This is a genomic window from Micromonospora sp. NBC_00421 (assembly GCF_036017915.1).
Classification (GTDB): domain Bacteria; phylum Actinomycetota; class Actinomycetes; order Mycobacteriales; family Micromonosporaceae; genus Micromonospora.
Window position 1 is genome coordinate 2,292,609 of the sequence record NZ_CP107929.1, and the last position, 92,392, is coordinate 2,385,000.

Sequence of the window (92,392 nt, forward strand, 5' to 3'; positions counted from 1 at the left end):
TGACGCTGCTGGACGTCAGCATCGTCAACGTCGCCATCCCTTCGATGGACCGGTCGTTGCAGGCCAGCCCGAGCGACCTGCAGTGGGTGCTGTCCGGGTACGCGCTGACCTTCGGGCTGGTCCTGGTGCCCGCCGGTCGGTTCGGCGACGCCCGGGGCCGGCGCAACGCCTTCGTGGTCGGGGTCGCCCTGTTCACCGTCACCAGCGCGCTGGCCGGGCTCGCCCAGTCCCCCGGTTGGCTGGTCGCCGCCCGACTGCTCCAGGGCGTCGCCGCCGGGGTGGTCAACCCCCAGGTGACCGGCCTGATCCAGCAACTGTTCCGGGGCGCGGAGCGGGGCCGCGCGTTCGGCCTGCTCGGCGCGACCATCGGCATCTCCACCGCCGTCGGCCCGCTGCTGGGCGGCCTGCTCATCCAGCTCGGCGGTGAGGACCACGGCTGGCGGTGGGTGTTCTTCGTCAACGTGCCGGTGGGGGTGGTCGCGGTGCTGCTCGGCTGGCGGCTGCTGCCCACCCGGGCCGCCGGCCGGCTCGACCGGCACCGGCTCGACCCGGTCGGGGTGCTGCTGCTCGGGGTCGGCGTGACGTTCCTGCTGCTGCCCCTGGTGCAGCGGGAACAGTGGGCCAGCGTATGGAAGTGGGCGCTGATCCCGGCCGGGCTGGCCCTGCTGGCCGCCTTCGGCCTGTGGGAACGCCACTACGGACGCACCCGGACACCCCTGTTCGACCTGGGGCTTTTCCGGTTGCGGTCCTACACCATCGGCGCGGTGATCGCGCTCATCTACTTCGGCGGGTTCACCGCGATCTTCTTCATCTTCACCCTCTACCTGCAGAACGGCCTGGGCTACCGGGCGCTGACCGCCGGCCTGGCGATCACCCCGTTCGCCCTCGGTTCGGCGCTCGCCGCCGCCCTCGGCGGCCGGCTGGTCACCCGGTTCGGCCGCCCGCTGGTCGCCATCGGGCTGGTCCTGGTGCTGGTCGGGCTGGCCGGGGTGGTCTTCGTGCTGCGCGGCAACCCGCACGGCTCGATCCCGCTGCTCACCGCGGTGCCGCTGCTGTTCGCCGGGCTCGGCAGCGGTCTGGTGATCACCCCGAACCAGACGTTGACCCTCTCCGAGGTGCCGGTGCCGCAGGCGGGCAGCGCCGCCGGGATGTTGCAGACCGGGCAGCGGATCGGCTCGGCCGCCGGCATCGCCGCCGTCGGCGCGCTGTTCTTCTCCTCGCTGGCCAGCACCGACGGCCAGTGGTCGGCCGCGTTCCGGCACTCCCTGCTGCTGGCCATCGGCATCGTCACGCTGGCCCTGGTCGCCGCGGTGGTCGACATCGCCCTCAACCACCGTGCCGCCCACCGCCGCTGAGCGGGCCGTCCACCGCCAACCGCAGGGGAACCGTCGGCGAACACTCACCGTACGGGGCTGCGGACGGAGCGCAGCAACCGGTAGACACATAGACCATGACGAACACCCTCGACCGTCGTACCCTGCTGCGCCTCGCCGGTGCGTCCGCCGGCACCGCCGTACTCGCCGGCTCCACCCTGGCCGCGAGCGGTCCCGCCCACGCGGCGGCAGGCGCGTTCCGACACGGGGTCGCCTCGGGCGACCCGCTGCCGGACGGCATCCTGCTCTGGACCCGGGTCACCCCCGTGCCGGAGGCGGTGCCCGGCTCCGGGCTCGGCCCGGACGTCGACGTCCGCTGGCAGGTCGCCACCGACCCCGACTTCACCACGGTGGCCACCCAGGGCGTGACGCCGACCGGCCCGGCCCACGACCACACCGTCAAGGTGGTGGTGACCGGGCTGGCCCCGGCGACGACGTACTGGTACCGGTTCGGCCACGGCGACGGGTGGTCGCCGACCGGCCGGACGATGACCGCCCCTCCGGTCGACGCGGCGATCGACCGGCTGCGGTTGGGCGTGGTGTCCTGCGCGAACTGGGAGGCCGGGCACTTCGCCGCCTACCGGCGGCTGGCCGACCGGGGCGACCTCAACCTGGTCGTGCACCTCGGCGACTACCTCTACGAGTACGGCACCGGCGAGTTCGACGCCGGCGGCACGGTGGTCCGCCCGGTCGCGCCGACGCACGAGACGCTGACCCTGGCCGACTACCGGATCCGGCACGGGCTCTACAAGACCGACCCGAGCCTGCAGGCCCTGCACGCCGCACTGCCCTGGGTGATCACCTGGGACGACCACGAGGTGGCCAACGACGCCTGGTCCGGCGGGGCGGAGAACCACACCCCGGGCACCGAGGGCACCTGGTCGGACCGGGTGGCCGCCGCCCGGCAGGCCTACCAGGAGTGGATGCCGGTGCGGATCGGCGCGGACGGGGCGATCTACCGGCGGTTGCGCTACGGCAGGCTCGCCGAGCTGTCCATGCTGGACCTGCGGTCGTACCGGTCGCAGCAGGCCACCGGCACGGCGGTGGACGACCCGACCCGCACCATCACCGGCGAGGCCCAGTTGCGCTGGCTCAAAGACGGGCTGGCCACCTCGACGGCGCAGTGGAAGCTGGTCGGCAACCCGGTGATGATGGCCCGGGTCGACGTCGGCTCGCTGCCGGCGTGGCTGCTCGGTCCGCTGGGCGAGCTGCTGGGCATCCCGCAGAACGGGGCGGTGCTCAACCCCGACCAGTGGGACGGCTACAACGCCGACCGTGACCGGTTGGTCGACCACCTGCGGGCGACCGGAACGCGGGACGTGGTCTTCCTCACCGGCGACATCCACACCTCGTGGGCCAACGAGGTGACCACCCGGTCGACCGGGTTGACCAACCCGGCCGCCGCCGAGTTCGTGGTGCCCTCGGTGACCAGCGACAACCTCGACGACGTCCTCGGGCTGCCGGCGGGCAACGGGCTGAGCCTGCTCGGGGCGACCCTGCTGCGGTCGACAAACCCGCACGTGAAGTGGACGGAGCTGGACGGGCACGGCTACGGCGTGCTGGAGGTGACCCCGCAGCGCTGCCGGATGGACTGGTACCACCTGCTCGACCGGACCCGGGCCGACAGCGCGAGCCGCTGGGCCGCCGGGTTCTCGGTGGGCACCGGTTCGGCGAAGCTGCGCCGGGAGGACTCCCCGGCGTGACGCGTCGACGCCGACCGGCCGGTCCCGGTGGCGGGAACCGGCCGGTCGGCGTCGCCTCAGCGGGTCACCAGTGCTGCTGGACGATGTCCGCCGCCTGCTGCTCCCACTGCGCGTACGCGTACGGGTAGGCCGAGACCTGCACGGTCTGCGCGGCGGTGGTCAGCGGCAGGTCCTCCCAGCCGGGCACGTTCTTCAGCGCGTCGAAGAACGCCCGGGAGGCGTACCCCGGGTCGGTGATCTGTTCCGGCGTGCCCCAACCCGACGACGGACGCTGTTGGAACAGGCCCTGCGAGTCGTAGTCGTTGTATGCGCCGAGGTGCCCCAGGTTGTACAGCTTCGACTCCTGCAAGGAGGTGGCCACGCCGATCACCGCGCCACGCTCCCCCACCCCGGTCCGCTTGGCCTCCGCGATGATCGCCTTGGCGTTGGCGACCTGCGCGTCGTCCAGCGGGACGCGGGACTGGGCACCCTCCAACCCGTGCGGGATGAGGTCGTCGGTGCTCGGCTTGCCGGCCGGCACCTCGGTGGTGGGGCTGCCCGTGGTCAGGCCGGACTCGACGGTGACGCCCTGCCGGCTCTTGCCGGTCGCCAGGTCGATCGCGGCGCGGGCCCCCTCGTGGGGCGCGCTGGCGACGGGGGCGGCCACGGCCGCCGGGCCGAATGCCAGGCCGCCGAGGGCGGCGACGCCGGCGATGCTCAGTGCGGTCCTGCGGTCCTTCGCGATGGCCGGGAGCCATCGGGTGAAGTCCAGCTTCACGATGGTTGCCCTTTCGATCGTGGCGACGCGCTCCGGGGTGAGCGGGCCTCGGGGGAACTGCCACGCCGGCCGGGGTGTGGTGACCGGCGTATGGGGAACACAACCCGCCGGGCGTATCGGTCATTCCGGAAATGCCGCCACCGCCCCGGGCTGTGGCCCGGGTCACCGGCAAGCCACCCTTGCGGTTTCATACCGAACAAATCACCCGAATCGCGCGACGCTACCCGGCATACGTGGCGCGGCAGCCCGCGCGGGGTCAGGGGGCGGACCCGGCCGGCAGGTCCCCGGGAGAAGGGAACAGCGCCGGCGTCAGCCGTTGGTGCCGAAGCCGTCGGCGGTGGACCGCTCGTCGACGGCCCGCAACTCCTGGAAGAGGGTGAGCTGAAGGCCGGCCGGCGCGTCGAGCCGCGCGTTCAGCGAGTGCCAGGGGGTGACGGTGGGCGGCGCGACCTCGGTGGCCCCGGCGGCGACGAGCCGGCCGGTGACGGCGGCGGCGTCGTCCACCTCGAACGCCAGCCGGAGCCTCGGGGCCACCTGACGGCCCACCTCGACGTCGTCGATCATCCGCTTCTGCGCCGGGTTGGCGATCTCCAGGGTGGCCCGGCCCGCCTCCAGGATCACCACCCGGGCCTCCCCGGCACCGGAGTACGCGGCCTGTTCCGGCAGGCCCAGGGCGTCCCGGAAGAAGGCGACCGCCACGTCGTAGTCCTCGGCCTCCACCACCAGGCGGAGCTGCCGTACGGCCGGGGGCCGGTGGTCGTCGGTCACCGGACGATCCTAGGCCCGCCGGGCCGGGCGACGGTGGATGCCGCCCGGCCGGTGCCGGTCAGTGGCCGCGGGCCAGCCACTCCTGCAGGTGGGGGGCCTCCGCGCCGACGGTGGTGTCGTCGCCGTGCCCGGTGTGCACCACGGTGTCGGCCGGCAGGGTGAGCAGCCGGGTCCGGATCGACTCGACGATGGTGGCGAAGTCGCTGTACGACCGGCCGGTCGCCCCCGGACCACCGGCGAACAGGGTGTCACCGGTGAACACCGCGCCCAGCGACGGGGCGTGGAAGCTGCACGCGCCGGGGCTGTGGCCGGGGGTGTGCAGCACCCGCAGGACGGTGTCGCCGACGGTGATCTCCTGCTCGTCGGACAGTTCCCCGTCGGGGGCCAGGCCGGGGTGCACCAGATCCCACAGCACCCGGTCGTCGGGGTGCAGCAGGATCGGCGCACCGGTGACCTTGGCCAGCTCGGGGGCGACCCGGACGTGGTCGTCGTGGGCATGGGTGGCGAGGATCGCCACCACCCGGCGGTCGCCGACGGCCCGGCGGATCGCGGCGACGTCGTGCGGGGCGTCGAGCACCACGCACTCGGAGTCGTCGCCGACGACCCAGACGTTGTTGTCGACGTCGAAGGTCTGCCCGTCGAGGGAGAACGTGCCGGAGGTGACGGCGTGGTCGACCCGGGCGGTCACGGGAACACCACCACCGAACGCAGCACGTCACCGTCGTGCATCCGGCGGAACGCCTCCTCCACCTGGTCCAGGGCGATCTCCTCGGTGACGAAGGCGTCCAGGTCGAGCCGGCCCTGCAGATAGAGCTGGGTGAGCAGCGGGAAGTCCCGGCTGGGCAGGCAGTCGCCGTACCAGCTTGACTTGAGTGCGCCGCCACGGCCGAAGACGTCCAGCAGCGGCAGGTCGACTGTCATCTGCGGGGTGGGCACCCCGACCAGGACGACGGTGCCGGCGAGGTCCCGGGCGTAGAACGCCTGCTTCCAGGTCTCCGGTCGGCCCACCGCGTCGATCACCACGTCGGCACCGAACCCGCCGGTGGCGGCCCGGATCGCCTCGACGGCGTCCTCGGCGGAGGCGTCGACGGTGTGGGTGGCGCCGAACTTCCGCGCCCAGTCGAGCTTACGACCGTCGGTGTCCACCGCGATGATCGTGGTCGCCCCGGCCAGGACGGCACCGGCGACCGCCGCGTCACCGACCCCGCCGCAACCGATGACGGCGACCGAGTCACCCCGGGTGACCTGCCCGGTGTTCATCGCCGCGCCGAGCCCCGCCATCACCCCGCAGCCGAGCAGCCCGACGGCGGCGGGCCGGGCCGCCGGGTCGACCTTGGTGCACTGGCCGGCGTGGACCAGCGTCTTCTCCGCGAAGGAGCCGATGCCCAGGGCAGGGGTCAGCTCGGTGCCGTCGGTGAGGGTCATCTTCCGGGCGGCGTTGTGGGTGTCGAAGCAGTACCACGGGCGGCCCCGCCGGCAGGCCCGGCACTCACCGCACACCGCCCGCCAGTTGAGCACCACGAAGTCACCGGGGGCGACCTCGGTCACCCCCTCGCCGACCTGCTCCACCACCCCGGCCGCCTCGTGACCGAGCAGGAACGGGTAGTCGTCGTTTATGCCGCCCTCGCGATAGTGCAGGTCGGTGTGGCAGACCCCGCAGGACTGCACCCGCACCACCGCCTCGCCGGGCCCCGGGTCGGGCACCACGATGGTGGTGACCTCGACCGGAGCGCCCTTGCTCCGTGAAATGACGCCCCGGACTTCCTGGCTCACGCTGTGTCCTCCCTGCCTGCCGGCACGACGGCCGGGTGGTTCCCGCTCCTCGGGCGAACCTACCGCGATCATGCCGCCCAACCCACCGGTCCGCCGGACTCACCGCCCGCCGACCGGTCGCCCCCACCCCCGGCCCGGTCCCCCGGCGGTACGCGCACCACCGCACCCGGCTCCGCCACGCGGACGGTGCCGGTGCCGTCGGGTCGACCGGCGTGCCGGCGGGCGGCGTTGCGGTAACGCAGCACCTGAACGGCGCCCAGCGCCCAGAGCAGGTACTGCACGGCGAACGCCCAACGGAACGCGTAGAGCGGTGGAGCGCTCGCACCCGCCGGGGTGGTCAGGTCGAGCACCACCCCGATCGCCAGCACCAGCACGATCGAGGCGACGAACCCGCCGACGTTGACGATGCCGATGGCGCTGCCGATGCGGTGCACCGGATTGAACGTCCGGGCGTAGTCGAACCCGACCACCGCGCCGGGGCCGTTGAGGGCCAGCACGAGCACCAGGATCACCAGCAGCCAGTGCGGGGACCGGCCGGGCCAGGCCAGCACCACCGCCCACACCCCGGCGCTGGCCCCGGTCACCGCGAAGATCAGCACCGACCGGTGGAACGGGTGCCGGGCGCACAGGTGGGCGACCAGCGGCCCGGCGAGCAGCGCGCCGACGGTCATCAGGGTGAGCAGGGACGCGGCGGCGGTCGGCGGTAGACCCTGCCCCTGCACCAGGAACGGGTACCCCCACAGCAGGGCGAAGACCGCACCGGAGAACTGGGCCACGAAGTGCGACCACAGGCCCAGCCGGGTGCCCGGCTGCGCCCAGGCGGCCACCAGCTCCCGCCGTACGGTGGACAGGGTCGGGGCGGCGACGGTGTCCCGCCCGACGTGCGGGCCGTCGCGGACGGCGACCAGCACCAGCAGCACCGCCGTCGCCCCGAGCCCGGCGGCGACCAGGAACGCCGGGGTCCAACCGGCGTGGTGCAGCAACGCCACCAGCGGCACCGCGGCGAGGATCGCACCGAGCTGACCGAAGGTGCCGGTGAGCTGCACCAGCAGCGGATTGCGGCGGCCCGGGAACCAGTACGCCACGATCCGCAGCACGCTGATGAAGGTCATCGCGTCGCCGAGTCCCACCAGCACCCGGGCGGCGACGGCGAGCCGGACGTCGGTGGCGACGGCGAAGCAGAGCTGCCCGGCGACCATCAGCGCGCCACCGGCCAGCAGCAACCGACGTGAACCGTAGCGGTCCAGGAGCACCCCGACCGGGATCTGCATGGCCGCGTACACGGCGAGCTGGGCCACCGAGAACACGGCCAGGGCGGAGGCGTTGAGGCCGAAGCGGTGCGTGGCGTCCACTCCGGTCACCCCGAGGGAGCTGCGGTGGAACACCGCCGCCAGGTAGGCGGTGACGGCCACTGCCCAGACCACACCGGCCTGGCGACGCCCGGATGCGGGAAGGACGTTCACCGCCGCGCCGACCCGCCGGGCGACCGGCCCACCCCGACACCGCACCCTCGCCGCCGCCGGCAGGCCCACCCGGAAGTCGACGCGACGACCGCCGGCATCGACGTACCGCACTGCGTCATACCCCAATGGTGCGTCCCCGGCGGGCGGACCGGCGACGGCGGGTGCACCGCCGGTGGTCCGCGCCACTGCGGGCGGACCCTCGCGGAGGGCCCCGAGTGGCTGAGCGGGTGGGCGGATCTGCCCCGTCCGGCGGGCCACCACCGGGGATCATCACCCCGCCGATCGACCCCGCCACGCGGGGTGACCGGGCGACTGGGCACAATCGACCCATGTCTCCCCGCCGGTGGCTGCTCGCCGATCAACTCGGGCCGCACTTCCTCGACGACGACCGGCAACCGGTGCTGCTGGTCGAGGTCAGCGAGCTGTTCCGGCGTCGGCGGCTGCACCGGCAGAAGGCGCATCTGATCCTCAGCGCCCTACGGCACCGCGCCGCCGAACTGGGTGACCGGGCGCTGCTGCTGCGTACCGGGACGTTCCGGGAGGCCCTGGCATCGGTCGACGGCCCGGTCGAGGTCTGCCACCCGAGCACCCGGGCGACCCTCGACTTCGTCAGGTCCGTCCCCGGGCTGGCCATGTTGCCACCCCGCGGCTTCGTCACCGACCTGGCCGACTTCGCCGACTGGGCGGACCGGCCCCGGCGCGGGCAACTGCGAATGGTCGACTTCTACCGGTACGCCAAGCGCCGGCACGGGGTGCTCACCGGCCCGGGACCGACCGGACGGCCGACCACCACCAGCGGACCCACCCTGGACGTACCGCCCCCGCCGCCGATCGTCGAGGACGACATCGACGCCGGAGTCCGGGCCGACCTGGACCGGTGGGAACGCGACGGGGTCCGGTTCGTCGGTCGCGACGCCCCCCGCACCCATCCGGCCAGCCACACCGAGGCCGAGGAGCGGCTGGCGCACTTCCTGCGCTACCGGTTGCCCGCGTTCGGCCGCTACGGCGACGTGATGAGCGCCGACGACCCGGTCCTGGCGCACGGGATGCTCTCCTCCTCGTTCAACCTCGGGTTGCTCGACCCGGCGGTGGCCCTGCACCGGGCGGAGGCGGCCTGGCGGGCCGGCGAGGCCCCCTCGGCCTCGGTGGAGGCGTTCGTCCGGGGCCTGCTCGGCTGGCGGGAGTTCCTCTGGCAGCTCTACTGGTACGTCGAGCCGCCCTACCGGGGCACCGGCTGGTTGGCCGCGACCGAGTCCCTGCCGCAGTGGTTCGTCGACCTCGACGCCGACGCGGTGGAGGCCCGCTGCCTCGCCGACGTGCTCGCCGGGGTCCGGGACCGGGCCTGGGTGCACCACGCCCAACGGCTGCTGGTGCTCGGCAACCACGCGTTGCAGCGCGGCTGGCGGCCGACCGAGCTGGCCGACTGGTTCCAACGCAGCTTCGTCGACGGCGTCGACTGGGTGATGAACACCACAGTGATCGGCATGAGTCAGTACGCCGACCTGGCCCGGGTGGACACCCGCCCGTACGCGGTGGACGGGCGGTACATCGACGAGATCAGCGACTACTGCACCGACTGCCGCTACCGGCCCGACCGGGAACTCGGCGACCTCGCCTGCCCGTACACCGGGGGTTTCGCCGCGTTCCTGCACCGTAACCGGGAGAAGCTGGTGGCCGACCCCCGGCTCGCCGCCGAACTGGCCGCCCGGGACGACCCGGACCGCCGGGAGGCGGTGCTGGCGCAGGAGGAGAAGCGGGGCAGCAACCCGCCCTGATCCCGGGGGGCCGGGCATTCCCCGGCACCCCGGGTGCGGTCAGGCGATCTCCCCGGCCGGCAGTTCCCCGGCCGGCAGCTCGGCGGCGGCCGGGGCGCGGGTGGCCGGGGTATGCCGGGCCGCACCGGCCGCGACGCGGATCCCGGCGGCGAGCAGCCGGCCGTACGAGCCCGGCGCCACCCGGGCCAGCAGATCGGGCAGCTTCGCCGACCAGCCGATCAGCACCCGGGCGCGACGACGTTCCACCCCACGCAGGATCACCTCGGCGGCCCGCGCGGGCGGGATGAACAGCAGCTTCTCGAACTGCCGCCGCGCGGTCTCGAACTCCTCACGGGCCATCCCGCTGCCGACCCGGGCGTTACGGGCGATCCGGGTGGCCACCCCGCCGGGGTGCACCGAGGTCACCCCGATGCCGTCGTCGGTCAACTCGTGCCGCAGCGCCTCGGTGAAGCCACGGACGGCGAACTTGCTTGCCGCGTAGGCGGTCTGCCCGGCCGGGGCGATCAGCCCGAACAGGCTGGACACGTTGACCAGGTGCGCGCCGGGCTCGGCCCGCAACGCCGGCAACAGGGCGTGGGTGAGCTGCACCGGCGCCCGGAAGTTGACGTCGACGACCCAGTGGAACTCGTCCATGGTGACCTGGTCGAACCGGCCACCGAGGGCCACCCCGGCATTGTTGACAAGCAGCCGGATCCGGGGATGCCGGGCCCGGATCTCCTCGGCCACCCGGGCGGTGGTGCACAGGTCGGCCAGGTCGACCAGGTGGGTGTCGACCCGACGACCGGGGTGGGCGGCACGGATCGCGGCAGCCACCGCGTCGAGCCGGTCACCGTCTCGGTCGAGCAGGACCAGGTCGCTGCCGCGCCGGGCCAGCCCGTGGGCGAGCGCCTCGCCGATTCCGCTGGCGGCACCGGTGACCACGGCGGTCCCGGCGGTGAAGTCGAAGCTACGCACGCGGCCTCCTTGCTGCGTGAAGGGACGATCGTTGCGGTGTGAAGGGACGGTCGGAAGTCGGGGACGGCTCAGCCGACCGGGGCGTCGGCGGTCGCCCGGGAGAAGCGCACCCCCGCGTCGTCGAGCCGGCCGTGTTTCATCAGCAGGACGTCCCGGGGATAGTTCTGATAAAGCCGCCAAGGTGCCCGGGGGCCCTGTCTGGGCAGCGTGTCCACACTGCGCAACACGTACCCGGAACGCAGGTCGATGATCGGCGACAGCTCGCCGTCGGCGGGCGCGACCGGGGTGACGACCTGCTGACCGGTGGCGTCCAGATGACGCAGCAACCGGCAGACGTAGCTGGCGACCAGGTCGGCCTTCAACGTCCAGGAGGCGTTGGTGTAACCGATGGTCAACGCGAAGTTCGGCACCCCGGAGAGCATCATGCCCTTGTACGCCACCGTCGCGCCGAGGTCGACGTCGACCCCGTCCACGGTGAGGGTCATCCCGCCGAGGGCCAGCAGTTGCAGCCCGGTGGCGGTGACCACCACGTCGGCGGGCAGTTCGACGCCGGAGCCGAGCCGGACGCCGTCGGGGGTGAACGTGTCGACGGTGTCGGTCACCACCGAGGCACTGCCGGACGCCAGGGCCGCGAACAGGTCCCCGTCGGGTGCCACGCAGAGCCGCTGGTCCCAGGGGTCGTAGCGGGGCGAGAAGTGCCGGTCCACGTCGTAACCGACCGGCAGGCGCCCCTTGGCCGCCCGCCGCAGGAACGACCGCACCAGCTTCGGTGCCCGCCGGCTGAGCTGGTAGTTGACCATGCCGAACAACACGTTCTTCCCGCGTACCAGCCGGTATGCCAGCCGGGCGGGCAACCGGCGGCGCAGCACGTCGGCCACCCGGTCGCGGGCCGGCAACGCGATCACGTACGTGGGCGACCGCTGGAGCATGGTGACGTGCCCGGCCCGCTGCGCCAACGCCGGCACCAGGGTCACCGCGGTGGCGCCGCTGCCGATCACCACCACCCGCCGACCGGAGTGGTCGAGGTCGGCGGGCCAGTGCTGCGGGTGCACCACCCGCCCCGCGAACCGCTCGACGCCCGGGAAGTCCGGGGTGTACCCGGCGTCGTACCGGTAGTAGCCCGTGCAGGCGAAGAGAAAGTCACAGGTCAGCACCACGTCCTCGGCGGTGTCGTCGCGTCGGACGTGCACCGTCCACCGGGCGGTGGTGCCGTCCCACTCGGCACGCGACACCCGGTGACGGAACCGGATGTGCTCCTCGACGCCGTACCGCCGGGCGGTGTCGCGGACGTAGCGGCGCACGGCGTCGCCGTCGGCGATGGCCTTCGGGTCGGTCCACGGCGCGAACGAGTAGCCGAGGGTGAACATGTCCGAATCGGAGCGGATGCCCGGGTAGCGGAACAGGTCCCAGGTGCCACCGATCGCGTCGCGGGCCTCGACCACCGCGTACGTCTTGTCGGGGCAGTCGCGCCGCAGGTGACAGGCCGCACCGACCCCGGACAGCCCGGCGCCGACGATGAGCACGTCGACGTGGTCGGCCATCGCATCTCCCGGGTCCGAGGCGGTGACCCGGACCATATCCCACCCTCGGTGAGGACGCGTGCCGTGTGCCCTCCCGGCCCGGCCCGGCGGGCACCCCGACCCGCCCGACCCGCCCCGGCAGGTCGGGCCGGCAGGCGTGCGCATGGCCGACCGCTCCGGGCGGGCGACCGGTGCCCGCCCCGACCGCCGGCAGGGGTGCCGCCCGAGGGACAATGGTCCAGGCCCGGCTCGGCCCTGCCCGGTCGGGTCGTCGGCGCGTCCGATCAGCCGGCACGACAGTCGAGGCAGGGAGAAACCAGGCAGCATGGCGGAAACCATCGAGCTGCGCGGCGACTGCGCCCGCTGCGTCGGGCTGTGCTGCGTCGCCCCGGCCTTCGCCGCCTCCGCCGACTTCGCCCAGCACAAACCCGCCGGCCGCCCCTGCCCGAACCTGCGCACCGACTCCCGGTGCGGCATCCACGACGAACTGCGCGACCGCGGCTACCCCGGCTGCGTCGTGTTCGACTGCTTCGGCGCCGGCCAGCGGGTCAGCCAGGTCACCTACCCGGGGCGGGACTGGCGCGACGACCCGGCCACCGCCGCCGGCATGTTCGCCGCGTTCGCCGTCGCCCGGCCCCTGCACGAACTGCTCTGGTACCTCACCGAAGCGCTGGCCCTCACCCCGGCCGGCCCGCTGCGCGACCAGCTGCGCGCCGCCCGCGACGACACCGACATCATGGCCGCCGGCACCCCCGGGGAACTGCCCACGGTCGACGTGGACGCCCACCGGGACCGGATCAATCCGCTGCTCTCGGCCGCGAGCGAGGCCGCCCGCGCCGGCACCGCCGGGGCCGACCACCGGGGCGCGATGCTGCTCGGCGCCGACCTGCGCGGCGCGGACCTGGTCGGGGCGAACCTGCGCGGGGCCCGCCTGGTCGGCGCCGACCTGCGCGGGGCGGACCTGCGCCGGGCCGACGTCACCGGCGTCGACCTGCGCGGGGCGGACCTGCGCGGGGCGGACCTGTCGAGCACCCTCTTCCTGCACCAGTCTCAACTCGAGGCGGCCCGCGGCGACCGGCGCACCGCCCTCCCGCCGACGCTGCGGCACCCCGGGCACTGGACCGGGCTGACCCTCACGCCGATCCGGCCACCCGCCACCCGCACCGCCGGCACCACCCGCCGCAGTCGCCGCCCCCGCCGCTGAACCCACGGTACGGCGGGTTTGCCGGGCAGCCTGGTGGGCACGAAGACGGCTATGACGGAGCAACCACGTACCGACCTGGCCGACACCGACGAACCGGACGGCGTACCGGCGTACGAGGCGTCGCTGCGCCCGCCGGGCGAGTCGCTGGGCGGCGGCGGGGACACCGGCGACGACTTCGCCGACCTGCCGGCCGAGGAGCACCTGTCGGCCCGGGACACCAGCCGCGCCGGCTACGACGTGGACGCGGTCTCCGGTGCGGGTGACCCCGCCGAGGAGGAAGCGGCCAACCCACCCACCGAATGACCCGACCCACCAACGACCGACGACACCGGAGCCGGAGTGCGGCATCGGTAGCGCTCAGCGGGGCGTGCCGACCGCCGAGCGCGCCTCGGTCATCCCCCGGTTGGCAAGCGCGTCGGCGCGCTCGTTCTCCGGATGACCGTTGTGCCCCTTCACCCAGTGCCAGCTCACCTCGTGCCGGGCGCACGCCGCCTCCAACCGCTGCCACAGGTCGGCGTTCTTCACCGGCTGCTTCGCGGCGGTACGCCAGCCGTTGCGCTTCCACGACGCCAACCACCCGGTGATGCCGTTTCGGACGTACGTGCTGTCGGTGTGCAGCCGCACGGTCGCCGGCCTGGTCAGCGCCTCCAACGCCTCGATCGCGGCGGTCAGCTCCATCCGGTTGTTGGTGGTCGGGGTGGCCTCGCCACCGCACAGCTCCCGCTCGTGCCCGCCGTAGCGCAGCAGCACACCCCACCCACCAGGCCCCGGGTTCCCGCTGCACGCCCCGTCGGTCCAGATCTCCACGACCCTGTCGGCCGCCGCGTCCACCATGCCGCCGAACCTACCGGTACCGATGCACACCGGACACACGGCACCCGCCACCACACCGGTGCCCACCGACCAGGACCAGCGCCCCGGCACCCACGGACCCGCACCGAAAACCGGCGGCGGAGCCGGCACCGGTTCTGGCAGAGTCGGCGACCATGACCGACGGCACGGACGGCCTGCGGGCCCGGGTACGCAGGACCATCGACGACCTGGTCGACTCGGGCCGGGAGGCGGGCGTGCAGGTGGCGGCCTACCGGCACGGTCGCCTGATCGTCGACGAGACCGCCGGCACCGCCGACACCGCCACCGGACGGCCGTTGACCGCCGACACCCCGATCTTCAGCGTCTCCACCGGCAAGGGCCTGACCAGCACCGTCGTGCACGTCCTCGCCGAAGCGGGCCAGCTCGACTACGACCTGCGCCTCGCCGACGTCTGGCCCGAGTTCGCCCGGCACGGCAAGCACGCCGTCACACTGCGGCACGTACTCACCCACACCGCCGGGGTGCCGGCCCTGCCCGCCGACACCACCCCGGCCGACTTCACCGACTGGGACGCGATGTGCGCGCTGATCGCCGACGCGGTGCCCCGCTGGGCGCCCGGCGAACAGGTCGCCTACCACGCGTGGACGTACGGCTGGCTGGTCGGCGAGGTGGTCCGTCGGGTCACCGGCCGCCGGATCTCCACAGTGCTGGCCGAGGACGTGGCCGCCCCGCTGGGCGTACCCGGGGAGCTGTTCTTCGGGGTACCCGAGGCGGACCTGCCCCGGCTGGCCACCCTGGAGGACAACGGCCTGGCCGACCTGATGGAGTTCGCCTCCACCCACCTGCCGCACTTCGACGCCGTCGCCCCACCCGCCGTACGCCCCGACGCCGCCATCGGCAGCCGACCGGACGTGCTGCGCGCCGACGTGCCCGCCGTGGGCACCCTCACCGCCCGCGCCGCCGCCCGGATGTACGCCGCGCTCATCGGCGAGGTCGACGGGGTACGCCTGGTCTCCGCCGACCGGCTGCGCCAGCTCGGCGCGGTGGCCGTCCGGGGCGTCGAATGGGTGTTCGGCCAGGAGACGGCGTACGGCCTCGGCTACGCGGTCGACGACGACGGATCGTTCGGCACCGCCGGCAGCGGCGGCAGCCTCGCCTACGCGTACCCGGAACTGGGCCTGACCGTGGCGGCGACCCGCAACCGGCTCGGCGCGAACGACGGCGACCCGATGGAGGGCCTGCGGGCGCTGATCCGCGACACCGTCCGCGCCACGACCTGACCGGCCCGGCAACCCGCTCAGCGACGGGACAACCGGGCCCGCAACCGGCCGGCGGCGTCACCGACCACCGCCGACGTCATCGGCAGCAACGGACTGGACCGCATCACCGCCAGATCCTCCAGCGGGCTCGTCGCCCCATCGAGGAAACGCAGCACCCGCGACGCCGGGTTGCGGTCGAAGAGCCGGTCGAAGAACTCCGGACCACCTACCGCACCGGAATCCCACGCCCGCAACGCCACCGCGTCCATCCACCGGTGCCGCCCCGGGTACGCCGGCCGGGGCACCGGCGGCCGACCGGCCGCGAGCGCGGCGGCGACCTGCCCGGCCTGCCGGTGCATGGCGGAGAAGGTGAACCCGGTCGACGGGCGGGTCGCCCCACCGGCGGTGCCCAGCCGGACCACCCGGGGCGAGGGCCGGGCGTCGAACGGCGCATCGGTCATCGGGATCACCCCGTCCTCCACCTCCCGCACCCGCAGCTCGGCCAGGTCCAACCCGAGCAACCCCGCGTAACCGCGCAACCCGGCGTCGTACCCCGCGTCGTCGAGCACCGTCGGGGAGAACTCGGTGTACTCCACCAGGGCGTACCGGTCGCTGACCGGCAACACGTAGCCGAACGAGACCCCCCGGGCCGGCTGCGGGGTGCGGAAGTCCATCAGCACCGCCCGCCCCGGGTCGAACACCGGCGTCGACGACTCCAACCACCAGCCCCGGAAATGCTGCAACCAGGCCGTCCGACCGGGCCGGCGGGGCGGGCGGGGACGCGAGTCGAGCACCCAACCGGCCCGCACCACCACCCGCCCGTCGGTGTCCCGGACCGTCACCGCCGAGCCGCCGTCGTCGTCGAGCGCCCCCACCGCCGCGTCGAGCCGGATCGCACCGAGCCGCCGCTCCGCCTCGGCGGCCCGCTCGTACACCGGCGCGGAACGCAGCATCGCGTACCGCAACGGGGTCAGCTCCAGCACCCGGGCGGTGGCCGGGGTGGTCACCTCCACCCGCGACCAGCTGGCACTGAGCATCGGCTCCAGGTCACCACCGGGGGCACCCCAGAACGCCCAGGTGCGATCCTGACCGCGCTTGCGCACCGGGTCCACCACGGCCACCCGCAGCCCCGGCAGCTCCTGCCGGGCCAGCGCGGCGAGGACCAGCGACCCGGCCCCGCCACCACCGACGACGGCCAGGCCGACATCGACCGGTACGCGGGAGTTCACCCGGCCACGCTGTCACACCACCGGCCGGCGACGGCACGGACCCCACCCCACCTGCCGGGGCAGCCCGGGTACCGTGCCGCCCCATGAGCCCGTCCGCCAACGCCCTCACCGCCCGCTGGGCGTCCCGACTGGACGACCGGCAGACCGTCCTGTCCGGCGCCGGGGTGTATCCGCTGCTCGCCCTGCTGGCCCGATTCGCGACCGGCCCGGCCCGCGACGAGTTGCAGGCCGTCGCCCCCACCCCGGCCACCCCCGTCGACTCCCCCGGCACCCGGCTGGCAACCGGCTTCTGGTCCCGCGCCGGCCTGCCGCTGGGCCGGCGGTGGCTCGCCGAACTGGACGGCTCGACCCGGGGCGAGCTGACCGGCGACCCGGCGGTCGACCAGCCACGGCTCGACCGGTGGGCACGGGAACGCACCGACGGCCTGGTCGACCGGATGCCGGTCCAGGTCGGGCCGGGCACCGCGCTGGTGCTGGCGAACGCGCTGACCGTGCTGGTCGACTGGGCCACCCCGTTCCGGCCGGACCGCTGCCAGCCGACGACCGGACCGTGGCAGGACCGCCCACTGGCCGGACTGCACCGGCCCGGCGGCGACCCGGCCGCGCTGCGGGTGGCCGACACCCCCGCCGGCCCGATCAGCCTGCTGACCGTCGCCGGGAACGCCGACGTCGACGTGCTGCTCGCCCTCGGCCCGGCCGGGCAGCCGGCCGCCCGGGTGCTCCCGGCCGCCCTCGGCGCGCTCGACCACCCCGCGACCCTGCCCGCACCCGCCGGACCGGGCATCACCGAGGACACCGTCGAGGGGTACGACGACCGGCCCGAGCTGCTGGTGCGTACCGTCGGCTTCACCGTCACCGGCGACCACGACCTCCTCGACCACGCCGACCTGTTCGGCCTGGTCACCGCCGGACGCGACGGCGACCACTTCCCCGACATCAGCCCTCAGCTGTCGGTGTCCGACGCCCGGCAGAGCGCACGGGCCGAGTTCACCGCCACCGGCTTCCGCGCCGCAGCCGTCACCGCCGCCGCCATGCGGGCCGGTGGCGCACCACCCCGCGCCACCGTCCGCCGACGGCGGGTGCGCTTCGACGTCGACCGGCCGTTCGGTTTCCTCGCCGTGCACCACCCCACCGGCCTGGTGCTGATCGCCGGCTGGGTGACCGACCCGACGGGGGCCTGAGCCGGACCGGCCACCGGCGCTCCCCCGGCGACACGTAGGTTCGGTGCGACCGGACGACCAGCGCCGACGATCGGGGAACCAGCGTGGCGGGCGGACCGCTGCCGGTGGACCCCCGGCACGCGGTGCACACGTGCAGCTGAGCGAGTTGGCGCACCCGCTCGGCCGCCGAATTGCCGTTGAGCGTGCCACCGACATCTGCCACCGTCAGCCGGTGACTGACAATGACGACACGAGCCACAGTCGGCCCGGCACCGACTACCGCACCCTCAACCGGGCCAGCTGGGACGACCGGGCCGCCGCCCACGCCGCCTCGCCGGACTACGCCGTGGACCGCTTCGCCGCCGAACCGGACCACCTCAGTGAGGTGGTCCGGTTCGACCTGCCCCGCCTCGGTGACGTGGCCGGGCTGCGCGGCGTGCACCTGCAGTGCCACATCGGCACCGACACCGTGTCGCTGCACCGGCTCGGCGCGCGGATGACCGGGCTGGACTTCTCCGGTGCTTCCCTCGCGCAGGCCCGGTCGCTGGCCGACCGCACCGGCGCGGCCGTCGACTTCGTCCAGGCCGACGTCTACGACGCGCCCGACGTCCTCGGCACCAGCGGTTTCGACCTGGTGTACACCGGCATCGGCGCGCTGTGCTGGCTGCCGGACATCCGCCGCTGGGCCGGGGTGATCGCCGCCCTGCTGCGTCCCGGCGGGCGGCTGTTCCTGCGCGAGGGACACCCGATGCTGTGGGCCCTCGACGAGACCCGCCCGGACGGCCTGCTGGTGGTCGACCACCCGTACTTCGAGCGCGCCGAGCCGGTGGTCTGGGACGAGGGCGGCACCTACGTGAGCACCGAGGCGACCTTCACGCACAACACCACGCACGAGTGGAACCACGGTCTCGGCGAGGTGGTCACCGCCCTGCTCGACGCCGGGCTGGAGCTGACCATGCTGCGCGAACACGACAGCGCCCCCTGGGACGCGCTGCCGGGGCGGCAGGTCCGCGACGCGCACGGCGAGTGGCGGCTGACCGAACGCCCGTGGCGACTCCCCCAGACCTACACCCTCCAGGCCCGCCGCCGCTGACCGCCGGCCGTCTCCTGCCCCAAGGGTGGGAGACGGCCGGCGACTTCCTCGGGTTGATGCGGTGAAGTCGTGCGCGGTGGGTCACACCCGCTAGGGCATCCTAGGAGGCTGGGTTGTGGGTCGGGGGGTCAGGTGTCCGCACTGTCCCGGCATTTCCGCCGCTCTGCGGCGCGGGGGAAAACACGTGACGGCAACGAAGATTTCTCATTTTGCCCGGCACGAGGGGCCAACCCTCCTAGTGTTGGGCACACCGGTGCTAGTTACGGAGTTGGCCACCCGAACGACGTCCCACGCAGACAGCGGACGAAAAGTGAGGGAAGACGCGTATGAAGGCACAGAAGGTTCTCGTATCGACGGCGCTCGGCGTGGGACTCGGCACGCTCCTGCTCCCGACGGCCGCACTCGCGGACACCACGGTGTCGCCGGCCTCCACGCCGGTCGGCGGGACGGTGGTGCTCACCGCGACCACCTGCAACCCCAAAGCGGGTGACGTGCTCTTTCACGTCACCGGCCCGGACCGGGACCAGAACGTGCGCTCCACCACCGCCGCCGCAGGTGGCGGACTGAGCGCCGAACTCTTCACCGCCGGCTTCACCCTGGGCACCTACACCGTCGCCGCCACCTGTGGAGACGACAGCTCCGCCGGCAGCGCCACCTTCGCCGTCACGCCGATCGGCGCGGCACCCGCGGGTGGGGGCGGCGGCGCCGACAACACCGGCCTGCTGGCCGCCGGGGGCGCGCTCGCCGGGGCAGCCGCGCTCGGCGCCACCGTGCTGCTGCGTCGCCGCCGCCGAGCGGTGACCACCGTCGGCTGAGGACGCGACCGCACCCGGCGACCCGGCCGAGACCGGCCCGACCGGCACGGCGACCGCGGTGCCGACGACGAGGACACCATCCCTGGGACGGGTGCCCGCGCCGGTGCGGACCGGTGCGGGCACCCGATCACATCGGACGTCGGGGAGGACGGGCGATGGGCGTACGCGAATGGGCGGTCCGGACCCGTACCGCCGTCACGGCGGTCACGGTCAGCGGCACCGCCGGGATCGCCCTGATCGCCGCCGGCCTGACCATCGGTCCGGTCGGGCCACCCCAGCCGAGCATCGACGTCAGCGGCGGCAACGGCAGCCGCTCCCCGATCCCGGCGCTGCCCCGTTCCACCCCGGTACGCATCGACATCCCGACCATCGGCGTACACGCCGAACTGGTGCCGGTGGCAGGTGACCCGAACGGCACCCTCGAGGTGCCGCCACTGGACCGCCCCACCGTCGCCGGCTGGTACCGGCCCGGGGTCAGCCCCGGCGAGGCGGGCAACGCCGTCGTCGTCGGGCACGTCGACACCCGGGACGGGCCGGCGGTCTTCTTCGACCTCGGGCGGTTGCGCCCCGGCGACACCGTCCGGGTCACCCGCGCCGACGGGCGGGCGGTGAACTTCGCAGTCGACGGGGTCGGTACGTACCCGAAGCGGAGTTTTCCCACCGCGTTGGTCTATGGTCCGGGCGGACCGGGGCCGGCGTTGCGCCTGGTGACCTGCGGAGGGCGGTTCGACGAACGGTCCCGCGACTACTCCGACAACATCGTCGTGCGGGCCACCGCCGTCGGCTGACAGTCGCCCGACCGCACCACTGTCGCGCCGGCCTACTACGGTGGGCCGGCGGACGGGCGGCGAGGCGGAGGTACGCGGTGGAGCGGCGAGCGCTGACGACCCTGCTCGGTCCCCGGCTCCACACCCTGGTCGGCCGGCTGCGCCGACAGGCCGGGGAGACCGCCACCGGCCGCACCCCACGGGTCAACCCCGATGCCGTCGTCGACTGCGCGGTCTATGTCAACGGCCGCCGGGAGACCGGCCGGCCGCACTACGCCGACGCGTACGCCCGGGCCCGGCGCAGCCGCAACACGTTCGTCTGGTTGGGTCTGCACGACCCGGGCGCGGCGGTGCTCGCCGCCGTCGGGCAGGTCTTCGGCCTCGACGAGCTGACCGTCGCACAGGCCCTCGCCGACGGGCACCGGCCCACCGTGCAACGACACGGCCCGGTCACCCTGCTGGTGCTGCGCACCGCCGCCTACGTCGCCCAGGGCGAGCTGACCGCGACCTCCGAGGTGGTGGACACCGGTGACGTGATGGTGCTGCTCGGCGACCGGTTCGTGGTCACCGTCCGGCACGGCGCCTCCGGCGCCCTCGCGCCGGTCCGCCATGAGATCCAGGGCCGCCCGTCACTGCTCGCCGAGGGCCCGTGGGCGGTGGCGTACGCGGTGACCGCCCGGATGGTCGACCTCTACCTGGAGGTCGCCGCCCACCTCGAGCAGGACCTGGAACGGGTCGAGGAGAGCGTCTTCGCCCCCGACCGCAACGCCGACATCCAGCAGATCTACCAGCTCAAACGAGAGTTGGTGGAGTTCAAGCGGGCGGTGCTGCCCCTGCAGGAGCCGCTGCGCGCCCTGATCGCCGGCCCGGACGGCGGCCCGCCTGCGGGGCTGCGCCGCTGGTACGTCGACGTGGAGGGCCGGTTGACCCGGGCCGTCGACCGGATCACCTCCTACGACGAGCTGCTCAACTCGATCCTCCAGTCCCGACTGACCCAGCTCGCGGTCGACCAGAACAACGACATGCGCAAGATCGCGGCGTGGGCGGCGATCGCCGCCACCCAGACCGCGGTGGCCGGCGTCTACGGGATGAACTTCGCCCGGATGCCCGAACTGTCCTGGCGGTACGGCTACCCGGCCGCGCTGGCGTTGATGGCGACGGCGGCGTTCACCCTGCACCGGATGTTCCGCCGCTCCGGCTGGCTCTGACCCTGCCGGCCGGTTCTGACCCTGCGGCCGGGGCGACTCCGCCCCATCGCGCCGAATGTCCGTTTCGACCCCGCACGGGGTCGGTCGGGGCGGCGGCGGTGTCGTCCCGTGGGCGGACGGCGGCGCGGTCCACCGGCCACTCGTCCAGGCGGCCCCGGTTGGGGCGGTGATCCTGGGGACGGGTGCCCGCCGCCGGTGTCCGATTCCGCCGCCGGGCGGTGGTGTGGTGACCACCGGCGCGTCCGGTTCCGGGCCCGGTGTCCCGTGGCCGGGGCCACCCCCACGGCGGAATCGCCGCCGGGGCCGCGGCGTTGTACCTGGCATACCACCGCCACTCTCCCGCCCCCGGGAGACGGCCCCCGGAACCCCGACCACGGAATGCGGTCCCCACCGGGTTGGTTACACCCCCTCGGACACCCGAAGCAGGTCCCCCCGACCGCCGGGCCATCCCCCCTTACCCCCGCAGGCCGCCCACCCCCCTGGGCACCCACGGCACCCCCGACCAGAGGAGCACGCCACCATGCGTACCGATCTGATCCGCAAGACCGCCCTCACCACCGCCGGCCTCGCCCTCACCACCGGCGCCATCGCCGGCCCCCTCACCGCCACCCACACCGCCCACGCCGCCACCCCCACCGCGTCGGCGCAGACCGACCACAAGCCCAACGGCGAACGCGAACTGAAGGTCGACTACCAGGCACAGCCCAACTTCTACTACTGCGGCCCCGCCGCCACCCGCAACGCCCTGTCCGTCCAAGGCAAGAACATCGACGTCGACGCCATGGCCAAAGAAATGCGCACCACCGAAGACGGCACCAACAGCATCAACGACATCACCCCCGTCCTCAACAAGGAAACCGGCCGCAACGCCTACGAAAGCACCGAAATCCGCAACTCGAAGGCCAACGACAAGCAGACCCACGAACTACGCGCCGACATCGTCCACACCATCGACGACGGCCGCGCCGTAGTCGCCAACATCGCCGGCACCGCCACCGACACCGACGGCAACACCCACTCCTTCGAAGGCGGCCACTACATCAGCGTCGTCGGCTACCACGACAACGCAAAGACCGTCACCATCGCCGACTCCGCCAACCCCGACACCGCCGCCTACCGGATCACCGTCGACAACCTCGCCGACTGGATCGCCACCCGCGGCTACACCTCCTGACCCCGAACACCGAACCGGGCCGACCCCCACCACGGGGCCGGCCCGGTTCGCCGGTTGCGGGGTGTCCGGCAGGATGGACGGGTGGCGAAACCTGCATCCCGCCGGAACGGCGGCACCCAGCGGTCCTGCCCCTGCGGCACCGGCCTGCCGTACGCCGACTGCTGCGGGCCACTGCACCGGGGCGATGGTACGGCCGGCACGGCGGAGGCGCTGATGCGGTCGAGGTTCAGCGCCTTCGCCGTCGGCGACCCCGACTACCTGCTGCGCAGCTGGCACTCCCGCACCCGGCCGGCCCGGCTGCGACTCGACCCCGCCCAGCGTTGGACCCGACTGGAGATCGTCGACAGCACCCGGGGTGGCCTGCTGGACAGCACCGGAACGGTGGCGTTCCGCGCCCACTACCGGGACGCCGGGCAGCCCGGGACGGTGGACGAGCACAGCCGGTTCGTCCGGGAGGACGGCAACTGGGTCTACCTCGACGCGCTGCCGTCCTGACCCGACACCACCAGCGCACCGGCGACAAGCAGGTACGGCACGGCCGCCGCCGCGAACGCCGTGGCGTGCCCGCCGGTGGCGGCGACCAGCGCGTACCCGCCGTACGCGCCGATCATGGCCAGGTCGGTGCCCATCCCGGCGACCGACGTGACGGTGGCCCGCCCCGGCCCGGTGATCCGTGCCTGCAACCGGGCGTCGGCCAGCACGGTGGCGAGTTGCAGGGCGCAGAACGCGACGCCGAGCAGCACGAAACCACCTGGATGTCGGACGACGGCCCCGGCGACCAGGGCGACCGCGGCCACGACGAGCAGCGCGGCATAGCCGGGGGTGGTCAGTCGCTCCGCCGCCGGGGCGAGCAGACCGCCGACGGTCATCCCGACCCAGACCGGCAGGAGCAGCAGCGGCACCGTGGCCGCCGGGACGCCGATGTCGTGGGCCAGCAACGGGGTGTACTCGTCGAGGGCGCCCCAGACCGCCGTCACCGCCGGGACGAGCAGCACGGCCGACCGGACCCGCCGGTCGGCGCGCGCCTCGGCCAGGCCGGCGCGCAGGCTCCCCCACCAGCCCGGTTCGGCCTCCGCGCCGTCGACCGGCGGTAGGGCCAGCGGCTCGCCGAACGGTACGACCGATGCGCCGGTTGGTGGCGGTGGTGCGGTGTCGTCGCGGCGGTGTTCCGGAAACCGGGTGGCCACGGCCGCGGCGAGCACCCCGGACAGCACGCTGGCCGCCCCGACCGCCAGGTAGCCACCGACGGCGAGGACCGGCCCGGCCAGGCCGATCGAGGCGAGCATGCCGAGCACCCCGGCCGTCCGGCCCCGACCCATGGTGCGGGCGTACCGGCCGGCCGCACCGAGCCGGTCGAGTTCGGTGTGGACCAATGCCTCCAGGGCGCCGGAGCCGAGCGCGCCACCGGCCCCCCAGAGGACGAAGCCGAGCGCGAACGCCCACCACGAGGCGACCAGCACCCAGAGCGCGAAGCAGGCCCCGGCGAGCAGCGGCGCGAGGCAGAGCAGCAGCCGTCGGGAGACGCTGTCGGCCCAGGCCCCGGACGGCACCTCCAGCACGATGCCGGTCACCGACCAGATCACGAAGAGCGCGGAGATCTGCCCGACGGTGAGGCCGGTGGCGCCGAAGAGCAGGACGTACACCGGATAGATCAGCACGAAGTCGCTGAGGAACAGGTAGCAGTAGAGCGTGGTCGACAGCCGGCGGACGCGGGGGTCGGACACCCGCGTGGAGGTGAGGATCATCAGGGCCTTTCCACGGGACGGCACGGACGCGGGAGGTACGGCGTCCGTGGCGGCCCACGGTTTCGGCCTTCAGTGCCGGATCAACATCGCCAGGTCATCTGCCGATGCTAGCCCGGCCGGGGGCGGGGCGCGGCCCCGGCGGAACGCGTACGGCGGCGGGGCGGGACCTGGTCCGGTTCCGCCCCGCCGCCGTACGCCCGGTCAGCGCCGGGGCGGTTCGGGGTCCATCGGTGGAATGACCATGGTGGCCTCGCTGTCGGCGGTGGATCCGTCCACCGGCCCGGCCTGACGCGGCACCACAGCGGTCGGCGGGCTGTCGGACGCCCCGGTGGCGTCCCGGTCGGCGGGACGGGACACCACCTGGGTCTGCTCGGCCTCGTCGGCACGCGGCAGGACCTGGGTGCGCTCCGCCTCGTCGGGGCGGGACACCACCTGGGTGCGCTCGGCGTCGTCGTCCAGTGGGGCCGCCGGGGTGGGCGCGGCGGCGGCCGGCACCGGCGGGGTGGGGTCGGCCGCCGGTGCCGGGCTCAGCCGGGCCTCGACGTCGCGCCGGCCCGCCTGGTAGGCGCGGGCGTGGGTGGCGATGGTGCGGGACTCCTGCTCGGCCCGGGTCAGCCAGGACTCCCAGCGGGCCTGCATCGGGCGGATCAGACCGCCGCCGACCCCGACGACGAGGATGCCGCCGACGGTGGCGAGGACGGCGACGAGCACCGGCGTGGTGACCGCGGTGGCGACGCCGATCTGGTTGAGCGCGGCGATCACCCCGAGCCCGAGGATGAACACCGAGGCGATGTTGGCGAGCACCCGGCCGTAGGACAGGCCGCCGAGCGCGCTGCTGATGATGTCCTTGACCGCGTTGGCGATCGCGGCGGTGACGACCACGATGACGATCGCGACGAACGCCCGGGGCAGCCAGGCGATCACCCCGGCGATGAGGTCGGAGATCGGGTTGGGGCCCCAGATGCCGAAGGCGAGCTGGAGGGTCACCAGCAGCACGCCGTAGTAGGAGAGCTTGGCGACGATGTCGCTGGCGTCGTAGCGGGACCGGGCCAGGGCGGTCTTGATGCCGCCGCGCTCGACGGCCCGGTCGAAGTGCACCCGTTCCAGCACCTTGTCGACGATCTTGCGAACGGCCTTGGCGATCAGCCAGCCCGCCACCAGGATCGCCACGAAGGCGACCGCCTTGGGCAGGAAGAGCAGTACCGCCCGGAGGGCGTCGCCCGCCGCATCGCCGAAGTTGTCTGTCATCCGTGGTCCTCCACCGTCAGCTCGGTCGACCCCCGAAGCTACCCTCGGCCGGGACGCCGGAAACCAGGGCCGGTCAGCCCGACGTACAGGTCGGCAGCAGCGACACCACGACCGGGCCGGCGGGCGCCGAGGCGTTTCCGGCGTCGTCGACGGCGATCACCTCGACCGGGATCCTGGTCACCGCCTGAGGCACCGGCAGGTCACCGAGGGTGCCCCGGAAGGCCTCCGGGCCGATCTGGTCCATGGTGACGGTACGGGTGGCCCCGTCGAGGGTGTAACGGAAAACCACCCGGAGCAGGTCGCCGCCGGCCCGGTCGTCGACCACCGTGGCGGTGACAGTGGTCGACGTGACGCCGGCCGGGCAGCCCTTCGGCTCCACGGTGGCCGCGCTGGTGTCCAGGGCCGACACCGTCGGCGCGAACACGTCGGAGGGCAGCAGCGGGCTGATCGCCGTCGTCGGTGGCGTCGGGCCCGGGGTGCGTACCCGGGTGGTGGTCGCGGCGGCGGACCGGGGCGCGGCGGCGGTGGGCCGCGGGCCGGTGGTGGTCGCCGCCGGCGTGGGACTGCGGCTCGGCTCCGGTGGCACGACGGTGATCGCCGGCGCGGCGGCGAGCGGGGCCGGGCTGCGGGTGGCGGCGGCGGTCGCCCCCGGCACGGCGGCACCGTCGGCGAGGGTGAGCGGCCCGGGTCGGCGGGCGGCGTAGGTCACCCCGACGACGCCGGTCAGCAGGACTGCGGTCAGGCCCACCCCGACCAGGGCGCTGCGGGTGCCGCCGCGCCGGAAGGCGGCGCGGGGTTCGGCCGCGACGGCGACGGTGGCGGGAACGGGGACGCCGTCGGGGAAGGGGAGGTACGCGGTGAGCAGCGCGACCCGCTGGGCCAGTTGGTGCCGGCCCCGCTGCTCCCAGTCGCCGCCGTACGAGCGGGCGGCGGTGTGTTCCAGTTCGGCGAGAAAGATCTCGGCGGGCTGTGGCCGGTCGGCCGGGCACCAGGCCAACCCGTGGCGGAGCAGGTCGTGCACCGGTGCGGGGGTCGGGTCGGTCGGGACCGGTGCGGTGGCGTGCTGCGCGCGCAGGGTGGCCGCGTCCTGCCCGTCGTAGGGGGGCCGACCGGTCAGGCACTCGAAGAAGGTCGCGGTGGCGGCGTAGATGTCGCCGGCCGGTTCGGCGGGGGCGCCCGTCCACTGCTCCGGGGCCAGGTGGCGACGGGTGCCGGCGGCCGGCGGGGTGATGCCGAAGTCGGTGAGCTTGGTCCACCCGTCGACGCCGACGAGGACGTTCTCCGGCCGGTGGTCGCGGTGCACGACGCCCCGGGCGTGCGCGGCGGCGAGCCCGGCGAGCGAGCCCTTGAGGACGCAGAGCGCGGCCTCCGGTCCGACGGGCCCGTGCGCGCGCAGCAGATGACGCAGGGTCGGCCCGTTGACCAGTTCCAGCACGACCGCCGCGCCGGAGCGCGACTCGGCGTACTCGTAGAGCCGGCAGACGTGCGGATCGTCCACCTCGACGAGCAGCCGCGCCTGCTCCCGGAAGGCCAGCCGGAAGGCGGCGTCGTCGGCGAGGGTGCCGGGCAGGTAGCGGATGGCGACCGGGGTGCCGGTGGCGTCGTGGGTGGCGAGCAGCACCTGGCCGGACGCGCCCACGCCGAGTTGACGCACCGGGGTGTAGCCGGACAGCCGCCAGTCGCCGGTCACCCGCCGGCCCTTCCGGTCCACCGGGACTGGTCACAGGTCACACTGATCATTCTTACCCGGTGCGAGCTGCGGTCCATCGGCGCAATGGTTGTTTCCTCGCGTCCGGACGTCCGCCCCCGGAGATTAGTTCCGGTCACCGGGTGTCGTCGGGAGGGGCGGGCAGGGGCGGGCAGAGGCCGTAACGTGGTGACCCCGCCACAGCCGGCCCCGGGAGGACACCGATGGACGAGCGGTACCCGCCGATCGAGCCGTACGACCACGGCATGCTCGACGTCGGCGACGGCAACCGGGTCTACTGGGAGGTGTCCGGCAACCCGGCCGGGCGGCCCGCGCTGTTCGTCCACGGTGGACCGGGTTCGGGCAGCGGCCCGTGGGCCAGGCGGTCCTTCGACCCGGCCCGTTACCGGGTGGTCCTCTTCGACCAGCGCAACTGTGGGCGCAGCACCCCGCATGCCAGCGACCCGGCGACCGACCTGCGCCACAACACCACCGCCCACCTGATCGCCGACATGGAGCGGCTCCGCGAACACCTCGGCGTCGACAGCTGGTTGCTCTACGGCGTCTCGTGGGGCTCGACGCTGCTGCTGGCGTACGCGCAGCGGCACCCGGCGCGGGTGTCCGGGATCGTCATCGCCGCCGTCACCACCACCCGCCGGTCGGAGATCGACTGGCTCTACCGGGGCGTCGGCAGGTACTTCCCCCGCGAGTGGGAACGGTTCCTCTCCGGTGGCGGCGTCGGCCCGGACGACGACGTGGTGGGCGCGTACGCCCGGCTGGTGGAGGACCCGGACCCGGCGGTACGGGAGCGCGCCGTGCTGGACTGGTGCGCCTGGGAGGACGCCGCGGTCTCCGCCGAGGGGGTGGGCACCCCGTACGGTGACCGGCCGTCGGCGGACCGGACCGCCATGGTCCGGATCTGCGCCCGCTACTTCTCGCACGGGGCGTGGCTGGCCGAGGGCGAGCTGATCCGGCACGCGGGTCGGCTGGCCGGGATACCGGGCGTGCTGATCCACGGCCGGGTCGACCTGGGCAGCCCGCCGGTCACCGCCTGGGAGCTGCACCGGGCCTGGCCGGGTTCACAGTTGCACCTGGTCGAGGAGGCGGGCCACTTCGGCACGGCGGCGACCCGGCGGCACGTACTGGCCGCCCTCGACCACTTCGCCGCCGCCGGCTGAACAGCCGGCCGCTGTGCGACAGGCAGTGCGGCAACGATCGATGCCGCCCCCTAGCGCCGACCACCGTGGTGGCAATATCCTCCATCTCAAGCGCAACCGTTGGAGCTAGTTTTCACATCTGTCGGCAGTGCCGCTGCCGGTCGCCGAGGAGCCCGACATGCCCGACGCACGCCCCGCCCTCGACCGTCGTACCCTGCTGCGGGCCGGCCTCGGCGCGGCCACCGTCGCGGTCGTCGGGTCCGACCTGGCCCTGCCGGCCGCCGCCCGGGCAGCCCCCGGCCCGGATCTGGACTGGATCATCGGCTGCGACGAGTGGGACGCCCGGCCGCCGGCCGACCCGCTGTCGGTCAGCACGATCCCGACCAACAAGATCATCGTGCACCACATGGCCTTCCCGAACGTCACCGACCACTCCCGGGAACAGGCGGTCAAACTGGCCCACGACTGCCAGGACCTGCACATGGACGGCAACGGGTGGTCCGACACCGGTCAGCACTTCACCGTCAGCCGGGGCGGGTACGTGCTGGAAGGACGGCACGGCAGCCTGGACCGCCTGCGGGCCGGCGACCGGCAGATGGTCTCGGCGCACTGCCCCGGCGAGAACGGCCGGGCCATCGGCATCGAGAACGAGGGCACCTACGTCACCGACACCCCGCCGCAGGACCTGCTCGACTCGCTGGTCAGGCTCTGCACCACCATCTGCCGGCAGTACGGGCTGCACGCCCACGACATCTTCGGCCACTGGGACTTCCGCACCACCCTCTGCCCCGGCGCGCAGTTCTACCGGCTCTTCCCCGGCGTACGTCGGGAGGTCTTCCGCAAGCTCGGCACCCGACCGGCCGACGTGCCGGCCCGCCGCTGGCCGGACCTGTGGCGCTTCGTCAGCTCCCCCGCCGTCCAGGTCGCCCAGTACCTGCTGGCCTACCGGGGCTACCCGGTCACCCCGAACAGCACCTTCGACGCCGCCACCATCGCCGCGATCGCCGACTGGCAGGCCCGCAACGGCATCCCGGTCGACGTCGACGCCACCCTGACCGCCCCCACCTGGGAGACCCTGGCCCCGGAACTGGACCGGCACGCCACCGGCCTGCCGGTGCAGGCGGTGCAGTTCATCCTGAACTGGAAGGGCTACGCCGAGGTCACCGTCACCGGCGGATACGACCACGCCACCCGCCGGGCCGTCCAGGACATCCAGGCGTTGCACGGCCTGCCCCGCACCGGCACGGTCACCACCGGCACCTGGTGCGCCCTGGTCGGCGGGGTCGTCCGGCAGTCGTTCCGCCACCACTGATCCGCGCGCCACACGGGCGGCCCGTTTGGGCGGCGGCGGCAACGGGGAGAGTGGCCGGCATGACGTGGGCCCGCCGCACCGTACCCGTGATCGCCGCCGCCGTCGCCGGCCTCGCCGCCCGCGACGTCCTCCAGCGCGACCACGCGCTGCTGCGCAACTTCCCGCTGGTGGGACGGGCCCGCTACCTGCTGGAGTCGATCGGGCCGGAGCTGCGGCAGTACATCGTCGCCGGCAACGACGAGGAGCGGCCGTTCACCCGGGACCAGCGGCGCTGGATCTACGCCTCGGCCAAGCAGGAGAACAACTACTTCGGCTTCGGCACCGACAACGACATCGAACGCAGCCCCGGCTACCCGATCATCAAGCACCGCACGTTCGCCCGGACCGTCCCGTCGTCGGTGCCGACCGCCGGGCACGACGTACGGCTGCCGGCGGCGAAGGTGCTCGGCGGGGCACGCGGGCGGGCCAGGGCGTTCCGCCCGGGATCGGTGGTCAACATCTCCGGGATGAGCTTCGGATCGTTGTCCGGCAACGCGGTGAGCGCCCTGAACCAGGGGGCCGCGCTGGCCGGCTGCCTGCAGAACACCGGCGAGGGCGGATTGTCGCCGTACCACCGCCGGGGCGGTGAGCTGGTCTTCCAGCTCGGTACGGCGTACTTCGGCTGCCGGGACGCCCGGGGCCGGTTCGACCTCGCCCGGCTGCGTGACCTGGTCGCCGGTGCCCCGGTGCGGGCTCTGGAGATCAAGCTCAGCCAGGGTGCGAAGCCCAGCCTGGGCGGGCTGCTGCCCGGGGCGAAGGTCTCGGCCGAGATCGCCGCCACCCGGGGCATCGTGCAGGGGGAGGACTGCGTGAGCCCGTCGCGGCACGCCGAGTTCTCCGACTGCGACAGCCTGCTCGACTGGGTGGAGCTGCTGGCCGCCGAGACCGGGTTGCCGGTCGGCATCAAGTCCGCCGTCGGTGACCTCGGGTTCTGGGAAGAGCTGACCACGCTGATGCGGGACACCGGCCGGGGCGTCGACTTCGTCACCGTCGACGGCGGCGAGGGCGGCACCGGCGCCGCGCCGCTGATCTTCACCGACTCGGTGTCGCTGCCGTTCCAGCAGGGCTTCGCCCGGGTCTACCGCACCTTCGCCGAGCGGGGGCTGCACGAGCAGACGGTGTTCGTCGGCGCGGGCAAGCTGGGCCTGCCGGACAACGCGGTGGTGGCGTTCGCGCTCGGCTGCGACCTGGTCAACGTGGGCCGGGAGGCGATGCTGGCGATCGGCTGCATCCAGGCGCAGAAGTGCCACACCGACACCTGCCCGACCGGCGTCGCCACCCAGAACGCCTGGCTGGCCCGGGGCCTGGACCCGGCCCGCAAGTCGGTACGGGCGGCGAACTACCTCGGCACCCTGCGCCGGGACCTGGTGAAGGTCGCCGAGGCGTGCGGGGTCGAGCATCCGGGGCTGATCGACACCGACGCGGTCGAGATCCTCGACGGCCGCACCTCGGCCCGGCCGCTGCGGGAGGTCTACGGCTACCAACCGCAGTGGGGGCTGCCGTCGGCGGCCGACCGGGCGGAGATCGCCCGGCTGATGGCCGGTGAGGCGCCGCAGGGCGGCAGCGCTCCCCCGTCGGCCACCGCCCAGGGCTGATCCGCCGTCGGCCGACTGCGTCGCGGCCCCGCCCACGGGCTACCCGACGCCGGTCACCAGGCGCAGGGCGCGTAGTCCTTGAGGAAGCAGCCGTACAGTTCCTCGCCCTGCTCGCCCCGGACGATCGGGTCGTACACCCGGGCCGCCCCGTCGACCAGGTCCAGCGGGGCATGGAAACCCTCGTCGGCGAGGCGCATCTTCGTCGGGTGCGGGCGCTCGTCGGTGATCCAGCCGGTGTCGACGCTCGTCATCAGGATGCCGTCGGCACGCATGTCCTCGGCGCTGGTGCGGGTGAGCATGTTCAGCGCCGCCTTGGCCATGTTGGTGTGCGGGTGCCCCGCCCCCTTGTAGCCCCGGGCGAACTGCCCCTCCATCGCCGAGACGTTCACCACGTACGACCGCCCGGCCGGGGCGGCGGCCAGTGCCGGCCGGAGCCGACTGACCAGCACGAACGGGGCGGTCACGTTGCACAGCTGCACCTCGAGCAGCTCGACCGGGTCGACCTCGTGCACCCGCTGCACCCAGCTGTTGGTGTCACCCAGGTCGGGGGCGAGCCCACCGGCGTCGACGGCGGTGGCGGCGGCGATCCGCTCCGGCGTGGCGGACCGGCCGGTCAGCGCCAGCGCGGTGAGGGCGTGCGGGGCGATGGTGGCGGCCGGCAGCGAGCCGTCCGGCAGCGCCAGGGTGACGCCCCGGCCACCGGTGAAGGTGAGCAGCTCAGGCAGCGGCCCCTCGGGCAGCGCCGCCGTCTCGGCGGCGACCAGGTGGGCGTACGCGCCGGGGGTGCGGCGTACCGTCTGCGCGGCGTTGTTGATCAGGATGTCCAGCGGGCCCTGCTCGGCGACCGAGTCGGCAAGCGCCACCACCTGGGCGGGGTCGCGCAGGTCGATGCCGACGACCCGCAGCCGGTGCAGCCAGTCGGCGCTGTCGGGCATGGCGGTGAACCGGCGGACCGCGTCGTGCGGGAACCGGGTGGTGATCGTGGTGTGCGCGCCGTCGCGCAACAGGCGCAGCGCGATGTACATGCCGATCTTGGCCCGGCCCCCGGTGAGCAGCGCCCGCCGCCCGGTCAGGTCGCACCGCGCGTCGCGGCGCTCCCGGTTGAGGGTGGCGCAGGCGGGGCAGAGCTGGTGGTAGAACGCGTCGACCTCGCGGTAGCGGGTCTTGCAGATGTAACAGCCGCGCGGGTTGATCAGGGTGCCGGCGATGTCGCCTGCGGTCGGCGAGGCGAGCGGGATGCCCTTGGTCTCGTCGTCGATGCGACCCGGGGCACCCGTGGCGGTGGCCGCGGTCACCGCCCGGTCGTGGGCCAGGACGGTTTCCCGCCGCTCCTCGCGTCGCCGCTGCTTCACCATCTTGAACAGCCGGGCGGTGGCCCGCTGCACCCGCACCACGTCCGGGTGGTCGCTGGGCAGCGCCTCCAACGCCGCGAAGACGCGCAGCGCGACCGCCAACTCGTCCTGGTCGACACCGGGGGCGTCGGCGTCGCGCCCTGGTTGTCCGCCGTTGTCCACCGTCATGCCCGCTATCGTCCCGCCCTCACGCCCGGGGCCGACCGCCGGCCCGACCCGGGAACTCTACGCACCCGGGCCGGGCCGGCGCGACGCCTGGGCGCGGCGGCGACGGTGAGCTGGGCCACCGTCACCCATGGGCGGCGGCGGGGACGTGGCGGTGCGTCACCGCTTGCTACCGTGTCGGTGATCCCGGCGGCCGATGGTCGTCGACGTCCCCTGGGGAGGGTCGGATGTGGGCGGACGAGGCGGCGCTGGACGCGGCGGGACGCCGGCTCGACGGGTGGGAGTCGTCGTTCGCCCACCGCGCGGAGCAGGCGAAGACCCTCGCCGCCCAGGCGCAGGCCCTGACCGGCACCGCCCGCAGCCCCGACCGGACGATCGAGGTCACCGTCGACCCCACCGGCCTGCTGGTCGGCCTGCGGCTGGACGAACAGACCCGGCGGCACTCCGCCGCCCACACCGCCCAGCAGATCATGGCGACCACCCGCGCGGCCCGCGCCGACCTGCTGCGGCAGCTCACCGAGGCCACCACCCGGGTCCTCGGCGCCGACGACCCGACCGCCCGGGCGATCATCGAGTCGCACCGGCAGCGGCTCGACCCCGGCCAGGGCACGCCGGATGCCCACCGGTGACGGGATCCGGGTCGACCCGGACGACCTGACCGCGCACGCCGCCCACCTCGACCGCTGCGCCGACAGCCTCGACACCGCGCGCCGGGCCGGCCAACATGTCCGGCTCGACGCCGGCGCGTACGGGCAGCTCTGCGCGATCGTGCCGGCGCTGCTCGACGGCCTCCAGCGGACGCTTGTCGACAGCGTCGGCACCGCCGCCGGGTCGGTCCGGGACACCGCCGGGAAGCTGCGGTCGGGCGCCGACGGCTACCGGGCCGCCGACGCCCGCGCCGCCCGACAACTCGACCGGGTACGGGACCGCCGGTGACCGGCAATCCGCTGGTCGCCACGGCGGCACCCGCCGACCCCAGCGCCTGGGCCGGGATCTGGATCTGCGAGGACATCGAACTCATCGCGCAGGGCATCCGCACCGGCAGCTGGATCGACGGCAGCCTCGGCGTGGTCAGCGCCGGCCTGGACGCCCTCGCGCTCGTCTCCGACCCGGTCGGCGCGCTGCTCCAGTACGGCATCGCCTGGCTGGTCGAACACGTCAAGCCGCTCAGCGAGGCCCTGGGCTGGCTCGCCGGTGACCCCGCGCAGATCACCGCGCACGCCCAGACCTGGCGCAACGTCGCCGCCTCGCTCCGCGCGGACGCCGCCGAGCTGACCCACGCCGTCCGCACCGAGGTCGCCGGCTGGGGCGGCAGCGCCGGCCCCGCCTACCGGGCCTGGGCCGCCGAGCAGCACCGGGCCATCACCGGCCTCGCCCAGGGTGCGGACACCCTCGCCGCCGCCACCGAAGGCGCCGCCGGCCTGGTCGCCGCCGTCCGGCTCCTGGTCCGCGACGCCATCGCCGCCTGCGTCTCCCGCCTCATCGTGTACGCGGGCGAACTGCTCGTCACCGGCGGGCTCGCCACACCGCTGGTGGTGGAACAGGTGACCACGCTTGTGGGGTCCTGGGCGGCACGGATCGCGCGACTGCTGCGCGGGTTGCTGGCCAGCCTGCGAAGGTTGCTGCCCGAGCTCCGCCGCCTCGGCGACCTCATCGACAAACTCAAGCAGGCACTGGGCCGACTGAGGCGAGTTGACCCCAACCCTGATGACCTCAGCCGGGTACGTGGCAAGGGGCGCGGACCCCGGATGCCGATGAGCATGGATTCGGTGCAGGACATCGCCACCAAGTACGGCATCGAGGTATCCGGCATCCAGTTCAACATCAACAACCGGATCTCGGGCGTGTGCGGGGTGACGAGACCCGATCAGTCGGTCATGCTCTGCCGGGAGGCGTTCCGGAGCGAGGAGGATCTGGCGCGCACCCTCGAACACGAGATGTTCCACGTGTCGGAGCTCCGTGAAGGACGGCCCTACCCCACCACCCGTGCTGAGGCCGACGCCTTCGAGGATCGGGCCTACGCCCATGAGGAACAGTGGTGGAACAACCATCCGGTAAGGCCAGAGGGAGTGAGCTGATGGCGACCTTCGACGAATGGTTGGACGCGTACGACATCGTCTACCGCACCCTGCCTACCACCTCCGACCTCCGATGCCCGAACTGTGGTCACCGGACGCTACATCTGGTCCTCACCGGCCCTCCTGGCTCGGGATTCGGCTACGCCTCGTTCTGGTGCAATACCTGCCTGGAGGGGATCCACCTCTCCCGAGCGCCCGTCCCTGACGGGGTTCGGGTGCTTCCTCTCGATCTGCCCGCTGAGGAACGCAACCGGAGCATCCCCAACTATCGGTTGGTCACGTAGCCCCGATTACGCCGTGTGGCCACCATGCCCCTCGCCTGGGTGCTCAACGCCCTGCGTCAGTAGGGTTCGTGAACCGGCTGGTCACGTCGCTTCCGGCGCGGAGGTAGTCGGCGAGCCTGATCCGTACGCCGGCCCGGATCACCTCGGTGCCCGCGCCGAACGACTCCGGCATCCGGCGGGTACGCCACCAGCGCAGCGATTCCCCCGCCGCCCGTTTCTCCCGCTTGAGGACCGCCTCCGCCTCGATGACGTCGGCGTGCCGGCCCTCGACAACCTCCACCAGCTGGGCACCCGCGCGCAGGTGTTGCCGCACCCGGCTCGCTCCGCCGACGCCGAACTTCAGCAATCCGCGATGCCGCACCAGATACAGCAGGTACGGCGTGTTGCGGAGCGCGGCGAAGGTCCGGTCCTCGGGCTCGGGTGGGCACTGGGCACAACTGCGGTCGCGGACCCGTTGCCACGAGCCGCAGCGCAGGTGCAGTCCCCAGGTCCCGTGAGAGAAGGGTGCCTGCCGTGTGCCGTACCACGGCAGGCCGTGGACGTCGCCGGCCAGGTCGGCCCAGCCGTCGCGGCGGTGCCTGTCGAGCTCCGCGCCGAGGGCGATCGCGGCCTGGAACTCGGCGGCGGCCCGGGTGGGGATGGTGCCGGTGTCGGCCAGGCCGGCGAAGCGGCGTACCTGGTCGGCGAGTCCGGGTTCGTCCGGCAACCGGGTCAGCAGGCCTGCACCGGCGGCCAGGCTCAGGCCGGCGGACCGCTCGTCCAGGCAGATGTGGCACCGGGTCCGCCAGCCGGTGCGGCAGACGCGGAGGCTGCCGCACGCGCGACACTGGTAGACGTCGACGCTGCTGTCCGGCAGCAGGTCGAGTGGTTGCATCTGGTCGACGACCAGGTCCGCGCACGGTCGGCAGTGGGCGTACCAGGCGATGTCCGGGCCACGCTGGCGGGTGTTCGCCCGGCCCTCGACGGTGTCGCCGCAGTTGACGCAGATGCACTGCGTAGGCCGGCCAGGCCTCGGCTTCCGCGTCGTCATTCGCCGGTGTCGGCTGAGCGCCGATTGCGGGTCCGGTGGGCGCGCGCCGCCTTCGCCTGCGGGGTTCCGTCCCGGCCGCCCTCCGTCCAGGAGACCTCGCTGTACTTGTCCCAACGGGCGTCGAGGGTGGCCGCCTTCTCGTGCCCGTCCGGGGTGACGGTGGAGTCGCAACCGATTGCCTGCAACTGCATCCACACCGCGTTGACGATGTCGGCGTACTGACCCTCCTCCAGGCCCCGGAGGCGTACGGTGAACTCCCGCTCGACCTGGCTCATGGCAGGCGGATTCCCCTGCGCTGGTCACCGCCGCGCGTGGCCGCCGCATTGCGGCGTCGCAGGCCAGGAAATGACTGGAAAGCATCGAACACGGCAAGCATCTCCACGAGAGGCAGGGGCTGTGGCACTCCGACGACGACCACCGTCGTGTCCGAAAGATGACAGCTGTCGCAGTGGGCAGTTTTGCCGTTTCGGCCGATGGCGTCGCCATGGTACGTGGATAGGCTCGGCCGATGCCAGAGATCTTCCAGATGGATCGCGTGGATCGGGTTGCCGACATTCTCTACGGAGTTGCGGTCGGTCAGGGCCTGATCGAGTACGGTCCACTGGCGCGACGCATCGGCATGCAGCCCCACCACCTGGGTCATCCACTCGACCAGGTTTCGAGGCGTGCCGCCGAAAAGGAGGAACCACTCTGGAGCGCGCTCGTCGTCGGCAAAGAGACCCGTCGTCCGCACATCGGCTTCTACGGTCTCGCTCGCGGGCTACGTCCCGAGTGTGCACACCTCAATGATGAGGACCTGTGGGAGAAAGAGCGTGATCGATGCTACATGGCTGCCCGTTGACAACGGAATCCTAGCCCGCCGGGCACCTGAACAACTACCCCTCCAGATTGCGTCGACCAGGTCGGTTTGCTGATGAGCTCTCGACATGGGAGGGTCGTCGTCCGTCTACCCCACCCTCGATGCTGATGCGTCACGGACGAAGGAGGCCGTGTGCCCTTTCAAGCACCCATAACGATCACTACCGCTCTCGAGCGGATGGCTCGGCACGACTACGTCCTTCCCGCCATCCAGCGGGAGTTCGTCTGGGGACCCGATCGGATCTGCAAGCTCTTCGACAGCCTTATGCGGGGCTACCCGATCGGGTCATTCCTCTTTTGGAGGGTCAACGGGGACAAGGTTAAATCCTATACCTTCTACGACTTCGTGCGGACTTATCACGCCAGGAACTCCCCACACTGCCCGACCCTCGACGTGGAACGTGGCAGGGATGTGACCGCGATTCTCGACGGCCAGCAGCGGCTGACCGCCCTGAACATCGGTCTCCGCGGGTCGTACGCCGACCGCCTTCCCAGGATGCGTCACAACAATCCGCTCGCCTACCCGACGAAACGGCTACACATCAACCTCCTGGCCCAAGGCCACGATGACGAACTCGAACTGGCGTACCACTTCCGGTTCCTGACTGCGGACGAGGCCAAGAGTCGCAACGAGACCACATTCTGGTTCCCGGTCTCGGAGATCCGCGACATCAGCGAAGGGGACCAGGTCTTCGACATCACCGCCCGCCACGATCTGGGCAACCTCGCTGGGCGGATGCTCTTCAAGCTCTACGAGGTGGTGAAACGTCAAACGTTGATCAACTACTTCGAGGAGGAGGACCAGAGCCTGGAGAAGGTGCTCAACATCTTCATCCGGGTCAACAGCGGAGCGGTGCCCTTGTCCTTTAGCGACCTGCTGCTGAGCATCGCCACATCTCAGTGGCGGGAGCGCGACGCGAGAGAAGAGATCCACGCCCTGGTCGACGACCTCAACCGCACCGGGCAGGGCTTCAGCCTCGATAAGAACAGCGTCCTGAAAAGTGGTCTGGTTCTGCTCGGGAAGGGCGACATCCGGTTCAAGGTCGACAACTTTGACCGACACACGATGCTCGCCATGGAAGAAAGCTGGGACGACATCGAGCGGGCTTTGCGGCTCGCCGCCCAGCTACTCAGCGATTTCGGTTTCTCTTCGGCGACACTACCGGCCAGCAGCGTGATCATCCCGCTCGCCCACTACACACACCTCCGTCAGCTCGACACAGGTTACCTGCGGCGGACAAGCGATGCCGCGGACCGCGAAGACATCCGTCGGTGGCTGCTGCGAGCGGTCATCAAGGGTGGCATCTGGGGCAGCGGCCTCGACACCTTGCTTGGCGGTCTTCGGACGGTCCTGGACACTGAAGCGCGGAATGGATTCCCGCGTGCCGCGCTCGAACGCGAAATGGCACGGCAGGGTAAAGGGCTGCGGTTTGATCCGATTGAAGTAGACGAACTTCTGGATCTGAAGTACGGAGCGACGAAGACATTCGCACTGCTGGCGCTACTCTACCCCGGCATCGACGTACGCAACGCATACCACGTCGACCACGTGTACCCGAGAAGCAGATTCACCAGAGCCCGCCTTCGCGCTGCAGGCATCCCGGAGGAGGACATTTCCGTCTACCTCGATCGCGTCGACCGGTTGGGAAATCTCCAACTCCTGGAGGGGACAGAGAACGTCGACAAGCGCGCCACCCTTCCAGCTGAGTGGGTCGGTCTGGCTTACCCGAATTCCGTTGCCAGACAGGGCTACCTGGACCGCAATGACCTTGGTGAGCTGCCGCCGCTTCCCGACTTCCTGAGGTTCTACGACCAACGGCGTGCGCAGATGCGTGAGCGCCTCCTGCGCCTACTCGACGTGGACCTCTCCGTAGTGCCGGTAACACGGGAACCGGCAGAGGATTCCGGTGACCGCTCATCGACCGAGCGCCGATCGCCCGTACCCGGGTCCCGCCGTCGTGATATCGCTGCCCACATCATCTCGGCGTTCTCCTCGCAGGCACCGCACGCGTTCCTGACGATCAACGAGATCAGGAACCATCGCAGCGCTGAGTACGGCGACGAGTTTCCATCCGCCGGGGCGATATCGGCACGGCTTTTCCCGGCCACGGGCAGCTGCACCGTCCCGGGTGTCATACCCGACATCAACGAACGCGGCGTAAGGGGTGCGCGGAAAGCGTGAGCTGACGCCCACCGCTGCGCCCGGCCCGGTACTCGGGGACTATCGGCATGGACGCCTGCATGTGCTGACGCAGCGCTTCGAGGGCAGGCTCCGGGTCCGGCGGGCATCCGAACAGGATGCAGCCCCATGGCGTACAGGTCGGTGGCCGGTCCCACCGGTCACCCCCGCGCATGCTCCGGCCCGATGTAGGCGGGAGTATGGAGGGCTCTCCGGTGGCTGTGAGCCGGGAGTTCTCAGCCGGCTCAAGCAACGCGGCGATCGAGGCTGACCGGGCGACGGGTGGCTGAGGTTCCTCGGCGGCCACGAACGATTCGACGAGCAGCACGATCGCGCTTGGGCTCGTCGCCGCCCTCAGCCGAGCCCTCCGGCGAACGGCGTCGCCCGCCACTGGTCGAGCATGCCGCCGAGGGCGTCCGCCAGCATCGGCAACTGGGGGGCCAGGGCGAGACAGGAGACGCCCCGCAGCATCCCCACCGCCGTCACGAAGCGCAGCACGTCCCCGTCGAGGTCCCGCATGTTCCGGTGCTGCGCCGCCGCCGGTAGGCGGCCTCGCCGTCCGGACCGACGCCGACGACGTCCCACTCGACGGGCCCCAACGTCACCATCTCGAAGTCGGCGTAGCGATACCCGTCCACCCCGGCGACGATGTTCACGACCGGGGAGTCTCCGTGGACGGGTTGCAGGTCGACCCCGGGAAATGTCTTCTCGAACAGCTCGCGGGAGCGCACGAGGGGTTCCAGCACCTGCCATTCACGGCGGGCGCGGTCCAGGTCGGCCGGGTCGATGAGGTCGGGCTGGCCGTCGAGCGCGACGAGGCCGTCCTCGACGAGCTGGGGTTCGGCGGCGGACAGGAAGGACAACTCACCCGGGTAGTCACGCAGAGCGGCGTGCAGCTCGGATACGAGGCCGCAGCTCGCCACATAGTCAGGCTCCCCGGCCGGGGCCAGCTCGATCAGCTGCCAGAACGTCATCGAGAAACCGTCGTGCCGGACGGGCTCCCGGGGCACGAGAGGGCTGGGCGGAATGACCGGCACGCCCCGCTCCGCGAGCCATCCCGTCACGTCCAGCTCGGCCCGCTGCCGGCCGGCCACGCTGTCGAGGTCCGCATAGCCGGGCAGGACCGTGGGCAGCCGGGCCACGACCGGCGACGGCGCCAGGTGCACGACCACGGAGAAGGCTTCGTAGAGTACGCGGGCGTCGGTCACGTCGAGCCCCTGTGCGCGTCTGACGTGGACAGCCGCGTCAACCGCGCGCCGGGTCCGGTGGGAGATCTGCTCCGGAGTCATGAAGCACGCTACCGACACGTCGGCATCTCCTCGGCCGTCTGGCCGCCGCCCTGATCGGCGCGGGCCGCCCCGCCAAATCGCAGAGACCCCGCGTCCGATCAGTCGCCCGGGGTGGGCGCGGCGGCGAAGGGCAGCAGTAGTCGCCTTACCTGAGCGGCCGTCGCCGGGCGGTCGGCAGGCTCCTTGGCCAGCAGACAGAGCAGCAGGTGGGCAAGGTCGTCCGGCACATCGGGCCGATACTCGTGGACTACCGGCACGGGTGCCTGCATGTGCTGGCGCAGCACATCGAGGGCAGTTCCCGCCTGGTACGGCGGGTGTCCGGCGAGCATCTCGAACAGGATGCAGCCCAACGCGTACAGGTCGGCGGCCGGTCCCACCCGGTCACCCCGCGCCTGCTCCGGGGCGATGTAGGCGGGGGTACCGAGGGTCTGGCCGGTGGCGGTGAGCCGGGAGGTCTCAGCCGGCTCAAGCAACGCGGCGATCCCGAAATCCAGGACCTTGACGGCACCGGTCCGGGTGACCATCACATTGTGCGGTTTGAGGTCACGGTGGACCAATGATGCCGCGTGCGCGACGGAGAGCACCTCGCACACCTGCGCGGCGATCGAGGCTGATCGGGCAACCGGTAGCTGAGGCTCCTCGGCGATGAGATCAGCCAGCACCACCCCGGTCACCAACTGCATCACGAGGTAGAGGTCGCCGTCGTACTCACCAAGGTCGTAAACCGCTGGCACTCCGGGGTAGTCGAGACGGGCCGTGGCACGGGCTTCCCGCCGGAACCGTTTGACAGCCGTCGACCGCTCGTCCTCGGGCACCTCCGCCTGGCGAAGGAACTTGACGGCGACCGGGCGGTCGAGACGCTCGTCATGTCCGGCCCACACCTGACCCATCCCGCCCCGGCCGATCGGATACGTCAGTTCATACCGAGCGTTGATGCGGTCTCCCGCCTGCACTGTCAGCCTCCCTGGTCGCCGGGTCCGCCCATGCTGCCGGCGCTCATGGCTGTTGGCGCTGCACGAGGCGGCTGGTGAGGAAGGGGCTGGGAGTGCCGTGCCAGAACACCACCAGTTCGTCTCGGGGGCGGGTGGCGGCGACGAAGAGCAACGACCGGTCACGCTGACGCTCACGCTGGTAGCGTTTGGGGTCGGTGTCCCGGTGCCGGTTGATCAGTTGGCGGGGCACGAGGCCGTCCGCCACCCCTGCGATGATCATCCGCTGGTATTCCAGGCCCTTGAACCGGTGCATCGTGCCGACATGGACGCCGTCGGGTTGCTTCGGGCCGTCCGGGCCGATCTCCACCACCGGCAGCCCGTCGGCCTCAAGCGTGGCGATCACGTCCGCCGCCAATTCCCTGGTAGGTACGCAGACGGCCACGGATCCGTCGACCGGTCTGCCCCACCCGTGCAGCTGCGCAATGACGAGTTCCCGCTCCTGAGCCCAGGTCGCCGCGCCACGGAAGGTCGGCCGTCCGCCTCGCAGTAGCGACCGGTAGCCCGCCAGATCCTCCTCACCGCCGTCGAGATCGTCGTACACCTCCCCGGTCATGATCTGTAGGGCGTCCGCCAGGATCTGCCGGGTGGTGCGGTAGCTCAGGGTGAGCCGGGACGAGCGGCCCCGGATGTTGACGCCGAGGCTGCCCAGGGTGACGTGATTGTCATAGATGCGCTGATGGGTGTCGCCGGTGAGGAACATGTCGTCCGGGCCGGGCGCGACCATGGCGCGCAGCATCTTCCAGTGCGCGGCGCTGAGGTCCTGCGCCTCGTCGACGACGACGTGACGGTAGCGGGGCCGGTAGAACCCGCCAGAGGACTCCGCAGAAAGGCTGCCGTGGTGGGCCGCCGTCCGGTCCATTTCGAGGCGGGCGGCGCGCTGGGCGACCTGACGCCAGGTCCACACCCCCCGGCTCTCCAGCCAGTTGGTAAAGCGTTCGGTCAGCTGCCAGATCTGGTCCCGCTCGATCCGGGTGAGGCTGCGACCACGCTGGGGGCGGCGGGCCTTGAAGTAGTCGGTACGGGAGGTGAGCACCTGCCCCAGGATCACCTGCGTCCACTCGGCGGCGAGGAAATCCGCCTCCCATCCGGATTCCCCCGCCTCGACGAGGAAGTCGGCCCACAGGTCGGGGACCCGGTTGTCGTCGACCACCCGACGACCGCCGCCGGACTTCGCCTCGGCGACCACCCGGCTGGCCAGTCGGTCGATGTTGATGATGTCCACCCGGGACACCAACTCCTGGCCACCCAACGCCATCAGCCGGGTACGCAGGTCGGCCGCGAGATTGCGGTTGAAGGTGGTGAGCAGGATCGGCTTGTCCGCTCCGGGCGGCAGTTGCCGGGCCAGGTGGGCGACCCGGTGCAGGGCAACGATGGTCTTGCCGGTGCCCGGTCCGCCCCCAACCCTGGCCGGCCCGCGGTACGAACGCTCCACCAGCTTGCGCTGAGTGGGATGCAGAAAGATCTGCCACCGCTCGAATGCCTCACCCAGCATCGCCTGCAACGCCTCGTCGTCGGAGGTCACCTGCGTCGCCGGGCGTTCCACCGCCGCCTCGAAGTCGTCCGGGTCGACCTGGTCATCGGCGCGTACCGGCTCGGTGACCTGCTGGAGGACCTCGTCGTAGGGGGTGCCGTCGAAGAGCGCGAAGAGCACGTCGGTGGTGAGCTGGGGCGCCCGGTCAAGCAACTCCAGCAGTTCCGCCTCGGTCGTGAGGTCACGGATCTGCGGCAGCAGCGGTTCGGAGACGCCGAGTTCCCGCAGTTGCCCGTCGGTGTACGCGGCGAAGAGCGGCTGCTGCGCGATCAACGGCGCGACCTCCACCTCGGGTGGGACGACCCGTCCGATGATGCTGTCGCCGACCGGGCCCAGGTCGACGACCTCGATGCCGCCGGTGATCCGGTTGATCCGGTACGCGTACCGGCTGAGATCGTCGTACACCTCGCCACGGTGCTTGACCGCGACGAGCAGGTAGTCGCGTTCGACGATGTGCAGCAGCAGAGCGCGGTAGTCCTTGTTGACCCGGGCGGACATCAGCCGGGAGTCGCCGTTGAGCGCCTTCAGGTTCAGCCCGGGGTTCTCCGGGTTGTGCCGGAACTTGTGCATGAACTCGTAGACCGCGCCGATGTCGGCCCGGGTGAGCTTCATGACCTCCTTGTCGGCGCGGTCCAGCATGCGCAGGGTTGCCCCGTTGTTCATCGACGTTCTCCCCCGCCTGTCGCCCTGATCTGTGCCGTCAACTCGTCCACCGCCCATTCCCGCGCGGTGCGGGCGTGCCAGCCCGCCTCGGCGTACGCCCGGTCGCGGTCCTCGGTTTCCGGGTCGTCGTCCTGCCCCGTGAGCACCACGGCGATGCGCTGGTCCGGCCAGGCGAGTTCGGCGGGCCAGCCCTGGTCGCCCAGCTCGTAGCCGACGATCGGCGCGGGCAGGCCCTGCCGGGCGAGCTGCTGCACCAACTGACCCAGAGTGATCTCGTCCGGGTCCAGGAAGCGCAGGACATCGCGCCACGGTGATTCCTCGTCGAGCGCCGCCGCTTCAGCGGGCGGCGACTGGGCGGTGACGCCGAGCCACGTCGCCGTCTCCTCGTCGAGCGGCAGCGCGCGTTGGGCGAGCGTGAAGCCGGTGCCTTCGGTGACCGCCATCGAGGCTGGCTCGAAGGCGTCGAGGGCGGACACGGCGAGCTGGCCGGCGTCCCCGCCGCCGTTGGTCAGGAACTGGATCACGTTGCCCCAGGTGAGCCAGCCGGCCCAGCGTTCCTTGTGTGCCGGGTCGGCGATCGCGCCGGGCAGATCGCCGACGACGGTCAGGGCGGTCCAGGTGGGCAGCGGCTTGCTGCGGCCGTCAACGACGAGGATGACCGGGCAGTCGGCATTGTCCCGGGCGCGCGCGATCATGATGTGCCGGGCGTTCGGTCCCGGCAAGGGCTCCCCCTGCAGTGCGGCCAGCACCCGCTGCGGCACGCCAGCGGAATCAGTGGCGGTGTTCTCCCGGGCCTGTTTGAGCAGGCCCGCCGCGGTGGCTTCGGCCCGGCGCTGCCAGCGGGTGAGGTCCGGCTCGGCGAGGAAGCGCATCAGCTGTTCGACGGGGTTCACCCAGACGGTGGCCTCCAGCTCGTCCGGGTCCGCGCCGGGGAGGAACCTGCGGTAGTTCTCCCTGGCCGCCTGCTGGCAGACCCCGCCGTACGGGGTCCACCGCCCCGGCCCGTCCGGGTTCCCCCAGGTCTTGACATCGTCCCAGGTGGCGGCGAAGACGAGATAACCGTGGGCGCGCAGCCGGGCCCGTTTCTCGGCGTCGTCGGCGAGCCGGTTGTGCGCGGCGGTGGCGTGGTACTTGAAGCCGTCGAGGTAGACGGCCACCTCGGGCGACGAGCCGTCCAGGCGCTTGAAGTGCACGTCGGGCCGGGTGCCCTTGACGGTGTTCTGCAGCTTCATCTGCCAGTGCGTGGCGTTGTGCCCGTCGGCGCTGACGAACCGCAGGTCGGCGATGCGGGCGCCGTCGTGGTCGGTGCGTCGCTCGATGCGCAGACCCGACCCCGGCGCGTCACCGAGGGCGAGCAGTTTGGTGAGGAAGCGCATCTCCAGTTCGCTCTCCACCTGGTGGATCAGCGAGATCTCGTCGGTGCGGGTGCCCTCCTCGACGGTCCAGGTGTCGAGGAGCCGATCCAGCATGCCCAACGCCCCGTCGCGGCTCATCAGCGCGAACTCCTCGTTGCGGGCGTAGCGCAGCAGGCAGCGGTGGCAGACGTCCCGGCCCTCGTGCCGGCAGACGCAGTCGGCGATCCGTTGGCGGGCCAGTTCGAGGATGCGACGGAACTCCTCGGAGCGGGCGAGCCGGTGCAGGTATCCAGTGCCCTGCGGCTGGGTGTCGTAGACGACCACGAAGTTGCGGGTGCCGTCGCTCTGCCCGTCGGGCATGGTGGACGACACGACCTGCAGGTGTGCTGGGTCGCCGCCGTACTGGGCGGCGATGCCGAGGCGCACGGCGGCGGCGAAGGAGACGACGCGCTCCGCCACCACGGCGGTCGCCGCCGGGATCAGGATGCGCAACGCCTCGGTCTCCAACTGGTGCGCCAGGATCAGCTCCACATGGGTTCCCGGCCCGGCCGGCGAGCGCCGGTACGGGCACCACGGCCGGTGGTGCTCGGCGCCCTGCACCACTGTCGATCCGGAGGCCTGCGCGGCGAGTTGCTGCCCCACCGCCGGTGCGCCGTCGACCGTGGTGCCGCCGCAGGAGGTGCAGGTGTGGAACCGGTTGATCCGGACCTCGTCGCCCGCGAAGAACTCGGCGGCCCGGTCGTAACGCTGCGCGCCGAGGTTGAAACGGCGGATCACCGCGTGCCGGCTGTAGTCGACACCGAAGGTGTCCCGTGCGTGTCGCCAGGAGGAGTCGACCCTGGCGGGGTCGATGTCGACGGCGATGGCGGTGGCGTAGAAGCGCCGTACCCGGTCGTCGCTGTCGTCGCGGATGCGCGCGTCGTCGCGCCGGTCGCGGCTGAGCACCCGGGTCGGCTGGAGGACCTGGAAGAGCCGCCCGTGGTCGGCGATGCCCGGGTCGGTGCAGCGCGGGCAGGCGCTGGTGTCCTCCTTGGCCAGGTGGGTCCGGACATAGCCGCACTGGGCACAGACCCGCCACTGCTCGTACGCGGGCCGGTCGGTCGGGCCGACATCGAGCCCGGAGATCTCGTGCTGGTAGCCCCGCACGTAGTAGCTGTTGCCGGGGGCGATCTCGACAAGCGCCTGCCGGGCGGGGCGGGCGTACTCGCGCAGTTCGCTGTGGAACCGGCGGTCGCCGTTGCTCTTGTCCTCCCAGGTCAGGGTCGCTTCCAGGTCGGTGCGGGTGTCGATGAGCGCATAGTTCGGCAGCAGCCCGAATTCGACGAGCGTGCCGTGGGCGGCGGCGGCGCTGACGTCGCGCAGCCGGCGACGGACCGCACCCTCCTCCGCCTTCAACATCTTGATCTCGCGGGCGTGGTCGGGGTCGCTGGACACCAGCGTGCCCCGGGCGGCGGCGAGTTCCTGCAACCGGCGTCGCAGGTCGGCCAACCGGGACTCCCACACCTCGTCGGCCTCCTTGACCCGGTGGACGATGCCGTCGACCGCGAACTCGCGCAGCTGGTCGGCGGCGGCCCGCAGGATCCTGTCGCCGAAGAGGGTAAGGAACTCCTGCACCAGCCGGCCGCCGTCGCGGCGACCCGCCTCGGCGAGGCCGGCCAGCCATCCGGTCGGGCCGAAGAGCACGTGCGCCCGGCGGGGCATCGGCAGCACCCCGGCCAACCGGCCCCGGGCGGCCAGGTCGATCAGGTGGGCGAGGTACTGGCGGCGGAGGATCTCCACGGCGGACAGGAAGCAGCCGGGCGGGACGATCTGACCGGCGATCATGTCGCGTGGGTCGGTGAGGTAGTAGCGGTCCCGTTCGGATCGTCCGACCAGGGTCAGCACCAACGCGTTGCCGCTCCGGCGGCCGGCGCGACCGGCCCGCTGGACGTAGTTGGCCGGGCCCTGCGGCAGGGACGCCAGCACCACCGCGGAGAGGGCCCCGATGTCGATGCCCATTTCCAGGGTGGGCGTGCAGGACAGCACGTTCGGGTCGGTGTAGCGCTCGCCGTCGCGGAACTGCTTCTCCACCGTCTCCCGCTGGGCGCGGGTGAGCATGCCGGTGTGTTCCCCGGTGACCACCCGGAACACCGGGCTGTCGAGGTAGAGGCGACGGTAGTAGTCGTCGGGGGCGGTGTCGTCGGGGGTGGCCCGGAGTCGACCGCGACAGCGGTACTGCCGGCACGGCTGGCCGAGCCAGTCGGTGACCCGCTCGGGGTGTTCGGTCTGCTGCCAGTGGCAGGTGTCGCAGCCGACCCCGGCCGACCTGGCGGACGCGTCGTCGAGGCGGGTCACCCGCAGGTGGCCGGGCAGCAGCCCGTACACCGTGTTGCCGTCGTCGGTGTCGCCGACGGCGACGATGTCGGCGGCGGCGAGCGCCGGCAGCAGTCGGGCGAGGAACCCGGCGGCGTCGCCGAGGTCCAGGCCGAGGCAGCGTGACGTCCAGTCCTGGTACCAGTTGCCGCGCGCGGTGATCACGTCGAACTCCGAGCGGGACTTCGGCGTCGCGAGCAGGAACGCGGGTGCGGAGAGGCCGTTCGGGAAGGCGGGCATCCCCGCCGGGCGGCCGCCCCAGACCTGCCACCGGGTGCCACCGCGCTTGAGGTACGGCACCAGCCACTCGTGGTAGACCGCACCCCGGGTACGCAGCCGTTCCAGCAACCCGCGCAGGAAGGCGAGGTAACGGGCATCGTCGGGCGGTGCGCCGAGGATGCCGGCCGGTCCGGTCAGGTGCACATCCCGGCAGATGGCGGCGGCCCGTGCCGGATCGTCGAGGGTGACCTCGACGGCGACGCTGCGGGTCAGCTCCAGGGTGCGGCCCTGGCGGGAACGCAGCCCGGTCTCCATCACGGTGGCGAAGACGAGCCGTTCGCTGATCAGTTCCCAGGTGTCCCGGCTGCCGTTGTGCTCGCCGGCGAGCAGGCTGTCGACCCCGGGTTGGTCGTGCAGGTCCGGCGGGACGACGGTACAGAGGATCTCCGGTTGCGCCGCGCCCTCGATCATCCGGGCGATGAGGTCGTCGAGCCCGATCGACTCCCCGGTGACCAGTCGGCTGGCGAGCAGGGAGCGCAGCGAGAACGAGTAGGACCGGTTGGCGACGAAACCGGCGCGGTGGGCGGCGTCCTGCACGGAGTCGTTGAAGAGCAGCGTCTTCTTCTCGGCCTCGTCCAGCTCGCCGCCGGTGAAGAGCTGGGTGATCGCCACCGAGGCGAGGGTGGCCAGGCCTGCGCCGAGGAAGCGGATGCCGTGGTCGAGTTCGCAGGAGGGGCAGCGGTCCTTCTTGGCGCCGTCGATGTCGAGGACGTCGCCGAGCACGACGATCTCGTCGTCGCTGATGTCCCGGTCCCGGTGCTCGTCGAAGGGGCGCACCCGTCGGCCGTACTCCAGGACCAGCAGGCCCCGGGCGCGCTGGCGTACCTCGTCGTCGGTGGCGGCGATCAGGGCGCGGACCTGGCGCTTGTCCCGACCGACGCTGGCCCGGTAGATCTTGTCCGGGTCGGTCTCCAGCTCCTGCGGGTCCTTCTCCGGTGACAGCGCCATCCAGCCGGAACGCCCGCAGTGCCGGCAGTAGACGGCCGGCAGCCGGGGGTGCCGGTTGTCGGCCACGACCAGGTCGGCGTCGGTGGCGTACGGGTCCAACTCGCGTGGCGCTTCGCCGTACCAGCCGAAGGTGGCCCGGTGGGAGGTGCCGCGCAGCAGCCGGGCGACGGCGCGTACCCACAGGTGGGTTTCGATGTTGAGCAGCGGACGGCCGGGCGCTTCCGGGTTCTGCGCGACGGAGAGCAGGCCGACGAACCGGGTGAGGGCCTTCGCGGTGATCTCGGGCCGGGTCTTCATCACGCTGCCCCAGCCGGTGGCGTTCTTCCGGGGCAGCACGTCGATGATCTCGTCGAGGGTGCACGGGCGGGCCTGGAGCGAGTCGAGCACCGCCTTGGTCAGCGGGTGCTGCCGCAGCAGCGCACCGAGACGCGGCGGGTCGTCCAGGCAGCGCTCCCCGAGGATCAGCTCGGCGACCTCGGCCAGCATCCGCCCGGGGTCGCGGTCGTCGATCGCCGCGAGTTGCTCGGGGGTCGGCAGCGGCAGGCTGAAGTCCTGGCGGGCGACGAACTCGCCGGCACCGTAGCGGTCCTCCCCCACCAGCGATGCGGCGTCGAAGGCGACGCCGAAGACCTGCTCGGCGACCTCCCGGATCGCGGTACGACCGTCCCGGCCGCCGCCCTCACCGAGGGTGGCGGAGGTGGCCACCGGGCAGATCGGCCCGAGCGGCCGGTCCGGCTCGTCGAGACCGAGCGCGGCGGCGAGCCGGCGCAGCAGCATCGCCACGTCGGTGCCCTGCGCGCCGTCGTAGGTGTGGAACTCGTCAAGCACCACGTACGCCGGCTCGGCGCCCTCCCACAGCGGGAGGTCGTCGTCGCGTTGGAGCAGCAGGTCCAGCATCTTGTAGTTGGTGATCAGGATGTCCGGCGGGGTGCGCCGCATCTCGGAGCGTTTGGTGAACACGTGCGGGTATTCGATGGCCGCGACGTCGCCGATGTAGAGGCCGGCGGTGACCGCGCTGAGCGCCGGGTCGGTGAGCAGTTCGTTGATCCGCTGGGTCTGGTCGGTGGCCAGGGCGTTCATCGGGTAGAGCAGGATCGCCTTGATCCCGGCCCGGCCCTGCTGCTTCTGCCGTCGGCAGTGGTCGAGCACCGGGATCAGGAACGACTCCGTCTTGCCGGAGCCGGTGCCGGTGGTGATCAGGGTCGGCTCGGCCGCCCGCCCCTTGGTCGACAGCCGGGCGAACGCGTTCGCCTGGTGCAGGTAGGGGGTGAAGTCGGCCGGGGCCCAGTCCAGGCACGCCCGCCAGTTTCCCGCCGCCGGGCGGAAGGGGGTGCGGATCCGCAGGTACGGCCCCCGGAAGATGCCCTGCTCCGGGTGGGAGAGAAAACCCTCCAGACCCTGGCGTACGCCGTCCTCGGTGAGGCCGAAGGTGGTGGTGAGGTACTGGGTGAGGGTCCGACGCAAGGTATCGGCGGCGATGGTCGGCCTCATGAGCGAATCACCCGAGGCATGCTACGTCAGCATCCACAGTGTGTTGTTGTCTGAGTGACCTGACCGGACGGTGAGTCGGATCGGCGACACAGCGCCGATGTGTTTCAGCTGCATGGTTATGTCTGTGAGTCCCCGGCTGGCGCAACATCAACTCCCGCCACCATGGCACCACCGTCTCGACGACGAGCATCAGCGGTGTGCTGGCGTGCGGTCCTTGGGCCGATCGCCTCTCCACCCGACCCTTCCGGGCATCCACATGTGCTGTTCGGCCGTCCAGAACTGATCATCTGGCTGCGCGATCCGGGCCGCACAACAGAGCACAATCTGTGCAGATCTCTCGAGAGGATGACTGGGTGACGGTCCGCGCGTTTTTTATCTTGCTGACGGCAGGGTTGGTGGTGGGCCTCGCCGGCTGTGGCGACGCCGCATCGGTGCCGCAGGGCGTTGCATCTTCGCCTGCTCGGACGCCGAGCGATAAACCCAGCCTGACGCCGAGCCCCAGCCTCAGTCCCACGCCGAGCTCCTCCCCCACGCCGCTGGTGCCGTCCGGCAACGTCGTCGATCTATCATGTCAGGATCAACACGGCACCAACCGCGACTTGAGGATTTACCCTGGCCCGAAAGGCCCCCCTGATTTTTCGGAGGCATGGGCACTAAAGCTGACCTCGTGTGACGTTGTCAACAACTTCTATGAGAACAAAGTCAAACCGCTCTCCCCCTTGGAGAATGCCGTATACAAGGCATCCGAGGGAGATGACGACGACATTTCCTTTCAATACGAGGAATGCGCGTCTGTAGACCCGGATGATGAGGCCACCGAGCCCGGTTTCAGCGTGAGCGAGGAAGACATACCGCAGATGACCGCGACTCTCAAGCTGTGCTCCAACCATCCTCAAGCGGCAAAATGGCGGGGTGCATTAAAGCGGGGACAGCGTGACGTCACGCTTGAACGGGAGGGACGCATCTTTGACGATGGCACCTACCGGGTGGGCAAGGACATCAAGCCAGGTACATATATTACGCGCGACGTGGCGGGCTGCTACTGGGAGCGGCAGAACCGCAACGGCGGAACCATTGACAACTACTTTGTCAATGGCGCCAAGCGAGTTCAGGTCACTATTCGTTCCAGCGACTACGGCTTCCACACCGAGGGATGCGGCACCTGGCACCCCGCCTGACGGTGGGCAGTCAGGCATCCCGGTGGTGGACCTCGGCGCTGATCTTCTCGATAAGCCGGCGGGACTCGTCGTGGTCCAGGGCCACCGCGTCCAGACCGGCCCAGGCCTCCTCGTACGCGGCCACCTCCGATTCTCCGTCGAGATAGAGCGCGCCGGTCAACAGCTCGCGGTAGACCACCGGCGGGTCCGGCTCGACCCGGTTGACCGGCGGGAAGACCCGACTTGGGCCAATTAGTGCGTGCCGTGGATCGCATCGAGGGCGGTCTGGAGATCGTCGGGGACGGGGTCGGCGGCGGTAATGGTGTGGCCGCCGGCCTGGATCTGGATGGTGCGGTAGCGGCGGGCGGTGGTGACGAAGCGTTTGATGCTCCAGCCGGTGGTGTTCTCGATCCATCGGGACACGGCCAGGGCGGCGAACACGATGGTCAGGTGCGCTTCGATGGATTCGCGGGTGTGGTGGTAGATCGGTCGGGCGGCCAGGTCGGTCTTGGACATCCGGAAGGACTTCTCGACCTGCAGGAGCCGGCTGTAGGCGCTGATCACCTGCTCCGGGTCGGGGTTGGACAGGTTGGTGACGTAGCCCTTGATCCCGGCCAGGGTCCGGTTCTTGGTCTCCAGGGTGCGGTTGACGCTCTTGGTCGCGCCGGTCAGGCGCACGTACCTGTTCCGTTTGACCGGTGTCTTGCCGGCGACGGCGTTCTCGGCTTTGCCGACCTGGGTGTCGATTCCTCGTAGGGTGCGGCGGGCCCGGTCGGCCCGGTACTGGTAGAAGATCGTGTGATCGCGGCGTTTGTCGCCGGTTCCGGCCGGCCAGGGCTGGACGAACACGTGCCCGTCGGGGATGTCGGTGTCGGGGTGGGCGTCGCGCCACGCGGCGACGACGTAGGGCACGTCGGGGACACGGGCGCCGAGGATGAACGACAACCCGGCGGCTTCGATCGCGCGTTTATTCGCCTCCGACACCATCCCCGCGTCAGCCACCACCGTGACATCGGACAACCGGTGCGCGTCCAGGAACGCCCGCAGCACCGGCATCATGGTGGTCGTCTCGGCCCGGTTGCCCTCGAACGCGTGCACCATCAACGGGAACCCCGCCCCGTCGGTCAGCAACCCCACGGTGATCTGCGGCTCCAGACGGCGCTCTTTCGAGAAGCCCGGCTCACGGAACCCGTCACCCTCATCGGCCTCGAAGTACAACGTCGTCACGTCGTACAGCAGCAACGTCGACGGGCCCAGGCACACATGCTCGGCGCAGGCACGCGCCAGCCGAGCCCGCCACTGCCCGCCAGCGGGATCGACACCACCCTGCCTCCCCAACCCCGAATCGCCACTGCCGTCGGAAGCGGCGGCGTCGGGGTTCTGATCAGCTCCGGCGTAGACCCGCAGTCGCCGTTTCACCGTCCGGTAGGACGGCGGATCCATGCCGGCCTCCGACAGCACCCGCAGGGAGTCCAGCTTGCTGGTCGGCTCGATGATCCGGGCCACCACCAACGCGGCGAACACCTCGTCGCGACCGGTCGCGGCCCCGAAGCCCAACACCTCAAAGCCCCGACACAACGCGTCCAGCAAGTGCCCCATCCGCGAGGAGGTGATCGGCAATGGAGCACCCCCGTTGGCCGGGCTGTCCGGCAACCGTAGGTCCAACTCGCCCTGCCCCGCGGCCATCCGCTGCTGCGCCACCGCCTTCAACAACTCCAGGTCCGCGTCCGTGTGCGCGGACCCGATGTGCTCGATATCCCGCGACCCCCGCCGCTGGGAGTGCACGATCTGCACCGCCCGCGCCCCAGAAGCCGTCTTCACCGTCCGCACGTACGCCACGGCCACGCACCATAGAACCCGACCCGTTTAGTGCGCACCTCCCGACACGACACCCCAGGCCACAGCCCTGCCGGCCACGAAATCAGCCAACCGTGGCCCAAGTCGGGGTAGACCACCGGCGGGTCCGGCTCGACCCGGTTGACCGGCGGGAAGTCGATCAGCAGGAACGGGCCCGCGAGGAGTGCCCGGTGCACCCCGACGGCGAGCGGCACCACCCGCAACGACACCTGCGGTAGCCGACTCGCCTCGACCAGGTGCCGCAACTGCGCGACCATGACCGCCGGATCGCTGACGGCACGCAGTAGCACCGCCTCGGCGAGCACCACCTCAAACCGGGGTGCCGCCGGCAGCCGCCGCAGCACCTCCTGCCGCCGCAGCCGTACCTCGATCAGCCGGTCCCGGTCCCCCACGGTGAGGTCCGGCCGTTGCCGACACACGGCCGTCGCGTAGTCGCGGGTCTGTAGCAGCACGGGGATCATCCCGTCGGCGTGCTCGCGGAGCCGACAGGCGTCGGCGGCCAGGCTGACGTAGGGCTCGCACCAGCGGGGCAGCGGATCACCGTAGGCAGGCCACCAGCCCTTCGCCCGCGTCTCCCCGGCGAGGGTGACCAGCGCGCCGGTCAGCTCGGGCCGCGCAGCGTAGCGCTCGCACATGACCCGCACGTCGCTGCGACTCACCGCAGACCGGCCCGCCTCGATCTGCCACAGCTTGCGCCGGCTGTACTGCAACGCCTCCGCCGCGCCGTCCACCGTCATGCACGCCTCGACCCGCAACTGCCGCAGCACCCGCCCGAGGTGCCGACGCGGCACCGACGACCCGTCGTCAACCATCGGCCCGCCGCCCCTCCCCCGGCCCGCTCCCCCGCCGCCCGTGGCACTCACCCGACGGCAGCAGCGCGTAACGGACCGCCCGCTGGTTCCGGGCCACCCCCACCCGCCGCACGCCCCGCCCGGCCCCCACCACACCGCCGCCCCGCGAGGCCCCAGACTCATCTGGTACGCCCACCAGCCCGCCCGAGGGCCGCGAGCGCCCCGACCCACCCCCCTCCGGTACGACCTCCCCCACCAGGTCAACACCTGCCCGCCCCACCCTCAGGAACCACTTCCACCGCCGACCCATGGACCCTCCCCTGCCTCGGGCTCACCAAGCGGGTGAACACGTGCACAGCCTACATGCTTATAAGCGTCTGCACAGTGTGATCGCTCAGGGGGCACATGTTCAGTTCGGGTGCTTCTAGCGTTGGCCCCGTGGGAAAGCTCCGGCTGGTAGCGAGCCAAGAGGTGCAGGAGATGCTTGGCGTCTCCCGCACGCGCGCCTACCAGATCACCAACTCGAAGTCGTTCCCCGATCCAGTGGCTGTCCTGTCAGTCGGACGGATCTGGCGGGCAGAAGACGTCGAGCGATGGATAAAAGACCACCGACCGGACCTGCAAGACACGGAAGCCTAATGCGGCCGACTTGTTGATTACGTCAGATCCGCCCGGCATCGAGTAAATCGTCCTACCCCTTCACAAACTCCGGCACGCAAGTGACGCACGGGGATGAAGTGTAATTTCCGGCGCGCCTCGATCACATCTACAAGTACGTGGACGTCGACCGCTATCGCCGCCAGCTTATCGATGTCCGCGATCATCCAGACCCCTTATGGGAAAACCCCTGCGCGGTCACCGCACTCTCCTCTGAGAGTAAAAGAGATTAGCGGGCTACGACGGCTGCCAGCCCGCCTCGATCGCGTCTTGAAGCCGCTGACTGAACACGGCATGCGCCTGCCGATACTCACTCTCCCGATCTGCTTTGTAGAACGGCGCCGCATAACCCTGGGGCACAGAATTTGAATCGGAATCTTCAAGGTACCTCATGAGCTGATCAAAATGCGACCTTGTTTGACCCTGACCAAAGGTGTAGGGATCTGCGGCAACCTTACGGCCATTTGAATCGAACCACATTTCATTCTCTCGGTCAATCAGAATCGGATACCGCGCCCGCAACAAAGCGAGGAGCTCTTCTATTCCGATGCCAAGCAAGACTGCCACCAGAGCATCAATCTCCACCAGTGCCGATCGCCGCGCTCGCTCGGTTCGCAAAGGGCTATCATTATCCCATTTTGGATCTGCGGTTCCGAGTGGTTCGATACCTTCCCACGCTACTGACCAAGTTTCGGACGACCATTGCCGCTCATACAACTCGGACCACAACTCAGAGTAGCTCTCCGTTATGCAGTTCAGCCGAAGCGTGCGAAGTAGGAGACTCGCGGTCAGTGGATGCTGTTCACTCGGCCCTGGAAGCGTTACCACTGTTCCAACATCGAGATGCCCGCGCCCAGTGATACGAAGCTGGTAATCAAGGGGGATCGCCGCCATGAGTCCAGCCATGATTGCTGTCTTCCGATTATTCTCTAGCGCCATGGTCCGAACGGCGTTCACATGACAGGGTCCTGGTGGCACAATCGCCGCGAACAATGAACGCTCTATGTCGAAAGCAATCATTTCTCGCCAGGCAACGCGATAGTAATCCGTATAGCGCCGACTTCCCCAAACATCCTGCCTCGCGCGACTGGCATGTTCATCCCCTGAAAGGACATAGTTGGTTCTGGGTATGAACTCAGGGGCAAGCGTGGTCAAATCGAGCGATTCCCAGTCGCTTCTGGCGCGACAAGGTACTCGCGGTTGCCTAACCAACGGAGTTGCAATCCCGAGATGAGGTCCTTGAACGACTAAGCCACGCAGGCTGGACGGGACCTCTTGATTCCATCTAATCAGCCCGCCTTTTTTGGCGTTAGCCTCATCATAGCCACGACAGATAAAATAGGGCTCGTTTGCAACCCTGCGTCTAACACTTGAGAGCGCAGCAATGGCACGCTCCTCTGCCGCAGTGATTGGTTGTAGCAGCGCGGATCGCGTCACCGGCTCTCTGCGCTCTTCATCCATTAGCTGCTGCCATATACGCAAAGTGCGTTCGTCAACATCGATCACCCGCGATCGGTGCGGCCGGTTGTCCCATGATCCTCGATACCGCTGACCTGGCACCTGTCCTCCACCAACGTGGTCCAAGGAAGCCAGCACGACCGACGCAGCATAGAGTCGACTTAAATGGCGGAATCTAATGCGTCCCGGCGGCCCATAGATATGCATCCCAAATTCGGTACTCCGAGTTGCATCCGCGAATGCCCAGTTGGCAGCATTTACGAAGCCAGCATGCACTCGCAGATGCCGGTAGGAGGCCTCACGGAGCACCCCCTCTTTAGTGCCAGCAAAGTGGGTATCAGGGTGCACCAAGCCCGCCGCCCCTTGGGGGCCAAGATTATTCCACACCTGGCACATCATCGCTCGGTACAGATTCGGCTGAGTACCAACAAGCAGCGGAAAAGCGACCGAGTTTCCGATAAAGGCAACGGTGGCAGCGTTATTTGTCAATTCCATGCGGAACGTAGTCCCAGGAAGATGCAGCTTCAATAGGTCCACCTTCCGCCCACGCCAAGATTCAGCAGAGGGTTTTTCAATCAACCGAAACCACGGATCATGCTCAGCGAGGATCGACGCTTCATCCCATCGTGGCCTTACCCATGGCGGATTACCCACCTGAAGATCAAAACCACCTTTAGTAAAGGCTTGCGCGAAGGCGAGCCCCCAATGAAAAAACCCTTGCTGCTCGGCGATTTGGTCGGCGGCTAGCAGCCAGGGGAACCGGTCCGAGAGGGTCCAAGGTGAGTCGACGCCGATCACGCCGTCGAGCCTGCGCTCGAACTCGCTCATTTCTCCCAAACTCGTGAGCGTCCGGCCGTAGAACCGCTCGGTGCTCTCGTCTGCATCGCTGCGGCCGATCAGCGCCTCGGCGAACGTCAGCCAGTCGTCTAGGTTGGTCAGTGGGACCTGTCGGCGGAGGTGTTCGGCTACCGTCATCCGCCGGGTGCCGGTCGCCTTCGTCGGCATCTTCATCTGCTGCGGCTGCACGTTGCCGAAGATGTCCGCCGTCTCATAGACCACCGGGTCGTCGTACGACGGCTCGTCCTTGACGTGGGTGACCTGGACGGGCGCGGCCGGATACGCGGGGTCGGTGCCGTCGAGGAGGCCGACCTTGTCCAGCGGCCAGAACCACAGCGCGCACCAGACGTCCATAAGCGTCTTGAGCCGCCAGTAGGGCGTGCCGGGCGCGGTCAGGTCGGCCAGGATCTCCTCCCGGGGCACCGCCTCGGTGACCGGCGGCAGGTCGTCGGCACCCCACACCCTGATGTCGCGGCGGATCTCCCGCTCGGAGATGTCCAAGCGCTGCTGCACCAGCCCCCACAGGAACTCGACCCGCCCGGCCAACCCCTGCAACCGCTTGACCTGCGAATTCTTGCCCTTGGCGGACGGCATGCGCTTCATCGCCGTACGCCAGGATTTCAGTGCGGCGGTTTCGGCCGGCGCCAGCTCGCGGGCCTCCTTCTCGCCCGCGACCGCGCCCCAGCCGTCGGCGGGGAGCAGGAAGTGGTGGATGGTGTCGGCGTCGATCGGGCCGTCCCGGAAGGGCTGTTCCTTGGGCGCGGTGGTCAGCCACGACTTGTCGGCGAGCTGCGCCGCAGTGTAGGTCTTGCGTCCGCAGCCGATGAGCGAGTTGCCGCGTTGCAGGTGCAGGCCGAACCACGGCGCTTGCAGGCCGGCGTGCATGACGTTGAGCCAGAGCGACACCTCGGCCAGCTCGACGGCGGTGCGGTTGAGGTCGACGCCGTAGCTGTTGTGCAGCGCGATGTACGCCTTCACCCGCTGGAGTTCCAGGTGGTATTGCTCCGGTTCCAGGTCGACCTGCAACTCGCGGGCGCGGCGGCGCAGGTATTCGGCGGCGACCTGGTTGATCGCCTCGTTGAGGAACGCGCCGGAGCCGAGCGCCGGCTCGCAGATCGTCCAGTCCAGCAGCTCCCGGGCCGGGGTGACCGTGCCGTCCTGGTCGAGCCGGTATTTCAGGGCGAGTTGGACGGTGACCTCGGTCAACGACTGCGGCGTGTAGTAGGAGGCGCTGGTCTGCCGGTCCCGGCCGGCGAGCCGGTAGACGAACTCGCCGGGCTGGTGACTGACCCGGCTGCGGACGCCCGTGTAGGGGTCCTCCTGGTAGACGAAGACGCCGTCGCCGTAGTCGTCGACCTTGGACGCCGGGATCATCCACGAGCCGTCCTTTGGGTCACCGTTCTTGGCGACCTCGTAGAGCTGCTCGGTGGCGACGAAACCGGTGTACGACATCAGACCCTCGTAGACCGCGCCGAGCTGGTTGATGCCGAGCTGCGCGTACGAGATGAAACCGCCACGCCGCCGCTTGCCGCCCCTGGTGAGCATCAGCCGGCGCAGCACCTCGTAGAGGACCTTGTTGCGCAGCCGGGTGTCGATCTTCGGGCCGTCCTCGTCGTCGGGGTCGCTGCCCGGCTCGGGGATCAGCCGGCCGATGAGCCTGGTCCGCTCCGGCAGGAACAGGTCCGACTTCATCGGCTCGAACCGCAGCCCCTCCCCCTCGCTGGCCCGGTCGTCGACAGCCGTGCCGCCACGCGGCCGGTGCCCGTCGTTGACCATGCGGAACAGCAGGTCCAACGACTCGTAGAGGTGGTAGCCGCCCTCGGCGGAGGGGGCCATCCGGCGGGACACCAGGTCACCGAGGCGGGCCAGGCTGTAGCCCTCGACGTACTGCGGGTCGTTGACCGGCAGCACCCCCAGCTCGGGGCGGGCCTCGGCATAGAGCAGGAACAGAATCCGGTAGAGGTAGCGCAGCGCCTCCCGGCCCAGCTCCCTGGCCAGCTCGTCGAGGTCCATCACGTCCTGCGGCTGAAAGCCGGCCTGCCGGATCTGGTCGAGCACCTCGTTGGCGATGAGTTCGACGGAGACCTTCAGGCCCTCGCGGAGTTCGCTGGACACCCCGACGGCGTGCTGCCGGGAGCCGGCGACCAGGTCGGCGAGCGGCTCCGTGCCGCCCTCGGCGGGCGGGCGCAGCGAGTCCGCGCCGAACAGCGCGGCGACGACGTCGAGTTCCTTCTCGTCGTTGCGGGCGTACGCGGTGTCGAGGCTGACGGCCAGGTAGCGGCCCTCGCCCCAGGCGGTGCGGTCGGCGAGGGTGATCACCCCGCCGCTGAGGATCAGCACGTAGCGGGGCTTCGGGCTGTCGGCGGCGAACAGCAGCGAGGCGAGCTTGGCCCCCGTCTCGATGGTCTCGGTGCCCGACAGGGTCAGCGGGTCGAGCAACCGGCCGGCGTCGTCCGGGTCCTGCGCCGCCTCGGTGTCGACCGCCCAACCACAGTCCAGGGCGACGATGCCGTGCGCGGTGGTCAGCTCGGCGTGGGCGACCCGTACCTCGTACTCCTGACCGGAGCGTTCGACGGTGATGGTCTGCGGCTGCGGATCGAAGCCGAGCGCCTTCAGCACCTCATGGTGGTGCTTGCCCAGCCGCTCCGGGTCGAAGAAGTCGTCATCGGTCAGCTCGGTCTTGGCGTCGAAGTACTGCCGGCGCATCCCCCGCAACCCGGCGCGCGGGGTGACCCGACCCGACTTCTCGTCGTCGGCCCACCGCTTGAGCAGACCGCCCTTGAGGGTGGTGGGCAGGATCTCGGCCAGGTAGTGCGCGGAGAGGTACTCGCCCCGGTTGGTCAGCGACTCGAAACTCATGCGGCACTCCCCTGCGACGGTACGAGGACGGCGAGCACCCGCAGCAGCGGATCGCCTGCGGTTTCCAACCGGTCGAGCAGGTCGTGCTGCTCCTGGACGGTGGCGTCGACGTGTCGGCGGCGCTTCTCCCGGTGCGCGCCGGGCAACTCGTCGAGCAGGCTGGCCTGCTGGAAGGTCTCCAACTGCCTGCGGTGCCGGCGTAGCGGCTCGGCGTTGGCCTCGGCCCAGTCGGCGCGCTTGCCCTCGAGGTGTTGCCGGGCCGCGTGGACGGCCGTCGGCAGCAGCGCCGTCAACGGATCGATCGCGATGGGCTCGGCGCGGTTGACCATCGTCGGGCCGACGTTGGCCTCGCGCAGCACCTCGTCCATCGGCCGGATCGTCGGCGCGGCCGGCAGGTCGGCCACCGCCATCCACTGCACGACGGTGGGTTGGCCGAGGCGGTTGGCGTAGACCCCCTGGATCAGGAACGTCGGCGCGGTGACCTCGGCGGTGAGCACCGGTGCCTGCTGGCGGCCCAGCCGGATCAGTACCTTGTCGACCAGCCAGTCGACCATCGGGTGCACGTCGCTGAGGAAGGCGATCTCCGGCCACGTCGGCGTCTTGCTCTGCCGGGCCTGGTCGAGCTTGCGTTGGGCCAGCCGGCGATCGAAGGTGACCTTCAACCGCAGGTTCTCGCCCTCCCGGTGGGCGCGCAGGTAGGAGCGGGGCAGGTCGGTGAGCCGGTGCACCAGGTCGTCGGGGGCGAGGAAGGTCAGCAGCTCGTCCTCGCGGCGCAGGTCGAGGTGGTCCTCCGGCCGGTCCTCGTAGACCTCGGCGAGGGCGGCGTCGACGAAGTCCCGGGTCGAGTCGAACAGCTTCGGCACCCGGGCGCGGGGGACGTCCGCCGCCACGGGGGCGGTGCCCACCTCACCGAACAGGTCGGCCATCACGTCGATCTCGGCGTGCGCGGCGTCGTAGGACTCGTCCACCGTCTTTCCGGCGAGCAGGTCCCGGACCAGGCGGTCCTCCTCGGCCTTGGCGTCATACCGGCCGGTGACCGCCTCGACGCTGCCCAGGCTGCGGTGTGCGGTCTCCTCGCGCCGCAGCAGCTTCTCGGCGACCGTCCGGTCGTCCTTGGCGTCCGGGCGGTCGGAGGTGAGGATCAGCGCCCGGAACTGCGGCTGGTGCTGCTGCCCGTAGCGGTCGACACGCCCGTTGCGTTGCTCGATTCGGATCAGACTCCACGGGATGTCGTAGTGGAACAGGTGGTGGCACTGCCGGTGCAGGTTGACCCCCTCGGAGGCGACGTCCCCGGTGAACAGCAGCCTGACCTCGCTGCCGGCCAGCTCGAACTCCTGCAGGATCGTCTGTTCGTCCTTGTCGGCCACCCCGCCGTGCAGCACCCGGATCGCGCCCGGCCTGAGGCCGAGCATCCCGGGCACCACGTCGGCGAGCCACTTGATGGTCGGCACCCGCTCGGAGAAGACCACCGCCCGGGTGTCGCTGCCCCGCCCGACGCCGATCTCCCTCAGCGCGTCGACCAACCGGCGCAGCTTGCTGGAATCCCGGTCGGTCATCGCCGTGGTCAGCTCCGCCAGCCGGTCCAGCGCCGCCCGCTCGGTGCCGGTGGCCTTCTTCCGCCGGTTGGTCACCGTCTCGTGCAACGCCCGGTGCGACGACAGGAACGACTTCAGCAGGGTGTACGGGAAGAGCCGGTGCTGGCCGGTGATCGCCTCGTCGGTCCACCTGCGGGCCAACCACACGTCGGTCAGCTCGCCGAAGATCTGCTCCTCGATCGGGCTCGCCGGGCAGTGCAGGGCCTGCGACGGTCCCCGGTCGGCCCACTTGTCGCCGATCTGGTCGCGTACCTCCGGGCTGATCTTCGTACGGCGCAGGTAGAGGTGCGCGATGTCGCTTGCCTGGTAGTCCTTCTCGTTGGCGATCGCCGCCGGGTCGAGCAACGAGATCAACCGGGCGAAGGACTCCTTGTCGCCGTTATGCGGGGTGGCGCTGGCCAACAGCAACGCGTCAGTCTTGGCGGCCAGCCGGCGGGCCAGCTCGTTGCGCTGGGTGCCCTTGTTGATCAGGTTGTGCGACTCGTCGATGACCACCGCGTCCCAGGTGGTGGCCTCCAGGTGATGGCCGAACTGGCCGGCGTCCTTGAGGGTGTCCACCGAGATGATGGCCCGCTTGAAGTAGGTGAACGGGTTACGCCCGGCCGGAATCTCCTGCTGGATCCGCTGGATGCCTGTCGAGTCGAGCCTGACCAGCGGGATCGCGAACCGGGTCCACAGCTCCCGCTGGAACTGTTCGAGGACCTGCTGCGGCGACACCACCAGGATGCGGTCGCCCCGACCCCGGCGGATCAGCTCGGCGAGGATCAGCCCGACCTCCAGGGTCTTGCCCAACCCCACCACGTCGGCCAACAGGATCCGGGGCCGCAGCCCGGCCAACGCCAGCTCGACGGGCCGCTGCTGGTAGGGCAACGGGTCCAACAGGAACCGGTCGGCCAGCGCCAACCCCCGCTCGGTACGCGGCAACGGCGTACGCCGCAGCACCGCCTCCAGGAAGAGCCGGCTCTGCCGGAACCGCGACGAGGCGTCCTGGACGAGTTCCGTCTCCTCCGGCACCAGCGGGGTGATGTCTTCGAGCGCGGTGAAGAAGGTCGCCTCGACGTCCTGCACGAACTCGGACACGCCGACGGCCTTCACCATCGTGCCGTCCGCGGTGCCGGTCCGGACGCTGCGGATCAGCCACTCCTCGTCCCGCACGACGATGCGGGAACCCGGGGCGAAGGTGGCGACCTGGGGGGTGGTCATCGGTGGAGCCTTCCTACAGGGTCGAGCGGCGGGCGTACTGACGGCGCATCTTGTCGACCAGCCACGTGACGTCCGATCGGCCGGTGTCCGGCCGCTCGGGGTCGACTTCCGTCGATGTCGTTGCGGGCACCACGACGCGGTCGCCCTCGGTGACCGCGCCGCCCTCCGGGTCCTGCCTCGGGTCGTCAAGATCCGGCGGGACCAGCAGCTCGGTCTCCCCGTCGTAGGTGAGCGCGGCCAGCTCCTGTCGCAGGGCGTGGACGCTCCGGCCGCTGGTGGCGGTGGCGACGGCCAGCAGCCGGGTGCGGACGTCGTGCAGCCCGGGGCGGGCGGTGGGGTCGAAGGCGAGCATGGTGCCGAGCAGCTGGGCCAGCTCGGCCGGCACGTCCGACAGGTCAGGCAGGTCGCTCGGCTCACTGATCCGCAGCAGCAGGTTCCACGAGTTGGTCGGGGGGTAGAGGCCGTGGCCGGTTAGCGCGAAGACCAACGTCGCGGCCAGCCCGTAGATGTCCACCGCCGCAGTGAGCTCCCGCTCACCCTTGACCTGCTCGGGCGACATGTAGGCGGGGGTGCCGACCAGGGCGCCCGGCTCGGTCAGGTAGGCGTGACGTTCGATCAGAATGGCGAGGCCGAAGTCGATGAGCTTCGGTCCATCCGGGCCGAGGATGATGTTCTGCGGCTTGAGATCGCGGTGCAGCAACTTGACCTGGTGCACCTTGGCGAGGCCCTCGGCGAGCATCGCGCCGGCCAGGGCGGCCAGCGGCAACGGCAACGGTCCCCGCGCGTCGACGTGCTGACGCAGCGTCGCACCGGGAACGTACTCGACGGCCAGCCAGGCCGGATTCGCGTACGGGTCGGCGCCCTCCAGCCGGGCCACCCGGGATCCGTAGACCAGCTTCAAGCTGTCGACCTCGGCGGCGAACCGCTCCCGAACCGTCGGTTCCTCGATGAGGTGCTGTCTGATCACCTTGAGCGCCACCCGCTCGGCAGTCGGCGACACCGCGAAGAACACGTCGCCCATGCCGCCCGAGCCGAGTGGTGTGACGATCTCGTAGCCGCCGATCCTGCCCCGCGCCATCCGGTCCCCTCATCACGCCGACCACCCGCCTCGATCGCTGCCGGGTCGACCTCACGAGTGACGGACGCATGACCGTACAACATGGACGATCATGGGGCCAGCCGTCGAATCGGCGGCACTGCGCCCCCGAGGCGTCGCGACGCCGTCCGGTACAGGCATACGCGCAGCTCAATGCCTTGATCAAATAGTCGCGTGTCCATGATTGGACAGCTGCATCCCTGGTCTGACCTGGGCCGGAACGCCTACCGTTTACCTCATAAAGGGGCATTGATCAGATTCAACCGGCAAGTTGCTTCTGATCACCAAATTTACCCCTTTACTGCCACACCGCCGCACCGCTGCGGCGCCACCCGAAGGAGACACCATGTCCACCGAGTCCGCCAAGCACGCCGACCAGCCCGCCCCGAGCGCCAGTGACATCGCCGAGGCCACCGCGCTTCTGGTCCCCGCCACCTCGGCCGGCATGCCGCCGACCGCGCAGCTCTTCTGGGCTGTGGTCGAGGCCAACGGGGTCCTGAACCGTGGCTTCGGGGTGGTCTCGTCCACCCGCCTCGCCGTGGGGCAGTACCAGGTGGTGTTCACCCACGACCTGACCCGCTCCGCGTACGTGGGGAGCATCGGCCTGACCGGTGCCGTCGGGGCCTCGCCCAGTGGCGAGATCGCGGTGGTCGGCCGGTTCGGCGTGCCGAACGGCGTGTTCGTCCAGACGTTCACCTCGGCGGGTGCCCCCGCCGACCGGGCGTTCCACCTGACGATCTCGTCGTGACGCCGGCGCAGCCAGGTCCCCGTCACCCCCGGGTGGCGGGGACCGCTCACGTCGGCCGGATCGCGCCCCGGGCCAGCCCGTCCGCGGTGAGCTGCACCAGTTCCGCCCCCAGCGTCGCCGCCTGCCGCAGTGCCCGCTCGAAGTCGTCCAGCCGCCGGGCCGCCTCGCCGTAGGCCCGCTGCTCCGGCAGGCCCAGCCGCCGCACCGACGCCCGCCGGATGTCGAAGCGCAGCGTCCCGGACAGGCTCGACGCCTGTTTCTCGTTGGCCGAGGTGCGCAACTGCCCGGCCAGGAACCACGGGTCCAGCGCCCCCGGATCCGGCCGCAACAGATAGAGGTTGCGCCCCAGCAGCGCCCCCGCCGTGGTGACCACCCGCGCGGTGAGCTGCTGGGCGACCACCGGCACCACCACGTCCCCCACCTCCAGGGGGATCTGCTGGCCGTACCGGTCGTCGATCCGGCCGGAGGCCTGCGCACCGGCGAGCACGTCCCCGACGGTGAGCACGGGCGGCCCGTCCGGGGCCGGCTCCGATACGCCGGCCCGCACCGGCCCGACCAGGTGCAGCGCGCCGGCCCGGAGCAGCTCGCCGACGGTGAGGAACTGCCCGGCCGCCCCGTCGGGCGCGGGGATGGCCGGCGGCATCAGCGCCGGCAGCTCGGCGACGACGGCGGCCAGCCGCTCTCTGGTGCGTACCAACTGTTCTCCCGACGCCTCGCCGCCGACGGCCGGTTGCCGGCGGGCGGGCGTCAGGTCGACCTCCTCGTCGAGCAGTTCGATCACCGGCACGGTGCGGGCGAAGCCGGCCTGGTCGACCTCGGCGTCCGGCGCGGTGTCGAAGTCCCGCCATACGGCCAGCACCCGGGGGGCGGTCTCGGCCAGCTCGCCGCCGGCCGCGTCGACAAGCAGCGCCCGTGGCGGCGGCGGCGCGTCCGTCGCGGCCCGCCGCACCACCCACAGGTGCAGCGGCACACCGTGCGACGCGGCCACCCCCGGCGCAAGCGCGATCACCGCGCGCAGGTGGCCCCGGCGCAGCAGTTCGCTGCGGATACGCTTGCCGGCGCGGCGGCTGGCCACCGTGGGCGGCATCAGCAGCACCGCGTGCCCGCCGACCCGCAGGTGGGCGAGGGCGTGCTGCACCCAGGCCAGCTCCGGTTCGGTACGCGGGGTGGTGCCGACGATCCAGCGGGGATCGTGGCCCAGCTCGTCGTCGCCCCAGTTGGCGACGCCGAACGGCGGGTGGCAGACGACGGCGTCGACCGGCTGGCCGGCGAACGCGTCGGCGCGCAGCGAGTCACCGGTGCGCACCTCGCCGGGCACGTCCCGCAGGGCCAACCACAGTCCGGCGAGCGCGGCGAGGTCCGCGTCGATCTCCTGCCCGTAGGCGGCGGTGCAGCCCGCGCGGGCGGCGGCCCGCAGGGTGGCCCCGGAGCCGACGGCCGGGTCGAGCACGGTGCCGCCGCCCGCTGCGGCGAGCCCGACCATCAGGTCGGCCAGGTCGTCGGGGGTGGCGAGGGGCCGACCGGGACCGGGGCCGGAGAACCGCCGCCACAACTCGTCGAAGGCGTCCGGCGCACCCCGCTCGTCGGCGAGCGCGTCCACGTCGGCCAGCAGCGCGGCGGGCAACGAACCGGCGGCCGGCAGTGCGGTGGGCAACGAACCGGCGGGCAGCGCCGTACCGGGCTGCGAGCCGGCGGGAGGTGCGGTGGTGTCCTGGGGAGGGTGGTCGCGGTGGCGGGCGAGCAGTCTCGCGCCGACGGCGACGAGGGCGGCGGCCGGCGACTCGCCGGCCGCCGCGAGGTGCCGCCAGAGCCGGTCGGCGGTGTCGAGCTCGGGCAGCTTGCCCTGGTCGCGGAGCCACTGCTCGACCTGGCCCAGGTCGAACTCGGGGCTGGCCGCCGAGCCACCCACCGGGGCGGGGAAGTCGGCGTGCCGTTTGCGCCAGTTGCTGACGGCGGCCCGGCCGACCCCGGCGAGCCGGGCGATCTCCGCTGCCGTCATGGTCGGTGTCTCCTGCATTTTCGTAGTGTGCCACAGCCGTCAAGCATCGCGTCTGTTGACAGCGTTCACGTGTGATGTTCTCATGTACACCGCAACGGAGCCACTGCGAGGAGATCGAGATGCGGCACACGCAGCACCACCTGACGACCGGATCGTCGACCCGCCCGGGTGCGCGGGAGGACTCCCGGCGACCCGGGAACACCCAGCCTCCGCTGTTCGAGCACCCGGTGCCCGCCCCACCACCGGGGACCTACCCGACGACCGTCCACCGGCTCCGGGTCGACCCGACGGCCGCCGGGCTGACCCGGGCGCTGAACCGCCAGTACCTGATGGACAGCGGCTTCCCGGTCAACACCCGGCAGGTCGCCGGCGCACCGGCGCTGCTCGTGCACGGCACCGTGCCCCGCCCCCGCGCCGACTGGTGCGACGTGCTCACCCGCCTCACCGGCCGCGAGGTCGAGCTCGGCTACGGCAGCGGCGGCGGCGCGCTCCTGCTGGCCGTCGACGACCGGGCGTACGCCCTCACCTACGGCACGCTGGGCCGACACCTGATCGAGCAGACGGTCGTCGACCCGACGTTCGGGGTCTCCTTCGCCGTACGCGCACTGCTGTCCAGCGAGATCCGCCAGGTCAGGCGACGGATGGTTGGCATCGCCGGTCGGGTGGACCGCAGCCTCGTCCCGGCCGGTCAACCCATCCGCAAGTTCGGCATCGACAAGTGGGGCGAGATCGTCGGCCAGCTCTGCGGCCCGACCGACAACCCGAACCTGACCGTGTGCCGCCGCACCGGCCGGCCCACCCGCATCGAGGGCGGCGACGCGCTGCGCATCCACCTCGCCGTGGAGCCCGCCGGGCTGCTCGCCGACCTGCGGGAGATCGACCGGGTCTGCCGGCAGGAGTCGCCCCTGGCCGACCTGGAGTTCGTCACCCAGATCCGACCGGTCTCCCCCCGGGATCCCCGACTGCCCGCGCTGACCGCCGCGCTGGACGCCCGGCTCGGCGAGTCGGAGCCGGCGCAGCTCGGGGTGGCCGTTCCCGGCGACCTCGTCGCCGACATCGAGGCCGTGCGGTCGTACCGGATCCAGGTCCCGAAGTCCGGCCGACGGTCCGCCCTGGTCACCGAGCTGGACCTGCCCGCCGTCCTGGCCCACACCCGGCGGGCGGCGGAGGCTGACCGGTGGGCCGGGCTCCAGAAGGGACGGATCACCCTCTGCGCCGACACGGGTGGCACCGAGGAACTGCTCTCGACGCCGGTCGCCCGCTGGATCACCGCCGAGGTGTCGGTCGGCGCGGGCCACCTGCTGCTGCACGAAGGCGGCTGGTACGAGATCGGCGACCGGCACCGCGAGTTCCTGCGCCAGGAGATCGCGGAGATCCTGAGCCGCCCCAGTGGCATCAGCCTGCCGCCGTGGACGCCCGACCTGCCCGACGAGGACGCCTACAACCGGGCCGTCGCCGACCGCGATCCCCGCCTGGTGCTGCTCGACAAGAAGCTGCTGCGCACGGCCCAGCACCGGCGCGGCATCGAGGCCTGCGACCTGCTCGGCCCGCACGGCGAGCTGATCCACGTCAAGCGCGCCTCGGGCAGCTCCCCACTGAGCCATCTCTTCGCCCAGGGCGCCGCCTCGGTGGATGCCCTGCGCTACGAGGCGGACGCCCGGGAGCAGTTCGCCGAGCTGGTCCGGCGGCAGCCCAACGGCCGGGAGATCGGCGCGGACTTCCGGCCCCGCAAGGTGATCTATGCGATCGCCCTGGGCAGCGGTCGACCGGTCACCGTCGGCACCCTGTTCACCTTCGCCCAGGTGGCGCTCTACCGGGCGGTGAAGGCGCTGCGCGCCGAGGACGTCGACGTCGAGGTCGTCGGCATCCCCGCCGCCTGAACCACCCCGATCCCCCAGCCCTACGTCAGGAGACGTGTCATGTGTTCCTTTACCCCACTTCCCCACACCACGCTGCGCAGCCCCGCACGGTTCATCGGTCCCGGCCCGGGGCGGTCAGCGCAGCGCGGTGCCGGCGGCGGCCCGGACGGCTGCCGTCAGCGCCGCCAACGCCGTCGACTCCAGCCGCCAGCACTGCCAGTACAACGGCACGTCGAGGTGGTGGCCGGCGACCAGGTCGACGAGGCGACCGGCGGCCAGGTCGGGGCGCGCGACGGCCTCGGGGAGCAGGCCCCAGCCGAGGCCGAGCCGGATCGCCTGGGTGAAGCTGGCAGTCCCCGGCACGAAGTGCGTCGGCGGGTCGACGTCGCGCCGGGTGAGCCTCCGGGCGAAGCGGTGTTGCAGGTCGTCCTTGCGGTCGAAGCGGATCATCGTCGCGGTCGGGAGCACCGCCGCGGGGTCGCGGCCGGCGAAGCGTGCGGCGTGCAGGGCGGGCGCGGCGACGGCGAGGTACCGCATCGCGCCGAGGCGCAGGACCCGGCAGCCCTGCACGGCGGTGCGTTCGGTGGTGACCGCTGCCATCACGGTGCCGTCGCGCAGCAGGTGCGCGGTGTGCGCCTCGTCGTCGGTACGCAGGTCGACCAGCACGTCAGGCACGGCGGTCAGCGCCGGCAGGAACCAGCCGGCGAGGGAGTCGGCGTTGACCACGACGGCGACCCGGGTACGGGTGCCGTCGCCCAGCGTGCCGCGTGCCGCGTCGAGGGCCTCCTGTTCCAGCAGCGCCACCTGTCCGCCGAGGCGTACCAGCGGGGTGCCGGCGGCGGTCGGCACACACGGCCGGGTGCGGCGCACGAGCACCTGCCCGACGGCCTGCTCCAACGCCTTGATGCGCTGGCTGACCGCCGACGGGGTGACGCGCAGCGCCCGCGCGGCGGCGTCGAAGCTGCCGTGCGTGACGACGGCCTGGAACGTCTCCAGCTGGACCGGGTCGAGCGGCATAAGCGATTCTAACGCTAGTGAAGAAACTTTAGCTGGAGCGCAGGAGCCCGTCACCCTAGCCTGGCCGCCATGGGTTCCGTGCTCGCCGGCTTCGGCTTCTCCCTCGCGCTGATCGTCGCCATCGGGGCGCAGAACGCCTTCGTGCTGCGCCAGGGGCTGCGCAGGGAGCACGTGCTGCCGGTGGTGGCGATCTGCGTGGCCGCCGACGCGACCCTGATGACCGCCGGCATCGCCGGCCTGGGGGCCGCGCTGACCGCGACGCCGGCCGTCCTGGTCGCCGTCCGCTGGGGCGGCGTCGCCTTCCTGCTCGGGTACGCGGTGCTGGCCGCCCGCCGGGCCGTGCGTCCCGCCGCCCTCACCCCGCTGGACCGTCCCCCTGCCACGCTGCGCGCGACGTTGCTGGCCTGCCTGGCGTTCACGTTCCTCAACCCGCACGTCTACCTCGACACCGTGGTGCTGCTCGGCACGGTCGCCCACCAGGACCCGAACCGGTGGGCGTTCGGGGTCGGCGCGGCGACGGCCAGCCTGACCTGGTTCACCGGGTTGGGTCTCGGCGCCCGCCGGCTGGGGCCGCTGCTCGCCCGCCCGGCGGCATGGCAGGTCGTCGACGGGACGATCGCCGTGATCATGGTGGCCGTCGCCGCCTCGGTGGCCGTGGGCTGAGCCGCGAGAACGGCGGCGAAGTAGGTGAGCCGTGCTGTTGAAGTCCGTCGCCCTCGCCGCGTCCGTCGCCGGCGTGCTGGCCACCGCCCCCGCCGCCCCGGCGGCAGCAGCCCAGACCTCGTCCTGGCCGGCCGGGAACTGCCCGCAGGGCTTGTTCTGCATCTGGCCCAACTGGAACCACCCGCCGGAAGGACCCACAGCGACCCCGTTGCTGGTGACCAGCAGCGAATGGACCGGCAACGTGCCGGCGTTCAACTTCTTCAACTACACCTCCCGCAAGGCCGAGATCACCTGGGCCTACAACTACCTCGGGACGCCTCTCACCGGCACGCTGTGCGCTCTTCCCGGCGAGGGAGGGGACCTGTACGTGCCGATGTTCGCGACGAAGGTGAGTTGGCAGACGCACAACTGCTGAGCCCCCACCGATCAGGACTTCCGACCGCAGGACGTCCCGGTCGACGACGCCGGACAGCTGCGGGCCGGGACGGCAGACCCCGCCCCTGGGATGGACGCGTGGACCGTAGGATCGACACCCTTCGACCGACGCTCCACTCAGGAGGGAAGTCCGCCATGACGGGTCCACTCGCCCGGGTCCTCACCTCGGCCTGCCTGGCACTGGCCACCGCCGGCGTCGCAGTGCTCGCGGTCGCGGGCACCACCGCCGTCGTGGCCGCCCCGGCCCGGGCCGCCGGCCCCCGACCGCACTTCCAGATGCCTGTGGGATGCGGCGAGACCTGGCGGATGGCCACCTACTACGGCCATGACGACTACGACATCGACCTGACCTTCACCGGCGGGGCCAGCAACGGCCGACCGGTGCTCGCCTCCTACGGCGGCACCGTCACGTTCGCCGGCTGGGGCAGCAGCGGCGGCTGGTACGTGGTCATCGAGCACGGCGGCGGCTGGCGGACGCTCTACCTGCACATGATCGAGACGCCCATGGTCGCCGCCGGGCAGTGGGTGTCGACCGGCCAGCAGCTCGGCCGGGTCGGCAGCACCGGCAACTCCACCGGCCCGCACCTGCACTACGAGCAGGTTCGCGACGGCGTCAAGACCGAGTCGTACTTCGACGGGGTGCCCTCCGGCATCACCTCCGACGGCAGCCCGTCCACCGGCCCGCTCTACATCGCCGGCCCCACCTCACCGGCCCGGAACATGACCAGCCGCAACTGCGGCCAGCCCGCCAACCGCCAGGTGTACGAGTCCGGCAGCCACAGCGGTTGGCAGATGCTGCCGGTCAACAGCATCACCGGCTCGGCCACCGCGTCGATGGTCGTCGACGGCAACAAGCTGCTCTACACGGTCAACGACGGCCGGGTGTACGAGGCGTCCAGCGACACCGGGTGGCGCAACCTCTGGACCGGCATCTCCGGCGTCAGCAACAGCGCCCTCGCCGTGATCAGCGTCGACGGGGTGAAGTACGTCTACACCGTGATCGGCGGCTGGGTGCACGAGGCGTCCAGCGCCAACGGCTGGCGCAACCTGAACACCGGCATCTCCGGGGTCAGCAGCAACGCCCTCGCCGCGATCAACCTCAACGGCGTGAAGATCATCTACACCGTGGTCGGCGGAACGGTGCACGAGGCGGCCAGCAACAACGGCTGGCGCAACCTCAACTCGGGCATCTCCGGGGTCAGCGCCAACGCCCTGGCCGCGCTCACCGTCGACGGGGTGAAGTACGTCTACACCGTGATCGGCGGCTGGGTGCACGAGGCGTCCAGCGCCAACGGCTGGCGCAACCTGAACACCGGCATCTCCGGGGTCAGCACCGACGCCCTCGCCGCGATCGCCTTCAACGGGGTGAAGATCGTCTACACGGTGGTCGGCGGGATGGTGCACGAGGCGGCCAGCAACGCCGGCTGGCGCAACCTCAACTACGGTGTCCGTGGCACCGCCGTCTCGGCGACGAGCATCAGCGGCGTGAAGGTCCTCTACACCGCCTGACGATCACGCCGACCCGCCAGGCCTTCCCGCACGCACGGTAGGAGGCCCGCTGCCCGCCGCCCACCCACCCGAGCAGGGCCGGGGCGATCCGACGCACCGGAATGTCCCACCATTGACCATTCGTAATGCTCACTGTCAGCAATGACGGTGGCCGCCGATCCGCCTCAACGGGTGCTAAGTCGACGACCGACGCCGAGCGGATGGTTGACGGCCCGCATCCCGGCGGCAATCATGTTGTTCACTGGATTCCCGGCCCGCGCAAATGTCGGATCTGGTGGTTCTTTCGGCGTTTCGACGCGGTTGCCCGCGAGGTGGAAGCCTCGCGCGCAATTCCTATCGACTCAGTCGGAAAACCGCCGCAGGCAGTCAGGAGCACACCGGTGAACGGGAACGACGAATGTCCCGCACCGACCCGAACCGAAATCGGGTCGCACGGCGTTGAGCTGCACGAACAACTCGCCCTCCGGGGCGGTGCACCGATCCGGCGCACCCCGTGGCCCACCTACGACAAGGGCGCGGTGCACGTCTGCCGGGAGGACGAGGAAGCGGCGATGCGGGCCATCCGCAGTCACCTCTACTTCCGCTACGACCACCGTAACGAGTCGGAAACGGAGTGCGGGCAGTTCGAGGCCGAATTGTGCCGCTATTTCGGCACCCGGCACGCACTCGCGGTTTCCAGTGGCACCGCCGCGCTCGCGCTGGCCATCATGGGTGCGGCCGTTCCCCCCGGCGCATTGGTGGCCTGCCCGGGATTCACCTTCGTCGCCACGCCCAGCGCCATTGTGTTGGCCGGTTGCCGCCCATTCCTGGTCGAGGTCGACGACGACCTACGGATGGACCTCGACGACCTGCGCCGCCGCTGGCGACCGGAGATCAAGGCCATCCTGGTCGTGCACATGCGCGGCTTCGCCGCCGACGTCGCGGCGCTGGCCGCCTTCGCCGCCGAGATGGGCGTACCGCTGATCGAGGACGCGGTGCCCGCCCTCGGGGCCGAGCTGCACGGCCGCAAGCTGGGCACGTTCGGGGTGGCGGGGGCGTTCAGCACCCAATCCGACAAGGCGCTCAACTGCGGCGAGGGCGGATTCCTGGTCACCGACGACAGCACCCTGTTCGGCCGGGCGGTGGCGCTGTCCGGGGCGTACGAGGGGCGGCTGCGGCGGCACTTCCCGGACGGCGATCCACCTGTCGACGGGTTGGAGCTGCCCCTGCTCAGCCTGCGGATGGACGAGATCCGGGCCGCCCTGCTACGCGCCGAGCTGACCCGGCTGCCGGATCGGCTGGCCCTGTTCCACCGCAACTACGCCCAGGTCAGCGGGGCACTGGCCGACGTGGCGGGGATCGCGATCCGCAAGCCGGTCGCGCCCGGGGCGTACCTCGGTGAGGCGTTCGTGTTCCGGGTGCCCGGCGGCGACGCCGGCTGGTTCGCCCGCGCGCTGCGCGCCGAGGGCATCGACGCCCGCAACATCGGTTCGGACGACGACCTCAACGTTCGCGCCTTCTGGAACTGGCGGTTCATGTACGACGACACCGACCCGGCGCGGATCCGCGCCACCCTGCCGCGCACCGCCCGGCTGCTCGCCGAGACGGTCGACGTGCCGCTGTCGTCCAGCCTGACCCCCGACGACTGCGGCGAGCTGATCCGCGCCGTCCGCAAGGTGGCCGCCGCCCTGCCCTCGACCGGGTCGGCCCCCACCGGATCGGCCCCGACAGTGGCCGGAGCGGACCCGGCCGCCCCCGCAGTGACCCGGGCTGAGTCGTCCGACCCGGCCCCGGTCGGGGCGGAGTCGGTGCGCGCATGACCACCGTTCCCACCCGGGACGCGGCCGTCCCCCGGCTTGCCATGGTGGGCATCTTCGGTGGCCTCTTCGCCGGCTACCTGGGGCTCACCGCCGTCATCCCGGTGCTGCCGGCGTTCCTGCGTGACCGGCACGACGCCGGGGACTTCACCGTCGGCCTGGTGGTCACCGTGACGGCGGTGACCGCGCTGCTGGTCCGCCCGGTCGCCGGCGCACTGGCCGACCGGCACGGCCACCGCACGGTGATGCTGGCCGGGGCGCTTGTCGTCGCCGCCGGGGGCCTGCTCTACCTGCTGCCGTTGAGCGTGCCCGCGCTGGTCGCGGTGCGGCTGCTGCTGGGTGCCGGGGAGGCCGCCCTGTTCACCGCAGGTGCGGTGTGGACGGTGGCGCTGGCCCCGCACCACCGGCGCGGTCAACTCATCGGCCTGTACGGGGTGAGCATGTGGGGCGGCATCTCCGCCGGCACGTTCCTCGGCGCCACCCTGCAACAGGTCTCCTTCACCGCGGTCTGGGTGCTCAGCGCCGCCGCGCCGCTGGTCGCCGCCGGGCTGATCGCCATGGTGCCGACCCCGGCCCGGACCGCCCCGACCGGCGGCGGCGGTGGGCTGCTGCTGCGCCCGGCGCTGCTGCCCGGGATCGCGCTGACCTTCGGTGCGGCCGGTTACGCCGGGCTGGCCGCGTTCGTGGTGCTGCACCTCGACACCCGCGACATCGGTCACGGGGTGGTGGTGCTGAGCTGCTTCAGCGCCGTCTACGCCGGCACCCGGCTGGTCATCGGTCACCTGCCCGACCGGCTCGGCCCGCGCCGGGTGGCCGCCTGGTGCGGGGTCGGCGAGGCGGTCGGGCTGGCCGTCATCGCGGTCGCCCCCAACCTGCCGGTCGCGGTCGCCGGCAGCGTGATCATGGGGGTCGGCTTCTCGCTGCTGCACCCGTCGCTGGCGCTGATGGTGATGAACCGGACAGACCCGGCCCGCCAGGGCGCGGCGATCGGCGCGTACACCTCGTTCTGGGATCTGGGGCTCGCGGTGTGGGGGCCGGTCACCGGTCTGGTCGCCGCCGGCTTCGGCTACCCGGCGGTCTTCACCGTCGGCGCGGCCTGCGCCCTGGTCGCGGCCGTGCTGGCGGTACGGATCGGCCGCCCGGTCACCGCACCCACGGAGGTACCCGCCCGATGAGCGACCCGTTGACCGTCCTGTGCGTCACCGGCTGGTGCCGCAACGGCAGCACCATCATCGGCAACGTCCTCAACGAGGTGCCCGGTTTCTTCCACGTCGGTGAGCTGCACTTCCTGTGGAAGAACGCGACCGGTCGGGGGGTCAACGACAGGTGCGGCTGCGGCGAGCCGCTGACCGGCTGCCCGATCTGGTCGACGGTGCTGCCGATCGGCCGCCCCGACGGCACCTCCCCCGACGCGCACGCCGAGGCGGTCATCCGTCGGCAGTGGACCCGGGTGCGGACCAGGCACACCTGGCGGGTGCTGCGGCGCGGCCTGCACGACGACGAGATCCGCGCACACGCCGACCTGATGGGCCGGGTCTACCGGGGCATCGCCGAGCGCACCGGCGCGCGGGTGATCGTGGACACCACGAAGATCCCCGGTGAGGCGGCGCTGCTGTCGCACCTGCCCGGCATCCGGCCGTACTACGTGCACCTGGTCCGGGATCCCCGGGCGGTGGCGCACTCGTGGCGGGAGCCGAAGCAGTACGTCTACGCGATGTCCGCCGCCCGCAGCACCGCCTACTGGCACGGCTTCAACCTGGCCTCCGCCGCGATCACCCGCCGGCACCCGGACCGGTCGATGTTCCTGCGCTACGAGCAGTTCACCGCCGCCCCGGCCGGCACCGTCGACGCGCTGCTGCGGCTCTGCGCCGCCGACCCGGCCGGCAACCCGGTGCGGGGCCGCACGGTGCAGCTGCACCCCAACCACACGGTCACCGGCAACCCGGACCGGTTCCGCACCGGCCCGACCCTGATCCGGGACTCCGACGACGGCTGGCGGCGCACCCTGTCGCCCCGCCGCCGGCTGGCCGCCACCGCGTTGGCCTGGCCGCTGTTCGGCCGCTACGGCTACCGGTCCACCGGCGGATCCAGCACGACCAAGGTCGGCAGCACACCGGACAACGGGAGGTAACGGCGTGGATCTCGGGCTCAAGGGGCGGGTGGCCCTGGTCGCGGGGGGTTCCAGCGGCATCGGGTTGGCCTGTGCGAAGGAGTTCGCCGCCGAGGGCGCCCAGGTGGCGATCTGTGGCCGCGACCCGGAGCGGCTGGCCGCCGCCGAACGCGAGCTGGCGCAGGTGGCGACCGGTCGGGTCAGCGCCACCAGCGTGGACCTCACCGACCCCGACGCGGCCCGCCGCTGGGTCGACGCGGTCGCCGCCGACCTGGGCGGGGTGCACGTGCTGGTGGCCGGCGGCGGCAGCCCACCGGTCGGCACCGCCACCGGTTTCGACGTCGAGGACTACCGGTCCGCCGTGGACCGGGTGCTGCTGCCGGCGGTGGCGCTGGCCACGGCCGCGTTGCCGCACCTGCGGGCCGCCGGCTGGGGGCGGTTGCTCTTCGTCGCCTCCGAGACCGCCTGCGTGCCGATCGGGCCGCTGGTGCTGTCCGGGGTGACCCGGGCGGCCCTGGTCCGCTTCGCCCAGGGCCTCGCCGTCGATGTCGGCCGGGACGGGATCACCGTCAACGTGCTGGCCCCGGGCGGGGTGCGGACCCCGCCGATGGAACGCGCTGCGGCCCGGCTCGCCACCGACGGCGACGTGGAGGCCCGGCTGCGGGCGATGGGGCACCACAGCGCGCTGGGCCGGCTGGCCCGGCCGGACGAGGTGGCCGCGGTGGCCGCCTTCCTGGCCAGCGAGCGGGCCTCGTTCGTCACCGCCGGAGTGCACCTGATCGACGGCGGGGCGGCGGCGACCGGCCCGGAGCTGCCCCACCTGACCGGGGTCCGCAAGGACACCTACGCCTGACCCCCGCCCGGCCCACGCCGGCCCGACGTCTGCCCCTCGCGCACGAAGGAGTGCCCGCATATGTCCACGACCAGCCAGTTCACCGAACGGGACGTCTCCGAGTTCTTCGACCAGACCACCCAGACCTACCTCAGCTTCTGGGACAGCGAGGGGGTGCTGCACACCGGTTACTTCGCCGGAGACGACGACACCGACTACCCGGCGGCGGCGGACCGGACCTCCGACCTGCTCGCCACCGACGCCGGCATCGACGCCTCCTCGACGGTGCTGGACGTCGGCTGCGGCTGCGGCAACTTCCTGCTGCGGCTGGCCGGGCGCACCGGTTGCCGGGGCGAGGGGCTGGACCTGAGCATCGAGCGGGTCCGGTTCGCCCAGGGCAAGCTCGCCGAGCGCGGCGACGGGCTGCCGATCGCCTTCCGGCACGGCTCGGCCACCGCCATGCCGTACGACGACGGCAGCTTCAGCCACGTGGTCAGCCAGGACGCGCTGTTCCTGGTGCCGGACAAGGCGCGCAGCCACGCGGAGATGTTCCGGGTGCTCGCCCCCGGCGGGACGCTGGCCGTCACCGACTTCCTGCAACCCGTCGCCGAGATCGGCGAGGCGGCCCGCCGGCACGTCTACGACCGGGTGCGGTGGAGCAGCGGCTACTCCCTCGACGGCTACCGGGAGGCGTTGATGGCAGCCGGGTTCGAGGTGACCGTCGCCCGCAGTCTGGACGGCCACATCCGGCAGACGTACCGGGTGCTCGGGGAGACCGCCCGGCAGCGGGCCGCCGCCACCGACGACGAGGCGGCCCGGCAGTGGATCCTCGGTTTCGCCGCCTCCTGCGACGAGATCCAGGCCGCGATCGACAGGGGCGAGTTCGGTTGGGGCCTGTTCGTCGCCCGCAAGCCGGCCTGACCCGCACACCGCACCCACCACAGGGGGAAGTCATGCAGCGCACCGACACCGTCAAGCGGACGATCGCCGAGGTCGTCGCCGAACGCCGGACCCAGATGTCGCCCGGCGGCCTGTTCGTCGAGGCGTTCGGCAAGGACGGCTTCGACACCGCCGTCGACTACGACGTCACCATCACCGACTCGCTGACCAGTTCCCGGCGCAAGCCCCGCTACCCGTCGCGCAACGTGCTCAAGGTGGTGGACCTGTCCCGTGAGCCGCAGGAGTTCTACTGGCACGAGAGCCCGCCGCGCCCCGGTGACCCGGCCGTGGACGGCGCGGACCTGCGCCGGGAGGCCGCCAACCACTTCCACCGCTCCCCCATTCCGGAGCTGCTGACGACCCGGGCCTGGGTGCAGGTGCCCGACGAGTTGTGGCACGACCCGGTCGGTTTCGCCCAGTTCATCGACTACCGGCTGGTGGTGCGGCTGGCCACCGCCGAGAACCACACCATCCTGCGCGGCGAGGGCGGGCTGCTGAACATGCCGCAGCTCGGCCGGCTCACCGACCCCGCGCCGTTCGCCTCGACCATCCTGGCCGCCTGCAACGAGGTGGAGCAGATGGGCAGCACCGCCGACGGGCTGATCATCAACCCGGCGGACTACTACCGGCTGCTCGGCGAGGGCCACCTGCTGCGCGACGTGGAGGACAACGGCGTCTTCATCGTCCGGACCCGGCTGGTCGACCCGGGCACCGCTATCGTCGGCGACTTCGGTCACGGCGCGGTGCTCTTCGACGCCGGCCGGTCGAACATCCGGTTCGCCGAGCCGCCGCCGGGGACCTTCGCCGAGCCGGGTCGGGCGTTGTGCGCCGAGATCTGGGAGCGGGTCGTAGTCAACCTGCCCACCTGCTTCTTCGTCGTCACCCTGTAGGCGGGGGTCGACATGTCGACGACGCCCGCGCCGGGCGTACCCGGGCGGTCCGATCCCGACGTCCTGGTCGTCGGCGCGGGCGTGGCCGGGCTGTTCTGCGCCTGGTTCCTGCGCCGGGCCGGGCTGACCGTGACAGTGGTGGACCGGGGCGAGGTCGGTGACCCGGCCGCCTGCTCGTCGGGGAACACCGGCTTCGTCGGCACCCAGGGTGCCGCGCCGCTGGCCGAGCCGGGCGTGCCGGCCAAGGGGCTGCGCTGGTTGCTCGACCCGCAGAGCCCGTTCCACGTCCGGCCCCGGCTCGACCGGGAGCTGCTGACCTGGCTGTGGCACTTCCGCCGGCACTGCACCGAGCGGCAGGCCCGCGCCGGCTTCGAGGTGCTGCTCGACCTCAAACAGCGCAGCCTGGCCATCCTGCGAGAGGTCTGCGCGCACGACGAGCTGGCCGGCACCCTCACCGCCCGTGGCATGCTGCTGGCCTGCCGGACCCCCGAGGGGTACGCGCAGGCGCGGGCGACGGTGCCGGCGGCGGTGGCCCGGGGGGTGCCGCTGCGCACCCTGGACCCGGCGGAGCTGGCCCGGCTGCAACCGGGCGTGGAGTTCACCGTCGCCGGGGCGCTGCTCAACGAGGAGGGCGCCGCGCTGCACATCCCGGCGTTCCTGGTCGCCTTCGCCCGCCTGTTGCGCGCCACCGGGGTGGAGATCCTCACCGACACCGAGGTACGCGGCTTCGACACCGTCGACAGGCGGGTCCGCGCGGTGCGTACCAGCCGGGGTGACCTGCGGCCCGGCGAGGTGGTGCTCGCCGCCGGGGTGTGGTCGGCGGCCTGCGCCCGACAGCTCGGCGTCGGCCTGCTGCTGCAACCCGCCAAGGGGTACGCGGTGACAGTCGACTCCGGACCGGCCACACCGACGCTGCCGGTCCTGCTCAGCGAGGGAAAGGTGGCGGTCATGCCGTTGGGGGAACGGGTCCGGCTCGCCGGAACGCTGGAGCTGACCGGCCTGGACACCACCGTGTCCCCGCGCCGGGTGGAGGGGATCCTGCGCACCGTGCGGTCGTACCTGCCGGCACTGGACACCGGCGGTCGGGTGCAGGTGTGGACCGGGCTGCGGCCGTGCACCCCGGACAGCCTGCCGTTGATCGGCCGGCTGGGGTCGTACCGCAACGTCAGCGTCGCCACCGGGCACGGGCACATCGGGATGGGGTTGGCCCCGGCCGGTGGCCGGCTGCTCGCCCAGCTCGTCACCGGTGCGCCCCCGGACGTGCCGGTGGCGACGTTCGCGGTGGACCGGCACCGTCGGGGGCACCGGTGAGCGCCCCGGCGATCGGGGTGCTCTGCCTGCAGACCACCTTCGACAAGATTCCCGGGCACATCCGCAACCCGGCGACCTTCGACTTCCCGGTGGTGTACCGGGTCGTCGAGGGGGCCACCCCGCAACGGCTGGTCCGCGAGGCCGACCCGACCCTGCTGGAGCCGTTCGTCACCGCCGCCCGCGACCTCCAGGCCGCCGGGGTCGCCGCGATCACCGGGGCGTGCGGGTTCCTGGTGCTGTTCCAGGCCGAGCTGGCCGCCGCCGTGGACGTGCCGCTGCACTCGTCGAGCCTGCTGCAACTGCCGATGGTGCACCGGATGCTCGGCCCGCACCGGGCGGTCGGCGTGCTGACCGCCGACGCCACGGCGCTGACCCCCCGGCACCTGGCCGCGATCGGGGCGCAGGAGGTGCCGATCCGGGTGGCCGGGATGGCCGACGCCCCGGAGTTCCGCGAGGTGATGCTGGAGGGCCGGCGCGACGCCCTCGACGTCGACCGGTTGGCGGCCGAGGTGGTGGCGCGGGCGGACGCCCTGGCCGGGCCGGATCTCGGGGCGGTGGTCATCGAGTGCACCGACCTGGTGCCGTTCGCGCACCTGATCCAGGCCCGGCTCGGGGTGCCGGTCTACGACATAGTCACCCTCACCACCATGGTGCACGCCGGCCTGGCCCGCCGCCCGTACGCCGACCGCCGCCGGTAACCGCACCGCCCGTCCCACCGGTCGGCAGGGTCCACTCCGGACCCTGCCGACCGGCGGATTTTTGTGCCCGCCACCACGTCCCGCCCCGCACGCCCGGTCGCCCCTGCCCGCCGGGCGGTGTTCGCCTGCGCCGGGCGTCAGCCGATCCGCAGGTGATGCCGTATTCACGATTTCAAACTCCGCCATTGTCACGAGTTTCCGGCCGGAATCTCACCGTGGGTCGATGACGCATCACACTGTGCCCGGATGGCCGCCGATTGCAGGATTGACATCAACCGATCAGGTGATGGGAGGCAGCCGAGATGGACGACAGATACGACTCGTACTGCGCGGTCGACCCGCTCTTCTACGACTCGTTGTCCAGCGCGAGCGCCACCGCCACCGGCACCGGTTACGCCGCCGACCGCCCGCAGCCCGCCGGCTGGGAGTCCGAGGTCAAGGACGACTGGCTGATCCACGCCCCGATCGGCGGCAGCCTGCCCGCCCAGGGTTGGAAGATCCACGTCTCGGCCCGGCTGGACAACGCCGAGCGGGTGCTGGCCCAGGTGATGGAGTACTGCCAGCCACGCGGCATCCCGTTCAAGCACCTGCGCGGCCCCCGGATGCTGCTGATGCGTAACAGCAAGTACGCCCGTCGGGGCGGCAGCGGCAAGTTCGTCACCATCTACCCGCGCGACGACGCCGAGCTGGAGCTGACCGCCAAGGAGCTGGCGGTGCTGCTCGACGGCGAGCAGGGGCCCTACATCCTGAGCGACCTGCGCTACGGCGACGGCCCGGTCTACCTGCGCTACGGCGGTTTCGCCGCCCGCTACTGCCTCTCCGCCGAGGGCCAGGTGGTGCCGGCCATCGAGGACGCCACCGGCACGCTGGTGCCCGACCGCCGCGACCCGGTGTTCCACCTGCCCGACTGGGTCACCCTGCCCGACTTCCTCGCCCCGCACCTGGCCGCCCGCAACGCCGCCAGCACCACCGAACTGCCGTACCGGATCGAGAAGGTCATCCACTTCTCCAACGGCGGCGGCCTGTACGAGGCCCGGGACACCCGTACCGACGAGCGGGTGGTGTTGAAGGAGGCCCGCCCGTACGCCGGCCTGGACGCCACCGGGGCGGACGCGGTGACCCGGCTGCGCCGGGAGGCCACCGTGCTGCGCCAGCTCGCCGACGTGCCGCACCTGGTCCGGGTGCACGACGAGTTCAGCTTCGGCGGGCACGAGTTCCTGGCCCTGGCCTACGTCGAGGGCAGCCCGCTCAACCAGCTCGTCGTGCAGCGCTACCCGCTGGTGCATCCGGACGCAGACCGGGCCGACTACACCCGTTGGGCGCTGGACGTGCACCGGCAGGTCGCCGAGGCGGTCGAGGCCATCCACGCGCACGGCATCGTCTACGGCGACCTGCACATGTTCAACATCATGGTCGGCGACGACGGCGCGGTCACCCTGATCGACTTCGAGGTCGCCGCGCCGGCCGCCGACGCGAGCCGACCGGCGCTGCGCAACCAGGCGTTCGCCGCGCCCCGCGACCGGGTCGGCTTCGACGTCGACAGGTACGCGCTGGCCTGCCTGCGACTGGCCCTGTTCCTGCCACTGACCGCGATGCTGCGGCTGGACCCGGCGAAGGCGGCGCACCTGGCCGACGTGGTGTCCGAGAATTTCCCGGTCGACCGGACGGTGCTCGATGAGACCGTCGCGGTGATCGTCGGCGAACCACCGGCCGAGCCGACCGCCACCACGACCGCGCCGACCCCCACGAGCGGGACCGCGCCGCTGGACCCCGACGTGGTGCGGGTCGACCCGGACGACTGGCCCGGTCTGCGCGACCGGCTGGTCCGGGCGATCACCGCCAGCGCCACCCCGCAGCGCGACGACCGGCTCTTCCCCGGCGACATCCGGCAGTTCAGCGGCAGCGACGGCGGGTTGAACCTCGCCCACGGCGCGGCCGGGGTGCTCTGGGCGTTGCACGCCACCGGCGCCACCGTCGACCCCCGGCACGTCCGGTGGCTCGTCGACCGGGTCCGGGAACCGGCCTCCGGCAGCCGACTCGGCTTCTTCGACGGGCTGCACGGGGTGGCGTACGTGCTGGACCTGCTCGGGCACCGCGACGAGGCCCGCCGGCTGGTCGACCGCTGTCTCGACGAACCCTGGACGGACCTCGGCAACGACCTGGTGGGCGGCCTGCCCGGGGTCGGGCTGAACCTGGCCCACTTCGCCGAGGTGACCGGCGAGTCCCGCTACGCCACCGCCGCCCGGCGGGCCGTCGACCTGGTCGTCGAGCGGCTCGGCGACGTCGACTCGGTGGCCGAGATCAGCGGCGGCCGGCACCCGTACGCGGGACTGATGCGCGGCGGCGCCGGGGCGGCCCTGCTGCTGCTGCGCCAGCACGAGCGGGAACCCGACGAGCGGCTGCTCGACCACGCCGCCACCGCGCTGCGGCAGGACCTGCGCCGGTGTGTCCGCCGCGACGACGGGCACCTGGAGGTCAACGAGGGCTGGCGGACCATGCCGTACCTCGCCGAGGGCAGCGTCGGGGTGGGCCTGGTGCTCGACCAGTACCTGCGCCACCGGCCCGACGAGACCCTGCGGGAGCAGGCCGAGGCGATCCGCCGCTGCGCCGACTTCCCGTTCTACGCCCAGTCCGGCCTGTTCGCCGGCCGCGCCGGCATCGTCGCCTACCTGGCCGGCCGGGGCGAGTACGAGGTGGCCCACGCCCAGGCCCGACTGCTCGGCTGGCACGCCCTGCCGTACGCCGACGGCACCGCCTTCCCCGGCGACCAACTGTTGCGGATCTCCATGGACCTGGCCACCGGCACGGCCGGCGTGCTGGCCGCCGTGGCCGCCACCCGACCCACCGACCCGGTCCGGCTGCCGTTGCTGACCCGACGGTCCGACGGCCCGACCGGCGACACCACCCCGGCCGACTGACGGCCCACCCGCTCCCCGGGGGTCACCCCGGGGCCACCCGACCCGACTGACCACGGAAAGGAGGAATGACATGGCCCTGCTCGACCTTCAGGGGATGGAGCTGCCGGCCACCGGACGTACCGGTGGCGGGAGCCAGGCGAGTCTGCTGCTCTGCGGCGACAGCTCGCTGAGCGTCACGACCTGCAACTGAGGTGACGGTCGTCGACCCGACGGCCGACCGACCTCACCATCAGGCACCACCGTAACGACAGCGATCCACATCGACAGAAAGAGGTAAGACCATGGCTCTGCTCGACCTCCAGGGGATGGAACTGCCGGCCACCGAGCGCACCGGCGGCGGCAGCCGCGCCAGCCTGCTGCTCTGCGGCGACAGCTCGCTGAGCGTCACCACCTGCAACTGACGTGACGGTCGTCGACCCGACGACCCGACCGAGTTGACCACCAGGCACGTCCACATCGACAGAAAGAGGTAAGACAATGGCTCTGCTCGACCTCCAGGCGATGGAACTGCCGGCCACCGAGCGCACCGGCGGCGGCAGCCAGGCCAGCCTGCTGCTCTGCGGCGACAGCTCGCTGAGCGTCACCACCTGCAACTGATCGACCGGTATCGCATGGCCCCGGACCGGCACCTGCCGGTCCGGGGCCGCGCGGCGTAGGAGGGGAGGTGCGATGACGCCGGCTGACCGGCTCCTGCTGCGCGCCGTCCGTGCCGCCGGCTGGTGGACTCCGACACTGACCGTGGCCACCGTGGCCGCGACGGCGGCCGAACTGGCCCTGCCGGCGGTGCTGGGTCGGGCCGTCGACGCCGCCGTCGGCACCACGCCGCAGGCGTCCTCCGGCCGCTGGCTGGCCGCCGTCGCCGGACTGATCGCCCTGCTGGTCGTCGCCGGCGTGCTCCGCGACTACGGCACCGGCGCGGCCACCGCACGCTCGGTGGCCCACCTGCGCCACACCCTGGTGCGTCACCTGTTCGCCCTCGACCCACGCACCGCCGGCCGCCGCCCGGTGGGCGACCTGGCCGGCCGGGTCGTGGGTCAGGTCGCCGACGCCGGCCAGGCCGCCCCGACCGTGGTCACGGCCGCCACCGTGGCGTTGCCGCCGATCGGCAGCCTGGTGGCGCTCACCCTGATCGACCCGTGGCTCGGCGTCACCTTCGTGCTGGGGCTGTTGCTACTCGCCCTGCTGCTGCGCGGCTTCGTCGCCGACGCCTCCGCTGCCGTCGCCGGCTACCAGCAGGCCCAGGGCGAGCTCGCCGGCCGGCTGGTGGAGACGCTGGCCGGAGCCCGCACCATCGCCGCCGCCGGCACCGGTGACCGGGAGGTCGAGCGGGTGCTGACCCCGCTCGCCGCGCTGCACCGGCACGGCGCACGGACCTGGACGGTGCTGGCCGGAGCCGCGACCCGGGGTGCCGTGCTCAACCCGCTGCTCCAGGTGGCGATAGTCGCCGTCGGCGGGTTGTCGCTGGCCGCCGGCCGGTTGACCCCCGGGGAACTCCTGGCCGCCATCCAGTACGCCGCGCTCGGTGCCGGCCTCGGCACCGTGGTCGCCGCCCTCAACACCGCGGTCCGGGTCCGCGCCGGCTGCCGCCGGGCCGCCGACGTGCTCGCCGAACCCGCCCGGCCATACGGCACCCGTCTCCTGCCACCCGGGCCGGGCACCCTGGAACTACGCGGGGTCACCGTGCGCGACGCCGACGGCCGGCCCCTGCTCGACCGGGTGGACCTGCGGGTGCCCGGAGGCAGCCTGCTGGTCGTCGTGGGCGCCTCGGGGGCGGGCAAGTCGCTGCTCGCCGCCGTGGCCGGCCGGTTGCGCGACCCGGACGACGGCGTGGTGCTCCTGGACGGGGTGCCGCTGCCGGAGCTGACCCCGGCCACTCTGCACGCCGCGGTCGGCTACGGCTTCGAACGACCGGTGCTGGTCGGCGAGACGGTAGGCGCCGCCGTCGGGGCCGGCGCGGATCCGGTGCCGCTGGCCAGGGCCGCGGCCATCCACGACTTCGTCGAACGGCTACCCGACCGGTACGGCACCCCGCTGGCCGAGGTCGCCATGTCCGGCGGCGAACGGCAGCGGCTCGGGTTGGCCCGCGCACTGCGTGCCGAACGGCTGCTGATCCTCGACGACGCCACGTCCAGCCTGGACACCGCCACCGAGTACCAGGTGACCCGGGCGTTGACCGGGCCCGGTGACCGGCGTACCCGGGTGGTGGTCAGCCACCGGATCGGCATGGCCGCCCGCGCCGACCTGGTCGCCTGGGTGGCCGATGGGCGGGTCCGTGCCGTCGGCCCGCACCCGGGTCTCTGGGCAGACCCCGACTACCGGGAGGTGTTCCGGTCGTGAACACGGTCACCGGCGTGACCCGGGCCGCGTTACGGGCCCGGCGGGCACAGCTGTGGCGGTTGGCCGGCTGGTCGGCCGCCGAGGTGCTACCGGCGGCCCTGTCGGGGCTGCTGACCGCACACGCCGTCGACAGCGGCTTCCTGGCCGGCCGACCGGGCGTCGGGCTGGCGTGGTTGGCGCTGCTCGGGCTCGCGGTACTGGTCGGCGCGGCCGGCACCCACCGGTCGTACGCGCTGCTCGGCGACGTGGTGGAACCGTTCCGCGACGACCTGCTCCGCCGGGTGGTACGCGGCGCGGTGACCGGTGCGGCCGGCGGCCGGGCCGACGACGCGGCGGTGGCCCGGCTGACCCACCAGGTGGAGCTGGTCCGGGACACCTACGCCGGGCTGCTGATGGTGGTACGCGGCTTCCTGTTCGCCCTCGGCGCCGCCGTGCTCGGCCTGTTCTCGTTGGCCGCCCCGGTGGCCCTGGTGGTGGCGGTGCCGGTGCTGGCCGGTCTCGGCCTCTTCGCCGTGGCGTTGCCGGTGATGGTCGCCCGGCAACGGGAGTACGTGCTCTCCGACGAGCGCCTCGGCCGGGCCGTGGTGACTGCGGTGACCGGCCACCGCGACGTCTCCGCCAGCGGCACGCGGGACGAGATCACCGACTGGGTCGGCGCGTCGGTCGACGCGCAGGCCCGGGTGGAGCGACGGCTGGCCACCATGGCCGCGACCCGTGGCCTGAGCCTGGCACTGGGTGGCTGGCTGCCGGTGCCGGCGCTGCTGCTGGCCACACCGTGGCTGGTCCGCCAGGGACTGGGCCCCGGCGCGGTGCTCGGCGCCCTGGTCTACGTGACGCGCGGCGTGCAGCCGGCCCTGCACAGCCTGGTGCAGGGGGTCGCCGCCGGCGGCCTCCGCTTCGCCGTCACCCTCGATCGGCTCCTGCGCACCGCCGCGCCGCCGGCCAGCACCGCACCGTCCGTCGCCACCGACCAGACCACACCGTTCCCCGCCACCACCGACCAGGTCGCATCGCCTGTCGCCACCACCGACCAGGTCGCCGGTGCCGAGCCGGCCGGGTCGCTGCCCGGCCGCGCCACGGAACCGGCTGCCTCGGCGCTGTCGCTGCGCGGGGTGACCTTCCGGTACGGGCCACACGCCGATCCGGTGCTCGACGACCTCGACCTCGAGGTGCCGGTCGGCGACCACCTGGTGATCGTGGGGGCCAGCGGGATCGGCAAGTCCACCCTGGCGGGACTGGTCGCCGGGCTGCTGCACCCCCAGTCCGGCACGGTCCACGTCGGTGGGTCGCCGGTGGCCGGGGCCACGCCGCTGACGCTGGCCGACCGGCGGGTGCTCATCCCCCAGGAGGCGTACGTCTTCTCCGGCACGCTTCGGGAGAACCTCGACTACCTGGCTCCCGGCCTCCCCGACGACACGATCGACCGGGCGGCGGCCCGGCTGGGCCTTACCGGGCTGCTGGCCCGGCTGGGCGGCTACGACGCGCTGCTACGCCCTGCGGAACTGTCGGCGGGGGAACGCCAACAGCTGGCGCTGCTGCGGGCCTGGCTCTCCCCCGCCGCGCTGGTCATCCTCGACGAGGCAACCTGTCATCTCGACCCGGCGACCGAAGCCCGGTGGGAGAGCGCGTTCGCCGCCCGTCCGGGCACCCTGGTGGTGATCGCCCACCGGGTCAGTTCGGCGCTGCGGGCCCGGCGGGTCCTGCTGCTCGACGGCCGGACCGCGCTGCTGGACACCCACGAGGGGCTACTCGCCCGCTCGCCGGCCTATCGTGCCCTGGTCGGCTACGGCGAGACGGAACAGGAACCTGAACCTGGACCGGAGGCGGTCACAGCCAACCCGACTCGCGGGCTATCCGTACCGCTTCCCAGCGGGTCCGCGCACCGGTCTTGGCCATGATCCGCGACAGGTGGTTGCGCACCGTCCCGGCCGACAGCACCAGGCGGGCGGCGATCTCCTGCACCGGGTGCCCCTCGGCGACCACGTCGAGCACCTCCCGCTCCCGGTTGGTCAACGGGCTGTCGGCGACCTCCAACGCGGCCACCACCAGGTCCGGGTCGAGGACGACCCGCCCCTCGGCCAGCTGACGGACCCCGTCGACGATCCGGCCGGGAGGCACCTCGCGGCTGAGGAAACCGATTCGATGGCCGTGCTCGGCGAGCACCGGCCCCAGTCGGCCGGCCCGTCGCTGCTCGACCAGGACCAGTAGGGATCCCACCGGTGGGGCGGCGGGCTGCTGCGGGGACGGCTCGGTGACGGCATCCGCGCCGGCCGGACCGACTCCGGGCGGCGTCGTGGAATCCGCACCGGGCACGGCGGTGAGCGCGACGGCGGGATCGGTGGTGGAGCCCGTGGTGAAACCGGTGGTGAAGTCGGCAGCTGCCAGGCGGACCAATTCCGCCACGGTCAGCATGTCGAACTCCACCACGGCGACATCGGGGCGTTGGGCCAGGAGGGCCGCCCTCAGGTGACGCGGGCTGTCCACTTCGCCAACGATCTCGATGTCGTGTTCGGCGGAGAGCAGCTGTGCGAGCGCACCCCGGAGCAGCCCACCCTGGAGAGCGAGCAGTGTGCGGACCATAGCAACTCCCGACATATAGCCCGTGACAGCGAAATGTGTGCGGCCAGTGACGCACGGTTGAGAATTTTATTGAACTCGTAACCGGTCCGACACCCCTTCCCGCCGGTAGTCAGATCCAACCCGCGTCCTGGGCCCGCTGCACGGCCTCCCAACGGTTACGGGCACCGGTTTTGCGCAACACGACGGACAGGTGGTTGCGGACGGTCCCGGGCGCCAGATGCAGCTGGGCGGCGATCTCCTTGGTCGACAGGCCCCGGGCCGCCGCGCCGGTCACCTCACGTTCCCGCTCGTTCAACGGGTTCACCGCGGCGTCGAGGGCGGCCAGCGCGATCACCGGATCGATCATCCGTTGCCCCTCGGCGACCAACCGTAGTTGGTCAAGCAGCTCCTGCGGTGGGACATCCTTGGCGATGATCCCCCGCACCCGCGCCCCGAGTGCCCGACGCAGCACCCGGGCCGTCCGTCGGGACGTCAACACCACCACGGCGCACTCCGGTAGCCGGGCGTGCCACTGTCTGGTCAGGACGGCGGGATCCTCGATCGCGTCCAGGTCGACCAGGACCACGTGCGGCCGCCGGGTGACGACCCGGTCCGACAGGTGATGGTCCGGATCGCTCTCTCCGGCCAGCTCGAAGCCGGGTGTGGCGGACAGGACCGCCGCCAACGCGGTACGCAACAGGCCCGGCGGACCCACCACCACGACCCGAATCGTCGGCGAAGATGAATCGGATTCTGATGAACGACCCGGACCCGACGACAACTGATTATTCGTCAGTTCTTCCACTCACAACATTTTCCCGAGATAAAGCCGAATCAGTCCCGAGTGTCAGAATGACGACGAAATCGGAGCGGGTGGAAAATTGGGCTAAATGCGTCAGAGGGCAATATTCGAGTAGGCCCACCCCGTACGGGGTGGGCCTACTCGTAATGGTTGTCCGGCGGTGTCCTACTCTCCCACACCCTCCCGAGTGCAGTACCATCGGCGCTGGAGGGCTTAGCTTCCGGGTTCGGAATGTGACCGGGCGTTTCCCCTCCGCCATGACCGCCGTAACTCTATGAACATATCAACACACGCGCGGGCTGGTCGTGTGACCAGTCGGGGTGTTTGCTTGTTCAGAGTTGCACAGTGGACGCGTAGCAGCTTCGTAGTCAAGTCCTCGGCCTATTAGTACCGGTCAACTGAACCCGTTACCGGGCTTACATTTCCGGCCTATCAACCCAGTCGTCTAGCTGGGGGCCTTACCCCACCATAGGTGGGTGGGATACCTCATCTTGAAGCAGGCTTCCCGCTTAGATGCTTTCAGCGGTTATCCCTTCCGAACGTAGCTAACCAGCCGTGCCCCTGGCGGGACAACTGGCACACCAGAGGTTCGTCCGTCCCGGTCCTCTCGTACTAGGGACAGCCCTTCTCAAGTATCCTACGCGCACGGCGGATAGGGACCGAACTGTCTCACGACGTTCTAAACCCAGCTCGCGTACCGCTTTAATGGGCGAACAGCCCAACCCTTGGGACCTGCTACAGCCCCAGGATGCGACGAGCCGACATCGAGGTGCCAAACCATCCCGTCGATATGGACTCTTGGGGAAGATCAGCCTGTTATCCCCGGGGTACCTTTTATCCGTTGAGCGACACCGCTTCCACTCGCAAGTGCCGGATCACTAGTCCCGACTTTCGTCCCTGCTCGACCTGTCAGTCTCACAGTCAAGCTCCCTTGTGTACTTGCACTCAACACCTGATTGCCAACCAGGCTGAGGGAACCTTTGGGCGCCTCCGTTACCCTTTAGGAGGCAACCGCCCCAGTTAAACTACCCACCAGACACTGTCCCTGAACCGGATAACGGTCCGAAGTTAGATACCCAAATCAACCAGAGTGGTATTTCAAGATTGCCTCCACCCATACTGGCGTACAGGTTTCACTGGCTCCCACCTATCCTACACAAGCCCATTCAGATACCAATGTCAAGCTATAGTAAAGGTCCCGGGGTCTTTCCGTCCTGCCGCGCGTAACGAGCATCTTTACTCGTACTGCAATTTCGCCGGGCCTGTGGTTGAGACAGTGGGGAAGTCGTTACGCCATTCGTGCAGGTCGGAACTTACCCGACAAGGAATTTCGCTACCTTAGGATGGTTATAGTTACCACCGCCGTTTACTGGCGCTTAAGTTCTCCGCCTCGCCCCGAAAGGCTAACAGGTCCCCTTAACGTTCCAGCACCGGGCAGGCGTCAGTCCATATACATCGAATTACTTCTTCGCATGGACCTGTGTTTTTAGTAAACAGTCGCTTCCCCCTGCTCTCTGCGGCCATACAACGCTCCACCCGCATGGGGCTTCACGTCTCCGGCCCCCCTTCTCCCTAAGTTACGGGGGCAATTTGCCGAGTTCCTTAACCACAGTTCGCCCGATCGCCTCGGTATTCTCTACCTGACCACCTGTGTCGGTTTGGGGTACGGGCCGCTAAGAACTCGCTAGAGGCTTTTCTCGGCAGCATAGGATCACTGACTTCACCTGAATCGGCTCGGCATCACGTCTCAGCCCTGTGCACCGCGGATTTGCCTACGGCACGGCCTACACGCTTACCCCGGCACAACCACCGGCCGGGCTCAGCTACCTTCCTGCGTCACCCCATCGCTTGACTACTACCTACCAGGTTCCCACGCTCCCCGTTCTTGGTCCGAAGACCGCCAACAGTTCGGGCAGTTAGCACAATAAGGTTCATCACGGGCGCTCTTTCGCGGGTACGGGAATATCAACCCGTTGTCCATCGACTACGCCTCTCGGCCTCGCCTTAGGTCCCGACTCACCCAGGGCGGATTAGCCTGGCCCTGGAACCCTTGGTCATCCGGCGGAAGGGTTTCTCACCCTTCTTTCGCTACTCATGCCTGCATTCTCACTCGTGCCGCGTCCACAACTGGGTCACCCCGCTGCTTCACCCCCGGCACGACGCTCCCCTACCCATCCACACACCTGCACCAGATATCAAGACCTGGCGAAGTATCATGTGAATGCCACAGCTTCGGCGGTGTGCTTGAGCCCCGCTACATTGTCGGCGCGGAACCACTTGACCAGTGAGCTATTACGCACTCTTTAAAGGATGGCTGCTTCTAAGCCAACCTCCTGGTTGTCTATGCGACCCCACATCCTTTTCCACTTAGCACACGCTTAGGGGCCTTAGCTGGTGATCTGGGCTGTTTCCCTCTCGACTACGAAGCTTATCCCCCGCAGTCTCACTGCCGCGCTCTCACTTACCGGCATTCGGAGTTTGGCTGATTTCGGTAAGCTTGTGGGCCCCCTAGACCATCCAGTGCTCTACCTCCGGCAAGAAACACGCGACGCTGCACCTAAATGCATTTCGGGGAGAACCAGCTATCACGGAGTTTGATTGGCCTTTCACCCCTAACCACAGGTCATCCCCCAACTTTTCAACGTTGGTGGGTTCGGCCCTCCACGCGGTCTTACCCGCGCTTCAGCCTGCCCATGGCTAGATCACTCCGCTTCGGGTCTAGAACATGCGACTACGACGCCCTATTCAGACTCGCTTTCGCTACGGCTCCCCCACACGGGTTAACCTCGCCACATGCCACTAACTCGCAGGCTCATTCTTCAAAAGGCACGCCGTCACCCCGCAAGGCTCCGACGGATTGTAGGCGAACGGTTTCAGGTACTATTTCACTCCCCTCCCGGGGTACTTTTCACCATTCCCTCACGGTACTCGTCCGCTATCGGTCACCAGGAAGTATTTAGGCTTACCAGGTGGTCCTGGCAGATTCACGGCAGATTTCAGGGGTCCGCCGCTACTCGGGAACA

At 71.4% G+C, this 92,392-nt stretch carries 71 protein-coding genes, 2 rRNA genes and 1 pseudogene (2 of these 74 only partly in view); 41 read left to right on the plus strand and 33 right to left on the minus strand.

The window, feature by feature from the left end:
* Both OHQ87_RS09965 and OHQ87_RS09970 read left to right on the plus strand, forming a co-directional pair.
* A protein-coding gene (locus OHQ87_RS09965) for an MFS transporter (RefSeq protein ID WP_328347147.1) crosses the window boundary here: on the plus strand, nt 1–1,355 show its 3' portion. Its footprint begins 121 nt before the window's first position; the window shows 1,355 of its 1,476 coding nt (coding positions 122–1,476); its start codon lies off the left edge, out of view; the stop codon is at nt 1,353–1,355.
* A gap of 95 nt (nt 1,356–1,450) precedes the next feature.
* A complete protein-coding gene (locus tag OHQ87_RS09970; RefSeq protein WP_328347148.1) occupies nt 1,451–3,076 on the plus strand; it encodes an alkaline phosphatase D family protein in 1,626 nt (541 codons plus the stop codon).
* A gap of 64 nt (nt 3,077–3,140) precedes the next feature.
* On the opposite strand, the gene OHQ87_RS09975 is transcribed toward OHQ87_RS09970, so the two are convergent.
* The 5 genes from OHQ87_RS09975 to OHQ87_RS09995 form a co-directional block, all read right to left on the minus strand.
* Entirely contained in the window at nt 3,141–3,833 is a 693-nt protein-coding gene (locus tag OHQ87_RS09975) for a hypothetical protein (protein WP_328347149.1), read from the minus strand.
* Nucleotides 3,834–4,142: 309 nt separating this feature from the next.
* Nucleotides 4,143–4,601 carry a VOC family protein gene (locus OHQ87_RS09980; RefSeq protein WP_328347150.1) on the minus strand — a complete coding sequence of 153 codons (459 nt, stop codon included), beginning with the start codon at nt 4,599–4,601 and terminating at the stop codon, nt 4,143–4,145.
* Between the two features lie 58 nt (nt 4,602–4,659).
* Nucleotides 4,660–5,289, minus strand: coding sequence for an MBL fold metallo-hydrolase (locus OHQ87_RS09985; RefSeq protein WP_328347152.1), 630 nt, complete (start codon nt 5,287–5,289; stop codon nt 4,660–4,662).
* Complete coding sequence (locus OHQ87_RS09990) at nt 5,286–6,374, minus strand: S-(hydroxymethyl)mycothiol dehydrogenase (RefSeq protein WP_328347154.1); 1,089 nt, start codon at nt 6,372–6,374, stop codon at nt 5,286–5,288. The genes OHQ87_RS09985 and OHQ87_RS09990 overlap by 4 nt, the downstream gene beginning before the upstream one ends.
* 68 nt (nt 6,375–6,442) lie before the next feature.
* Nucleotides 6,443–7,948, minus strand: coding sequence for an MFS transporter (locus OHQ87_RS09995; protein ID WP_328347156.1), 1,506 nt, complete (start codon nt 7,946–7,948; stop codon nt 6,443–6,445).
* Nucleotides 7,949–8,166: 218 nt separating this feature from the next.
* Between OHQ87_RS09995 and OHQ87_RS10000 the strand changes: the two genes are divergently transcribed.
* Nucleotides 8,167–9,612 carry a cryptochrome/photolyase family protein gene (locus tag OHQ87_RS10000; protein ID WP_328347158.1) on the plus strand — a complete coding sequence of 482 codons (1,446 nt, stop codon included), beginning with the start codon at nt 8,167–8,169 and terminating at the stop codon, nt 9,610–9,612.
* 39 nt (nt 9,613–9,651) lie between these two features.
* On the opposite strand, the gene OHQ87_RS10005 is transcribed toward OHQ87_RS10000, so the two are convergent.
* A complete protein-coding gene (locus tag OHQ87_RS10005) occupies nt 9,652–10,566 on the minus strand; it encodes an SDR family NAD(P)-dependent oxidoreductase (RefSeq protein WP_328347160.1) in 915 nt (304 codons plus the stop codon).
* 68 nt (nt 10,567–10,634) lie between these two features.
* The gene (locus OHQ87_RS10010) at nt 10,635–12,143 is read right to left on the minus strand and encodes a flavin-containing monooxygenase (RefSeq protein WP_442930734.1); all 1,509 of its coding nucleotides are present in this window, start codon (nt 12,141–12,143) and stop codon (nt 10,635–10,637) included.
* Between the two features lie 268 nt (nt 12,144–12,411).
* On the opposite strand from OHQ87_RS10010, the gene OHQ87_RS10015 reads away from it, so the two are divergent.
* Together OHQ87_RS10015 and OHQ87_RS10020 are read left to right on the plus strand one after the other, a co-directional pair.
* Nucleotides 12,412–13,290, plus strand: coding sequence for a pentapeptide repeat-containing protein (locus OHQ87_RS10015; RefSeq protein ID WP_328347162.1), 879 nt, complete (start codon nt 12,412–12,414; stop codon nt 13,288–13,290).
* A 51-nt stretch (nt 13,291–13,341) separates the two neighbouring features.
* Nucleotides 13,342–13,593, plus strand: a complete 252-nt coding sequence (locus OHQ87_RS10020; RefSeq protein WP_328347163.1) for a hypothetical protein — start codon at nt 13,342–13,344, stop codon at nt 13,591–13,593.
* Nucleotides 13,594–13,647: 54 nt separating this feature from the next.
* Here the strand turns inward: OHQ87_RS10020 and rnhA are convergent, their stop codons facing one another.
* On the minus strand, nt 13,648–14,124 hold the full coding sequence (gene rnhA, locus OHQ87_RS10025; protein WP_328347164.1) for a ribonuclease HI: 477 nt from the start codon (nt 14,122–14,124) through the stop codon (nt 13,648–13,650).
* 152 nt (nt 14,125–14,276) lie between these two features.
* On the opposite strand from rnhA, the gene OHQ87_RS10030 reads away from it, so the two are divergent.
* Complete coding sequence (locus OHQ87_RS10030; RefSeq protein WP_328347166.1) at nt 14,277–15,383, plus strand: serine hydrolase domain-containing protein; 1,107 nt, start codon at nt 14,277–14,279, stop codon at nt 15,381–15,383.
* 17 nt (nt 15,384–15,400) lie between these two features.
* Here OHQ87_RS10030 and OHQ87_RS10035 read toward each other — a convergent pair whose 3' ends face one another.
* Nucleotides 15,401–16,591 carry a lycopene cyclase family protein gene (locus tag OHQ87_RS10035; RefSeq protein WP_328347168.1) on the minus strand — a complete coding sequence of 397 codons (1,191 nt, stop codon included), beginning with the start codon at nt 16,589–16,591 and terminating at the stop codon, nt 15,401–15,403.
* 83 nt (nt 16,592–16,674) lie between these two features.
* Between OHQ87_RS10035 and OHQ87_RS10040 the strand changes: the two genes are divergently transcribed.
* From OHQ87_RS10040 to OHQ87_RS10070, 7 genes are all read left to right on the plus strand, one after another.
* Nucleotides 16,675–17,772: a serpin family protein gene (locus OHQ87_RS10040; RefSeq protein WP_328347169.1), complete on the plus strand. Its 1,098-nt coding sequence runs from the start codon at nt 16,675–16,677 to the stop codon at nt 17,770–17,772.
* 211 nt (nt 17,773–17,983) lie between these two features.
* The gene (locus OHQ87_RS10045) at nt 17,984–18,844 is read left to right on the plus strand and encodes a class I SAM-dependent methyltransferase (RefSeq protein ID WP_328347170.1); all 861 of its coding nucleotides are present in this window, start codon (nt 17,984–17,986) and stop codon (nt 18,842–18,844) included.
* Between the two features lie 326 nt (nt 18,845–19,170).
* Entirely contained in the window at nt 19,171–19,659 is a 489-nt protein-coding gene (locus OHQ87_RS10050) for a hypothetical protein (RefSeq protein ID WP_328347171.1), read from the plus strand.
* 155 nt (nt 19,660–19,814) lie between these two features.
* The gene (locus OHQ87_RS10055; protein WP_328347173.1) at nt 19,815–20,447 is read left to right on the plus strand and encodes a class F sortase; all 633 of its coding nucleotides are present in this window, start codon (nt 19,815–19,817) and stop codon (nt 20,445–20,447) included.
* Between the two features lie 77 nt (nt 20,448–20,524).
* Nucleotides 20,525–21,634, plus strand: coding sequence for a magnesium and cobalt transport protein CorA (locus tag OHQ87_RS10060; RefSeq protein ID WP_442930735.1), 1,110 nt, complete (start codon nt 20,525–20,527; stop codon nt 21,632–21,634).
* Nucleotides 21,635–22,154: 520 nt separating this feature from the next.
* A complete protein-coding gene (locus tag OHQ87_RS10065; protein ID WP_328347175.1) occupies nt 22,155–22,808 on the plus strand; it encodes a C39 family peptidase in 654 nt (217 codons plus the stop codon).
* An 81-nt stretch (nt 22,809–22,889) separates the two neighbouring features.
* Nucleotides 22,890–23,303 (plus strand): YchJ family protein, encoded by a 414-nt coding sequence (locus OHQ87_RS10070; protein ID WP_328347176.1) that lies wholly within the window; start codon nt 22,890–22,892, stop codon nt 23,301–23,303.
* Here OHQ87_RS10070 and OHQ87_RS10075 read toward each other — a convergent pair.
* The 3 genes and pseudogenes from OHQ87_RS10075 to OHQ87_RS10085 all read right to left on the minus strand — a co-directional run bounded on the left by OHQ87_RS10075 (nt 23,279) and on the right by OHQ87_RS10085 (nt 27,491).
* Nucleotides 23,279–24,553, minus strand: a complete 1,275-nt coding sequence (locus tag OHQ87_RS10075; protein WP_328347177.1) for an MFS transporter — start codon at nt 24,551–24,553, stop codon at nt 23,279–23,281. The two genes, OHQ87_RS10070 and OHQ87_RS10075, sit on opposite strands and share 25 nt — an antisense overlap.
* 533 nt (nt 24,554–25,086) lie before the next feature.
* Nucleotides 25,087–25,801, minus strand: a pseudogene (locus OHQ87_RS10080) (mechanosensitive ion channel family protein); the annotation flags it as partial.
* Nucleotides 25,802–25,874: 73 nt separating this feature from the next.
* Nucleotides 25,875–27,491 (minus strand): serine/threonine-protein kinase, encoded by a 1,617-nt coding sequence (locus tag OHQ87_RS10085; protein ID WP_328347181.1) that lies wholly within the window; start codon nt 27,489–27,491, stop codon nt 25,875–25,877.
* Nucleotides 27,492–27,712: 221 nt separating this feature from the next.
* Here OHQ87_RS10085 and pip point away from each other — a divergent pair, with 221 nt between their 5' ends.
* The 3 genes from pip (at nt 27,713) to OHQ87_RS10100 (ending at nt 31,591) form a co-directional block, all read left to right on the plus strand.
* Nucleotides 27,713–28,666 carry a prolyl aminopeptidase gene (pip, locus tag OHQ87_RS10090; RefSeq protein WP_328347182.1) on the plus strand — a complete coding sequence of 318 codons (954 nt, stop codon included), beginning with the start codon at nt 27,713–27,715 and terminating at the stop codon, nt 28,664–28,666.
* 157 nt (nt 28,667–28,823) lie between these two features.
* Nucleotides 28,824–29,957: a peptidoglycan recognition protein family protein gene (locus OHQ87_RS10095; RefSeq protein ID WP_328347184.1), complete on the plus strand. Its 1,134-nt coding sequence runs from the start codon at nt 28,824–28,826 to the stop codon at nt 29,955–29,957.
* 59 nt (nt 29,958–30,016) lie between these two features.
* Nucleotides 30,017–31,591: an FMN-binding glutamate synthase family protein gene (locus tag OHQ87_RS10100; protein WP_328347186.1), complete on the plus strand. Its 1,575-nt coding sequence runs from the start codon at nt 30,017–30,019 to the stop codon at nt 31,589–31,591.
* A gap of 53 nt (nt 31,592–31,644) precedes the next feature.
* Here the strand turns inward: OHQ87_RS10100 and OHQ87_RS10105 are convergent, their stop codons facing one another.
* Nucleotides 31,645–33,111, minus strand: a complete 1,467-nt coding sequence (locus OHQ87_RS10105; RefSeq protein ID WP_328347188.1) for an SDR family NAD(P)-dependent oxidoreductase — start codon at nt 33,109–33,111, stop codon at nt 31,645–31,647.
* Between the two features lie 224 nt (nt 33,112–33,335).
* Here OHQ87_RS10105 and OHQ87_RS10110 point away from each other — a divergent pair, with 224 nt between their 5' ends.
* From OHQ87_RS10110 to OHQ87_RS10120, 3 genes are read left to right on the plus strand one after another with little or no spacing between them, the layout of a single operon-like run.
* Nucleotides 33,336–33,737 carry a YbaB/EbfC family DNA-binding protein gene (locus OHQ87_RS10110; protein ID WP_328347190.1) on the plus strand — a complete coding sequence of 134 codons (402 nt, stop codon included), beginning with the start codon at nt 33,336–33,338 and terminating at the stop codon, nt 33,735–33,737.
* Entirely contained in the window at nt 33,724–34,044 is a 321-nt protein-coding gene (locus OHQ87_RS10115; RefSeq protein ID WP_328347192.1) for a type VII secretion target, read from the plus strand. The genes OHQ87_RS10110 and OHQ87_RS10115 overlap by 14 nt, the downstream gene beginning before the upstream one ends.
* Complete coding sequence (locus OHQ87_RS10120; protein ID WP_328347194.1) at nt 34,041–35,186, plus strand: WXG100 family type VII secretion target; 1,146 nt, start codon at nt 34,041–34,043, stop codon at nt 35,184–35,186. The genes OHQ87_RS10115 and OHQ87_RS10120 overlap by 4 nt, the downstream gene beginning before the upstream one ends.
* A gap of 327 nt (nt 35,187–35,513) precedes the next feature.
* Here the strand turns inward: OHQ87_RS10120 and OHQ87_RS10125 are convergent, their stop codons facing one another.
* Genes OHQ87_RS10125 through OHQ87_RS10135 form a run of 3 tightly spaced genes read right to left on the minus strand, consistent with a single transcriptional unit; the run spans nt 35,514 to nt 37,233 of the window.
* Nucleotides 35,514–36,500, minus strand: a complete 987-nt coding sequence (locus OHQ87_RS10125) for a hypothetical protein (RefSeq protein ID WP_328347196.1) — start codon at nt 36,498–36,500, stop codon at nt 35,514–35,516.
* Entirely contained in the window at nt 36,497–36,775 is a 279-nt protein-coding gene (locus OHQ87_RS10130) for a hypothetical protein (protein WP_328347198.1), read from the minus strand. Before OHQ87_RS10130 ends, OHQ87_RS10125 begins: the two co-directional genes overlap by 4 nt.
* Complete coding sequence (locus OHQ87_RS10135; protein WP_328347200.1) at nt 36,772–37,233, minus strand: hypothetical protein; 462 nt, start codon at nt 37,231–37,233, stop codon at nt 36,772–36,774. Before OHQ87_RS10135 ends, OHQ87_RS10130 begins: the two co-directional genes overlap by 4 nt.
* Before the next feature lie 258 nt (nt 37,234–37,491).
* On the opposite strand from OHQ87_RS10135, the gene OHQ87_RS10140 reads away from it, so the two are divergent.
* Entirely contained in the window at nt 37,492–39,540 is a 2,049-nt protein-coding gene (locus OHQ87_RS10140; RefSeq protein WP_328347202.1) for a DUF262 domain-containing protein, read from the plus strand.
* Nucleotides 39,541–39,891: 351 nt separating this feature from the next.
* On the opposite strand, the gene OHQ87_RS10145 is transcribed toward OHQ87_RS10140, so the two are convergent.
* From OHQ87_RS10145 to OHQ87_RS10165, 5 genes are all read right to left on the minus strand, one after another.
* The gene (locus OHQ87_RS10145) at nt 39,892–40,056 is read right to left on the minus strand and encodes a hypothetical protein (protein ID WP_328347204.1); all 165 of its coding nucleotides are present in this window, start codon (nt 40,054–40,056) and stop codon (nt 39,892–39,894) included.
* The gene (locus tag OHQ87_RS10150; protein WP_328347206.1) at nt 40,020–40,745 is read right to left on the minus strand and encodes a phosphotransferase; all 726 of its coding nucleotides are present in this window, start codon (nt 40,743–40,745) and stop codon (nt 40,020–40,022) included. The genes OHQ87_RS10145 and OHQ87_RS10150 overlap by 37 nt, the downstream gene beginning before the upstream one ends.
* Nucleotides 40,746–40,924: 179 nt before the next feature.
* Nucleotides 40,925–41,941 carry a serine/threonine-protein kinase gene (locus OHQ87_RS10155; protein WP_328348795.1) on the minus strand — a complete coding sequence of 339 codons (1,017 nt, stop codon included), beginning with the start codon at nt 41,939–41,941 and terminating at the stop codon, nt 40,925–40,927.
* Entirely contained in the window at nt 41,823–44,012 is a 2,190-nt protein-coding gene (locus OHQ87_RS10160; RefSeq protein WP_328347208.1) for a UvrD-helicase domain-containing protein, read from the minus strand. Before OHQ87_RS10160 ends, OHQ87_RS10155 begins: the two co-directional genes overlap by 119 nt.
* A complete protein-coding gene (locus OHQ87_RS10165; protein ID WP_328347209.1) occupies nt 44,009–50,437 on the minus strand; it encodes a DEAD/DEAH box helicase in 6,429 nt (2,142 codons plus the stop codon). Before OHQ87_RS10165 ends, OHQ87_RS10160 begins: the two co-directional genes overlap by 4 nt.
* A gap of 353 nt (nt 50,438–50,790) precedes the next feature.
* Between OHQ87_RS10165 and OHQ87_RS10170 the strand changes: the two genes are divergently transcribed.
* Nucleotides 50,791–51,615: a hypothetical protein gene (locus OHQ87_RS10170; RefSeq protein ID WP_328347210.1), complete on the plus strand. Its 825-nt coding sequence runs from the start codon at nt 50,791–50,793 to the stop codon at nt 51,613–51,615.
* Between the two features lie 10 nt (nt 51,616–51,625).
* Here the strand turns inward: OHQ87_RS10170 and OHQ87_RS10175 are convergent, their stop codons facing one another.
* From OHQ87_RS10175 to OHQ87_RS10185, 3 genes are read right to left on the minus strand one after another with little or no spacing between them, the layout of a single operon-like run.
* Nucleotides 51,626–51,847 carry a Scr1 family TA system antitoxin-like transcriptional regulator gene (locus OHQ87_RS10175; protein ID WP_328348796.1) on the minus strand — a complete coding sequence of 74 codons (222 nt, stop codon included), beginning with the start codon at nt 51,845–51,847 and terminating at the stop codon, nt 51,626–51,628.
* Complete coding sequence (locus OHQ87_RS10180) at nt 51,847–53,433, minus strand: IS1634 family transposase (protein WP_442930736.1); 1,587 nt, start codon at nt 53,431–53,433, stop codon at nt 51,847–51,849. Before OHQ87_RS10180 ends, OHQ87_RS10175 begins: the two co-directional genes overlap by 1 nt.
* Nucleotides 53,412–54,263, minus strand: coding sequence for a helix-turn-helix domain-containing protein (locus OHQ87_RS10185; RefSeq protein ID WP_328347212.1), 852 nt, complete (start codon nt 54,261–54,263; stop codon nt 53,412–53,414). Before OHQ87_RS10185 ends, OHQ87_RS10180 begins: the two co-directional genes overlap by 22 nt.
* A gap of 384 nt (nt 54,264–54,647) precedes the next feature.
* Between OHQ87_RS10185 and OHQ87_RS10190 the strand changes: the two genes are divergently transcribed.
* Nucleotides 54,648–54,881: a helix-turn-helix transcriptional regulator gene (locus OHQ87_RS10190; RefSeq protein WP_328347214.1), complete on the plus strand. Its 234-nt coding sequence runs from the start codon at nt 54,648–54,650 to the stop codon at nt 54,879–54,881.
* Nucleotides 54,882–55,136: 255 nt separating this feature from the next.
* On the opposite strand, the gene OHQ87_RS10195 is transcribed toward OHQ87_RS10190, so the two are convergent.
* From OHQ87_RS10195 to OHQ87_RS10205, 3 genes are read right to left on the minus strand one after another with little or no spacing between them, the layout of a single operon-like run.
* Nucleotides 55,137–60,053, minus strand: coding sequence for a class I SAM-dependent DNA methyltransferase (locus OHQ87_RS10195; protein ID WP_328347216.1), 4,917 nt, complete (start codon nt 60,051–60,053; stop codon nt 55,137–55,139).
* The gene (locus OHQ87_RS10200; protein WP_328347218.1) at nt 60,050–62,851 is read right to left on the minus strand and encodes an SNF2-related protein; all 2,802 of its coding nucleotides are present in this window, start codon (nt 62,849–62,851) and stop codon (nt 60,050–60,052) included. Before OHQ87_RS10200 ends, OHQ87_RS10195 begins: the two co-directional genes overlap by 4 nt.
* A 13-nt stretch (nt 62,852–62,864) precedes the next feature.
* Nucleotides 62,865–63,929: a serine/threonine protein kinase gene (locus OHQ87_RS10205; RefSeq protein WP_328347220.1), complete on the minus strand. Its 1,065-nt coding sequence runs from the start codon at nt 63,927–63,929 to the stop codon at nt 62,865–62,867.
* Between the two features lie 364 nt (nt 63,930–64,293).
* On the opposite strand from OHQ87_RS10205, the gene OHQ87_RS10210 reads away from it, so the two are divergent.
* Nucleotides 64,294–64,695: a hypothetical protein gene (locus OHQ87_RS10210; protein WP_328347222.1), complete on the plus strand. Its 402-nt coding sequence runs from the start codon at nt 64,294–64,296 to the stop codon at nt 64,693–64,695.
* A 46-nt stretch (nt 64,696–64,741) separates the two neighbouring features.
* On the opposite strand, the gene OHQ87_RS10215 is transcribed toward OHQ87_RS10210, so the two are convergent.
* Entirely contained in the window at nt 64,742–66,712 is a 1,971-nt protein-coding gene (locus tag OHQ87_RS10215) for an N-6 DNA methylase (protein WP_328347224.1), read from the minus strand.
* 101 nt (nt 66,713–66,813) lie between these two features.
* Between OHQ87_RS10215 and OHQ87_RS10220 the strand changes: the two genes are divergently transcribed.
* Entirely contained in the window at nt 66,814–68,574 is a 1,761-nt protein-coding gene (locus tag OHQ87_RS10220) for a DUF6119 family protein (protein ID WP_328347226.1), read from the plus strand.
* A 114-nt stretch (nt 68,575–68,688) separates the two neighbouring features.
* Here OHQ87_RS10220 and OHQ87_RS10225 read toward each other — a convergent pair whose 3' ends face one another.
* A complete protein-coding gene (locus tag OHQ87_RS10225; protein ID WP_328347228.1) occupies nt 68,689–69,570 on the minus strand; it encodes a LysR family transcriptional regulator ArgP in 882 nt (293 codons plus the stop codon).
* 69 nt (nt 69,571–69,639) lie between these two features.
* On the opposite strand from OHQ87_RS10225, the gene OHQ87_RS10230 reads away from it, so the two are divergent.
* The 17 genes from OHQ87_RS10230 (at nt 69,640) to OHQ87_RS10310 (ending at nt 87,906) form a co-directional block, all read left to right on the plus strand.
* Nucleotides 69,640–70,233 carry a LysE/ArgO family amino acid transporter gene (locus OHQ87_RS10230; RefSeq protein WP_328347230.1) on the plus strand — a complete coding sequence of 198 codons (594 nt, stop codon included), beginning with the start codon at nt 69,640–69,642 and terminating at the stop codon, nt 70,231–70,233.
* Between the two features lie 31 nt (nt 70,234–70,264).
* Entirely contained in the window at nt 70,265–70,648 is a 384-nt protein-coding gene (locus OHQ87_RS10235) for a hypothetical protein (protein ID WP_328347232.1), read from the plus strand.
* 155 nt (nt 70,649–70,803) lie between these two features.
* Nucleotides 70,804–72,177: a M23 family metallopeptidase gene (locus tag OHQ87_RS10240; protein ID WP_328347234.1), complete on the plus strand. Its 1,374-nt coding sequence runs from the start codon at nt 70,804–70,806 to the stop codon at nt 72,175–72,177.
* Between the two features lie 380 nt (nt 72,178–72,557).
* Entirely contained in the window at nt 72,558–73,976 is a 1,419-nt protein-coding gene (locus tag OHQ87_RS10245) for a DegT/DnrJ/EryC1/StrS family aminotransferase (protein ID WP_328347236.1), read from the plus strand.
* Entirely contained in the window at nt 73,973–75,148 is a 1,176-nt protein-coding gene (locus OHQ87_RS10250) for an MFS transporter (RefSeq protein ID WP_328347238.1), read from the plus strand. The genes OHQ87_RS10245 and OHQ87_RS10250 overlap by 4 nt, the downstream gene beginning before the upstream one ends.
* On the plus strand, nt 75,145–76,104 hold the full coding sequence (locus OHQ87_RS10255; protein ID WP_328347240.1) for a sulfotransferase: 960 nt from the start codon (nt 75,145–75,147) through the stop codon (nt 76,102–76,104). The genes OHQ87_RS10250 and OHQ87_RS10255 overlap by 4 nt, the downstream gene beginning before the upstream one ends.
* A gap of 4 nt (nt 76,105–76,108) precedes the next feature.
* Nucleotides 76,109–76,936, plus strand: a complete 828-nt coding sequence (locus OHQ87_RS10260) for an SDR family NAD(P)-dependent oxidoreductase (RefSeq protein ID WP_328347241.1) — start codon at nt 76,109–76,111, stop codon at nt 76,934–76,936.
* Between the two features lie 60 nt (nt 76,937–76,996).
* Complete coding sequence (locus tag OHQ87_RS10265; RefSeq protein ID WP_328347242.1) at nt 76,997–77,836, plus strand: class I SAM-dependent methyltransferase; 840 nt, start codon at nt 76,997–76,999, stop codon at nt 77,834–77,836.
* A 32-nt stretch (nt 77,837–77,868) separates the two neighbouring features.
* Complete coding sequence (locus OHQ87_RS10270; RefSeq protein ID WP_328347244.1) at nt 77,869–78,744, plus strand: family 3 encapsulin nanocompartment shell protein; 876 nt, start codon at nt 77,869–77,871, stop codon at nt 78,742–78,744.
* 12 nt (nt 78,745–78,756) lie between these two features.
* The gene (locus OHQ87_RS10275; protein WP_328347246.1) at nt 78,757–80,055 is read left to right on the plus strand and encodes an NAD(P)/FAD-dependent oxidoreductase; all 1,299 of its coding nucleotides are present in this window, start codon (nt 78,757–78,759) and stop codon (nt 80,053–80,055) included.
* The gene (locus tag OHQ87_RS10280) at nt 80,052–80,753 is read left to right on the plus strand and encodes an aspartate/glutamate racemase family protein (RefSeq protein ID WP_328347248.1); all 702 of its coding nucleotides are present in this window, start codon (nt 80,052–80,054) and stop codon (nt 80,751–80,753) included. Before OHQ87_RS10275 ends, OHQ87_RS10280 begins: the two co-directional genes overlap by 4 nt.
* A 302-nt stretch (nt 80,754–81,055) precedes the next feature.
* On the plus strand, nt 81,056–83,671 hold the full coding sequence (lanKC, locus tag OHQ87_RS10285; protein WP_328347250.1) for a class III lanthionine synthetase LanKC: 2,616 nt from the start codon (nt 81,056–81,058) through the stop codon (nt 83,669–83,671).
* A gap of 70 nt (nt 83,672–83,741) precedes the next feature.
* Nucleotides 83,742–83,861, plus strand: a complete 120-nt coding sequence (locus tag OHQ87_RS10290) for a SapB/AmfS family lanthipeptide (protein ID WP_328347252.1) — start codon at nt 83,742–83,744, stop codon at nt 83,859–83,861.
* Between the two features lie 91 nt (nt 83,862–83,952).
* The gene (locus tag OHQ87_RS10295; protein ID WP_107155630.1) at nt 83,953–84,072 is read left to right on the plus strand and encodes a SapB/AmfS family lanthipeptide; all 120 of its coding nucleotides are present in this window, start codon (nt 83,953–83,955) and stop codon (nt 84,070–84,072) included.
* A gap of 76 nt (nt 84,073–84,148) precedes the next feature.
* On the plus strand, nt 84,149–84,268 hold the full coding sequence (locus tag OHQ87_RS10300) for a SapB/AmfS family lanthipeptide (RefSeq protein ID WP_067312693.1): 120 nt from the start codon (nt 84,149–84,151) through the stop codon (nt 84,266–84,268).
* Nucleotides 84,269–84,340: 72 nt separating this feature from the next.
* A complete protein-coding gene (locus OHQ87_RS10305) occupies nt 84,341–86,008 on the plus strand; it encodes an ABC transporter ATP-binding protein (RefSeq protein WP_328347260.1) in 1,668 nt (555 codons plus the stop codon).
* A complete protein-coding gene (locus OHQ87_RS10310; protein ID WP_328347262.1) occupies nt 86,005–87,906 on the plus strand; it encodes an ABC transporter ATP-binding protein in 1,902 nt (633 codons plus the stop codon). The genes OHQ87_RS10305 and OHQ87_RS10310 overlap by 4 nt, the downstream gene beginning before the upstream one ends.
* Here OHQ87_RS10310 and OHQ87_RS10315 read toward each other — a convergent pair.
* The 4 genes from OHQ87_RS10315 to OHQ87_RS10330 all read right to left on the minus strand — a co-directional run.
* The gene (locus OHQ87_RS10315; protein WP_328347264.1) at nt 87,836–88,588 is read right to left on the minus strand and encodes a response regulator transcription factor; all 753 of its coding nucleotides are present in this window, start codon (nt 88,586–88,588) and stop codon (nt 87,836–87,838) included. The genes OHQ87_RS10310 and OHQ87_RS10315 overlap by 71 nt on opposite strands.
* Nucleotides 88,589–88,697: 109 nt before the next feature.
* Entirely contained in the window at nt 88,698–89,288 is a 591-nt protein-coding gene (locus OHQ87_RS10320; protein WP_328347266.1) for a response regulator transcription factor, read from the minus strand.
* A gap of 233 nt (nt 89,289–89,521) precedes the next feature.
* Nucleotides 89,522–89,638 (minus strand): 5S ribosomal RNA (gene rrf, locus OHQ87_RS10325).
* A gap of 95 nt (nt 89,639–89,733) precedes the next feature.
* Nucleotides 89,734–92,392 (minus strand): 23S ribosomal RNA (locus OHQ87_RS10330) (it continues 450 nt past the right edge of the window).

Bases quoted from the DNA above. Each gene is read 5' to 3' on its own strand.
- OHQ87_RS10290 (WP_328347252.1), top strand. From the start codon at position 83,742: ATGGCCCTGCTCGACCTTCAGGGGATGGAGCTGCCGGCCACCGGACGT.
- OHQ87_RS10075 (WP_328347177.1), bottom strand. From the start codon at position 24,553: ATGATCCTCACCTCCACGCGGGTGTCCGACCCCCGCGTCCGCCGGCTG.
- OHQ87_RS10160 (WP_328347208.1), bottom strand. From the start codon at position 44,012: ATGAACAACGGGGCAACCCTGCGCATGCTGGACCGCGCCGACAAGGAG.
- OHQ87_RS10065 (WP_328347175.1), top strand. From the start codon at position 22,155: ATGCGTACCGATCTGATCCGCAAGACCGCCCTCACCACCGCCGGCCTC.
- rnhA (WP_328347164.1), bottom strand. From the start codon at position 14,124: ATGGTGGACGCGGCGGCCGACAGGGTCGTGGAGATCTGGACCGACGGG.
- OHQ87_RS10010 (WP_442930734.1), bottom strand. From the start codon at position 12,143: ATGGTCCGGGTCACCGCCTCGGACCCGGGAGATGCGATGGCCGACCAC.
- OHQ87_RS10100 (WP_328347186.1), top strand. From the start codon at position 30,017: ATGACGTGGGCCCGCCGCACCGTACCCGTGATCGCCGCCGCCGTCGCC.
- OHQ87_RS10230 (WP_328347230.1), top strand. From the start codon at position 69,640: ATGGGTTCCGTGCTCGCCGGCTTCGGCTTCTCCCTCGCGCTGATCGTC.
- OHQ87_RS09970 (WP_328347148.1), top strand. From the start codon at position 1,451: ATGACGAACACCCTCGACCGTCGTACCCTGCTGCGCCTCGCCGGTGCG.
- OHQ87_RS10275 (WP_328347246.1), top strand. From the start codon at position 78,757: ATGTCGACGACGCCCGCGCCGGGCGTACCCGGGCGGTCCGATCCCGAC.
- OHQ87_RS10105 (WP_328347188.1), bottom strand. From the start codon at position 33,111: ATGACGGTGGACAACGGCGGACAACCAGGGCGCGACGCCGACGCCCCC.
- OHQ87_RS10020 (WP_328347163.1), top strand. From the start codon at position 13,342: ATGACGGAGCAACCACGTACCGACCTGGCCGACACCGACGAACCGGAC.
- OHQ87_RS10270 (WP_328347244.1), top strand. From the start codon at position 77,869: ATGCAGCGCACCGACACCGTCAAGCGGACGATCGCCGAGGTCGTCGCC.
- OHQ87_RS10030 (WP_328347166.1), top strand. From the start codon at position 14,277: ATGACCGACGGCACGGACGGCCTGCGGGCCCGGGTACGCAGGACCATC.
- OHQ87_RS10255 (WP_328347240.1), top strand. From the start codon at position 75,145: ATGAGCGACCCGTTGACCGTCCTGTGCGTCACCGGCTGGTGCCGCAAC.
- OHQ87_RS10125 (WP_328347196.1), bottom strand. From the start codon at position 36,500: ATGACGACGCGGAAGCCGAGGCCTGGCCGGCCTACGCAGTGCATCTGC.
- OHQ87_RS10195 (WP_328347216.1), bottom strand. From the start codon at position 60,053: ATGAGTTTCGAGTCGCTGACCAACCGGGGCGAGTACCTCTCCGCGCAC.
- pip (WP_328347182.1), top strand. From the start codon at position 27,713: ATGGACGAGCGGTACCCGCCGATCGAGCCGTACGACCACGGCATGCTC.
- OHQ87_RS10115 (WP_328347192.1), top strand. From the start codon at position 33,724: ATGCCCACCGGTGACGGGATCCGGGTCGACCCGGACGACCTGACCGCG.
- OHQ87_RS10300 (WP_067312693.1), top strand. From the start codon at position 84,149: ATGGCTCTGCTCGACCTCCAGGCGATGGAACTGCCGGCCACCGAGCGC.
- OHQ87_RS10240 (WP_328347234.1), top strand. From the start codon at position 70,804: ATGACGGGTCCACTCGCCCGGGTCCTCACCTCGGCCTGCCTGGCACTG.
- OHQ87_RS10295 (WP_107155630.1), top strand. From the start codon at position 83,953: ATGGCTCTGCTCGACCTCCAGGGGATGGAACTGCCGGCCACCGAGCGC.
- OHQ87_RS10040 (WP_328347169.1), top strand. From the start codon at position 16,675: ATGAGCCCGTCCGCCAACGCCCTCACCGCCCGCTGGGCGTCCCGACTG.
- OHQ87_RS10095 (WP_328347184.1), top strand. From the start codon at position 28,824: ATGCCCGACGCACGCCCCGCCCTCGACCGTCGTACCCTGCTGCGGGCC.
- OHQ87_RS10145 (WP_328347204.1), bottom strand. From the start codon at position 40,056: ATGCGGGACCTCGACGGGGACGTGCTGCGCTTCGTGACGGCGGTGGGG.
- lanKC (WP_328347250.1), top strand. From the start codon at position 81,056: ATGGACGACAGATACGACTCGTACTGCGCGGTCGACCCGCTCTTCTAC.
- OHQ87_RS10205 (WP_328347220.1), bottom strand. From the start codon at position 63,929: ATGGCGCGGGGCAGGATCGGCGGCTACGAGATCGTCACACCACTCGGC.
- OHQ87_RS10210 (WP_328347222.1), top strand. From the start codon at position 64,294: ATGTCCACCGAGTCCGCCAAGCACGCCGACCAGCCCGCCCCGAGCGCC.
- OHQ87_RS10185 (WP_328347212.1), bottom strand. From the start codon at position 54,263: ATGGTTGACGACGGGTCGTCGGTGCCGCGTCGGCACCTCGGGCGGGTG.
- OHQ87_RS10250 (WP_328347238.1), top strand. From the start codon at position 73,973: ATGACCACCGTTCCCACCCGGGACGCGGCCGTCCCCCGGCTTGCCATG.
- OHQ87_RS10110 (WP_328347190.1), top strand. From the start codon at position 33,336: ATGTGGGCGGACGAGGCGGCGCTGGACGCGGCGGGACGCCGGCTCGAC.
- OHQ87_RS10190 (WP_328347214.1), top strand. From the start codon at position 54,648: ATGTTCAGTTCGGGTGCTTCTAGCGTTGGCCCCGTGGGAAAGCTCCGG.
- OHQ87_RS10225 (WP_328347228.1), bottom strand. From the start codon at position 69,570: ATGCCGCTCGACCCGGTCCAGCTGGAGACGTTCCAGGCCGTCGTCACG.
- OHQ87_RS10215 (WP_328347224.1), bottom strand. From the start codon at position 66,712: ATGCAGGAGACACCGACCATGACGGCAGCGGAGATCGCCCGGCTCGCC.
- OHQ87_RS10050 (WP_328347171.1), top strand. From the start codon at position 19,171: ATGAAGGCACAGAAGGTTCTCGTATCGACGGCGCTCGGCGTGGGACTC.
- OHQ87_RS10305 (WP_328347260.1), top strand. From the start codon at position 84,341: ATGACGCCGGCTGACCGGCTCCTGCTGCGCGCCGTCCGTGCCGCCGGC.
- OHQ87_RS10220 (WP_328347226.1), top strand. From the start codon at position 66,814: ATGCGGCACACGCAGCACCACCTGACGACCGGATCGTCGACCCGCCCG.
- OHQ87_RS10165 (WP_328347209.1), bottom strand. From the start codon at position 50,437: ATGAGGCCGACCATCGCCGCCGATACCTTGCGTCGGACCCTCACCCAG.
- OHQ87_RS10055 (WP_328347173.1), top strand. From the start codon at position 19,815: ATGGGCGTACGCGAATGGGCGGTCCGGACCCGTACCGCCGTCACGGCG.
- OHQ87_RS10315 (WP_328347264.1), bottom strand. From the start codon at position 88,588: ATGGTCCGCACACTGCTCGCTCTCCAGGGTGGGCTGCTCCGGGGTGCG.
- OHQ87_RS10130 (WP_328347198.1), bottom strand. From the start codon at position 36,775: ATGAGCCAGGTCGAGCGGGAGTTCACCGTACGCCTCCGGGGCCTGGAG.
- OHQ87_RS10000 (WP_328347158.1), top strand. From the start codon at position 8,167: ATGTCTCCCCGCCGGTGGCTGCTCGCCGATCAACTCGGGCCGCACTTC.
- OHQ87_RS10200 (WP_328347218.1), bottom strand. From the start codon at position 62,851: ATGACCACCCCCCAGGTCGCCACCTTCGCCCCGGGTTCCCGCATCGTC.
- OHQ87_RS10265 (WP_328347242.1), top strand. From the start codon at position 76,997: ATGTCCACGACCAGCCAGTTCACCGAACGGGACGTCTCCGAGTTCTTC.
- OHQ87_RS10015 (WP_328347162.1), top strand. From the start codon at position 12,412: ATGGCGGAAACCATCGAGCTGCGCGGCGACTGCGCCCGCTGCGTCGGG.